We start from the raw sequence: 105,057 nt of genomic DNA on the forward strand, positions 1-105,057 counted from the left end.
TGCTAACCGTGGTTGATAGCCACGATAAGCCCGTGATGGTGGTAACTATTGCCACCGATGGCTCTTACACGGTTGAAGTCACCGGTTCGATTGACCAAGATGCGGCTGATATTGCCAATATTAGCTTAGGCGTAACGGCGACTGATAACGATGGCGATACCGCCAGCGGCCAAGTAGTGATCACCATTAAAGATGGTAGCGATGCTGCAGGTAATGAGCAGGGTCAAGTGACGATCACCGAAGGGGATTTAACCCCGCAGGGTAGCGAACACGGCTATCCAGTATCTGGCACTACCACCATTGCGATTGAAGCTGGTACAGATCGTCTCGACCCAACAAAAGTGACCATCGATCCAAAACAACTGACATCGCTAATCACTGAGTTAGAGTCAGAGTTAACCACTGGTAATAATGAAGCGATCAGTTTTCATTATGACAGTGCGACGGGTGAGTTAATTGGTTTAACAGCCAATGGCGAGCAGGTTGTGACGGTATCATTGTCTGCAGTACAAGCGGCGAATGGTCACGATGTGGCGGTTAATGTCACCATCACTCAAGAAAAACCGTTAAATCATACCGATAACGGTAACCAAGGGTTAGTTGATAGTGTGAATGATAAGATCACCATCGATGTGCCGATTCAGGTGCAAGATACCGATGGTGACTGGCTGCAAAAACCGGCTAATGTTGATATCACAATTAAAGATGGCGCTAACCCAGAGTTCGGTACCGATACTGGGGTGACCATTAATGAATCAAGTCAAAAAGGTCAGATTATTCATGGTGACATACCGCTAGATGTTGGTTCGGATGCTATTCATAGCTTAGGCTTTAACGCTAACCAACCTGGTCTTAATGGTATAACGAGTAATGGCGAAGCCACCACCTTTACTGTGGCAGGTAACGTGTTAACTGTGATGGATAGTAACGACAAGCCATTGATGGTAGTGACGATTGCTATTGATGGCTCTTACACGGTTAAAGTCACAGGACCTTTTGATCAACCAATAGATAATTTAGTTGATATTAAATTAGATGTCACTGCGATCGATAATGATGGTGATAGTACTTCAGGAGAACTGAATATTACTATTGAAGATGGTGGTGATTCTATCAATGTTGATCGAGTAACAATCATCTTAACGGAAGGTGACCTTGACCCTATGCAAGGGGTTGGAGATCTACCGTACCCTGTTGAGCAATCAGGTCAGTTAATTTTACGTACTGATGACGATCGTATTTTAGCATCAACAGCAAAAATTGATCCAAGCCAACAGCAAACCTTGATTAATGAACTGACAGCAGAGTTAACTTCTGGTGGTCAGCCGCTGATATTTAGTATCGATAGTGACGGTAATTTAATCGGTAAACTTGCTGGTAGTGATACGGTCGCTATTCGTGTTGATTTGACGGCAACCCAAACTGGCAATAATGTTACGATTGATATAAAAATCACTCAAAATATACCCTTAGATCACCATCAGTCACAGAGTTCATCAGGTTTTGTCACTATAGATGATGGCAAGATAACAATTAATGTGCCAGTTCAAGCGCAAGATACTGATGGTGATAGTCTAACTAATCCTGCCAATGTTTATATTGATATTATTGATGGTCAAAATCCTGTCTTTGGTCAAGATAAAGGCACAACCATTATTGAAACTGAAAATGGCACGACTGCTAGCGGTAAAATCGCATTAGATGTTGGTTCAGATGATATTGCCCACATTCATTTTCTAGCTTCGCAACCATCACTTGACGGTATTGTATCTAATAACCAAGCCACGCGTTATATCGTTGATGGTAATGAAATTCGTGTAGTGATTGATGGCGGCGCCAATGATGGCGAAATGGTTCTAACTATCACTATTGGTAATGATGGTAGTTATGTGGTTGATCAACATCAACCAATCGAGCAAAGCAATACCGCGGGTGATAGCGTTGATATTGCGTTATCTGTTGTTGCTACTGATGATGATGGTGATACGAGTAATACTGGTCAATTAGAGATCCATATTAAAGATGGTTTAGACCCAACCGGCGCAGGTGTTCAGGCCAGTATCACTATTACGGAAGGCGATCTAGAGCATCCTCAACCAGGAAAAGGTTATCCTGTTGTAGGTACTGGACAATTTACTGTTGATGCAACAGATGATGCGTTAGTTGCAAACTCATTAACGATCACTAACAGTGTTAAAACCACATTATTACAAGAGTTAAATGGCCTTACTTCCGATGGGGAAGCATTGACCTTTAGCATTAATATTGATGCTAATGGTGTCATCACGATTACCGGTATAACAGCAACGGGCGCGCAAGAAGCCGTTACTATTACTTTAACGCCAACAGCGCAAGCGAATGGTGATGTCAGTGTCGAGATGTCGATTACCCAGCAGTTACCATTAGATCATTTGAGTGCAGATGGTACTTATGTTGATGTTAATGGCGGCAATATCACGATTAATGTTCCTGTTCAAATGCAAGATACTGACGGTGATAGTTTACAACAACCTGTTGATGTCAATATTACGATTAACGATGGCCAACTACCTTCGTTTGGTCATGATACTTCGGCAACATTAAACGAAGGAGCATCAGGTCAAGCAACGGCATCAGGTACGATTAGTGTTGATACAGGCAGTGACCAAATAGAAAAAGTGTATTTTGGCAGTGATCAAGCATCATTAAATGGCTTAACCAGTAATGGTCATGCGACGACGTACCATTTAAGTGCTGATGGCACGAGTGTAATCGTGGTGCTACAAAGCGATCCGTCTCAAGTGGTGATGGAAGTAAGCATTGATATTAATGGTCATTATACGATTAATCAGCAATTGCCGATTGATCAAGTTGATGATAAAGCAGCAGATAATGAAAAAATCAACTTAGATGTTTATGCGCAAGATCATGATGGTGATGTGAGTAAACCTGGTCAAATTACGATTAATATTCATGATGGTATTAATGCGGCTGGCGGTGAAAGTGGAACGATTACGATAACTGAAGGTGATTTAACGCCAACAGATGGTCAGCAAGGATATCCAGTTTCAGGTAATACTGATATTGCAGTTATTGCTGGTGTCGATCGTCTTGATCCAACTACGGCAACAATCGATAACGCTAAGCTGACGGTATTAATTGATGAGTTACAATCAGAATTAACTGCCGATGGCGCTAAGATTAGCTTTGTTTATGACCATAATAGTGGTGTATTAACGGGTACTGCTGACGGAAAAGTCGTGCTTACGGTAACGGTGACTGCCACTCAAGCGACTAATGGCCATGATGCTGATATTAAAGTATCAATTACTCAGCATTCACCACTTGATCATAGTGGTAATGCTAATGGCGGATTAGTGACTGTTGATGGCGATAAGATCATTATCGATGTTCCTGTACAAGTTAAAGATACTGATGGTGATTTATTAGACAATGATGTTAATGCTCAAATTACCATAGAAGACGGTACTGGACCGGTGATCACTGCGGCACCGGCATTAACCGTAGAGGAAAGTGATTTAGCTTCAGGTACTACGCCGTCGGGTAATGGTGAATCTGCTTTAGGTGACATTATTGTTAATTCTGGCAGTGATCATGTGGTTAATTTCAAAGTTGATGTTGAATCATTTAATCAACAAAATGATATAACCTCACAAGGTCATAAAATAACGTTATCGCAATCAAGTGAAGGTACTTATCAAGGTATTGCTAATGGTAATGTTGTCTTTACTTATTACCTGCTACCAACAGGGCGCTATATTTTCCAATTGCACGGCACGATTGATCATCCGACTCAAGGTGAAGATCAACTAACCGTTGAAATCCCTGTCTATGCTGTCGATAAAGATGGTGACGTGAGTGCAAGTGTTAATATTGATGTCACTATTCAAGATGATATTCCTACCGTCGAAAATGTGGTGTTAATAGCGGTTGAAAGTACAACTGATCATGTAAGTGATACTAATTATGGCTACGTTATCGATAGTACAGGTGCTGATGGTGCACAAGTTACTTCTGTAACCATTGATGGCAAAGACGTTGCGCTAAGCGATCAAAACTTAAGTCACGATGGTTTCCATGAATTTAATATTTATGATGGTAATCAATTATTAGGTCAGTTGTTTATAAAACCAGATGGCCAAACAATCTTTAGAGCAAGTGCTGATCTTACTCATAGCCAAGAAGAAATTATTAAACAAATTGGTTTTGAGGTCACTGATGGCGATGGCGATACTGCTCAAGGTACGATCACGATTGAGTTATCAGACCAAGATTCAATTCTTCATACCGAAAATAGCATTGGTGAAGAAGACGATGGCCGTCACTCAACTGACGCAACAGATAATGTTGATCCAAGTCGTGATGGTATTGCAATTAATATGACCATAGATGTTGGTGATAATGATCGTGGCGAACATATTGGTACGGTAACTATTCAGCCCCAGACTCAAGCGCATGGCGTATTTATGTATAACGGTCAGCCATTAACCGTAAATAGTGATGGTAGTATTACCTTACCTGCTGGTGCATTTAAAGCCGATGCTGCGAATGAGAATTTTACCTTACAGGGGGTTACTTTTGTTCCTGATGCTGATTATTCAACCTCAGCCGCTGGGATTAAATTTGATGTAACAGCACAAGTAAATACCACTGATGGTGGTAATCATCCAGTAATGAATGGTGAGTTTTCAGTTAATGTTCAAGGTATTGCTGACACTCCTACTTGGAATGCAAGCTCAGTTGATCATTATGTCACTACAGAAGATCAGAATAATGTATTACTTAATGTTGTCGCTGATTTACAAGATACTGATGGTTCAGAAAGGTTGTTCTATTTCATTACGGTACCTGCAGAATATCAGGACAAGTGTACTTTAGAAATTGGTGGACAGTTATTAACTGAGACTTCGCCAGGTTCTGGTGTTTATAAAGTGACAGCGAAGCAGATGGGTTCTGTTGAAGTTAATCCAGTTGATAACTTCAGTGGTGATATTAAGCTAACTATTCAGGCACAAAGCAAAGAGAAAAAGAACTTTGTTGATGGGCATCAAACCGCTGATTCTGCAGAGAAGACAGTGATTATTAATGTTAATCCTGATGCTGATGATGGTGTGCTTAAAGTAACGCGTGTTGAAGCAAATGAAGATCAGCGGATTGATTTATCAGGCCATATTGATTTAACGTCATTGGATGATAATACGGATAACTCTGAGCATTTATTCTTGCAAATTTCAGCGTTGCCTGACGGAGCCGTGTTGTATCTTAACGATCAACTATTAACCCCAAATGCTGATGGTGTGTATGAAATTTCATACCAAGATCTGAACGGTTTATCGCTACAGCCGCCATTAGATAGTAATGTCGATTTTAGTATTACTGTAAATGGCGTTATTCGTGATATGGCACAAATTACTGATGCTAACGGTAATGTTACAACTGAAACCAGTGAAAAAGTGATTGGTCCTCAAACGATTGATGTTGCACTTACTGGCGTGGTTGATCGTCCTGAAATTGTGGCTGAAAACTCAGATTGGACACCATTGGATGATGGTCGAGATGGTTTACAAACCACGATTAAAGAAGATGGTGAGGCAAAATTCGATTTTAAAGTGATCTCAGGCGAACATGTTCATGCTGATGGTAAAACTGATGGTTCAGAAACATTAAGTGTTGTTATTTCAGGGATACCAAAAGGTACTGAAGTTTATGACTCCGAGGGTAATCTGCAAACATTAATTTATGCAGGTGAAGACAGTAACGGCCAGCCAATTTATCAAGTTAACCTTGATTCATTAACGAATATTGCGATTAAGCCGCCACACAATAGTACTGAAGATATTCATCTTGATGTACGGACGGTGGTGACTGAAAATGATGGTGCGAGTGCAAGTTTTAATAGTGAGTTAGTTATTCACATCACGCCAGAAATTGATGCGGGTAATTACAGCACTGTTTCCGAAGGCTTAGAAGATCAGGCGACCGTTATTAATTGGAAACCGGTGATTACGGATACTCAAGAGCATATCACAGGATTAGCCTTAGCTGGATTGCCTGCCGGTTATCAGCTGTTTATTAATGGTGTTCTGCTTGATACCGATAGTAGTGGTAACGTTGAGTTGACCTCGCAACAACTACAAACATTATTAGATGGCGGTAAATTAACGGTTACTGCACCACAAGATTCAGATAAAGATATCCAGTTAACGTCAACAGTAACAATATCTCAAACGGATGTTGACGGTAATAAAGAAACGGTAACTAAAGATATTACTGGTACGTTGGATGTTGATATAACTGCGGTTGTTGAAGCTAATGGCCACTTAGTTGTTGATGATAATGGCACACTTGTAACCACAATAGCCTCTGGCACGGATGGTGTTATTGATCTTTCTAATGATGCTGGTTCTGACGGTAAAATCACGTGGCAGAACAATGATAGTTCAAGCACTGAAGTGATCACTCAGATAGTTTTGGAGCCAATCCCTGAAGGATTTGTCATTATTGGTGGTATTAATAATGGTAATGGTAGTTGGACCGTACCGCAATCTGCTTTAAATGATCTAAAAATTATTGCGCCAGAAGGTTTTAAAGGTGAGCTAAAGCTTAATATTAATGCGCTTGTTCAAGATATGAGTGATGACGGTGATGTCAGTGCGAAAGTTAAAGAACAAGGCACAATCACGTTGGATTTCAGCGCGAATACTGAAAGTCATACTGAAAAAGCCGCTGATATTATTGTTGATGAAAGTTATATCGTAACGGGTAATGAAGATCATAGTGTCAATCTTGGCCAGCAGATAATGGATCATATCGTTACTGTTAGTACTGCGAATGGTAACCAAAGTCATGATGATTTTACCTTAGTAATAAGTGCTAAGGACTTACCTGATGGCGCATCAATTTCAGGGGCGGCGTTTGACCATATAACTGGCGAGTATGTGTTACAAGTTCCAGTCGCTGCTGATGGTACGGTTGATCTTTCAGGTATTAAATTAAATTTACCTGCCGACTATGCGGGTGATTTTAAATTCGATGTGACTTATGTTACGACAGATACTGATAGTGGTGATGTTGTAACTAAAACGGACAGCATTACCGTTCAAGTTGCGCCACAAGTGGATGGTCCTAAAGATGTCGCTATTACCGTTGTTGAAACGGATGGTTTGAATGCTGATAAACAGCCAATTTCAACCTCAGATGATAAACAAGAGCAGGTTTACGATAATGTTGCTTATGAAGATGGCGATATTAAACTCGATCTGTCTGTTAGTTTAAAGGACTCTCATACCTCTGAAACGAGTGGTAAAGAAACTGTCCAATCAGTAACACTGACATTGGCTGATAGTAGTGATGGGGTGTTCATTGATGCTCATGGTAATGTGCTTGGAACATCGATTACGATTGATCAAAGTCAGCTGGATAATATCCATTTCCGTCCTGCACAAGACTTTAGCGGTAAGGTAGATATTAACGTTACTACAACGGTTGTTGATAGCGCTATTTATGATGATACGACTGGTGCGACGGTAACTGATACTAAATCGTTTGATAGTAACGTTAGCTTTGATGTTATTGCTGTGAATGATGAAATTAAATGGCAAGGCGTTGATAAACCAATAGTAGGTGATGAAGATACATCTATTTCACTTGCTGGTATTAGTGGTTCTCTAGAAGATATTGATGGTTCTGAGCATATTGTATCTATTAAATTAGAAAATGTACCTGATGGTTTTATTATTGAAGGTGCAGTTAATAATGGTCATGGTGTGTGGACTATTACCGCATCCGGCGAATCATTTGATTTGAGCTCGATTAAAGTGCAACCACCGCATGATTTTAGCGGTAAAGTTGATATTGATATTGTAGTTTATTCAAAAGAAGAATCATTAGATAAACCAGCAGAGAATCGTGAAACGATCACTATTGATGTAACACCTATCGCTGATAAAGTTGATACAGATGTTAACCCAAATGCGGCTGGCGATGAAAATAGTACCATAACGCTTGATTTGGGTATTAAAGCCTATGATGACAAAAACACCATTAATAACTCAGGGACTAATGTCCACGAAAATGGTGCTGAATCATTACAAATCATTATTACAAATGTACCAGATTCAAGTTCATTTACTTTGCCAGATGGTGTGGCCGGGAGTGCTGAAAAGCAAGCCGATGGTTCATGGATCATTAAAGTTACTGGTTCTGATCTTGATACGCTGATTTTCCATCCAGGTGATGCAAATAATCAAACGGTAATTGATGGTAATGTTTGGAATGGCGATTTAAATCTAGATATTCGTGCCGTTGATAACGGTGTTGTTGGTACTGATAGTGTTGCGGTTGATAAAACAATTCACGTTGATATCACACCAGATAATGATGCACCAGTAAACCACTTGCCTTCAGATACATTAACAGTAGATGAAGATGCCACTTTAGTGATTAAAGATCTGCAAATCACTGATGTTGATAGCAGTGATCATAATGCTGTCATGGATATGACCGTCACGTTAAGTGTTGAGCATGGTCAACTTGCTCTTGCTGCGGGTGTTGATACTTCAGGGCTAACTATTACTGATAATGGTGACGGTAAATTGGTCATTAAAGGTGATTTAAACCTGATTAATCAGTTACTGGATCATGGCATTAATTATACTGGTGATAAAGATTTTAATGGCACTGATAGCCTAACGATGACCACTAATGATAATGGTAACTCAGGGGCTGGCGGTGCATTAACAGACTCTGATAGCATTGATATTACCGTCACGCCAGTTAATGATGCGCCGATTAATACCGTGCCAGCAGCGTTTGATGTAGATGAAGACAGTAGTCATATTATTACTGGATTGAAAATTGCGGATGTTGATGCCAAAGAAGGTGGTGCATCCAGTCAAATGACCGTTGAGTTAAGCGTTGAGCATGGGTTGTTATCAATTATAGCGGCTGATACACAAGGGTTAACCATTACGGATAATGGTGATGGTAAACTCGTGATCAGTGGTGATATTGATAAGATCAATACTTTGCTAGATGGCGGCATTAAATATACTGGAGATGCAAATTTCAACGGTAGTGATCAGTTGACGATGACGACATCAGATAACGGTAATGTTGGTAGTGGCGGTGTATTGACTGATGTGAGTACGGTTGATATTACAGTCACACCCGTTAATGATGCGCCGATTAATACCGTGCCAGCAGCGTTTGATGTAGATGAAGACAGTAGTCATATTATTACTGGATTGAAAATTGCGGATGTTGATGCTAAAGAAGGTGGTACATCAGCGCAAATGACCGTTGAGTTAAGCGTTGAGCATGGGTTGTTATCTATTATAGCGGTTGATACACAAGGGTTAACTATTACGGATAATGGTGATGGAAAACTCGTGATAAGTGGCGATCTTGATAAGATTAATACTCTGTTAGATAGCGGTATTAAATATACTGGCGATGAAAACTTTAATGGCAGCGATCAGCTAACAATGACAACATCAGATAATGGTAATGTTGGCAGTGGTGGTGTATTAACTGATGTGAGTACGGTTGATATTACTGTTGCTGCAGTTAATGATGCGCCTATAAATGAAGTGCCTACATCGATTAATGCGGATGAAGATACAGTAACCGTTATTCGTGGTTTAGGGGTTACTGATGTTGATTTTGATGAAGCTAAAAATAATGAAACGATGTCGGTTAATTTATCGGTAGAACATGGCTCATTATTGATTACCTTACCTGAAAACAGCACCGTTCAGGTGATTAATAATGGTAGCGGTAACGTTGAGATTAAAGGTTCATTGGCTGATATTGATGCGGTATTAAATAGTGGCGTTAGCTATACTGGCGCAGCTGATTTCAGTGGTAATGATACGTTAACGATGACGACGAATGATGGTGGTAATACTGGGTCTGGTGGTAGCCAAACAACAACCAATAAGGTTGATATTACGGTGATGCCAAAACCAGATGCGCCGTCATTAACATTAAGTCCAGAGCACTTACAAACAGCGGCAATTCAAAGTTCATTAGGTACAATGTTGCCATTAATCGGTTTGATTGCAGCCGCATCAGTACATGCTAATGCATCAGAAAAGCTATTTATACGTTTGGCTGATTTAGGTACTGCGCAAGTGGTAAATAAGGACGGTCAACAGATAGGTATTGATTTTGGTAATGGGCATTGGCAAATCCCAGCAGAAGATTTGGATAATGTTTACATTAAAGGCTTAGAACAAGGTACCCATAAGATCAATATTGAAGCGGTATCAATAGTACCTGATGGTGATCAAGCAGCGTCACAACCAATAGCTGTAAATGTTATCGTCGATAATCTTGCTGAAACGAATAATGTTATTGGACAGAATACTGCTTCCGACCAAGCTAATTTGGTGATTGATAGTACTGCTGAAGCAACCCTGTTTGGTGGTGATGGTAATGATATTCTTGTTGGGGGATTAGCGTCTGATATTTTAGTCGGTGGCCGAGGTGATGATATTCTGTGGGGAGGAGATCTGGATGGCCATGGTGATGGCGTTAAAGATACTTTCTTATGGTCTGAAGCCGACTTTGGTACGGCTAATGCGCCGGCAACGGATACCATTATGGATTTTGAAGTCGGTATTGATACCATTAGCCTTGGAAATGCGCTTGATAGTCAAAATATTCAGTCATTAGATGATTTAAATAATCGTCTAAATATTATTGAGCAACAAGGTAATACTGAGATTCAAATCTTTGATGATCAGCATCAAGTCGTGCAAAATATTATTTTAGAAGGTGTGAGTCATAATGACCTCTTTGGTGATAATGCGCTCAACATGAGTAACGAAGATAAGTTGGACTCGTTGATTAATAGCGGCAATCTTGAGTTAGGTGATAACTTTGGTGATCAACAGAGCAATACGCTAGTTGCTGATAATCAAGGTGAGTCTCTATTTGGTCTTGATGGTAATGATATTCTTGTTGCTGGACAAGGCAATGATATTTTGACGGGCGGTAACGGTGATGATGTGTTCACATGGCATGAAACGTCACTTTCTACCGTAAGTAATACTGATACGATCACTGATTTTGAATTGGATAAAGATCAAATTAATATCCGTAATTTACTGACTGATGATAACAGCAGCTTAAATATGGATGATTTATTAAAACATGTTAGTGCTGATGTTGATGGTAAAGGCAATATAAACCTTGAGGTAAATAGCCGTGAAGGACAGTCACAGCATATTGTGTTAGAAAATGTTAATCCACAAAATGACTTAGGTTTAGCTGATGGGGCATCTTCTGCTGACATTGTGTCATCCTTATTTAGCCATAATGCATTTCAAGTTGATAATACGCATTGATAAATAATTAAACTAAAAAAAGCAGCTTTAAATAGCTGCTTTTTTAGATCAAATAGAAAGAGAAAGAATGATGAGAAAGTGGCTAATTGGCAGTATTCTTTTATTAGGTTCAAGTACTGTATATGCGCAAAGTTGCCCTGTTGATATTCCTAACCCTATTCATATTGATAAAGGTAATGTATCCGTTTATGAGGCAGGAAAGCCGAAGCTATTAATTGATGATAATAATAATTTATTCATTAATGGTCAGCAGGTTGATCTTAATACGATCCAACAAAAAGCATTAACTGCTTATAGTGACAATATGCAGACCTATCTGCCACAAATGGCAGCCTTAGCACAACAGGGGACAGGACTTGCATTGGCTGTATTAAAAGATGTTTCCAGTAATTTTGATTCGCAAGCCGCGTTTTTAAAAGTTCAAACTCTCGTTAATCAATTAAGTGAACAAGCTCAGCATAAATTTTACAATCAACAGGGTGAATTTGTGATGCCAGCTGATGTGTTTAGCAGTATGGATACGACATGGAAAACTGAATTTGAAAATGCAATGCAGCAAGTAACAGTAGAATCAATATCGAGTGTATTAACAGCATTGGGTGAAGAAATGAAAAATGGAGATCTGGATTTTAGTCAGATGCAGTCTAAATTTTCACAATTAAAGACTCAGATCACCGATACCGTTACTCAACATAGTGGTGAAATGAAAGTGAAAGCCAATGATTTATGTGGCTCAATTGAAGGGTTAGCAAAACAAGAACAACAACTTCAACAAATTATTCCACAATTGCAAGACATACCTATGTTTAAAATGTAATGACAGAAAAAATAGTTAAAAATAGCACTTAAGGGTGCTATTTTTATTGGTATTACCACCTACACTTGATAAAGAAGATATAAGCATAAGTCTGTAGATTATCACTAGTATCGATATGCATATCGTTGTTAACAAAAGTCAAAGGAGTGCGAATGTTAAAGTTATTGATTATTTTTGGGCTATTAGCCTTTGCATATTGGGTTATTCGTTATTTATCAAAGTCACAACAAAATCAGATAGTGACTGGCTTGGTCGCAGTATTGGGTTCTGCGGCGATCATTTTTATTGGTACTGAATTATTCCGTTAGAGCAAATCGGTTAATGCAATACCGACACCTAGTCGCTGTTGTTTGTGATTGTAATCAACTAAGTTTTCCCCATAACCAGTTGAGTATTTAGTATATCCGCGTAATTTACCCCAGAGCGGGAATGTTAAACCTATTTCTCCATAACCTTTATGACTGGCAAAATTATGGCGTCCGGTAAAAGTGAACTCATAATCTTGCCATTTATATACAGCATTGACTTCATAGTGTCCCATGTAGTCAATGATATCTGGGTTATCATCGCCGGTAGGTGATGATGGGGTTTGTTTCTTATCTTCAGGAATACGCCACCATGGACGTAATGAGAAGGCGAAATTACCCTTTTCAAAAATAATATCGGTGTAGATGCGGTTCCAGCTACGGGATAATCCTTGAGTACGACCATTAGATTGATGCTCAATACCAACAGTCATCCATGTATTTGCACCCAAAGGCGTCCATGGTGTTGGTGCAAGATAAAATATTTCGGGACGATAGTTGGTTTCTCTAAACGGACGAGAAATATCAGCAGCATATACTTGCCAGTATGATTCTAATGTGAAGGCGACAAATAAACCATCATCATGGATCAGTAAGTCACCATAGTTTAATGGTGTTTTAAAGCTGATTTGAAATTCAGCTTCGGCATTTTTCATTTTACCAGCCCAAGGACTATCCTCGTAAGCGGCGTTATTAATACTGTCTGTCATTACTATTGGTAGAAAGTAATTCATTCGGTGAGGAGTTATGACAAAGCGATGAAAAGCGGTCTCACGTTCATATTTTAGGCGCTGAGAAATAAGAGCTGGATGTGCTGTTTCTGGCGCTGGTTTAGTGGCAATAACCGTATCATTACAGTGTGAACGTATCTCCTCAAGAGTGAGGTTACCACTCAGAGTTTTAACGGCATTAAGTAGGCAAGCCTCATAATCTTGAGGTGTATTTGCTAAAGCAGTGCCAGAAATCAGTACTGATGTTGTAAGGCAAAAAGTATAAATATATCTCACAATAATTCATAATCCTTGAAAGTGATGTGAAAATAAAGGGTGCTAATTATTATTTGTATGTTTTTATATTGCCATGAGTGTATCTAATTAATTATCAATATTATTAATATTAAGTCAAATAGTTGTAAAAAAGGCCGTCTTATCTAAGACGGCCTTTTATTGTTTAACAGTCAGAGTTCTATGCTGCGTGAGTTACGCGCCTGCACGACTACGGTTTGGTTTGCCATTAGGTCGTTGACCGCTAGGCTTACCATTACGGTTAGTTGGGCGACTAGTAGGTTTTCCATTAGCATTCGTCGTGTTATTACTGCCACTACGATTAGTGTTTGTATTCGCTTTCGTAGTATTGCCGTTACGTGAGCCGTTGGGTTGCGGTTTACCATTCCCAACAGGTTTACCGTTACGGTTACTCTGAGGGCGTTTACCATCAGTACGAATATCTGGTTGGTTTGGATTTTTAGTCGCAAAACGTTTAGAGCCATGACGGCCTGAACCTCGACGCTCGGCTGGTGTCATTTCAGCTTCGCTACCCGCTTCTGGTACTAAACAATTAGGGCGATTACCAATTAAGTATTTCTTGCCCATTGTGATTAAAGCATCACGGATAAGAGGCCAGTTTACAGGATCGTGGTAACGCAATAGTGCTTTATGCAGGCGACGTTGACGTTCACCTTTAGCTACAAATAAATCTTCTCGACCTTTGTACTTTACTTTCTTCAACGGATTCGTTTCAGAATGGTACATTGCTGTTGCATTACACATCGGTGATGGGTAGAAGTTTTGTACCTGATCACATTGGTAATCATTTTGCTTAAGCCATAGTGCAAGGTTCAACATGTCTTCATCCGTTGAGCCTGGGTGCGCTGAAATAAAGTAAGGAATAAGGTATTGTTTTTTACCTGCTTCTTGACTGTATTGCTCAAACATTGATTTAAAACGATCATAAGTGCCCATACCTGGTTTCATCATCAGATCAAGTGTGCCTTTCTCTGTGTGTTCAGGTGCGATTTTTAAGTAACCACCAACATGGTGAGTAACAAGCTCACGCACATATTCAGGTGACTCTACCGCTAAATCATAGCGAACACCTGATGCAATCATGATCTTCTTAATGCCTTTAACGTTACGAGCATTACGGTATAAATCAATCAGATGTTGATGATCGGTATTTAGCTTCTCACAAATCTTAGGGAAGATACATGATGGACGGCGGCAGTTCGCTTCTGCGCGTGGATCTGAGCAACCAAGACGATACATGTTCGCTGTTGGGCCACCTAAATCAGAGATAGTACCGGTAAAGCCTGGTACTTTATCACGGATATCTTCCAGCTCATTAAGGATCGATTCTTTGGAGCGGTTTTGGATAATACGGCCTTCGTGTTCAGTAATTGAACAGAATGAACAACCACCAAAACAACCACGCATGATATTAACCGAGGTTTTAATCATGTCATAAGCTGGAATTTTTGCTTTGCCGTAACTTGGGTGAGGTACACGAGCAAAAGGTAATCCAAACACAAAATCCATTTCTTCAGTCGATAATGGAATTGGTGCACGGTTGATCCATAATTCACGATCTGCGTGTTTTTGGATTAATGCGCGGCCAGAATATGGGTTTGTTTCTAAGTGCATTACTCGGCTTGCATGGGCATATAAAATACGGTCATTAGCTAGCTTTTCATATGATGGCAAACGGACGACTGTATTTTCAGCATCATGGCGTGACGGACGAACATGAACAACTTGTGGTTGTTTTTCTTTTTCTTCTTTATTGGATGCACAAGTCTCTTCGGTCGCATATGGATTTTGCATCACCATCGGACGACCAGGTTTTTCAATGCGTGACGAATCGATTTCTTGATAACGCTCAGGAATGTCCTTGATCATTACCGCAGTGCCAGCAATGTCAGTTAATGACTTAATATCTTCGCCATTGGCAATACGGTGTGATACTTCGACCAGCGCACGTTCAGCGTTACCAAATAGTAGGATATCGGCTTTGGCATCCATTAACACTGAGCGACGGACTTTATCTGACCAGTAATCGTAATGAGCGAGACGACGCAAACTGGCTTCAATACCACCAAGGACAATAGGTGCTTCTTTATAAGCCTCACGACAACGTTGTGAATAAACTAACACCGCGCGATCTGGACGCTTACCACCTTCGTTATTCGGTGTGTAGGCATCATCTTTACGAAGTTTGCGGTCGGCAGTATAGCGGTTGATCATCGAATCCATATTACCGGATGTGATACCGAAATAAAGATTTGGCTTACCCAGCGCCATAAAGTCGTCTTTATTGTCCCACTTAGGTTGCGCGATAATACCAACGCGAAAGCCTTGAGATTCAAGTAAGCGGCCAATAACGGCCATACCAAAACTTGGGTGGTCAACATAGGCATCACCAGTAACAATGATAATGTCACAGCTGTCCCAGCCAAGTGCATCCATTTCTTTTCTAGATGTTGGCAAGAATGGGGAAGTGCCATAGCATTCAGCCCAATACTTAGGATAGCTATCAATAGGAGTTACTTTCGTGTGCATGTTTTGACCTCTATATTTTGAGGCGGGAATTATAGCGGCTCATAAAAAGGCTGGCTAGTGATTATAAACCCTGATCTAAAACAGGGTTTTTAAATGAATCGTTATCGGACTCTTAACTATAGTGGCGTATTGGGTGATACGAAGCTGTAAATGAGGATTATTTTTAAATAAATGACGTATTGACGATTAACAAATAACCGTTCAATACGCCGATAGTTAAATGAGTTAAGACTGTGTGATGGTTGGTTGCAAACTACGTAAATCTGATCCGTCAGGACTTTGATACACCGCAAGACCAAATTGAGGCAAAATCGCTAGCACGTGATCAAAAATGTCTGATTGAATCGCTTCATAAAAAGCCCAGCGAGTATCATTGGCAAACACGTAAATTTGCACGGGTAGACCTTGGGCTGTTGGTTCTAATTCACGCACAATAAAAGTCATATCTTGACGAATTTTACTGTTTTGTTTTAGGTAAGCCTCTAGATAGGCGCGAAATACAGTAATATTAGTAATTTGTAATGCATGCGCATCACCTGTGGCGATTTCTGCATTTCTTTTAGTTATAAAATCAGCCACATAAGGGATCTGTGCTAATTTTTGCTGCTGCTGCTCATCGATAAATTTAATGGTTTCAATATCAATTAATACTGAACGTTTAATACGTCGCCCACCAGATTCTTGCATTTGGCGCCAGTTAATAAAGGAGTCTTGTACCAACGCATAAGCAGGAATATTGGTCACAGTATTATCCCAGTTTTTTACTTTAACGGTTGTTAAAGAAACTTCGTCAATACTGCCATTAGCACCGTATTTATCCATTTGGATCCAATCGCCGACCTTGACCATTTGGTTTGCTGATAGCTGAATACCCGCCACGAAGCCTAAAATGGTATCGCGGAAAACCAATAACACTAAACCAGTAGCAACACCTAACCCGCTTAAGAAGAAAATAGGCGAACGGTTGGCAAGTACTGAAATTGCAATAATGAATCCAATAAAAAAGATAATTAGTTTGGATAGCTGAACAAAGCTTTTTACCGGTAGGTTGCGGCTGATCTGATTAATATCGGCCATGTCATTACTAGCATCAAGAAACGCATAGGAGCTTCTTACTAACACTATAATCAGCCATAAGCTTAATGTACGATCTATAAAGCTGCTGAGAATAGCGTGCTTATCTAATACTAACGGTATAAGTAGATTGAGCACCATTGCGGGGATAGTTAGTGATAGTTTTTCAAATACTTTGTGTCGTACCATGACGTGTCCCCATGTAGCTTGGGAACGTTTAATTGCAGATCGTAATAGTGCGAGTAATCCCCAGCGAACAAAGACATAAGATAGGAATGCTACTCCACAACAAAGCACCATAAAAATAGCGGTTGAGATATTATCTTGTGGTTGAACATTAATCCCCAGTTGTGACATCCCATTAGCAATGTCTAAGCGTATTTTATGATGGCCCAAAATCGAACTCCAAACTCACACTGTGAATAAATAAATGTAGATTGCTCGATATCGTCATTGGTTTAGAGACACAATTGACAGTGAATGCGAGTATATTTTAATAGTGGTGTTTATCTTAGCATAATCAGAAAGCTACATTAGTGGTAGAATCTTAGAATACCAAGTATGTATATTTGTTTGAACGATAAATACGATATTAAAGATAGTATGGAGATGATGGTGGCCAAAAAGTTTTATGTGGTGTGGCAAGGTCGTGAACCTGGCATTTATAGTGACTGGGCAAGTTGTAAGCAGCAAGTAGATAAATTTGCAGGAGCACGCTATAAATCATTTCCAACTCAAGCAGAAGCAATGGCAGCTTTTGGTAAACAGCCTCGAGCTGTTCGTTCATCCACGAGTGCTAATAAAACGTCAGCAAAACGTACAACAACCAGCAAAGGATCATTGACCAGTGAGCAGGTGCATGCACTTACAGCGGAAATAAAAATTTTTACTGATGGTGGGTGTGATCCTAATCCAGGTAAAGCCGGATCGGGATTGGCACTATACCGAAATAACCAACTGAATGAACTATGGTATGGCTTGTATGATCCAATGGGAACTAACAATACCGCAGAGTTAAATGCACTTAACCAAGCACTGATATTAGCTGAAAAAGCATTAGCTCAAGCAACGACTGTGGCTATTTTTTGTGATTCGAAATATTCGATTCAATGTATTACCCAGTGGGCTGTAACGTGGCAGAAAAATGGTTGGAAAAAAGCGGGTGGTGAAATTAAAAATTTAGCGTTGATTCAACAAATGTTTACGCGTTACCAAGCATTAAAGTCGCAAGTTGTGATCCACCATGTTAATGGTCATGTTGGCATTGAAGGCAATGAATTAGCCGATCGAATGTCTATTTTAGCGGTCGATACTAAAGTCGTCGATTTTTGTTTATACCAACCGCCTTATGATTTAGCTGCTTTACTTGCACTTCGCGCAGGTTAGACGGTTAGTTTCGGGTCAATACAGCGAGCATTCGTAAAATGTTCGTTTTATTTTCACCATCGCCCATCATTTCTGGATTAGCTAAGGCGTATAAATATCCATCGATACTGCTACCATCAATATCTGATCTAAAATCGATTAAATTTGCCCATTGTTCAATATCATCGGCGTCAATTTCATCAGCAAGGTATTTTTCTAATACCATGATTAAATGTTGGTGATTAACCTCAAATGGCGCTTCATTAGGCTCAATATCAGCATTTACGTACACGGAAAAAGCAGAGTCTCGTTGAGGACCAAAGGTTAATATTTGATGAAGAGCTTGTTGTTTGTTCATAGAAGAATAATTAAGGTTTGAATCAATGGCGGTGATTGTGCCGCGAACCGTGATATAAAAAAAGCCCACTAAGATTATTATTCTTAATGGGCTTGGGATTTTTAAGTGACCAATGCTCTCAATAGCGTGATTAAGCGTACATAGGGACTAATACAACAGTACCAATAATAACGGTAATCAAGCCACACACCACAGGAACTACTGTACGTTTAACAACTTCAAACGGACTGATTTGTGCCATACCTGATGTTGCAACAATAACACCAGAAACAGGTGAAATAGTACGACCTAAATTTGATGCTTGTAGCATTGGAATAATTAAGAAAGCAGGGCTTAAACCAAGTTTAACCGCTAGCTGTGGTGCTAATTCAACGAAGGCATAGAAGGGTGCATTACCTGACCCCGTTGCAATTGCAGCAGCAACAGTAAGGGCTGTTAGTAAGAGCATTAATGCCACACCGCCAGCGCCAGCTTTATCAGCCAATGCTAGTAGGTTATCAATCGCACCAATAGACATTAGGCCTTGAGCGAACACGCCAGCTGCGACTAATAACATCACCACGCCTTTGAAAGCATCGCCCATACCCGCATAACATGCTTCAAGATTCTCAAGAGTTTCTTTACCATTGAAGCGACTCGTAAGGAAATCAACTACAGCACCAATCGCAATAGAAAGTACAACGATAGTATAAATATCTAGAGTTAAGCCTGGAATAGTTTCACCGTTGAAGAGGAAAACACCCACAATCGGCAAGAAAGGTAAAATAGCGTAATAGGCAGGGGCTTTTACTTCAATTTCTGAAATATCAAGCTTTTCCATTGGCGTGTTATTTTTCTTATCAAGGTATTTGTTCCAGAAAAATGCAGCAACTGCCATGACGATAATTGCACAGATAGAAACAGGTAGTACGGTTTCTACTGCGAAAACATGTAAAGGTAAGCCTGATTTTTCAGCCGCTACAATCACATCACCAGAAGTCGGTGATAAAATAATTGCTGCTGGTGATGCACATACTGCCGCAGCTGCTGGACGAGAAATACCCATCGCCGTCATCATTGGGAATAACGTTGCCATTAATAGCACCCCAAGTCCGGTAGCAGAGCTGACAGCGAGTGACATTAAACATGCAACAATATAGGCAGCCACTAATAAAACATAAGGTGATTTAATAAAAGAAAGAGGCTTTGAAAATTGTTTTACTACAACATTATTAGCGCCAATATGGGTCATATAAGTTGCAAAACCACATAGCAACATAATTTGTAGACCTAGGCCTCCATTGCGGTATTGCAGCATATATTTAATATATTCAAGTGAGTCTGTCAGTAAATTACCGGTTGATGCTACTGCTTTAGGTAATACTGTATGCCCTAAAAAGCCCGCTAAAATTAATAGTAGTAGGCCGGCAACAAGAAGTACTCCCGCGGCTTTATATCCCTTTACTATGTAATAGCCAACGGCAATAGTGATCACCAACCCAATTAATAATTCCGTCATGGAAAGTCCTCTCCTAAAATCAAATAAATATGCATTTATGATCTATTGCTGCATATTCTTCATAAATTACGTGAGTAATGTAACTAAAAATAAGCTTATGAACGACTATTAACAGTTCAAGATATGATCTTGCCCATGCTTTTATTGATAATGTTAATGGTTTGATTTTGTTATTAATGTTTATTGGTTTTAAAATGTATAATAATTGTTACCCATGCTGGTTGTAGTGTTATTTTAAATGATTTATTGTTGGCATTGCTGTTTTACATATTCAATAAATGTTCTATCAGCAAGTGATAGATAACCTTGTTTGCGCCATGCCATGGCAAGATCTAATTGAATCGGTTTTGTAAAAGGGATTGGAATAAGATGAGGTTCATGTTCTGTGACTAATTCAAGCAATGCGGTAATGGCAAAATCATGTCGAACGATCTGTAAAATCATTGGTAATAAATTAGTTTCAAATGAAATATTAGGGGTTAAATTATGTTGCTCACAGACGTGATCTAACATTTCTCGATGAAAGTATCCTGGTTTAAATGCCACTAATTCTTGTCCAAAAAAATCCTCAAAACTTAAGCTTTTTTTTGCAGCAAAGTTATGTTGTTCACTGACTACTGCCACCATTTGTGATCTCAACAGGTGTTCGATTTGTAAACTTGAGGGGACTTTACGATTAATAATGACTCCGAGATCTAATTCACCATCAAGTAACATTTGTCGAATAGATTGGGTACCTGCTTCAACAATGGTTAATTTAAGGTTGGGGTAGTGGCTTTTAAAACCCATCAGTATTTGAGGGAAAAAATATGACCCTAACATACTCGGTACACCAAGCCGTACTTCGCCTTTTTCTAATCCGCGTAATTCTTTCATTGCTAAGGTCGCATCTGCTATTTTTTGTAAAATTTGCTTAGCGTGTATTAGCAATACTTCACCTTCTTGAGTGAGGGTGACTTTACGCTCATTACGGTAAAAGAGGGTGAGATCTAATTGTTGTTCGAGCTTTTTGATAGCAACACTGAGTGCCGGTTGCGCAATATGAAGTTGCTCAGCTGCACGAGTGAAGTTTTTTGTTTCAGCTAATTTGGTGAAATAAGTAAGTAGACGAGTATCCATAGGTATAGTTTTTGTTTATCGCTGCGATATTATTTATATATTTTCATTATTATGTAGCTACTGCTATCGTCTTGTCACGCAATGTTTAGTGTCTAAAAATAATAATTGCTCCCCTTTTAGCTAAGCATGAATCTTTTTAATGGTGAAATCATGATAGAAATAAACACATCAGCCTATAAGAAAACCAGTTTTGCATTGGCATTAGGGTCATTTATCGTTTTTTGTAATTTGTATTTATTTCAGCCGATGTTGCCACTGATGGCGACAGAGTTTGCTGTTTCTGCGACTCAAATTAATTGGGTATTAGCGGCGACAACATTAATGCTCGCGTTATGTTTAATTCCATGGGCTATTGCATCAGAGATAGTAGGGCGCCGATTAATCATGGTGATCAGTTTATGTTTGATGCCCATTGTCGGCATTGCGATGGTTTTCACTCAGGATTTGTTGACCTTAACTCTAGCACGAGCGGTTATGGGGATTTCTGTTGCAGGTTACGTTGCTGTCGCTGTGGCATATATGGCAGAGGAATTTAGCCACACTGCATTAATGTTAGCGGTGGGTAGCTATATTAGTGCTAATTCATTAGGAGGGATTGCTGGGCGATTATATGGTGGGATTATAGGAGAACAATTAGGCTGGCATTGGGCTGTGCTTGGTATGGCTATAATGAGTTTAATTGGTGCTGTTGTGGTGATTAAATTACTCCCACCACAGCAACACTTTATTCGTCATAACCATCAACTGCGAGTACATGCTAGCCAGTTATACGCGCATCTAAAACAACCAGTATTATGGTTAGCAATGCTAATTGGTGGATTGAATTTTGCTCTATTTATTAATCTTTATTCAGTAACTGGTTTTAGATTAGTTGCCGCGCCGTTTAATTTACCGTTAAGTTGGGCATCATTAATTTTCCTTTGTTATTTGAGTGGTACCATAACATCCCGTTTAAGTGGACGTTGGGTAAGTAAGTTTAATCCAATATCAGGTATGATTTTAGGCGGTGTTTTAAGTCTTGTGGGAATGTGGTTAGGGTTAATTGAATCACGCATTGCTATTTTAATAAGTTTATTATTATTGAGTTCAGGGGCATTTTTCACTCATTCATTAGCGTATGCATGGGTGAGCCAACATGCCAAAGTCGCTAAAGCTACCGCAACAGCGCTCTATTTAGTTCATTATTATGTTGGCGGTAGTTTAGGTGGTTTCTTCTTAATTTATTGTTGGCAGCATGGCGGTTGGGATACTGTAGTGGCAGGAGGAACAGCGTTATATTTGATTATGTTTATATTGTGCGGGTTCCTAATTAAATCGGCTAAGCAACAGCCTATTTTACAACCGAATTAAGTCAATAATCGTTATTTAACAATGGTGTTAGTTTTATAATAGTAAAGCGATAAAGTAACAGCATTGTTATATTGAGTTAAAATGGTTAATCGATCGCAATGGTTAATGTGTAATGACTACTTTCGCCGCGACGAGCAAAAGCACGATATTGACCGATACGGATACTGTATTTACCAGTATAAGGTAATATATATTCACCATTATCATTGATATCAGCAGAAAAAGGGTTTAGATCAGCGATACGCTCAAGTTTTGAGTTTAATAGAATCACCCATAGCTTAGTGCTTTTAGTGTCTAGTGTGATTTTTAAATGTTGGTCTTTTTTTGCATAAAAAACATAATTATTGACATCATAGTTAGCAGCTGTTGCTGTATATTGACCACTGCTAGTGTCAGTTTTAAAGTGAACAGTTTCATTGCTATCTGCAGCGATTGCCATGAAAGAGCAACTACTTAAAATTAGTGCGGCAAAAAGTAACCCTAGTGGTTTTATATATAACATAATGCGACGACTCAAATTTTAGATAAACCGATTTTGCTAGCTATTGAGCAAGTTAAAAGTACGCAATATTTAATCGGGTGAAATACTGCGTACTTTAATTAGTATTATCAAAAAGAGCGGATTGGTAAAGCTGTGTTTAGTCAGCTAATGCCATTGCCAGTAAACTTACTGGGTGAATCGTTGTTAAATCAGCGTTTTCTTCAATTTGCCATTTACACGTTTCACAATCAGTTATCGCATAATCTGCTTTGGCATGGCGTATTTTTTGAAATAAGTCCTCACCAATCTTCATTGAAGTATCATAATTTTCAGTTTTAAAGCCATAAGTACCCGCTAAGCCACAACACTGGCTATCTAATACTTCTAGTTCTAAGCCTGGGATCATTTTGAGTAATTCAATGGTATACAAACTTCCTCCCGTACGCTCAAGATGACAAGGAGTATGGTAGACCACTTTTTTATTAAGAGGCTTGAGTTTAGGGGTATTACCATTCATAAAAGTTTTGAGTAAAAAACGGGTGACATATTCGATTTTATCGGCAACTTTGGCATTATCAACTTTTAAAACATGAGGATATTCTTCACGTAAAGTAAACGCGCATGTTGAAGAGGTTGATACAATAGTTGAATTATATTGCTCAATAACCGCTTCAAAATTTTGAGTATTGAGTAATGCGTTTTTCTTAGCTTTATCAAAGAAACCATTAGCAATTAGCGGTACACCGCAGCATTTTTCTTTTTTAAGTAATTGCACTCCAATATTCATTGCATTCATGACTTTGATGAAATCTTTACCTAATTGTGGATGGTTATAATTAACATAGCAGCCATGGAAGTAATGCACTTGTTGCGGATATTTAGTTTGTTGTTGGCAGTGTTTTTTATACCATTGGCGGAAAGTACCGTGAGAATATTTAGGTAAACTTTTATGATCATGGACACCAATGGTCTTATGCATGATTTTTTTAACGGGTTTCATGCTTGTTACTGCGTTTACAATTGGAGCAAAAGGCGTCGCGACAGTCCCCATTAAATCAGTATGGCTTAATACAAAGTCACGAATTGTTTTAATATTAATGTCGTGTTTAGCATGCTTACTGCGCGCAACAGCAATCATATCACCAATTTTCACTCCTGAAGGGCAAGCGGTTTCGCAGCGTTTGCAGTTAGTGCAGAGCTTGAGCATATCATCATAAAATTCGGCACTTTTAATCCGTAAGCGTTCGCCATCAGGGCCGCATTGTTTTGGGCCAGGGTAATTAGGGTTTGCTTTAGCAACAGGGCAATAAACGGTACATACGGTGCATTTAATGCATTGGTCAAAACTGGTATCTTGCTTGAGCATTAGATATTGCCCTCTGCTAATGATGGAAAAATAGCGCTTGATGCGTAGTTATCGCGTAATGCGATCATTGATTGTGCAGCGTGATAACCAGTACTGATAGCAACGCCACTGCCACTACCTTCAAAAATAGGATTGTAATGCGCTAAAATAGCCCCTGCACAATAGAGGTTAGTGATGGTGTTGCCGTTAAGGCTTGGTTGCAAGTGTTGATTGGTTTCAACGCCCATGGCTAAGAATTGATGTGGTTGTTCACTAAAAAATTGTGATTGATACCAATGCTGGTGGTTAGTTGATATTAATGGCGCGATATCTAATCCAAAAATAGCCTCTTCAATATGGTGACGTTCAGCATGTAGGCCTCGACTAAAGAAGCTGCCACTGGCAAGTAAATAATTATTAGCCATTAATGGCATGTCGCCGTGATGACGAGTAAAAATACGTTGGAGTTGATTATTTTCAAACTCACCATGAGTCACTTCATCGCCCGCAAGAATCAGTCCACCTAACGATTTATAATAGCTTTTCATCGCATCTTCTAAACGTATGCCGAGTAATGATGGTGGCATTGTTGGAATTTCACATAATTGGTAGCCAGTTAATTGTTCTAATTTTTTAATGACTTTGATACCAGTGCCGTTACCAAATACCGCTGGCAGTACCACCAAATCGGTTTCTCCAATGGCATTTTTCATTGCTGATGCGAAACGTTGCAGTTTGTTGTCATCAGCTAATACACGGGAAATATCAATTGAGCGATATTCACATGGGTTACGTTGCATTAATTCAACGTTAGGTAATGCAACCGTAGCGGTTGTGATTTCAACATTGGCAAACTGAGGTAATAAACGTAAATTATCAGCAGCTAATTGCGGTTGAAAATCACGAAATCCATCAATGGTTACTAATGCTATTTTATGTAATGCTTTAGCGGGTTCAAACATTGGAAAAGGGTGGACGGTTGATTGTGATAACCAGGTGGCCTTAAATGTTCCCATTGGTGTAATACGTAAATGATTACAGCCATCAGGTTGATGGTGTAGTTCAATGCCAATATTTTTCATTGTTTGTTGATACCAATCAATAGCTTGATGAGTAACATCAACACCTAATTTACTATAAGGATGACCGGGGGATTGATTGGCTAAAGTCTCAAATTCATTAAAAGGGTAATGGGTTACAGCACCTGTAGGTAAACGGCTTAACACATCAATTGAGCCCGAAGAGAAATGGAGCGCACTTTGACCTGCGGCAATAACGGCTGTTTTAAGTCCAGCTTGGGCGCAACGAATAGCACACGTTAAACCTGCAACACCACCACCAATAATTATATTATCAAATTTCATTATTTTTCCTCGCAGCTTGGATTGATAGCAGTGGTAGATGTTGGTGCTGGTGGAATATCACTTACGCCAAATAGCCCCTCATAGATCCAATAAGAAAACTCGCCTTCACGTAGCGCATCACCCCAAAATACGGGTTTAATGCCTTTCCAACGTTCTTCAAGAAAATCACTAAGAATATGACTCGCACAGTTACCATCAGTGTTGCCATATTCAGCAAATAAACCGGCAGCACGATAAGAACAGAGTTCACCTTGGCAAGGTCCCATTCCTACACGAGTACGACGCCGTAAATCGACTAAGTTATGGACATCCAATTGCTTGATCGCATATTCAACTTCGCCACAAGTTACCATTTCACATTCACAAATAATCGCTTGGCTTTTTTTGCTGTCAGTTAAAAATTGTTGAGCGCGTTCACCATGTCGATAATAAGCCGATTGATAGACAGGCTTGGCTAAACTGGCTGTGTGTTTAATTGCTTTTGGTTGTTCAGATCCTGGTAGTGGTTGCTGGTGGGTAATGCAAGGATTGGTATTACCGAGTTTTTTTGCAACAAGATCGGTGGCCCACTCCGCCATCATGCGGTATGTCATTAACTTACCGCCGGTGATAGTAATAAATCCGTCCATACTATCGCGTTCAGCGTGATCGAGTAGCACGATGCCACGGCTAATATTACGGCCGCTAGTATCACCATCGACAGCGACTAATGGCCTAACGCCAGCATAAGCACGTAATACGCGTGTGTTTGCCATAATTGGCGCAAGTTTGGCGCCTTCTTTTAATAAAATATCAATTTCTTTGCTGGTGACATGGAGATCGTCAATATCTTTATAATCAATGCGTTCAGAGGTCGTACCGATCAGTGAAATAGTGTCACCAGGTACTAAAATATCCGCATCAGAAGGTTTTCGACAGCGGTTGATCACTAAGTTATTAATTCGGTAATCCAAGATCAATAATGATCCTTTAGCGGGGAACATAGTGATATTAAGATCGCCGTAGTGACATATTTGTTGTCCCCAGATCCCTGCAGCATTAATAACTTGCTGTGCTCGAATCTCAAAGTGGGTATTAGTTTTTAAGTTTAAGCATTTAACCCCTTTTACAGTGCCGTTTTCTTGAATAAGGGCCGTCACAAAAGTGTGATTAAAAAGTTGTGCGCCGTGTTCGATAGCATCAAGTGCATTAGAAGAGGCAAGGCGAAAAGGATCGATAGTACCGTCGGGCACTTTTACTGCACCAATTAACTGTGGGTTACAGTTAGGTTCTAATCGTAGGGCTTGTTGGGGGGTTAATTGCTCAACGTCAATATCAGCCCCTTGGCAAGCACCAATGAATTGTTGTTGAAATTGGAGATCGTCATCGGGTAGAGAAATAAACAGTCCCTGCGTGTCTTCAACACAGTGGCGAGCAATATTTTTAAGAATACGATTTTCAATAATGCATTCTTTGGCTGATTCTGGATCAGTAACGGCATAACGAGCACCAGAATGAAGCAAGCCATGATTACGACCAGTTGTACCAGAGGCTAAATCGTCTTTTTCAATTAAGATGCATTTTATGCCACGCAGGGCACAATCACGCATTATACCTGTACCTGTTGCGCCACCACCGATGATCACAACCTCTGTTTCTAACCAAGTCGTCATGTTCGTTTCGCTTATCGTTATTGATTACAGTATTAGCGCTTCTAACGCCCACTATTATAGTAGGGTTAATATGCCACTAAATTAGACTATATTTGTTGAGCGAACGCACATAAATGAGCGAACGAACATTTTTGACGTTCATTTTGGTTCATAACAAGATGGTCTTGATAATATTAAGTCGGTTAATCATGTTAAAGAGTGATTAATTGTAATATAGAGGGGCAAATTCGCATCTTGACGTGACTTGAGTATAATTGTGCTCCCTTTATTTTTTATGATGCATATTATGATCGGCTATCTCGCATTTTTAATTCCAGCACTACTTGGTGCGCAATGTATTCTGACTTTAGTACTCACCAAAGGGGAGATTTGCCCTGGTCAACGAGGTCGAGTACATAAGATGCTACCAGTATTGCTTGTTGGGTGGCTGCTAGCTGCGATCAGCCAAGTTTGGGCGGTGCTTCCTTTACTGAGTTTGCTGTTTTTTACTGTTAAAGTGAAAACCAGTAAAACTCGAGATTCAGGACCTCTAATAGTACTTTATGGTGCTAATTTATTAGGTTTGATTTGTTGGATTATGTTATTGCCGATGATGGACATGCCTGAAGTGTTGTTGAGCTTAGTGGCAATGGCACTGTATGGTGGTTTACTTGCTCATGTTCTATTAACTTTTTCACGGACTCGGTTACAGGCTTTTCACCGCATTTTACCGTTTGTTGGCTTTATCAGTGCAATTGTTTCGGTACTATTATTAGTATGGAAAATTATTTTCATGGGTGAGGCGGCGACAGCACCTTACACCGTAGAAATTGTTATTTCGTTATTGTGTTTAGTCGTTGCAATGTTGGTATGGTCAGGGCATATTTTATTACATAAAACGGTAAATAAATGGCAGTTATTAGCGGCTGCAGCGTTACTAACATTTTCTGCCGTAATGCAATTGACCTTATTTTAAGTCATTAGCTTAGATATTAGTTAGCCTTTATCTTGTTTGAGATAAAGGCTTTTTTATATCTGAAAATTACTAACAGGAGAACTAATAACATATCGTCTATGCTTAATGAGTTACGTACACTAATGACTGTGATCATTGAATAGTAAGGGGGAAATAATGGAAATTAATAACTTACTTGGTATGGATACCCATATTGTGATTGGTATCGTTAATGAGCGTTTGCGATTAGAGTGTAACTCTATGGCAGAGTTAGCATCTCGGTATGAATTAAGTGAAACTGAACTGACCACAAAACTGGCTCAGCAAGGTTATTATTACGATCCATTAAATAATCAGTTTAAGTAACAAATATTTTTAATATAAAGTTTTGTATTTATCTACAAGCTTTATATTAATTGTTAATCTTTTATTTTCTTATATATAAAAAGTGTATTGGTATTAGTTATTATTTGAATATAGTATTCATTCCCTATTTATAATAATAGGTAAAAAGTTTTCTGTAAGGGTTTTATATTTAATACTAACAAAAACATTTTATTAATATAATTAAAGGGATTGATATGAAAAAGATATTGTTAGTAACAAGTATTGCAACTGGAATTATATTAGAGTTATCCAGTTTTAATGTTTATGCTACCGAAAGTGAGATTGTTGGTATTTATAATGATGCTAATAATGATTATTATGCAGAGGCAATAGGTGCGGGGCTAAAAACACCGAATATATTAAAAAATACAATACGAGCTGGTATTAATCCCAATTCTGGGCTTCTAGATATGTATCCGGACCCGTTCGATACTTTTGTTACTCCCGTTGAAGTTATGTATTTTGAAGAAAATGATTGTCAAGGCGATGGATTTCTTGAAACAAATTGGTTTGATATTGAACCTAAAGATGGAGGTAGTGTTTTAATTTCCAATATTGAAAATATTAATAAAAACGTATGGAAATATGATTATGATGCCCCAAGATATCGTTCTTTTAGTTACATGAAATCTATAGCAAGGATTGGTACAGATGGTAAGTTAAGTGCTTGTAATCCTTATTCTAGTAGTGACGATAGTGCTTTTATGGCAAGAACAAATAATAAACCTATAAATATTAAAAAAGACGAAAAATATTCTTGGATTCGTTTTGAATATGTTGGCGATTGGGTGAGAGGTTTTGCTGATGCCATATTACCACTAACATTTATTAATAAGAACGGTCCAGTTGTTAATGAGGTTAAGAGATCTATATCACTTAATATCTCGGCTGATGGAAAGCTATCTAGTGCAACTATTATTAAAGGTGGAGGTTCTCAATTATATTATAATGAAATCAAGGTAGAAAGAGTTGATCAAGGTATATATAGTGTAACATTGCCAAATCGTTTTTTACCAGCAGAAGGAGGAAAAAACGATATTCAATTAACATGTTCTTCTAATAAGCCATCTATAGATAATGGTGGTAAAATGGGAATTAGTTGTTATAAATTAGATAATCAATCTATTATTCGTGTCGTATCTGATTGGAAAGCGAATTATCCATCTGATACTAAATTTTCATTAAATGTTAGTTGGTAACACTCTTAATTATTTATTTGAATAAAAAAGCCGTTTACACAGATTTCTTTGTTATCGAAAGTGTGTAAACAGCTCTTATTTTATTTGTAGGTGATTATTCTGCTGCTGTTGCCGCAACATCACGTGCAAATGTTAAGGTATGGTTGGTGTTAGTCATTGTCATGGTATCACCTGAAATGCTGACTTTGTTCCACTCAGAAAGAGATTGTGAAAAGGTTTGTTCAATCTTCATTTCATTATCTGGGCATAGCATCATCGTCATACCCATTTTTTCAATACGGAATTGACCGTCTTTTACTTCAGCTTGACCAAAGTAACGGTTACAACCAGCGTGACCATTTGCAGCAAGATCAGTAGCTAACTCTAGTGTTGGTGCTGGTTGAGAAAGATCTTGGTTATCAATTTTTACTAATGACCAACTACCATTAGCAAGCTCACTGCCTGTTACTTGGTGTGGTGTTTGAGTGGTGATACCTGTAGTTGAACATGCAGCTAACATCATAGGAAGTACCAGTGCCGCTAATAGACGTTTTTTCATTGTAGTTATTCCTGAACAGTAATGTGAATATGTGAGCAAAAGTGCAAATATACTTCTTTGCTTAACGATGAAATTATCGTTTCTTTTTAAGGCATGTTCGTTAACGTCCATGCTAGTGTTGTGAATATTGAATAAAAAATCAGTTTAACTCAATACTTGCTCGAAATAATTATACCTATTTATTATTCAATAATATGAATTTATTTGTTACTAACAGTATATTTTTAATTTGTTTGCTTGCGAGTATTTGCTTTTTTACTAGCTACTTGAAAAAGGGCAACATGAGTTGCCCTTTTAGGTTGTTATAACATGACTAATTAGACTGTTTTTGATTCAATAGCTTTCTCAACCATATGTAAATGGACATCTTGTTGTGGGAACGGAATAGAAATGCCTTCTCGATCAAAGCGCATTTTAACTTCACGAGTAATATCCCAGTAAACATCCCAGTAATCGTCAGTCTTAACCCAAGGACGCACAATAAAATCAACCGATGATGAGTTTAAAGTGTGCAGCTTGATTGTTGGCTCTGGGCTACGTAAAACAGAAGGGTGAGAGTCAACGATATCGTGTAATACTTGCTCTGTTTTTTCGATGTCATCGCTGTATCCAATACCAAAAATCATATCAATACGACGTACTTTTTCGTGAGTAACGTTCTTAATTATATCGCCCCAAATTTTACTGTTAGGTACAATAATTATCTCATTACTAAATGTCTTGATTGTCGTATTAACTAAGCTCATATGGCTTACTTTGCCAGTAATACTGCCTGCTTCTACTAAATCACCGACATCAAATGGACGATAGATTAATAGCATCATGCCTGAGGCAAAGTTAGAGAGTGTGTCTTGTAGTGCGAAACCAACAATAATACCGGCAACACCAAAACCGGTTAAAATTGGAGCAAGATTTAAACCTACTTGTGAGAGCGCGATTAAGATACCGATTGCAAACACAACCTTACCCGACATAGAAATAAAGAACTCTTGCATTAGCATCGACATCTTCAAGTTTTTTGTCGATACGGCTCGCGTTACCATTTTACGGACAATATTCTTTAATGCTTTGAAGGCAAAGATAATAAAAATAAAGATAAAGACTTTAAAGATCATCTGTGGGAGATTTTCAAATAACCACGATCCAAATTCAGTCGTCCACGATGTAACGATTGACCAGATAACTTTGCTATTTAGTAGGTCATCTGTAACATTACCCGTTTGTTCAAATAGTAAACGTTTATATTCAGCGGTATCTAGTCCCATATTATCTGCAAGTTTGACTAAATCCGTTAGATTTTTAGTGTCACTATCAACTTGACGTTGGGCTAAAACTTGGGTGACCTGTAGTGTTTTTAGTTCATCACCTGTCGCCGACTTTAGTTGTTTATCGTTTAAATCTAGTGCTTGGCTACCAAAAGTGAGTGATGCTGACATGAAGTCAAGGCGATGCTCAATATTACTCTTGAGTGCTTTAATCGCATTAGGCTGAGGTTTACCTAAACGTTCCATCCATTGGTAGTTTTCCCATTCTTCATTAAGAACCAGAATGATAAAATCACGGCTTTCAGATAGTGCTTTTAAAGCCACTAATTTGTCAGTGTCTTTCGCGCTATCAAGATCTTTTTGATCGCGTTCAACTTTGTTTTGTAAAAACTTTTCAGCTTCAGCCGCAAATTTTATTTGTTGTTCTACTTGTTTTAATAAAAGTGTTTTATCTGCTTTTTTATCGTCAATTAAATCCGTTAGTGTACTTCTTAATTCTTTGTTTTTATTGAGTAGTTGTAAGCGAATAACGTCAAGCGATGAACCTGTTGTTGATGTCGCTTCTTTTGCTAATACGTTTAATTCAGTGTTAAGTTTTTGAAGTTTTTGATACTCAACATTTGTTTGTTGAGGGTTTGTAGGCTGTGGTTTTGTGTTAGCAAAACTTAGCGTAGAAACGAAAATGAGCATTAATACCAGTAAGCGCATGTTGCGATAAACTCCTGCTGGTGATATGAGAAAATATGAAGTTATCAGTATTTATAATGGCTATTGATAACGAGCTATTTATTGTCATTAGACAAATGTGCGCAGATTATATCTAAATTGGCGTCCGCTGCTATAAATATTCAATTTTAAATAGAACAAATGTATCTAGAGCGGTTTAGATAATAATTATCCTTTTGATTATCAATTTGTTGCAGTATCTAAGGCCGTGATCACTTTATGGTAAATCTTGCTGACATAAAAAATAATATTGAGTAAAAGCCCATGCCCAATCAGGTACCCAATACTCTTGAGTGAGCACAATGACAACATTGCGTCGTAGGTAGGGCATTATTTGTCGCAGCAGGATGTAACTAGATCTATCGGCAATAATGATATTACAGTCACTGTTAATTATTTCATTAATTAATATTTTGGGGGTTACGTCTTTGATTAATTTATATGTTTTAATGTTGCAGTGATTAAGTTGATAGGAAAATAACTTTTTAATCGGTGAGTTATTAATTAATACTGCAGCTGATTTTATTGGGATATTGATTGATGTAAGTACGTCTATCCATGACGTAACTTGTCTAAGTTGTTGATTATAGCGCATTATCACATCTCCCATAATACTGATTATCAGTGATTAGTTGTCAATGCGGCCAAGACTATCTGATACTCTTTTAAATACTGTCATTATAGAGTTAATTTAACAACTATAAGGTAATGACTGTGAGTATGCGCTATTGGTGTTGCTATAACTCTGATGAGCGTTCGTTTAGGTTCTCACGTACGATTTGACTATTATCTTGAGCATAAAAGCGTACTTGAAATTGTGTATCTTCAGTTAAAAATTCGACCTTGTGCCAGTATTGCGGTGGGCTAATCGCTATATCACCAGCATTGATAATAATTTCTTGTTCAACTTCTCCGCGACGATCACGAAAGCCATAAAATTTTAGTTGCCCTTGTAAGACACATATTTTTCCATAGACGCCAACACGGGTATTGTGGCAGTGAAGAAACATCTTCGGAATATTTTCAGGCGTAAAGATCGGGGTAGATTTATAATTAACGTAATCATTTGGAATTGTTGCCATGATGATATCCTTGATTGCTGATATTATTAAAACATAACTATAAAATACATGTTTAATGTTGGTGCTGCAATCAATTCTGTTAAGATTGTCGTGTGATTTTATTTTAGTTACTGATATCAATGCCTTTTAAATAAAAAAGCCCCTTCATAAAGAAGAGGCAAGTTGTACCATCGCTATTATTATTCTGTAAATATGGGGTTAACCAAAGTCACCATTGACATAACCACGGGTGCGATCATCCGCAGGGTTATTAAATAAGTTTTGGGTTTCATCATGCTCAACTAACTCGCCCATCAAGAAGAACGCTGTACGATCTGATATACGGCGAGCTTGTTGCATTGAGTGAGTAACGATAACAATCGTAAATTCTTTTTTGAGTGTTTCCATCAGATCTTCAATCTTTTTAGTGGCAATAGGATCAAGTGCTGATGTCGGTTCATCCATTAAGATCACTTCAGGTTTCATCGCAATGGTACGTGCTATACACAAACGCTGTTGTTGACCACCAGAAAGACCAAATGCATGTGACTTTAAACGATCTTTGACTTCATCCCATAATGCTGCGCCACGCAGTGATTGCTCTACGATAGTGTCTAACGTTTTTTTATCTTTGATACCTTGAGCACGTAAACCATAAGCGACATTCTCATAGATACTCATCGGAAATGGATTTGGTTTTTGAAATACCATGCCAACTTTAATCCGTAATTGAGCAACATCTATATTACCGTAGACATTTTCATCATCGATTGTAAGCAATCCTTTGATCGTTACCCCTTCAATTAAGTCATTCATGCGGTTTAAGCAGCGTAATAATGTTGATTTACCACATCCTGATGGCCCAATTAGAGCAGTGACTTGACGATTAGGGATCGACAAATTAATTTTCTTTAGTGCTTGGTTTTTACCGTAAAAAAGATCTAGGTTTTCAATGTTAAATTTGTTCATGTATGTATCCTCAGAATTTAGTAAGTCGCAGTATTAAAACGGCTAGCGATAAGCTTGGTTATTAGGTTAATTACAAGAACAACAATGATAAGTACTGTCGCCGTACCATAAGCTTGGTTCCATTCATGTACTGTGTAGAGTTCTTGCGTTAGCTTGTACAGGTGAACAGTAAGCGTACGTCCTGAGTCAAAGACACTGTCAGGAATACGCGCTACCATGCCTGCTGTCATAAATACTGGTGCTGATTCACCAATAACACGACCCACGCTGAGGATAATAGCGGTCACAATTCCAGGCATTGCGCTAGGAAGAATGAGTCGCCAGATGGTATAAATTTTAGATGCACCCAAACCATATGAACCTTCACGGTAAGTTTGTGGTACAGCCATTAATGCTTCTTCGGTGGTACGAATAATCACCGGAAGAATCAAAATACTTAAGGTTAATGCACCTGATAAAATTGAGTAACCAAAGCCGAGAATAACCACAAAAAAGGTCATACCGAAAAGGCCATAAATAATCGAAGGGATACCCGCTAAAGATTCAGTACAAAAACGAATAACTTTAACTAAACGACTTCCAACTTTGGCATATTCAGTCAGATAAATTGCCGTCATTATTCCTAATGGGGCAGCTACAGCGATTGATGCAAACACCATATAAAGTGTCGAAACAATCATTGGCCAAATGCCAGATTCTTTACCAATAGTCGTGTAGTTTGAACTAATAAAAGACCAATCGACATGAGAGAGGCCATTGCTGAGAATGTACCACATCACCCATAATAAAAAGCCAACAGTAACACCTGCAGATAACCAAATAATAGTGAGTGATAGGCGATCTTTTAGTTTTTGCGCTGCTGGATTCGCATTTTCTAATCGACTAGTTTGAGTTGATAAAGAGTGATTATTAGTCATTGTGAATTACCTCGCTCGCTCACGGTTTAGATAAAGAAGTGCACCGTTTAGCGTCATAATAAACACTAACAATACAATACCCGTAGCATACAGTGCGCTTGCGTGAATACCTGTTGCGTAAGACATTTCAATTGCAATATTGGCTGTTAATGTGCGAGCTGATTCAAGTAAACCTTCTGGCATTGCTGGGGAGTTACCCATAACCATAATGATTGCCATCGTTTCCCCAAGTGCTCGCGCAACGCCTAAAATAACCCCTGTCATAATGCCTGAACGTGCAGCAGGAACGATAAGTTTAAAAATAGTAAACATTGGTGATGCGCCAAGTGCTAAAGAGCCTTCTTTATAAGCACGAGGTACAGCACGGATAGACGTTTCAGAAATGGTAATTACTGTAGGTAAAATCATTACTGCAAGTACAATGATTCCGGCTAAGATTGTATTACCTGCAGGAACATTGAATATTTCTTGGATCAACGGAACAATAATAACTAAGCCAAAGAAGCCATAAACAACCGATGGAATACCTGCTAACAGTTCAATCATTGGGCGAATAAAACTAGCCAATGGTCTTGGTGCAACTTCTGCGATAAATATTGCGGTTAATACGCCAATAGGTACACCAATCATTACTGCACCTGCTGTTGATACAAGTGAAGCAACAATCATCGGTGCGATACCGTAAAGTGCAGGTGGCAACCAGTCAGTGCCAAGTACAATCCCTGTGACACCTGAGTAGGCAAAGGCCGCATAGCCTTCACGGAAAATAAAGTAGCCAATAGTAACGAGCGATAAAATACCGATTGCTGCACTGAGCATGAATAGGTATTTAAAGAACATTTCGCGCCAGTCGATACGCTTTTTCGACTTAAGCAACGGAGTATCCTTAGTTGATTTCTCAATATTTGCGATGGTCATATAATCTACACTCCAGAAAGGCTACCAATGAGTAACCTATTTCTGAGAAGTCAAAAACGCCCAACTCAAATAGTTGAGCGCTAAAATAAAAATTAGTTAACTGAGATGAAGCCTTTATCTGCAACGATTTTCTGTGCTGTTGGTGATTGAACCCACGTTAGGAATTCCAATGCTTCTTTTGATGGGCGGCCTTCTTTGTAAACCACAATAAATGGACGCTGAACGCTATAATCACCCGCTTTAATCGCTTCGACGGATGGTTTATGACCATCAATAGTTAGGGGTTTCACTGTGTTATCAACTGAGCCCAGTGAAATATAACCGATAGCAAATGGGTTATTTGCAACGGTTGTTTTTAATTGGCCATTACCACTTGCAACTTGTGCTTTTTGAGATATTGCAGAGACTTCGATATTATTAATTTTTTTCTTTAACGACATGATGTCTTCAAATGCACCACGAGTACCTGATGCTGTATCACGGGTTGCGACAACAATCGGTTTATCTTCGCCACCAACTTGGTTCCAGTTAGTCACATTACCTTTGTAGATTTCAGTAATTTGCTCTTTGGTTAAATCGGTTACTGGGTTGCTATTATTAACCACGACAGCGATACCATCGCGAGCAACAACGATTTCTTTTATTTGTGGCGATTCTTCAGATGTTTTTAAGGCACGAGATGACATACCAAGATCCGCTGAACCATCGTGAGCAACGCGGATACCTGCTGATGATCCTGGTCCTTGAACTTCTACCGTTACATCGTTAGATTTTGCATAAGTTTCACCCAATACTTCCATGAGGGGAGAAACAGAGCTAGAACCTACAACAGAGATAGTCTCGCCAGCGAACGCTGCAGAGCTAACAGCAAGTGAACTTGCAACAACAACTGCGCCGATAATCTTTGTCTTCATTTTCATAATCCTTTCTTGTTAGGCAAAACGCCAATAGGTCTGAATGAACACGACAAAGATTAAAAAAGTTATGTGACAGTAATATTTCAGAAGTTTGAACACTCTATGAATGTTGTAACAAATGCTTAATGAGAATGTATAAAAAGGTTCTTTTATTCTCTGTTGTCATAAGTGGTAATGAAATACTCACTAAATATAGTGATGCCATATACTTGCAACTATAAATAATATTACGATCGCACCAATATTGAGGTATTTTTAGTTGAAATTGTTTTTCTATCAAAAATAAAAAGGTTGTCGATGTTAAAAAAAGCGCAGCAGATGATAGTTTTTAATGCTCTCACTAAACAACAAAGTTTTACCAAGGCAGCACAGCTACTTGATATATCTAGAACTCAAGTCAGTAAATTGATTCAGCAACTTGAACAACGCCTTGGGGTGCAATTGGTACAACGCACAACGCGATCATTCGCATTAACAGAAGCGGGACGTTTGTTTGCGAAGCATTGTGAAAAAGTAGTGGAAGAAATAAATGAAGCAGAAAGTGAATTATTGATAAATGAAGATAACTCACAAGGTTTACTGCGGGTTGGGATCGCGCAATCTTTTGCTTCCAATCATGTGGCACCTTATATCAATGAGTTTCATGCCCAATATCCATTACTCAATTTAGAATTAAGTTTGTTTGATCACCGTGTTGATTTGATTGCAGAGCAACTCGATCTTTGGATTGGGTTTATGGATTCACCCCCAGAAGGTTTTGTTGCACGCCATTTGAGTAATTGTGATTTTGTGCTGGTGGCAAGTCCTGAATATTTAGCGACTCATGGTGTACCTTATCAACCCAGCGATTTAACTGCGCATAATTGTATTATTTATTTTAGCCGTGAGCGTAAAGATAATGTATGGAGCTTTAGTCAGCAAAATGATAATCAGGATATTAAAGTCACGGGTAATTATCGCGTCGATTCTGCTGATGCAATTCGTGATGCTACGATTGCAGGTAATGGTATTGGCTATTTAGCAACGTACTTGTTAACGGATGAAATCCGCCAAGGTAAGTTGATTCGACTTATGCCAGATTGGCAGTTAACACAGCATATGCCGCTATATGCCGTTTATCCAAGACATAAATTTTTGCCTAATAAAGTGAATCTATTTATTGAATTTATTCGCCGCCATATAGAAGCAGGTAATATTTTGTGCAAATGGTAATGATGTAAAAAACAGCGATCACACGCAAACGGTTGGCTAAAAGTGAGGGGCAAGTGTTTCAAATTGTAACTGTAGAGGGTAATAGTATTCTCTATAGGAACTAATCCGATGATTTTCGTTTGCTTAGGCTAAAAATGACCCAATATCGCGTCAGTTTGTTAAATTGTTGTTGTTTGCAATAACAACTTGATCCTTGTCACACTTTTTTTTATGAATACACTCTTTCCGCAATCGTTTACTACACCATACATTGGGGAATGACTTTGCATTATCTTGTTGGCATGCTCGGTATTATTACTATTTTTGCAGTAGGTTTTTTATTTTCAGAAAACCGTTCAGCAGTTAATTGGCGCAGTGTTTTAGGCGCTTTTTGTATTCAAGTCGTGTTTGCGGCCTTTATTCTTTATGTGCCTATTGGCCGGGTCGTGCTAAATAGTGTTTCTGGTGCTGTATCTGGTGTGATTGATTATGGTCATGAAGGCACATCATTTTTGTTTGGCCAGCTAGCTCAATTTAAACTAGGCTTTATTTTTGCGGTTAATGTCTTACCTTCTATTGTTTTCTTTTCGGCATTAATCTCCGTACTTTATTATGTTGGTGTGATGAAATGGGTTATCCGTGGTATTGGTGGCTTATTACAACGCCTATTAGGTACTACGCGTACTGAATCAATGTCTGCAACGGCTAATATTTTTGTTGGTTCTGTAGAAGCACCATTAGTTGTACGCCCATTCTTAGCAAAGATGACACGTTCAGAATTATTTGCAGTAATGGTTGGCGGATTAGCCTCTGTTGCTGGCGGCACTATGGTTGGTTATGCGGGGCTTGGCGTGCAGTTGAAATACCTGATTGCTGCTAGTTTTATGTCAGCACCTGCGGGATTGATGATGGCGAAATTGATCGTGCCGCAAACCGAAGGCGTGCATAGCATGGAAGAGGAAGATGACGGTGAAGAAGATGAACCCGTTAACCTCGTCGATGCTGCTTCTCGTGGTGCATTGAGTGGCTTACAAATTGCAATGGCTGTTGGTGCAAGTTTATTGGCTGTTATTAGTTTAATTGCAATGGTAAATGGTGGGCTCGGCCATATTGGTCACTGGATTGGAATTAATGATCTTAGCCTCAATATGATTTTTGGCTACGTATTTGCTCCTGTTGCATGGTTAATTGGTGTGCCTTGGTCTGAAGCAACAACAGCGGCTAGCCTCATTGGTACTAAAATTGCTGTGAATGAATTTATAGCGTTTGCTGAACTAATGAAACCAGAAACAATAGCTAAGCTTAGTGAACACTCACAAGCGATAGTGACATTTGCATTGTGTGGTTTTGCTAACTTAACCTCTATTGCCATGTTGATGGGGGGTTTAGGTGGAATCGTACCTCAACGTCGTCCTGAAATTGCGCGTTTAGGGATGAAAGCTATTTTTGCAGCGACTTTAGCTAATTTAATGAGTGCGACATTGGCTGGTTTATTTCTTCCTCTTTAGAGGTAGTATATTAACGCTGAATGATTAAAAATAAACAGAGAGCTCAGCTCTCTGTTTTTGTATCTAGAAAAAGCATTAATAATGGGGGATGATCAATGAAGTCTGACAGTGATAAACTTATCGCTAAACATGCACAATTAATTCACAGCGAAGGCTTAACTGTGTGTTCTCATACTCAGCGAGATGATGGCGAGTGGATACAGCATTCATTGATGATCGACGGCTATAATGTGCCTTTTAAATTTAAAAGGAAATCAAAATATAAAAGCCTTACTGGTGCAAAAGTGAATATGACTTATTATGCTGATATGATTACTGTCGCTGGTTTAGAATTTGAAATGATGAAAGTAGTCCGCATTAAACGTTATTAATATTAACAAGGAAAAATAATGAATTGGTACTTTGCTGTTCTTCGTAAATATGCGCAATTTCAAGGGCGTTCACGCAGAAAAGAATTTTGGTATTTCACTTTAATTAACGCACTTATCAGTATGGCCTGTGGTCTAGTGGATAGTACATTACAGTTACCAACGCTCGTTGAAGGTTATGGTGTATTAGCTGCGCTATATGCGGCTTTTGCTTTTATACCAACAGTTGCTGTGACAGTACGACGCTTGCATGATCAAGATCGTACGGGTTGGTGGGCACTGATAATGTTAATTCCTATTGTTGGCATGTTAGTACTGCTCTATTTTATGATTCAGGACAGTACATCAGGGGTAAACCGTTTTGGTGCGAATCCCAAAGAGCACGGTGATGCAACGTTTAATGTATAATTTTTAGTTAATTATTCTTGTTATCAATAATGCCCAGTCTTCGGATTGGGTTTTTTTTATTAATTTTATATTGAATAGTGATAAAGATCGCATTTTACTTATTGAGCCTTGATTGTTGTCTGTAATTTGATAGAAAAGGTAAATAAAGCAAAAAGCAGTAAAGGTAAAGTGAGGATCATTATGTCGATTGCTGATAAATTATTGGATATAAATATAGCAGCTCAAGTAAAACGAGATGGTGCTGTTAATGTATTAGAGTCTATTTATGAGCAAGCAGGTTATGCACATTTCAAGCGCGTGAAATGGGGGCGTCAGTATTATGATGGTATACAGTTTGCTGATGGCAGCGTTATTGCCGTGAAGCCGACAGCATTTAATTGCTTGACGTTAGTTAAGCTTGATTTCAGCAATCAAATTTGTTGAATAGAAATAGAATCATTCATTCCATTCCTGATAAATGTGTTTTAGTATGATGCTATTAGCTGAGTGAACTGTTTTGACCGAAGCAGTAATCATGTTATGACCGAATAGAGCTAATAGACTGGGATTCATCGTTTTGGAGTACGATAATGACGCATTACCCTCGAAATAAACAATACCAACCCCCCTCATCGTTGGTACTAGATACTTTTTTTGCTAATGCTGTATGCATAGCAATGACCTTTTCCTCTGCCTCTTATTTTAGCTTCCGATTTAGTAACGGTTCTTTGTAACCGTACTGTTATTGACGACAAATCACATGTTATTACTAATATATCTATAAATAGATATATGGATTGCTATTATTTAACAATAAGAACAAGGGAAATATGAATACTAAATTATTAGGAAGTTCGCTAATTATTGCGGGCACAGCATTGGGTGCTGGCATGCTTGCCATCCCGATGGTATTAGCACAGTTCGGTTTACTATCTGGCTCATTATTAATGCTGCTTATTTGGAGTGGTACGACATATGCCGCTTTATTGTTATTAGAAGCAAGTATCAAAGTTGGCGGTGGTCTTGGTATGAATACCATCGCACGAAAAACATTAGGCAAAGGTGGTCAATTAGTAACAAATGGATTGCTTTATGCTTTATTAGTTTGTTTATTAATGGCTTACATCATCGGTGCTGGCGATTTACTACAGAAATTGGTAACAGGGTTTGGGTTTGAGTTATCAATGCTACACAGTCAGATCATCTTTACAGTGTTAGCTGGTTGTATTGTTGCTGCTGGAACAGGCGTCGTTGATAAGCTCAATCGTGTGTTATTTTTAATCATGATTGCAGTGCTAATTATTACGTTATTTGCCTTAATACCGGGTATGAGTTTTAATCATTTCTTTGAAGCAAGCAATAATAGCCAAGTTGATTTAATTAAAACTAGTGCAGTATTGTTCACCAGTTTCGGTTTCTTTCCCGTCATTCCTTCATTAGTGTCGTACAATGATAAAGCAAGCCATAAGCAATTAAGAAATATGGTGTTATTAGGCTCATTGATTCCATTGGGTTGTTACTTATTATGGCTATATGCTGTTGTTGGTAGTCTATCAGCAGAGCAATTAATTAAATTTGATAATGTTTCTGTACTGATAGATGCATTGAGTACACGTTTTGCTGGCATACATATTATTCTTTCTATTTTTACCGGCTTAGCGTTATTAACGTCGTTCTTAGGCGTGGCTATGTCGCTGTTTGATCAAAATATTGATTTATTTAGAAAAAATCGCGCAGTGACTTATGTACTAACATTTATTCTACCTTTGTTAGGGGCTATCTTTGCCGCCAACCAATTCCTATCTGTTTTGAGCTATGCAGGATTGATATTAGTATTTATCGCAGTGTTTATACCGATGTGGATGATCCATAATATAAGAAAATCTGCTCCAGCAACGACAAGTTCTGATTATCAAGTGGCAGGTGGATCTGTCGCAATGCTGTTGAGCTTAGCTTTTGGCTGTTTCTTAATAGGTGCGCAGCTGATTTAGTATGATAAACGTGTAAATAGGACGCTCATCTTTGATGGGCGTTTTTTTTATCTTTTAACTAACTAGAGTAGAAATAAAAAGAGAGTAGGGTAACAGATTGACCGATCTGGAATACCCTGTTAAAGCACTTTATAGGACCAATATAAAGTTTAATCATTAGGATCTATAATCTACTTTGGAGTACGAAGTTATATTGTAAGTAAACGATAGAATTAACTGGTACGATAATACAAACTTTCAGCAGTGAGGGCTATCCTCTCATTGTTTTTAGCGATAGTGATTTCTCGCCAAAAGTGTAAACTTTAAATTACACATCATTTTTGCTATCTAATGTTGCTGTTTTTTTATTAGGTGAGTGATTATTGTTGTTTTATTTTCTAGTAATAATAATGGTTGCAGGTATTGTAGATGTTATGGGATAAAGCTTTAACAGTTGCTAAAAATGCAAGTGAGGCGCAAGCATTGTTGCCAATAGCGACCATGAGCTCAGTCGTTTCTGAGCAGGGAATTGATTTTTTTATTAAGATCATGAATGATAATCTTAATAAAAAAATGCAACAAGGACATGTACAGCAGAATCCTTTCTTGCCTTATGATGAGCAAATGTTTGTGGATACTGTAGGTCATGATCATGTGTGTTTATTAAATAAGTATCCTGTCGGTGAGCCTCATTTACTTATTTGTAGTAAAGCGTTTGTGAGCCAATCATCTCTACTTGATTTACAAGATTTTTCAGCTTGGATCCAAGGCGTTACTTACCCTGATGTATTAGGTTTTTTTAATTCAGCATCAGAAGCTGGAGCAAGTCAGCGCCACCGACATATGCAGTTAATGAAAACGACGGTGCCGTTAGAGAGTATGATTTTGTCTGGTAAGTTACCATTCAGACATAAGCTATTTACGTTTGATCGTATTAATAGTGAGAAAGCCTATTTTTGCTATTTAGCGGCAATGCACGATTTAGGTCTAACCCCTCAAAATGTCACACTAAATATCAATGAGCCCATAGAATGCTTACCTTATAATATTCTATTAACTCAAAATTGGATGCTAGTGATCCCTCGGCTAACTAACCATGTTGGTGATATTTTTGCTAATGCTTTGAATTATTCAGGTTGCTTTTTAGTAAAAGATCAACAACAACATGATTGGCTAGTTGATTATGGTTGTTTACGGTTACTCACTGAATGCGTAGTGCCATAAACATAACAATTAATGGGAGTATTATTACTCCTTTTTTGATGGATTAGGCATCCGTATAACCGTTAAATAACGCTTTGGGTAACCACTTTGATAATAATTCGTTTCTGTGACACCAAAGTGTTTTTTAGATGATGAACTATGAATAAATTTCACTAACCCCGGTTTTATTTCGGTAATAATACCGGCATGGCCAGGTCTTCTTATTTTTAAATTTGTGCCTGTAAAAACAATGAGATCACCAACTTTAGCCTCTTTTAATGCTATTGAATGACTAAATAGTTGTGCGTACTGTGCTGTTGTTCTTGGAATGGCAATATTAAAATGGTTATAGACATATTTAATAAATCCTGAACAATCAAATCCTTTCGGTGTAATTCCTCCCCAAACGTAGCGTGTACCAATATACTTTCTAGCAAAATCAACCATTTTCTTTTGTTCTATATTTTCTTTAGATTGATTTATACCTGGGTGTTGTTGGGAATAGTTCATCGGTTTGTTGATCATTTCTTTAGTGACTTGTGGTGCTGCATTAACATGTGTTTCACAAGCGACTAATAGAAAAAAGGATAACGGAAAAATGCGTTTAAGGTGTGTTTTTATAGTCATGGTCTTTATGTTTCAGTTTTGCTAAGCTTTATGGGTAATTAATTTTATAATAACTGTTTATTTTTAGCTTACAATGGATATTGAATAATATTATTATTGATTCATATCAACTAGTGTCACCTTTTTGAGGTATACTATTTTAAATCATATTTAAACGATAGTTTTTTTGAAGAAAATATTAGGTTGACAATTGTTATTCAATCTATGTTTGTCATATAGACAATGTTACAACAAAAAATTATTAATATAAAAATATTTAGGTTTAATTAATACTATGTCTGACAAACTATTAAAGACTATTAATCGAGTTATTCTCTTAAGTATATTACTATTTTCAAAAACTATATTCGCGACACAAACACTAACAATTTGGTCATCTCATCAAAATCGTGACTTTATGACGATAATGGCCAATAAATTTAAAAAAAAACATGATGTTAATATATCTGTTATTCAGCTTGACCCCTCAGAGATAAAAGCTGAAATATTATTAAGTGCTGAAGATGGAGGGTTGCCTGATATTATTATTATTCCCTCTGATTTTTTGGGTATGCACAACCTGATGAAATTATATCCTATTCCTCAACGGTGGTATCGCGAAAACCTTACTCCAGCAGTAAGGGATACGGTTAAACTACAAGGATCTTACTGGGGAATACCTCTTATTCAAGGTAATTTTCTATTGTTATATTACAATAAAAAATACGTACAACACCCAGCGACCGATTTTAACGATATTATTTTAGCTAAAAATCAGTTTATTAAAAAAAATATTATGCCGATGGGGTGGAACTACAATGATATGTATTATTTTATGCCATTTTTATCTGCATTTGATGGGCAACCTATCACGAATGGTAAAATTACACTTAATACACCAGCGATGATTCAAGCGTTAAAGTACTATCATTATTTAGCTGATCAAGGAATTGTTAATCCAGAGTGCGACTATCGTTGTTCCCAATTGGATTTTGTGAATGGTAAAAGTGCTTATTCTATCAATGGCGATTGGGCGTATCATGATTTGAAAAATATGCTGGGTAGTGACTTAGGTGTGGCTTTATTACCGAAAGTTGATGGTAAAGTCATGCACCCGATGTCAAGTACATTTGTACTGGCTCTTCCTAATTACACGCAACATGCGAAAATAATGCAGCATTTAATTAAAGAGTTTTCTGAATTTGTTCAACAACAAGATAATCAGCGGTTAGTGTATGAGAAAACACAGTTACTACCTATTTCCAGAGCATATTTTCAAGAACTTAGCAAAAAAGCTAAGGGAGATAGTTTGGTTATGTTTCAACAAATGGCGTTAACAGAACCGATGCCATCAGTATTGAATATGTCAATTGCTTGGCAAGCCCTTGCGATTGGATTTCAACGTTATCAAGCTGGAGCCACAGCTGAATATTCAGCGACACATATGCAGAATATGGCGATTGAACAGCTTGAAAAGTTGGATAAGAAATGATGAAGTTACGCTTAAAGTCCTCGTTAGCGTTACTAATGCTAACAATAGCTGTTTTACCTGCTACAATTGTTGGTGGATTGCTTTTAAAACAACAGTCAGATGTTGAAGCTAATTATCGTATTGATATGCTTGCAAGACTATCTAATACCATTGAACAAGAATTTGATTATCGTTTTTCATTATTATCAACAAGCTTAGATGTATTATCACGAGATAGGTTATTTGTTCAAGCTATTGATAACTTTTTTCTTGCAGGTCATGTTAATGCTTCTTTAGGATCGTTAGTTAAGAATACACCTTTAGTTCAGGCTGCTTATTTAATTGATGATCAATGGTCTGAAATTGAAAGCTATAACGGTATTCATGGTTTATCATCTTTTACTAAATTAAAAGATGTACTTCTTCATCGAATATCAAAAAATAAAGCGAAAGGTCGCCAATGGGTATTTTATTATAATAGCGAAAGCTTGATGCCATTAAAGTATAATCCAAGTCGTCGTGGTATTATTATTGGTGTGCCTATTTTTCAGTCTATGACTAATGGGTTGAAGCGAGTACCGCTGGGATATTTAATTGTCGTTGTTCCAATAGAAAATATTATTAAGGTATTACAGCCTTATTTGAAAAACGGGGAACGAGTTGTTTTTCAAAATAATAAAATGAATAATATTGTTATCTCTAATAGTAAAGTAGACCTTCATGTACCAACAATAAATAAAGTTATAAAAATAAAACTGGATAATAAATATATTTCAAAGCCGATTGAGTACACTATGAAAGTGTATATGGATAAGTATTTAGGCGTGAATCCATATATCAAATCCTTGAAATATATTACATTTTTTGGGGTTATGATTGTTTTATTGGCTTTTTTTAGTGCAGGGTTAACATATCGCTGGATAGCTCGGCCTCTCGGTGGATTAATGGAAACTGTACGGGCATATTCACGCGGAGAATACCAGCGTTCAGGACGAGAATTACGCTTTGCTGAGTTCTTTATGGTAGACAGGTTAATTCGTAATATGGCTAAAACGATTCAAGCACAAGTTGCTGATTTAGCCGTTACTAATAGTGAATTAAATACTGCATATTTAGAGAAAGAAAAAGCAAATTTACAATTAGTTAATTTTAATGATGAGTTAGAGCGCAAGGTTGCCGAAAAGACACTAGCACTCAGTAATTCATTATTTAGAGAAGAACATCGACGCTCAATGTTACAGTCATTGTTATCATTCAGTCATGATCTTCAAACTGGTGATATTATTGAGACTGTAATGACGCAAGTTGTTGCTTTATATCCTACTGCTGGATGGGCAATGAAAACTTATGCTGATAATAAAAATCAATGGGCATGTGAGAATATTGATAAAGCACGCCTAGAAGAGAATGAAATACGACCAGAAGAACATTATAGTGATTATTACTGCTTGCCGGATGGTGACGAATATTTACATTGTTTTAAAGTGAAAAATAGTCAAAACGAAATCGTGGGTATTATCGTGATGCAATATGCGAAATTAAAGCGAGATGATTTTGAAGTTATTTCACTATTTATTCGACAGCTATCAGCTGAATTAGAAGGCCGATTATTAAATAGTGAATTGGCTCGTATTGCTATAACAGATTCACTTACTGGAATTGCTAATAGAAAAGCGTTTGATCATGATTTAGAAGAGCATATTCAATTATTCAATCGTTATCCAAAACGTCATTTTGGTTTATTTATGTTAGATGTTAATGGATTAAAACGAGCGAATGATAATTATGGGCATCATATGGGTGATGCTTTATTAATTAAAACCAGTCAGCTTCTGGTAGAAACATGCCGTATAACAGATAAAGTTTATCGTTTAGGAGGAGATGAATTTGCTATTATTCTTGAAGCAGGTGATCGAGATAGTTGTTCTGTTTTATGGCACCGATTAGAAAAAGTTCGAGAGAAAATCAATTACGCTTGTTTACCAAATGGAGAACACGTTGAGGTACATTTTGCTGTTGGTTATTCTAGTACTGATCAAAACCCAGCAGATCAAGTTTGCTTAGTTGCAGATAAAGCGATGTATAAAGATAAACGCCGTTTCTATGAGAAAACAGGTCTTGAACGATAAAATAGAGCCACTGCAATGTGATAATAGATATTGCAGTGGTTTACCTGTAGTGAGCCTATTTATGGTTCGAGTAGTTATCACCTTTCGCCATGCGATCATATAAAATCACATTTACAGCCGCGGCTAAATTCATACAGCCTTTAGTTGGTACGTAAATTGTTTCACGACAAAAATCAGTGATATCTTTTTTTAATGTACCGTCTTCAGGACCAAAAATATAAAAGGCACGTCGAGGGTGTTTATATTCTGGTAATGGTTTGGCATCATCAATTAAATCTACTGCAACGGGCACACAGCCGACAGGAATGATTGCTTTTAGATCTTCAACGCCAATTAAAGGAATATCAAGCGCCACATTTTTGGTATCTGTACAAAATTGCGCAGCATGATCATAACGAGTACCAGTATAAAAGACAGAGTTCACGCCATAACAGCCAGCTGCACGCATAACAGAGCCGACGTTTTCAGGTGTTTTGGGATTGAAAAGGCCTACGCAAGAGTAACCCTGACTTTTTTTGCTCATATGGATATCTACTTTAGAAATTGAGGCGAGATTGTATACCTAGTAATAATATTTTTGCAGTAGGTATAGTGATTCGAGGGGAAAAACAGGAACTTCTGCTCCTGTTCTTTATTAGTGAAATTATTTACCGCAACATTTTTTGTATTTCTTACCGCTACCACATGAGCAAGGATCATTTCGATTAGGTGTTTTATCAAATGTTGTCGTGGTTGGCTTATTTAATGTTGCAGTAAGTTCTGCAATGTCTTCTACAGCGTCAGTATCTACTGTGATGGTTGCAAAAAGCTGGTGTTCTGCAAGTTGCACTTCTAGTTCTTGTTGACGTTCTTCTGTGTTCACAATCAATGTGAGTGGGTTGGTTTCCGTGCCAAGCTTAGTTTCGCGCTTCGTGTTGTAGCCACAGCTGCTGTGTTTTGGCTTTTTTTCGATGCGACCTTTATAGAAAAATTTAGACATGGGATAACCTGTTTGCTATGAAATATTAGCGTGACCATTATTGAATGGATGCGCTTTATAACGAAAAAACCACCAAAATTAGGTGGCTGAAATTGCGGGCATAATAACCGCCATCGTGTAGCTTATCAAGCGTTGAGCTAATGCTGCCGTATAAAAATAGCCACAGAATATGATTAAAAATATAGCAGACAGTGTTTGATTCTCTGGTTGTACTCAAGTAATCGATTGCATTGGTCGAATTTTATCTTCACACTTAGACGGTTTTAATAGAACTTGGTAGAGTAATGGTTAGCTGCAAGAATCAATTATGTTGATGGAAAAACCTATCAAACTAATAGGTTTTTTCGTCTACCACTGTTGTCAATAATTGTTAACATACACAGCATAGAAAATAGCAAACAGCACTAAATTATCTGGTATGTTAATATATTAGCGATAAATGCTACAGATTTGATGCGCTAATCGACTGAAATGATAATTAAGGTATAACAAAAATTTTCAATTTTTATCACGAAAAACAGATAACAAATTTAAAATTACGGCATAATAATGCCCGTTATACCAAGCAATTGATTGCTGTACCAGATCGAATGATCTGTAAATAAATGGGAACATTACATGGTTAAACCAGAAAATAACGCAATTGTGATTTTTGGTGCGTCAGGCGATTTGACTCATCGAAAATTAATCCCTGCGTTCTATCACTTATACGCTAATGGTTTATTGCCAGAAGATTTCGCAATTTTAGGTGTTAGTCGTACGGCATATAGCGATCAGGAGTTTCGTGACAAGCTTCGTTCTGCATTAGAAGAAAATGAAAAAACAGATGCAGCGACATTGACGAAGTTTTGTCAGCACTTATATTATCAAGCCTTAAACACTTCTGATACTGAACAATATGCAGTATTAAAGCAGCGTTTAGATATATTTAAAGATACCCACCATACTCGTGGTAATGCAGTATTTTATCTTGCAACACCACCTAGCCTTTATGGTGTAATTCCAGAATGCCTTGCTGCTCATGGTCTTAATGATGAAGCTGACGGTTGGAAAAATCTGATTGTTGAAAAGCCATTTGGTTATGATCTTGAGTCTGCAATTGCTTTAGATAAACAAATTCATGCTTGCTTCCAAGAACATCAAATCTATCGTATTGACCACTACCTAGGTAAAGAAACGGTACAAAACTTATTAGTTTTCCGCTTTGCTAACGGCATGTTTGAGCCATTATGGAACCGTAACTTTATTGATTTCGTTGAAATCACTGCATCTGAATCATTGGGTGTTGAAGATCGCGGCGGCTATTACGATGGTGCTGGCGCTGTACGTGACATGTTCCAAAACCATTTACTACAAGTATTAGCAATGGTTGGTATGGAGTCACCAGCAGCAATTAATGCTGATTCTATTCGTGATGAAGTGGTTAAAGTGATGCAAAGCTTTAAACCTTTATCTGACGATGATTTACATAAAAACTTAGTCTTAGGTCAATATACTGAGTCTGATGTTCGTGGTAAACATCTTCCTGGGTATCGCCAAGAACACGGTGTTAATGACGAATCACGTACTGAAACGTACGTGGGCATGAAGATGTTTATCGAAAACTGGCGTTGGAACGGTGTACCGTTCTATGTACGTACCGGTAAGCGATTGCCTACTCGTGTTACTGAAGTCGTTATTCATTTTAAGAAAACACCTCACCCAGTGTTTGCAGCTAAATCGGCTGAGAACAAGTTGATTATTCGTATTCAACCTGATGAAGGTATCTTGATGAGCTTTGGTTTGAAAAAGCCAGGTGCGGGGTTCGAGACTCAAGAAGTATCAATGGATTTCCATTACGATAAACTTGAATCTATGAATATGCTAACTGCTTATGAGCGTTTATTATTAGATTGCATGAAACAAGATGCAACGTTATTTGCGCGTACTGATGCAGTGAAAGCATGTTGGAAATTCGTACAGCCAATTCTTGATCATAAAGAGCAACCAGAGCACCTATTTGGTTATGCTGCTGGCACTTGGGGACCTAAAGAAGCGGATGAGCTATTAACTAATGATGGCCGTCAATGGCGCTTCCCATGTAAAAACTTAGCCAATACGGATTATTGTGAGTTATAAGCATGATTAATTATAAAGTGTTTGATACCCCTCAGGATGTGGTCGTTTCTCTAGCTGAAACCATGCGAGCGATGAGCCTACAAGCTCAAGCTGTCCACATTTCATTGTCAGGAGGGAGTACGCCTAAATTATTGTTTAAAGCATTGGCGCAAGCCCCTTTTGCTAACAGTATTCAATGGAATAACCTTCACTTCTGGTGGGGTGATGAGCGATGTGTAGCACCGACTGATGCTGAAAGTAATTTCGGTGAAGCGAATGAGTTACTATTCAAGCATGTTGCGATTCCCGCTGCGAATATTCATCGTATTCGTGGTGAAGTAGAACCTGTTGCTGAATGTGCCCGTTTTGCTGCAGAAATGGATGCAGTGATTCCACACAAGCATGGTTTGCCTGCGTTTGATTGGATTTTATTAGGTATGGGTGGCGATGGTCACACTGCTTCTTTATTTCCGAATCAAACCAACTTTGATGATCCTGCATTAGCAGTGATAGCGACTCAACCACAAAGCGGTCAACAGCGCATTTCAAAAACAGCACGTTTACTTGAAAATGCTGATCGTATTACCTATTTGGTATTGGGTGAAGGTAAGGCTGAAGTCTTACATGAAATAAATAGTACACCGGCGGAAGAGTTAGCTTATCCGGCGGCAAAAATTAAAGCCTCTCATGGCGAAACAGAATGGTATTTAGATGCAGCAGCAGCAAAACTGCTTGCACAAGGAGAATAATATGAAAGGCGATATCGGTGTAATTGGTTTAGCAGTTATGGGTCAAAACTTGATCCTTAATATGAATGACCATGGCTTTAAAGTTGTTGCGTTTAACCGTACTGTTTCTAAAGTAGAAGAGTTCTTAGAAGGACCAGCAAAGGGTACTAATATTATCGGTGCAACATCACTAGAAGATTTAGTATCTAAGTTAGAAGCACCACGTAAAATCATGTTAATGGTCCGTGCTGGTGATGTTGTTGATGCATTTATCGATCAACTTGTACCACTATTAGATAAAGGTGACATCATCATTGATGGTGGTAACTCAAACTATCCTGATACTAACCGTCGTGTTGCTGAGCTTGAAGCTAAAGGTTTATTATACGTAGGTTCTGGCGTTTCTGGTGGTGAAGAAGGTGCGCGTTTTGGTCCATCTATCATGCCTGGTGGCTCTGAAGCAGCATGGCCTGCAATCAAACCTATCTTCCAAGCGATCTCAGCTAAAACAGCTGCTGGTGAGCCTTGTTGTGATTGGGTAGGTAAAGATGGTGCTGGTCACTTTGTTAAAATGGTTCACAATGGCATCGAATATGGTGACATGCAGTTAATCAGCGAAGCATACCACTTTATGAAATCAGGCTTAGCGCTGTCTCATGATGAGATGCAAGCGATTTTCCAAGAGTGGAATAATACTGAACTAGATAGCTACTTAGTTGAAATTACAGCTGATATCCTTGGCTATAAAGATGAAGATGGTCAACCATTAGTTGAGAAAATCCTTGATACTGCTGGCCAAAAAGGCACAGGTAAGTGGACAGGTATTAATGCTCTTGATTTAGGTATTCCACTAACACTGATCACTGAAGCAGTATTCGCACGTTGCGTATCTTCAATGAAAGATCAACGCGTAGAAGCTGAAAGCTTATTTGGTAAAACAATCGCTAAGATTGATGGTGATAAGAAAGAGTGGGTTGATGCATTACGTCAAGCGCTACTTGCTTCTAAGATCATCTCTTATGCACAAGGCTTTATGTTAATTCGCGAAGCTTCAGAAGAATTTAACTGGGATCTTAACTACGGCAACGTGGCGCTAATGTGGCGTGGTGGTTGTATTATTCGTAGTGCATTCCTTGGTAATATCCGTGATGCATATGAGGCGAACCCAGAAATTAAATTCCTTGGTTCAGATACATACTTCAAAGATATTCTGCTAAGCAGCATGCCAGCATGGCGTAAAGTTGCATCAAAAGCGATGGAAATTGGTTTACCAATGCCAACAATGACGTCTGCATTAACCTTCCTAGATGGTTACACCACTGCAAACCTACCAGCGAACATGATCCAAGCGCAACGTGACTACTTCGGTGCTCACACTTATGAGCGTATTGATCAGCCTCGTGGACAGTTCTTCCATACTAATTGGACTGGTACTGGTGGTGACACAGCTTCTACCACTTACGATGTTTAATATGTAAGTTGTAAATATTACTAAGCCACCGTCTTTGGTGGCTTTTTTTATGGTTCATTTAAATTTAACTCGCCATGCGTTGGCAATATAGTAACGCACGTAATTCCATATTTTCTGCTTCTAATGCCACAATCTGTTTGTGAGCTGCTGTGCGCATATCTTCATTTGCTGTACGTGTTTTTTCAAAAATATCACTAAGCGCACTAAATAATTCCTCACCTGCGAGCAGCATTTCTTGGCCACTGATTTCCACGTTGTAAGAACGTAATAAATCGCGAGCATAAGTCGTTAAATCACCTTTTGCTCGACCTATTTGTGTATCAATTAATGGGCAAGTGTAAGGGTAGGCGAAGCCTGACATATAATGTACCTTTAAAGTCAAATATCCATAATCATATAATTGTTATAAACCTCCGTGCCTATAAGTTAATTTTCGCTTATACGCTTAATTTGATCAATATGTACACAATAAGTTTGACAAAAAACAAACAAATGTCGTTATTTATAATCTTATGGCTGTAGCAAAAGATAGTATTGCGGGACATGGGTTGATCATTTATTGGGGGAGTGGGAACATTCTATTTTTTAATAAAATAAAGCGTACGTATACATACTTACGCTTTATAAAATATGTTAGAGATTAAATTTTCAATGATATGCGATTACGTTCAAAAAGATCTTTAGCTATATGATGTACTTTTTGTTGAATCTGATTTTTTAATTTAGGGGGAGCAGTATTATGATTACCAGTGTTAAATGGTGGCTGAGGGTCATATTCTAAGAGTAATTCAAGTGCTTGAGCTGTGCTCGCATTTGAAATTTCAGCAATTAATGCTAAAGAAAAATCAAGTCCAGCAGTTATTCCTCCACCACTAATACGGTTTCTATCCTTGACTACTCTTTGATTTATATAAGTAACATTAGGGTAGTATTTTAATATGTCAGAATAAGCCCAATGGATTGTCGTACTAAAGTTATCCAATAGCCCTGCCTCTGCAAGTATAAGTGCACCTGTACAGACTGATGTAATATATTTTGCTTGATTACCGACTTCTTTAATATAGTTAATAACTTCAATATCGTTTAGTTGCTCTAATGGATTTGCGCTGCCAGGCACGATAAGAACGTCGATATTGGGGCAATTAGAAAAACTATAATTAGGTACTAAATTTACATTAGCATCCGATGGTAGCAGTTGCTGTGTCTTTGCAAATGTAAACACATTGAATTGTTTACTTATTGCTAATGCTTGTAATGGTGCATATGCATCTAACATCGTCATATGAGGATAAATAAAAATACCAATATTGAGTTTCTTAGGATCTATTTCTGGGAATATGGCATTAGTTATTGTTTTTTCAGCATTTATAGCTGTTGATGTTAATCCTAAAATACCTGTTGCAGACGATGCTAGTGGTATTTTTTCTAATAGTGTGCGGCGTTGGTGATAATAACTCATACTTAACCTTTATCATTTATATATTGATGGTTAAGTGTACTTATTTGTTATTAATAACCAGAGAAACGTTTAGCCAGTTTTGTTTCAAATGAGACAAAAACCTTAAATTGTCCCATTATTAGATTTAGTTATTGTATTCGTTGTTACTTTATTTATAGCATTGGAAATTGGTTTACAGATGGATTAATAAATTAATGGCGAAAAATCGTAGTCGAAGACGCATATTATCAGCATTTAGAGAGTTATTAGTTAGTTATAATTACGGTGAGATTTTAGTAACGGCGATTATTGATAAAGCAGAAGTAAGCAAATCAACATTTTATAGGTACTATAGTTGTAAGCTAGATGTGTTTGTTGAAATGCATAGTGATATTTTTGATCGCCTTTTAGTGGGTTTAGTCACCGAAGATGATTGGTTAAGTCAAAATCCTCATCATTCAATAATATCTATGTCTATGTTAGCGATTCAGAGAACAGGAGGGCGACGCTCATTAGCTGCGCAATTCGGTGATGAGTGGTCAAATGCTGTAAGACTATTAAAAATAAGCTTAGCGGGTAAAATTAAAGGTAAAATTAATACTGCCTTTAGCGAAGACCATTGGCATATTTCATTAGATGTTTTATCTCATTCGTTATCTGTTCTGTATATAGAATATTTAATTCAATTGATAAATACCCCGAGCCTTGATGTGGCAAAGAAAAATGCTTATGCCTTACAAGCGTTTAGTTGTGCGTTAATTAAAACTGCGCTGCAGCGTTAATTATTAGTAAAATAAGCCCCAACAGAATGTTAGGGCTTGATATAACTAAACAGGATTAATATTTAGTATTCTTCAATCGGTCCACCAAATGCTGTCACTGGTGGTAACTCGCCTTTGAATTTCTCAATGCTAACCAAGCAAGTTTGGGCGCTGGTTGCTTGTGCTAATTCAGAGGTTGGAATATCCATCGTTAATGTGTTTGGATCGCCATAAGTATCAATCGAACCAACCTTTTCATTTAATGGACCATACCAAGCGCCTTCTTCGATTCGTACCACGCCTTGTGGGTAACTATCTGTCAGTACGGCACCCGCAAGCAATTGGCCACGATCGTTAAACACGCGTACAACATCACCGTCTTTGATGCCTTTTGTAGCAGCATCTTTAGGGTTTATGTATACCGGCTCACGGCCTTGAACAGTATAAGTTGCGCGGAATTCATCTGATTCACACATTTGTGAGTGCAAACGTTTGTCAGGGTGACAAGATTGCATCCAGAATGGGTGTTTATCAGAACCTGGGCCACCATGAGAACGTTCTGTCTTTTCAAACCACATTGGGTGGCCTTGACAGTGTTCATATCCATAACGCGCAATTTTACGGCTTGATATTTCAATGAAACCAGAAGGGGTGCCAAGTGCATTGATTTCAGGATCTTGACGGAAATCAGCATGACGAACCCAAGGTTTACCTGTACCAAAATCTAAAAAGCCTTGTTGCCAGAATACGTCAAACTCAGGCATATCGAATTTGCCAGCATTCGCTTTACGACAATCGTTATATAGTGATTGTACCCACTGCATTTCATCCATATCGCGGGTGTATTCTTTATTTTTACCAAAACGACGTGATAATTCAGTGAAAATATCAAAGTCAGTTTTTGATTGGTATAACGGATCAACTAATTTTTGCATCGCGATTAAACCACGACCACTGTATGAACCCATTACATCAATATCATTTCGTTCAAATTGAGTACATGCTGGTAGTACGATATCAGAGAAACGACAGGTAGCAGTCCATGCAAAATCAATGGTGATCACTGTTTGCAATTTTTGGAATGCTTGTTTCATACGGTTACGATCTTGGTGATGATGCCAAGGGTTGTTACCACTGATTACCATCATTTTGTAGTCAGGTAAAATGACTTTAGAACCGTTGTACTTAATTTCTTTACCTGGTTCTAAAATACAGTCAACAAAGCGTGCTACAGGGATAGTACGGCTATAACCGTTAAAATCATTGTTATCCCACTTCGGTTTTTGACCTTCATCAACGTTACGTGGGAAACCACCTGGTGCAGCAAACCCTGTTGAAGGAACGCCGATACCAGAATAGTGGTGACCGTAAGAGATACCACCACCAGGTAAGCCAATTTGGCCAACCATGGCTGCAATAACTGCTCCCATCCAGTAAGGTTGTTCACCATGTTCTTGACGTTGAATACACCAACCAAACAGAATTTGAGTACGCTCTTTAACCAGCATACGGGCAAATTCACGGATTTGATCTGCAGGCACGCCACAAATTTCAGCTGCCCATTCTGGGGTTTTCTCTACTTTATCTTTGGTTTCGCCTTTTACGTAACCAATAAATTCATCAAAGCCCAAGCAATACATCTTGATGAATTCTTTATCATAAAGATTCTCAGTGTAAAGCGTGTGTGCCACACCCAACATAAACGGCACGTCGGTTTGTGGATGAATGTAAAGATGAGTGTTTTCTAAGTAACGTTGAGTCTTGTTTTTAACGGGATCAACCGAAATAACATTAATTTCACCTTTAGCTACTTTTTCTTTTAGTTGTGCAAGGTAAGGGTAGGATTCGTGGGTTTCACAGTTCCAACCAACTTGTAAGTTTTTAACGGGATCGTTAGCCCATAAAATAATGTTCTTACTGTTGTCTAAAATTTCAGACCATGATGTACCTTGAGCATACACTTCTGTCGAACCAAGCACATAAGGCATGATGGTTTGACCTGCACCTGTGGAATAGTCGCCAACTTTGGTGATGTAGTTACCATGCATACCTACAGCACGTTGCATGTGGCTAGTACAGCTATGGAATTGACCCGTTTGACGCCAGCCAGTTTGACCTGCGTGTAATGCCCATGGACCGTAGTCTTTTTGAATACGCTCAAGTTCACGGTAGAACAGATCTAATGCTTCATCCCATGTCACACGCACAAAGCGATTATTACCACGAGTTTCGCCACTAAACTTATGCTTTTTGAGCCAGTCTAGGCGTACCATTGGGTAACGAACGCGTGATGGGTTATAGATAATACCTTTAATGCCTTTTAGCATTTCAGTTGGGTTTTTATCTATTTCAATGGCTTCAATTTGTTGCACTTTTCCGGCATAGATCTGAGCGCGGAAAGCACCCCAGTGAGAACCAGAATAACGCCAAGTACCTTGACCAATCTCATCGCTAGCAAATACTTTTGCAGAGGCGAGTAGACTTGGACCAATCACAGTAGCCGCACTTGTTGTTGCAATGCCTTTTAGAAAACAGCGTCTTGATACAGACATAGTATTTACTCCATCAATGCTTAGTGTTGGCCATTAGAAAAGTCAGAAGAGTGCTTTTGTAAGTACTTCAACACAATGGCTTCGCTATCACGGTCAAAGTTTACAAATGCCAACATACCGTTAAACATTCCAGGCCATGTATTGGCATCAAAGTGGCCTTCTGCTGGTTGGGTATGACACACTGAACAGTTGGTGGTGTAAGCTGTTTTTGCTTGTGCCCAAACCGGACTAATGTCGTTAATTAATGAATCTTTAGGCATCCATACTTTTGCGGTTACACGTTGCCAAGGAAGACCCGTTAAGTCATCGACTTTCTCTTCGTATTTATCAACCACTTTGTCATTTTGTGCAGATTCTTTCAGTAGAGAAGCAACCGGAATATTCATACCAAAATCTTCCTGAATCACGCGGCCGTAACCTTTGTCTTTACGCCAACCTGCAATTTCAACTTCTACTGCATCATCAGTTTCATCAATTACTTTCACGCCAGAAGCTGGATTTAAAATACCTGCCTCAACTTTCATCGCTTTATCTTCATAAACAGGAAGGAAGCGGACGCTATAGATTTCTTCGCCTTTGCTGTAGTCGGTACCATGCGATAGTTGGACAAGTTCGGAAATCATGCCGCCACTGGTGTCCATATTTTTTGGTAAGTGGTGGGCAATACCTTTATGACAATCGACACAGCTTTGATCACGTTCTGCGGCATTTTTCATTTGTACACGAGCAACAGGAGACATTTTTTCGAAATCCATGCCTTTGTAGTCGTGACAATCACGACATTCCTGTGAGCCATTAGCTTTAAAGCGTTCCCATTCATGCTGAGCAAGCACAATACGGCGATCTTCAAATTTTTCAGGGGTATCAATAAAACCAGCGAAGTGAGCAAACACTTCCTTACTTGCTTGTATTTTACGTGAGATCTTATCTGTCCAATCATGGGGTACATGACAATCTGGACACGTTGCTCGAACACCTGAACGGTTTTTATCATGAATGGTATTTACGTATTCAGGCACGACATTGTCGGCGTGGCAGCTTACGCAAAATTCTTCGGTATTGGTTTTTTCAAGTGCGGTGTTAAACCCACCCCAGAAAATAATACCCGCAACAAAGCCGCCAAGGGCTAGGACACCAAGGCTAATATGAACGCTTGGGCGTGATAGGGTTAGCCAAGCTTTTTTTAAAAATGCTTTCATTATTGTTTCTCTTTAAATGATGCTTGCAGCGTGAAGTAGGGAATTAACCACCGTGACCGGGAGGGCCAAAGACAAACAATTGCAACATCCATACGGTGAAACCATAACCACCAACGAAAATGACGCTTAAAATAGGGAAAAGAAAAATGGTAATAAAAAGGAACATTTTCCATTCGCGGCTGCGTGTTTTCTTGGCAGTAGGATCAGTAATACTGCTCATAAAACCTCCTGAGATTGTTAAATGTAAAAAATGAGTTCTTATAAATATTTATATCAATTCTAATTGCGATGTGATCATAAATTATACCCCTGTGCTTATTCAATTAATAAATGCACTATTTCACTATTAAAATTGTGACTTTTTGATATTACGCCTAATTGTTAACAGTAAATATTGATATGTATAATTAAATAAATATTTAAAACAAGATGTGTCAATATTCAATGGGTGTAAAATGAGTTTTATGTTGGTTTTTTGTTTGTGTTTTTGAGGCTGTTGTTGGTTTGTGTGGCTTTATTTGTTTTATATGTTTATTTTTATGAGGGGGATAAGCTTGCTTGATATTATTCCTTTGAAGAATAATGTGAAGAAGGGGACTTGTTATGTAATATTTAAGTTTTAAATATGAACAGCTGTACACATTTAAGCTAGAGAGCTAATTAAATAGCTCTCTGGATTTCATTAATCAATTAACTGATATTCCCGTTGTAAAATATCAATAATTTCGGCTTTAGGATCTTGGCTTAGTGTAATTGGCTTACCTGTGATTTTTTCAGCAATGCTCGTATAGATTTTAGATATCTGCATTAGTAGCTCTTGAGGAAGATCGTTATTTGCAGCTAGAGCAAAACGTTCAGGCATACGTTCTTTATTTAATAAAATATCTGGGTCAGGGAAATAGTTTAATAAAACTTGACGGAAATCTTCTTTGGAATTTTCAATAATCTGTCCATCGCGGTATGCTGCGCCATCCCAAATACGTGATGAATCGGGCGTACCAACTTCATCCATGTAAATTAGTTTTTCATTACCATTAGCATCTGTGACATAACCAAATTCAAATTTAGTATCGACAAAAATTTGATCTAATTTTGATAGCTCGTTACTAATAACATTAAATCCATCTGCTAATAGCTTTTCGTAATAATTGATATCGTCGATATTGCGGAAATTAAATGCTTGGTAATTGTTAATTAAATCTTCACGAGTGACGTTAACATCATCAGCTTCAGGGACATTAGGAATACCTTTTAGAATACCCTTCGTTGAGGGTGTCATCAGTAATTGTGGTAACTTCTGATCTTTTTGTAATCCTTCTGGCAGTTGAATACCACAGAATTGACGTTCCCCTTGATTATATGCACGCCACATTGAGCCAGTAATATATTGACGACAAATAGCTTCAACCATTACTGGTTTGGCTTTTTGTACTATCCATACGAAAGGGTGGGGAATATCAAGAATATGACTATCAGCTAAACCATTATCACTAAATAGTTTAAACCAATGGTTTGAGATTGCATTGAGTGCAGCTCCTTTACCTGGAACGCCTTTCAAGCCACCTTCACCATGCCAAATACAATCAAATGCAGATATACGATCGCTAATGATCATTATTGCTAAGGGGGCATCAGGTTGAACATTGTAGCCTTTTTGTTGAATAAGGCGACGACTGTCTGCTTCTGTTAACCAATAAACGGAGCGTACTTTACCACTGTGAACGGGTTTTTCAGTACGAATTGGAAGGTCGTCATTGACGGCAAGAACTTGATCGGCAAGGCTCATGGTGAAATTCCTATTTCAAAATGAAGACATCGAAATACAGAGTGCTTTAGATAGAAGTCACCTTAATCACTCATCTTATTGAGCATAATACTAGGTTCATTCTTGGACTACCAGTAAAAAAGCAAACGATTGCCTTGTGATCGTGTCGGTGTAATAAATGTAAAGTACAGTAGTGAAAGACCATACTTTACATTATCGGTAAGAAATTTAGTGGGGATTAAAACCGTTGATAAAAGGCATGCAAATCATGTGGTGTAATATAAAACATATGTATTAACCATTGCTTTGCATCATCAATATTGAACCATACCGGAGTAAATTTGAAATGATTCCAGTTAGTGACGACTTGTAAAGCGCCATCATAACTTGGTGCAATATCAAACAGAATAACAATCGCTATAACTTGAGCAAGACTGATAAATGGTTTTGTAAAAGCAAATGGCTTGAGTGCTGTACCAAAAGATGATTTTAAGCGTTTATTTGACAGATCGACGCTATATATTTCATCTAATGCTAAATGTACGATGCCACCGAGTAAAACAAATCCGCCAGCTAACCAGCTATCAGTTGCAGTGTGGCCAAGTAACACGCAAATATGTACACAACATAAAGCAATTAGCGTTACAAATGCTATGGAATGACATGCACCTCTATGTACGGTGCAGCGATCAAAAACAGTTTTTCCAAAATAACGTATAGTGACAAATAATGATACAACGTAAAGAATCAGTTCTAGCATTGCCACTTGGGTGTAAATATGACTGACGAGTATAAAGCAACAAAAGCCAGCCAAGAGTGTGAATAAGGCTTTCATTGATGTTGAATGGTCTGAATCAATGTCAGGAAGAAGCCCACCAGTGGTGCCAAAAAAGGTCATCCATAGTGCGATGCTGGGGCTAATATGGTCAGCAGACAAAAGTGTGGTTGCTGTTAAGCCACTAACAATTGCTGCAACCGTGAAATGGGTTGAGAAATTTGCCAAGAAAAATGAATTCCAACTGGATACATATACAGGTATTTATCACTGTTAGTTATCATAGTTCAACATTTATCACACTTTTAGTGTAATAAATGAAATTAATTGGGTGAAAAAGAATCATTTTAGTTGTTGTTGCAGAAATGTACGCGGGGTAAGAACAGGGATTATCGGTAATATTAGGAGAAAAAGTGTTGTTACAGTCGTATTGCTTTAATATCAAAAAATACGACTGAACGTGGATAAATGTTAGCCTGTAATTAGTGCTGAAATAATACCGATAACACCACCAAAGACACCTCCCCAAATAACCAGCCAACCAAGATGTTCACTGATCATTTTTTGAACCATCTCTTTAACCATTTTTGGGGTAAGTTCATTTAAACGTTGGTCGATAATATCTTCAATTTTATTTTCAATATCATGTAATGTTTCAGGCTGAACTAATTGTTGTTTCAGCGCTGTTTTAAAATTATCTTGCTGACTAATATCTATTACGGATTCTTGCATTTTTGCAATGAATGGTTCTCGTAACGGCTGCATCGCCTCTGCGCCACCCATCATAGTGATCATGCCACCAAATGATGACTTCATTATCACATCTAATAATGAATCAAATGTTGGTGCAAAGTCTATTTTACTAATAATCGGCTGCATATCTAATGCAGCAGCTTGTTTATCATCTTGATTTAAAAATCGGCTGATATTTTGTTCGGTGAAAAATTGTTCCATCATTAATGCTTTTATTGCGGCTTTAAAGGCCTCAAAGCGAGCCGGTATAACCCCAGAGCCATAAAGGCCGGGTACTTTTTCAAATAGCATATAAATGGCAAGCCAGTTAGTTAATGCTCCCGAAAAGGCAAATAAACCACAGTAAAGAATAATATGCTGATCGCTAATATAACCAATGAATAAAAGTAGAAGAGAAAGGGCGTTTGTCATGAAGCTTTTGTTTTTTAACATGTGGTAGTTCTTAGTAGTTATAACACCGATAGGCACGGTCATAGAGTCAGTAAATAGCGTTTTGCTACCCATAATTAAGCCAAATTCTAACAATAGAAACAGACCAACGCTACATTTGTGTTAGCTCACCGCAATCGTTGGTTTACGATTTAAACTTAAGATGGCAATTGTTATACTCGCCTGCCATGCATTTATTGTCTTACTGAGTATTTTTAATGACCCGTTTTACTGCTGAACAAACTGCTTTTATTCACCATCAGGCGGGCAATGCGCTGTGCGTGGCGGGTGCTGGGACGGGTAAAACAACGACTTTAGTGGGGGTTGTGGAATATAAATTACAGACTATAGCTGCTGATAATATGCTGGTATTAATGTTTAATCGCGATATTCGTACTGATTTTAAGACAAAGTTAGTACAGATTCCGTTAGCTGAGCGAATACCCGTTCATACTTTCCATAGCTTTTGTTTTCAGTTGTTAAGACAATCCGGCTATTTGTCGACGACAGGTTATCAAATTGATTTTAATAGTGGTGATAGCGATAAAAGTATTGCCAAATTTGTATTACGACAAATGGCATCCCAAGAAAAATCTTATCAAAAACAACAGACGTTTAAAGATCCGCGTACTATTGAGCTACTAATAAGCTTTATTGGGCTTGTAAAAGCGCATATGTTGCCGCCGAAAGAAGTGTTTGAGCTATCTGAAATAAATAGCGAATATGCCTTTATTGTTGAAGCGTTTTGGAATTTTGAAACCGTACGTAAAGAGCGTAAACAATTGTTTTTCGATGATTGGCTGGTGGAAACAATCCAGTTATTAAAAAATGATCATGCACTTCGTAATTATTACCATCAACAGATTAAATTTATGATGGTTGATGAGTTTCAAGATATAAATACTGCCCAATATCAGTTATTAAAACTGCTGTTGTCACCGCAAGCACAATTAGTGGCAGTGGGGGATATTGATCAGTGTATTTATAAATGGCGCGGTAGTGCACCACAATTTATGCTGAATTTTGAGCAAGATTTTTCGCCAGCAACGACATATACCTTGTCAAATACGTTTCGATTTGGTCATAGTTTAGCGTTAGCCGCGAGTCATTTAATCTCAAATAATAAGCACCGTTTTCATGATTTTCAGACCATTGCTCATGAGTCAATCGCGGATACAGCCGTTGAAGTGGTTGGTACGTCACGTCAAGTAGGTGAAATAGCACAATCAGTCGCTGATTTTATTCAGCAAGGTGGGCAGCCTGCTGAGGTGGCTATTTTAGTTAGACGCTGGTCACAAGCGATGTTATTTGAGTTAGCGTTTTTAACCAAGAAAATACCGTATCATATGCCGATAGGATCAGTGCTAACCCATAGTCGCGAAGTTAAATTACTAATGGATATCATGGTGTTAGCTACTGGGCGATTTTTGACGTTAGCCGGTAATGATAAAGCGAATTTATTATTTAATTTATTATCATTCCCACACTGTTATGTTCCTAATAAAAGTTTACGTCCGTTGTGTGAAACTTTGGCTCAGCGACCAAGTAATGAATGGCTTAGCTTAATAAAGCAAACTGAAAAAATTCAACCGACGTTAAATTTAGAAACGTTTAAAGATCGGGTTGAGTTATTATTAATGTTACAACGTAAGGGTAATTTTAAAGCCTTAGCTGTTTATAGACAGTATCGTCGTGATAGTGAGCTTGATACTTGGATTTGGAAAACAGAAGCGACGGCGACTGAAATAGAAGAGGCTGTTGAACGTTTAGACAGTGTTGAAACGGTATTGGAATCAATGGATCAAAACTGTGATAAAGCATTGCAGTATTTTGAATATTATACGCAACAGTCAGCGGCTGAAAATCAATCACAAAATAATAATAACAGTGTTCAATTAACCACTATTTTTAGAGCTAAAGGTTGTGAGTACAGCCAAGTACATTTACCTTATTGGGATAAAGATGCTTTTCCTTATGTGAACCGTTCGGCATTAGGTATTTCAGCTGATACCGAAGAAGAGCGTCGACTTGCTTATGTAGCAATGACTCGGGCTAAACATAGCGCGAAAATATATTATACGGTTGAAGCAGCTAAGAAAGATCAGTATGTTCGTAAGGACAAAAATGCCAGCCAATTTATTATTGAATCAAAGGCGGATGTTGCTCAGGAAATAGGGCCGAGGCTATATCATGATGGCGAATTACCATACCACAAGTCATCAGTGGTTCAGGGATATTATCGTCGTCTTGCACGTATTGATGATATGCAATCACCACCTAAAGCCGCTGTTATTTCTCTACCTGATCCAGATGAAACAGGGAAGTGTGCTTACAGCTATGAATGGGCACTACAGCAACCAATACCAGATAATGCAGAAAAACTTATTCGTAGTATGGTACAAACCAAAACGGCGAAGTATTTAGAAACAGAAGTAATACGTATTATACGAGAATTGAAACAAGCTGATGCAGTAAAACAGAAAGTATTGCTCAATCGTCTTATTGTTGTCGCTCGTGCCAAGGCCCGTAAATATAATTAAGTCTTTGCATAGTGTGAATGATTATTATTGATGACTTCGATTAGCTCGTGCTTCTCGTTGGCCTAGATTTTGTTGAACTGCGAATTCAAGACGCTCACGCAATTGGCGAGATTTTGTTTCAGTATGTTTGAAGCCTAATGCTTGCAATAATTTTCTGACCATAATATGACCTATTAACTCATTGTTAAATAATAGATCGGCCATTTCACGGGTTGATTATTATTTAATTTTTAGTGAATTAACATCATCTTTGAGCTTCCTATTGCTTCATTATATCGCTGCTAATGTACACAGTATCCATATTGATATAAAGGATGTTAAAAGTATGGTGAGCATAACGAATAAATTAATATTGATTCGTTATGCTCGTATGTAATGTTATGGCACAGTTTCATTGCTGTCAAAGCAATATCAAGCTTCTATAGTAGAAGGCGATAACATGCTAAAAAAGACTTAGATCACACTTTTGTTGACTGGTTTTGCCATTTATCAACGACTAAAGCGGCGATTAAATCTCCTTCAACATTGACTGCGGTACGAAAAGTGTCCAATGGACGCTCGATAATAAGCAATATCGCGATAGCTTCAAGTGGAATACCTACCGCAAGTAATACCAGTTGCATACCTGACATTGAACCTGATGGCATGCCTGGAGCACCAATTGATGACACCATTGCCATGATAAAAATCATGATCAGTCCTGATGTTCCAAGTTCGATACCATAAAGTTGAGCGAGAAAAATCGCAGCCACACCTTCAAACAGTGCTGTACCATCCATATTCATGATTGAACCTAACGGTAATACCATACTGCTGGTTGGTTGTGATATGCCTAAATCTTCTTGAGCTGTTTGCAGTGAAAGTGGCAAAGTCGCGGAGCTTGATGAAGTTGCAAATGCCATTGCCATGGGAGCGGATAGTGCTCTAAATAAGGTTGAATATTTAATACCGGTAAATATTTTAGCAAGTAGTGGTAATACAACCCCACCATGAACCAAAGTAAGCGAAAATACTAATAAAGCAAACAGTGCTAACTCGCCAAAAATACTATTGCCACTTTGAGCGGTAAATTGAAACACAATGGCAAATACAGCTAAAGGCGCTAATTTTATAACCGCAGACACCACTCGGTTAATTGCAATATTAAGTCCTGAAATAAGTTCAAAAATAGGATGTTTAGACGGTAAACTGGCTAATAATGCAATGCCGAGTAACAGTGCAAAAACAACAATAGCTAATAAGTTTGTTGTTGCGAGTGCTTGAAAAGGATTCACTAATGCCATGTTAAATAATTTTTCTGCAATAGCGCCACCAGAAGAGGCACTATTATCAATTAATTGAACATGGCTACCGACAGTTACTTGTGCAGTATCAATTAAATGTGGCCATTGAGGAATAGCTAGAGAGACTCCTAACCCTAAGCAGATTGCAAGTGTAGAAGTAAGGCTATAGAAGGCTATTGTTTTATACCCCAACGTTTTTAAACGTGAAGTTGAGCCAATACTCGTGATCCCTTGCAGCAACGATAATAATACCACCACACCAACCAGCATTTTGAGTAAGCCGATATAGGTTGTTTTAGTTAACATCAATAATTTGAACGTCGTGGAGTGCTCAAAACCAGATTGTAATGGTAAAAAAGAGGCGAGACTCCAAGCTAATAGGGCTGCGATCATTAATTGAAAAGGTAACGATTTGAATAGATGACGGTTCATGAAAAAGGTCTCTGTTCGGTGTTCGTTTCGTAACGAGAATATAAAAAGAAAGACTTGGTATTAAAAAGGCTTATTAATAATTAGAGTGGCCTTATCCAAGAAGTATAATATGTAGTTAAATTTAATTGGTGGAGAATAAAAAACGCTCTGACACAGAATGCCAGAGCGTGGCAAATGCCATTCTCAATTAACGATGATTTAGATCAGTATCTAAAATAAGGTTTAGGTAAAACAAAAATATAATATCGTTAATGAGTTAATTGCTAATCCATTAGCGTATGGTATTGAACAAGTGAACATAAAATAAATAATTCCCAACGCATATTATTATGCGCTGGGAATAGAGCCTATTAAGGCTAGTAATTACTTATCGAAGTGAATAACCGTACGGATACTCTTACCTTCGTGTAATAGGTCGAATGACTTGTTGATGTCATCTAGGCCCATGTTGAATGAGATGAAGTCATCAAGCTTGAATTCACCTGCCATGTAACGGTCAACGATACCAGGAAGCTCTGAACGGCCTTTAACGCCACCGAATGCAGAACCACGCCATACACGACCAGTCACAAGTTGGAATGGACGGGTAGAGATCTCTTGGCCAGCGCCAGCAACACCGATGATAACTGATTCGCCCCAACCTTTGTGACAACACTCAAGTGCTGAACGCATAACGTTAACGTTACCGATACACTCGAAAGAGTAGTCTACGCCGCCATCAGTTAATTCAACAATCACTTCTTGAATTGGCTTATCGTAGTTCATTGGGTTGATGCATTCAGTTGCACCTAGTTTACGTGCTAGGTCAAACTTACTTTCGTTGATATCAATTGCAATAATACGGCTTGCTTTAGCCATAGTACCACCAATGATTGCTGCAAGACCGATACCGCCAAGACCAAAGACTGCGATAGTGTCGCCTTCTTGCACTTTAGCTGTGTTAAGTACTGCGCCCATACCGGTTGTTACACCACAACCTAATAGACATACTTCTTCAAGCGGTGCTTCTTTGCTAATTTTAGCTAAAGAAATTTCTGGTAGCACAGTGTACTCAGAGAAAGTAGAGCAGCCCATGTAATGGAAGATTGGCTGACCGTCTTTGTAGAAACGGGTCGTGCCGTCTGGCATTAGGCCTTTACCTTGAGTTTCACGTACTGCCTGACAAAGGTTCGTTTTACCAGATAGGCAGTATTTACACTTGCCACACTCAGCGGTGTAAAGTGGGATAACATGATCGCCAACTTCAACACTTGTAACGCCTTCACCAACCATTTCAACGATACCGCCACCTTCGTGACCAAGGATCGCAGGGAAGATACCTTCTGGATCGTCACCTGATAATGTGAATGCATCTGTGTGACATACACCAGTTGCAACGATGCGAACTAATACTTCGCCAGCACGAGGTAACATTACATCAATTTCTTCAACAGAAAGTGGTTGTTTAGGACCCCAAGCAATAGCAGCTTTTGATTTGATAAATTTGTCAGTCATCGTTCGCTCTCTTAATATAGTTATGACCCATGTTCAAACATGGTGTTCGTTGTTAATTATAGTCACCGATTTGATATCGTCATTGTGACTTGATGCAGCTATTATATTTGTTTCTTAAAGATTGATAATCCCTAAAAATGGAAAATCATTATTACACCAGTGTAACAATAACTTCTTTTTTAGGAATAAATATAGTATTAGATGGCTACTAAAATTTGTAGTCAGGGTAGACTAATATCATTAATTATATGAGGTGTTATCATCTAAATGTGATATCCCTCGCATTTGTTATGTTTCATTACCCGATTATCTAAAATACCAATAAAAAAAAAGCAATACCCAAATAGGATATTGCTTTAGAGTTTTACACTAAATAAGTGTAGGTATTATGCCTGTGGGTGATTCTGAGCATAAACATGTGTTGCGATTGCGTCCATTAGTGCTGGAGATAGGCAATCGTAAGTATTTAGACCTAGTTCATTTAGACGAGCACGGATTGCTGTCATGTCTTTAGGATCTGTACCTGTTTCAATAATTGATGAAACAAAAGCAGCAAATTCAGGTGCTGACCAGCCTTCATCAGTTGATAGCTCAGTATGAACAAAATCTAAACCAAAGAAAGGGTGGTTAGTATTATCGATACGACCATACATGTGAACACCACATTCTTTACAAGCGTGACGTTTAATTGCTGCAGATTCATCGATCACTACAAGCTTGTCTGCATTTGCAATTACTTCAACGTTGTCACGTGAAATAACAGCGATTTGTGAGAATACAGCACCTTCTGGTTTCCAGCACTTAGAACAACCACAAGCGTGGTTATGTGCAGTTTGACCTGATAGTTTTACACGCACAGTATTTGATTCACAGTTACAGTTTAATACGCCACCTTGGAAGTTTTCTTTAGTAGCAGCGAAACCGTTATCAATTGCAGGGTGTAGAGATATAGACATAATGTTTCTCTTATTGGATTGTTATTAGATAATATTTATTTTGTAGGTTTATTATAATTAATTATAAAGGACATTTTAAAGTGCTACATTTAACGTAGTACAAGTGCGATCAAAATGAAAAATTAATTATAATAAGAATCAACGAAACATATATTGTGTTGATGTAATATATTCTATGCTTAATTTCATTTTTCACAATAACGAATACAGTAATTGATTATTACCAAATAGGAACAATCAAAAATAAAGGATAGCCCTAATAAGGCACAACTTAAAAGGGCATCATTACAATGAAATAAAATAGCGGATATTTTATTTATTTTTACTAATATGAGTTGCGATTGCATCCATTAAATCAGGAGATAAGCAATCATAAGCTTCTAAACCTAATGACTCAAAACGTTCGCGAATTGCAGCCATTGATTTAGGATCGGTACCTGTTTCAATTACTGATGATACAAATGCAGCAAATGCAGGAGCAGACCAGCCTTGTTCATTAGAAAGCTCAGTGTGAACAAAGTCTAATCCGTAGAATGGGTGGTTAGTATCTTCAATACGGCCATACATATGAACGCCACAGTCTTTACAAGCATGACGCTGAATAGTTGCAGTTTCATCGATGACAATCAGTTTTTTAGCATTCGCTATAATTTCAACATTATCACGTGAAATTACGGCTACTTGTGAAAATAATGCACCTTTAGGCTTCCAACATTTAGAACAACCACAAGCATGGTTATGAGCGGTTTGTCCGCTTAATTTAATATTTACTTTATTTATTCGGCAATGACAGCTAATTAAACCACCTTTAAATGTATTTTTAGTTGGTTTAATTCCATTATCAATTGCAGGATGTAATTTAATAAAAGGTGTAGATGAACCTTCAGTATTATTACCGAATAATTTAGCAAAGAATTTTTTCATTATATTAATCTTATATTATATGTAGAGTAAGAGTATTAAATACTTGTGATAAAAATATTATCAGTAATATATTTAGGTATTAGGTATTAGGTATTAGGTATTAGGTATTAGGTATTAGGTATTAGGTATTAGGTGATTATATTCGGCTAATAATATTAACCGAATATATATTCTGTTGGTTTACTACATTCCGTTAGGCTGGAATAGTGCCTTTAATCGTTTAGTAATAATTAAACGCGATACGGTAAACATTCCTTCAACGGTACGTTGATGAAGACGGAAAATAGTATCGTAAAGACGACGAATAAGACGCCCTTTAAAGACTAATTTATTTGCCATTTTTGAATTAGGTGCAAATGAGCCTACGGCAAAGTGATGCCCGACAGCAACAACCATACCACCATCTTTAAATTCAAAATCAGTCAATTCTTTGCCACGTAATAACCCAGTTAAACTTTTGGTTAAATGTACCGCAGCACGGTTAGCCGCTTGTGCTTTTGGTGGAACAAAACTACCGTCAGCTTGTGGAATTGATGCACAATCACCTAAAGCGAAAATACTATCATCAATAGTAGTCGTTAAATTAGCATTAACAATAATTTGGTTCATGCGGTTATATTCTAAACCGCCCAGTCCATTTAGCCATTCAGGCGCTTTCACACCAGCAGCCCAAAATTGAATATCAGCCTCTAGTGGTTGATTATCAGCTGTGACCATGCCATGGTCTGATACTTCACTGATGCGTGTATTTAAGAGCACATTAATATTTGTACGTTGTAGCTCTTTTAATACTTTAGCGGACATTTTTTGTGGGCTATTTGGTAACACACGATCTGCTGCTTCAATTAAGTTGATTGTCAGTTTTGCTGCATTGTAACGTTGTAATTTGTGACTTACTCGCGCAAGTTCAGCTGCAAGTTCAACACCCGTTGCGCCAGCACCTACAATATTAACGGTACGATCATTGCCTTCGCGTAACAATTGACTGATTTTATTCCATGCATGACGAGCCTGGCTTGCTGAATCAAGGAAAATACAATTATCACGAGCACCGCTAGTATTAAAGTCATTACTCACTGCACCGACGGCAACAACAAGGTAATCATATTTAACCGCAGCATCTGTACCATCATTACGACGAACGCTAAGCATCTTGTTTTCACGATCAATATCAGTCATTGCTGCTTGATAATGTTGGTAACCATTGATTGCGCCATGGGTGAAATAGCAAACTGAATCTAGCTCGCGGTCAAAGGTACCAGCAGCAATTTCATGCAAACGTGGCTTCCAATAGTGATCTGTTTCTGGTTCAACCAGAATAATTTCATGTTTTTTTCGATTAGCTTTTGCTAATAAAGTTGATAGTTCTATACCGGCAGCACCGCCACCTACAATAACGATTCGTGACATAACGAATACCTCAAAAAAGTGAACCCTAGACATCATTCTCAGGGGATGGTCTTTCCATCATTAAATCTATGAGCTGATCCGTTGCTACAAAATGACTTTTTATTAGCCACAACACGCAGGGCGGCTACCTGATATCTTATATGTGATGAATTTCTTTGATATAAGACAATTAAATCAATCAAAATTCAAGTTCTGTGAACTCAACACGGGTATTTTTTTTAAAATATCGCTGTTGTGCTAGTGATGACCATTATATTGCAAACTCATTTAAGGACAATGATGTAAAAAAACAAATAACCTTTACTGACTGGTAATAATAAAGGGTATAAAAATCTACTTGTAAAAGTTGGTAACAATAATTTACTGGTAAATTGATAAGTTATGTGTCTTTGGAGAATATGAATAAGTATACAATTATGGCTATATAAATGAGCAGATATAGCTATCCTAGAGAATGGCTGCTTTCTTATATGGTAAGAATGTTCGAGGTGCTAGAAAGGAAGGAGGTAGCATGAACTGGGAAGCTCATGCTAAAAATAATAATTTAAAACGATTCGATATCAGTAAATTGTCCTTGAAGCCAGTGAATAGCCGGACTTAATTGAGATCCAATTGGATAAATAAGGGATGCTGACCATACATTGCTAGTGATTTTACTGAATGAAAGGTTTAGTTTTTTTACCATCTCATTTTTAAGGTCATGTTGTAATACGAAGTCAGGTAAGCAACAAATACCAATATCTTCACGACATAAAGACAAAATAGTATGGATATCTTCAACATGCCACAATTGCAATGCTGCTTTTGCTTCTTCAAAGGGTAATGAATCTAAAGACGCTGGGATCAATAGGCGCTGTTGACAAAAATCTTGATAACTTAACGTTGTTGCGCCAGCATTAAACTTATCAAGATAAGATTGAGTTGCGACCCAACTGACATTGATATTGAATGCTTGAGTGTACTCTAGATTAATTTTGTTTTCGTGGTCGAAAATACCCAGTGCAATATCGAGATTTTTAGCTTTGATCTCTTCAGCTAAACGTTTACTATTTTGTTGCATAATAAACAATTCAATATTAGGTAAATCTGAAGATAACTCTTTGATTATTGATAGTATTTTGTCATTACAAACAAGTGGGTCAATACCTACCTTGATTTTCACGTCATTCATGTGGTAAATGGATAGCGAGCGCTCAAGGAATGTTTGATATTGTGCCATCATTATTTTGGCATTTTTGAGTACATGCTCGCCTTTTTCTGTTAGACGAGGGCATTTACTTGAGCGGTCAAATACTTGAAATCCTAAATCAATTTCAAAATTTTGAATGGTAAGGCTAACTGCTGCTTGTGTTTTATTTAGCTGTCGTGCAGCTGCACTAAACGAACCATATTCGGCAGCAGCAATAAATGAGCTAAGAGTTTCAATCTTTATATTCATTTTTTAACGATTCATCTTATTTATTATAATGAGTGGCGGTCATATCCTATCGTTCTACATAAGAATGACTGTATTGGTGTCTCTCTAATATAACTAAAACCTATACCTAAAGACAACTATTAGTGGTTTTTATATTGATATTTATTATATTTTATAGTTTCCACATGTAGAGGTAACTCTTTATATTGTGAATATTTTTATTTAACACGTATATAAATCAGTCGCTAAAAGTATAGCTGATGGCACAGATTTGATGTCACCCTATAAATTTAGTAACAAAGCCACTAATATTAGAAAGACTCGCAAGAATCATTATAATCACGATAATTCCCCCAATCGTTGTAAGATAAAGTGGGTGCTTGTAATCGCCAACAATATCTTTCTTACGTGTGGCAGCAAGTACTGTCGCGAGTACTATAGGTAAAATGATACTGTTAACTAATCCGGCTAACATAAGTAATAAGATAGGCATGTTCATTAATACCGTGCCTAAAGTGGTTAGTATTATAAACCCTACACACCATGATTTTTCATTACGGGCAACAATAGGAAAAAGGGTTTTTATTAGTGATATAGCCATGTATGAATTGCCAACGACAGAAGTAATTGAAGCGACAAATAATACTAATCCGAAAATAAAGTAACCAATATCACCTGCACCATGACGAAATGCATCTGCCGCCGGGTTTGATGGATCTAATGTTACTCTAGTAGTAATAACACCTAATACCGCACAAAATAATAAGATTCGAATAATGACAGCAATAGATATACCCGCCCATGCTGTTTTGGTTACGTTGTGTATATTTTCACTACCCGTTAACTTCACATCAATTAATCGTTGTGCACCAGTATAATAACCACCAACAGCACCTCCGACGATGGTTAATGTTGGTAATAGCAGGTTTGAAAAATCAGAAGGTGCAATAGCTGCTATTACTGTGGGTGCTAATGGTGGTAAATTAGTGAGGGCGACGTAGGCAATTAAGACTATCATTAGTAGCCCTAAGTAACGCGCCATTTGATCCATTCGTTTGGAAGCGTTATGAACAATAAAAAGTAGACTACCAATAACACCAGTAAAGATTGCCCCCCAAGTAGTATCCAATCCTATTAGAACATTCATACCAAGTGCTGAGCCACTAACGTTACCAAAGTTAAACGCAACAGCCCCCAGTGCTAATAGAATACCAACAAAGTATCCCATCCCAGGTGCAACTTTATTGGCAATATCTTGAATACGTAACCCAGAAACGGCAACGATACGCCATAAGTTCATCACTATCCCAAAAGTGATAAACATTGATGCGAAAACAGGGAAAGCCATATCAACATTATAGATATTGGTAAACACCGCGGTTTGCGTTAAAAAACCCGGGCCGACAGAGGTTGTAGCCATTAAAAAAGCAACACTTAAAATTGCTTTATTTTGCCAATTAGAATGGCGTGTGGGGTTACTGGTGTTTAATGTATTAGTTTGCATAATCAATCCCAAAATCAAAGTCTCTCATATTTATAAAAATAGAAAGACAACTGATGGGGATCAGCTGCATTGTGGTGCGGATATTTTCGCTTAAAGCATTACAATATAAAGATAATTTCAAATGTAATCGATTGCTTTAGTTGGCGCGGATAATAAAGGCAGTTATTAGCATTGTCAATAATGTTTTTAAAAACCATAAAAAAAAGCTCTATCCTTATGAAGAATAGAGCTTGAGGGAATATTTAATTAAAACTATTTCTCTGTGGTATGAATGGCCGCTTTAAGATCTTCAGGGTTTAAATCTGCGCGATCAAATTCTTGAGAAGCGGGCATACGGAGGTGGAAATCTTTGAAGATTTCAACTTCAGCGGTACCTTCAGTTAAAATAAAGTCACTAACATGACCACCTTGAGTACGATCATCACTGATAAAATGGAAGTGGAACCCTGGTACATTAATGCCGATCATGTATTCTGGGATCTTGAAACCAATCATTATACCTGAAACATGGGTCATTTCTGCGATAGGTTGGTGTTTAACTACCTCTACCATAGGTGGATAAGGACGATGCTGTGCAGGCACTGTACGTGTTTTAACGTATGAAAACTTACCCGTTAGACGGATTGCATTAATTGCGTTGTTAGCGACAAAATCTTTTTCTAAGCAAGTTTCAAATTCTGCTTTAGTTAGCTCAATAAGACTCACTTTGTCTGTAGGCTCAAAGTTAACTACTGAAGCAAACGGCGTCGTAATATCATGATTAACTAAATGTACTTCGCCAGTACTAGTAAGTTGATATACGTCATCGCCTAAAACGATCATTTCACCGTCAAGATCATTAAAGGTACCGATACCAAAATTACCATGATCAAGCAATTGACCAATTGTAAAATCACCTTGGTATAAACCTGCAATCAAGGCACTCATCATTGAGGTTTGGTAGAAAGTTTTTTCGTTATTTTTATGACTCATGATGTTTTCCTCTTAATCTTGTTGGCAAGGGTGAAGTTGATCAAGTAGACGACTATTATCACGGTAATCGACATTAACGTTCACTAGTACTGGACCACTTAATGCCATTGCTTTTCGCAGTACAGGTTCAATATCATCTGCAGTATTAATTGCTAGGCCATGTGCACCAAAGCTTTCTGCGTATTTAACAATATCGGGTCCCATAAAGCTCACGGCACTTTCACGGCCATATTTCTTAAGTTGCTGAATTTTAACCATGTCGTAGCTGTGATCTGTCCAAACAAAGTGAACAATATTACACTTATGACGTACAGCTGTTGCTAATTCCATTGATGAAAATAAGAAGCCACCGTCGCCTGACATTGAGATAACTTTTTCATTTGGTGTTAGTAGTGACGCAGCAATAGCCCAAGGCAAAGCTACCCCAAGTGTTTGTTGGCCGTTACTGAACAGTAGGCGACGAGGCTCAAAAGAGTGGAAGTAGCGCGCCATCCAAATGTAGATGGAACCTACATCACAACATACAGTTGTATCATCACTTACAAAACGACGTAGGTCATGAACAAAACGTAGTGGGTGGACACCCATTGACGATGTTTTGTTAATACCCATGCGCATAATATGTTGTAAGTCTTGGCGTAAGTCTTGAAGTTTTTGATTATTCTCAAGAGGCTCTCGTTGATCTAATTCTGCTGAAATTGACTTAACAGAGACCGCAACATCACCAACAACTTCTGCAACAGGATTATAACTGGCTTCTAAATCAGCTTGTTGATAACCAATATGAATAATCGGAGTCTTACCATCTTTGTTCCATAAAATAGGATCGTATTCAATTGGGCTGTAACCAATTGTGATAATTAAGTCAGCATTATTTAATGCAATATCACCTGGCTGGTTTTTAAACAAACCAACACGGCCTAGGAAACAATCATATAAATCATGTGAAATTACACCAGCAGCTGCAAATGTATTAACCACAGCAATTTTAGTTTGCTCTAGCAACTGACGAATAGACGCAGTAACAAATGGTTGGCTTGCATCCATACCTAATAATAGGACTGGGTTTTTAGCGGCATTAATAAGATCGGCTGCTTGGCGAATGGCTTGTGGGTGAGCACCACCAAATAAAATTGGTTTAGGTTGCTGTACCTGAATAAAAGGGATCTGATTCGTCAATACATCTTGAGGTAGGCTGACAAAACTTGCTCCTTGAGTAGGTTGCTCTGCAATACGAAATGCTTTGTGAACCACATCAGATACAGAAGCACTGTCCATGACTTCTGCGGAAAATTTACTAATCGGATTAAAGAGAGAGCGTGTATCCATTGATTGGTGCGTATTATGAGAATACATCGAAAGCGGGACCGCACCAGCCAGCGCAACAACAGGGTCACCTTCACTGTTTGCTGTTGCAACACCTGTAACAAGGTTAGATGCGCCAGGTCCTGATGTTGCCAGGCAAACACCTGCTTTTCCTGTTAAACGTCCCGTTGCTGCCGCCATAAAAGCTGCATTTTGTTCATGGTGACAAATAATGATTTCAGGCCCGTTATCACATACAGCATCAAAGACTGAATCGATTTTAGCGCCCGGAATACCGAAAATATGCGGAACATCGTGTGCGTTTAGGGTTGCAACGACAAGCTCTGCACCTGAAATGGTTTTATTTGACATATAAGCCTCATGGTTATGATTATTAATCGGCTCAGAACATTTTTCGCTAAATCGAATTTTATGTGATGAGTAGCACAAAAATAAATTATTTATCATACAAATTAAAGAGGCTAAAACTGGAAGTTAATATTACTTATTTAAATGATGGTGGTGGAATTGATTACTTAATGAAATGAAACTGGATGTACTAGGGGAGGCGATGGGGAGTGTATCGATTTATCTATAAACAAAAATTGCAGGGACCTCAAATGAGGCCCTGCAATTTATTAATGTTGTTATAGCATGATGTTAGCAATCAAGGCTGATAAAACACTGACTAAGGTAGAACCATAAAGTAGACGTAAGCCAAAACGAGCAACCATATTACCTTTTTCTTCGTTTACCCCTTTAACTGCACCGGCAATGATACCAATAGAGCTAAAGTTCGCGAATGAAACAAGGAAGATAGAAACAGTACCAACAGTGTGTGCTGATAAGCTACCCATTTGTTTTTGTAGATCCATCATTGCAACAAATTCATTAGTAACAAGTTTGGTCGCCATGATACTACCAGCTTGTAATGCTTCATGAGCAGGTACGCCCATTAGCCATGCGACAGGGTAGAACAAGTAACCGATTATGTTTTGGAAACTGATACCAAAAGCAGCACTAAAGCCAGCATTAATCATGGAGATTAAGGCAATGAAACCAATAAGCATTGCTGCAACAATAACCGCAACTTTAAAGCCCATTAAGATGTATTCACCTAGCATTTCAAAGAAAGTTAATGTTTCGCCACTTTCTGCTGCCATCATCTCATCAATATCCATTTCAGCTTCATGATCATAAGGATTGATAATGGAAAGAATGATAAAGGTGCTAAACATGTTAAGGAACAATGCCGCTACAACATATTTAGGATCGATAAGTTTCATGTATGAGCCGACGATAGACATCGAAACTGTCGACATTGCCGTTGCTGCAAGGGTATACATACGGCGTTCAGACATACCGCCTAAAATATTCTTATAAGTAATAAAGTTTTCAGACTGTCCAACCATTAATGCACTGATCGCGTTAAATGATTCTAGTTTACCCATACCGTTAACTTTAGAGAGTAAAAAGCCTAGAGCTTTGATGATATATGGCAATACTTTTATATGTTGTAAAATACCAATTAATGCAGAAATAAAGACAATTGGCATCAATACACTAAGGAAGAAGTTAAAATCATTATTATTCGATAAATTACCGAACACAAAATTAGTACCCTCTGCTGCGAATGCAAGCAAGCCATTAAAGGCATCAGCAAACTCTTTAACAATACCTGTACCAGCTGACGAATTAAGTAGGAAGTAAGCTAATGCTAATTCAATAATAAGCAGTTGAATAATATATCGATATTTAATGTTTTTTCGGTTATTACTGGCGAGTAAAGCTAATACTGCAATAACGACTAGCCCGAGTATAAAGTGTAGATAGACCATATTGGATTGTGCTCAGTGTGATTATTATCTGTTTATGCGGTTATGCTGAACGATTTCATTCTTAGATAAAGTGATATATATCGCACTTTTAATCCAGTGGTTTTTTTTGTAATTGACAAGAACTAATTTCTCAAATTTACGCAATCGCTTGCTATTTGTTTGAATCTGACTATTGAAAATGTTAAAAAATGATTTTTATCGTCTGTGTTAATTATTATAACTGAACGTTTTTGTGACTTAATTCTCATTAATTGTCGTTTTTAAGCTATTTTGTTTAATTATTATCGTAGGTTATGAGTGATATTTGTTGTAACTAAGGGGTTGGGTTTGAAATTGTGATAGCGCTATTTCACAGGGTTGGGTTGATTTACAGTACCAATATTACAATTTAATATTGGAAATGTGAGTGCTGATTAGTAGTAGCTGTAATTTACATTAAAGATAAAAAATAGGATGATATTTGTTCTATTCATATTTTTATTGGTAGCGTAATGAAAAAGTCATCTAAAAACCGTAAATTATGGTATTTCCAGAAACAAGATCGTCGCACGAAGCATTTATCCTCACCTAACTTAAAAGCATAATATAATACTGAGTGTGAAGTTATGCTTTTAATAACTTATATGATACTGCTGTGATAGTCGTTATTTGAATAATACTGAAGCATCAAATCGATACGGTGGAATAAACGGTCGAATACCTGAATCGCGAAAGCGTTTTAGTTTCATTATTTGCTTATAAACAATAAAGTAACGATTAATATTATTAACATAGACAATAGGCTGTATCCCAATGTGTTTGCGAGTAATAAGTTCAACATTATTAAACCAAACATCAGGGTTATAGCCTTGTTCTTTTGCATATCGACGCATTTTATTAATATTTCCTGGGCCTGCATTATAAGCGGCTAATGAAAGATAGATTTTATTATCATAATCTATTTCATCACTACTAAAATATTGATCTTGCAGGTAACGCATATATTTTATACCAGCATGAATATTATTTGTTGAGGTATAAATGTTAGGAATATCAACATTAGGATCACGTGCAGTACTGGGTAATATTTGCATGATTCCTACAGCACCTTTGTTGGATACTTTATGTTGATTAAGGCCAGATTCTTGGAATCCTTGCGCCATTAACATTAAGTAATCAAAATCATATTGCTTTGAATAGCGAAAGAAAATATGTGATAGTTTTTCCATTCTATCGATATTATTAGGATCAAGTAGCGTATGAAGCCAACGATGATTTTCAAGGTATTTGTTGTAAATCATGTTACCGATTAAAGTTCCTTCTTTTACGGTATTAATATATTGATTAACTAATGCCATTAATTTAGGACTATCTTTACGCATTGCCCATGCAATTTGGCCATTGTTACGTAAAACAAAGCTATCATTTATACGAATATTTTTTAAAATCGGTTGCCAAATTTTTATTTTATGATCATCAATGACAGTTGCATTTAGTAAGTCTAAATTAATAAGTTCTAGTAATTCATAGTCTTGTAGAGTTTCGTCTATAAATAATATTGATGCTAACGGTAAGTTTTGCATCCGTAATTTATTATTAAGTTTGAGTAAACTTTGATAGTAACTTGAACTTTTTCTGATCCATATTGTTTGACCACTTAAATCGGTTACTTTGGTAAATGGTGGCTGTTTCTTATTATTAATAAGGATTTCTGAAATATTACTCAGTACTGGTTGGCTAAAGGCGACCTTTTTTTTCCGTTCGGCTGTAATAGTAATATTAGCAACTGCTAAGTCGCCTAAACCATTAATGACATAAGGTAGTAAGTTATCACGATGAACAGGAATAATTTGTAGGTGTAGTGAAGGGTGCTTCTTATGAATATCTTTCTCAAAGTGTTGCAATAAGTCAGCAATAATTCCTTTGGTGATACCATCTTCGATGTAATAGAAGCCCAGATCCGCAGCAACGAGTACTCGCAGTACCCGCTTTTTTTCCAGTTCCGCTAAATCGCCAACATATTCAGTTCCACTTAGAGGCGTAAGTTGAATTGAATTGGCATGGAAACTTATTAATAGCAAACACAAAGCAATGAGTCTGCGTTTATATTTAATGAGGTGCGGAATATTCGTCATTATTTGTCTGCCATGCCGAAGGAAACGTAAATTAATAGGTTTGGAACTAATTATGGCTCTGAATGGAGAAATTTTCCTATTTATATCGTGATTTTGTATGATTTATAGTGATTTTTCATATATTAAAGATAATGATATGATAGTTAATTAGTGCTTTTTTATATTGTGAATTTTATGGATAACTAATTAATAATGAAAAGAATTCTAGCAGGGTTGATAGTTATATTATTACTGTCGTCATGTAGTATGGCAGCCACATATTTTGTGCGAAATACTCTTTATGTAGATGTTTTGACATATATGCCTAAAAATCTAAGCGAGACATCGGGTTTAGCCATTATTGATGGTGATGTTTGGACTCACAATGATACTTACGGTCAAAATAAGCTTTATCGGTTAGATCATGATTTAAAAGGGGTGGCACAAATTGTAAAAGTTGATAAGAGTCGTAATCAGGATTGGGAAGATTTAGCGCAAGATCAGCAATTTTTATATGTTGGCGACATTGGCAATAATCTAGCAAACCGTGAAGGTGGTGTGATTTATAAAATAGATCGAAACCAGCTTAATCAACAGCGAGTAGTAACCCCGACAGCGGCGTTAAAATATCAATATACTGATTTCAAAAAAGGTTGGTTTAATAAGCACAATTTCGATAGCGAAGCGATTACAGTGGTCGGTGATCAAATCTGGCTGTTTACCAAGAATTGGAAAAATGAAAAAACAAAGCTTTATCAGTTGAATAAATCAAAAGTAGATCAAGTTCAACATGTGAAACCGATTGCTGAATATGCGAGTAAAGGGTTAATTACTAGTGTTGATTATGACCCCAAAACAGCGACATTAGCGTTCCTTGGATATCGTCGAAATCTGTATTTAGGATATTCATTCATCTGGTTAGTCAAAGTTAAGAATAATAAACCAGATTGGTCGACTGGTATTTATAAGCGGTTAGGTATTTATTCACAATGGGAAGCTATTCATTGGTATGGTGCTGGGAAATTATTAATCACGGCTGAGAAAAATCCGTTAAATAAAGCTATGATTGGTATGGTTGATGTACAAAAGCTACTAGATACGGGTGAATAGCAATGAATTATCTGTTATTATTTATCGATAATTTCGCTGTGATTATTGCAACCACAGCATACTAAGTTGGATAAATTGTGACTAATAACGATGTTTTGCGCCGTGTTCGCTATACTTTTGATTTAAATGATAGTGAGATGATCGCTATTTTTGCTGCGGCTGATTGTGAAGTAACGCGTGAGCAAGTGTGCAGTTGGTTAAAAGCTGACGATGCAGAAGGTTATAAAAGTTGTTCTGATGAGCAAGTTGCTACTTTTTTAAATGGCTTTATTAATCAAAAGCGTGGCAAAAAAGAAGGCGAACAGCCTGCGCCAGAGCAAAAAATCACAAATAATATTATTTTTAGAAAATTGCAGATTGCACTAAATCTAAAAGCAGAAGATGTGCTTGATTTGTTGAAGTTAGTTGATTTTCGTTTAAGCAAACATGAATTAAGTGCTTTCTTCCGTAAAGTGGATCATAAACACTACCGTGAGTGTAAAGATCAAGTATTACGTAACTTTTTACAAGCACTACAGATTAATCTTCGTGGTGTAGAATCACTAGAAGAAACAACTGACGAGAAGTAATCGTCTTCGTTGAAATGAAATATTAAGAGCAGCTTCTATTGAAGCTGCTTTTTTATTGGCTTCTGTTTGATAAATAGATATTTAAGCGTTAGTTTTTGAAATATTTACTAACATATTTGTCAATTTATTCGTGATATTGATTGTACCAATCAAAGAAAAAAACTGGTTAGTTTGTAAGCTATCAACTTCAGTTATAAATATTGAGTCGGTGAGCTTATGAAAATTAAGGATAATTTTAAACAACCACGTATTGGTATCATTGGTGGTATGGGCAATGAAGCAATGGTCGATTTGATGGTAAAAATGACTTCGCTGCCAGTGGATAGAGACTATCAATTTGTTGCTTTTGGCAATGCCCGTTTAGCTTATAAGCCTCAAGAAGTCATGCAACAATGGTTATCGACTGATATACCTGAATTACGTAAATTTGATACTGCAGTTTATACATTACGATTAATGCAGTATTTAGATGTTGATCATATTGGCTTAGCGTGTAATAGCGCCCATGAATTATTTCGGCGTATATTACCGAATATCCCTGTGGCATTTGTCGATATGATTAATCAAACAGCAACCTCATTACAAGGTTGTCAAGATACGGTCTTAGTGATGGGAGTGAATAGTTTAGTCGAGTCAGGACTGTATCAAACGGCATTAACAGCAAAGGGAATGACAGCTACTCAGCCATCAGTTGTTAATCAAGCGAAGATTATGGAGGCGATTTATAACCCAAGCTTTGGTATTAAAACAGCTAAAATTACCAAGCAAGCAGAGTTATTGCTATGTGAAGTGATCACTGATGAAATTGCAACACAAGGATGTACCAGCGTTGTATTAGGTTGTACAGAATTACCATTGGCATTAACAGCGACGAGCTGTCAGCGATTTAAAATAGAAGGCATGTTACCTGCTAACGTTGAGGTGATTGATGCGTCGATGGCTTTGGCACAAGCGTTAGTCTCTTATCAAGGAACAAGCGAGCCATTAACCCAATCTTTGGCCTCTTATCAAGGACAATATTTAGATTGGTCGACACCACTGGCTTTTAAAGTTAGCTCATTAGCCCAAAGCGTACTTATTCAGCAGCGTATTTTTGAGTATACAGTGGATTATTTAACTGCTCATAACCAGTGTCTTGCTGGTAGTTATTTCCATTTACCGACATTATTTTTTTCAGAATCAGCAACAGATATTGAGCAAAAGTTATTGGCGTTAGATATTAACGTTTATAGTGATATTAATCTATTAGATAACATTATCATGGATAAATTAGCCTATTATTATTCTGATTTTTAACTATTTGATTTTTAGATGAAAGAGGTAGATAAAATTATCTACCTCTAGTGATTATTTTTTCCGTTATAGTGTTATTTCTTTCGTCATTCCAGCTTGTGCATGACCTGCAATATTACAAGCAAGTTCAACCTTGTTACTACCATGGAAATGCCATAAGACTTGTTTCGCTGTACCCGGAGCTATTATAACGCTGTTACCATTATCAGCCTGATGCTCTTTAGTCATTGTTCGGTATTGTGCTTGCTCTTGGGGAGATCCAATTGAAAACTCGTGCGCCATCTTTCCTTGGTTAATAACGACAAACTGCACCACGTCGTTAGGCTTGATATCGACGGGTTTTTTAAAGGTGATTTTCATGTCATCAGAAAGAATGACATAAGCCACTTTATCGGGTTTTGAACCTGTTGCTGGCATCCCTACATCAGACATACTTTTCATATTCATCATCTGATGGTCCATTTTATTGGAATCCATTTGTGAGTGATCCATCGTTGAGTGATCCATAGCAGCGATGGCATTAGTGGTTGTTAAGACTAGTGCTAAAGTAAACAGTATTTTTTTCATGGTTCATTCCTTGTTATTGATGATTAATTTACTGATGGTGTTGTCGTGGTTTTAAGCTCACGGCTTTTCCAAAGTTTGAAAATTGCCGGAAGTACTAATAGGGTAAGTAACAGTGCGGAGGCCATACCGCCAATCATAGGGGCAGCTATACGTTGCATCACTTCAGATCCAGTACCTGAGCCATACATGATTGGGATCAAACCAATAATAACGGTTAATACGGTCATCATAACTGGGCGTACGCGTAATCCAGCCCCTTCGCTAATCGCTTGCTGTAAATCATCAGCAGTTAACAGGCGTTGTTGGCTTTGTGCATCTTGTTTTTTAAATGCCCATGACTGATTGAGGTACACCAGCATAATCACACCAATTTCAACAGCGACACCTGAGAGAGCGATAAAGCCCACGCCAACAGCAATCGAGAAATTGAAGCCAAGAATGAGCATCAGCCATAAACCGCCGACCATTGCCAAGGGGAGTGTCGCCATAATAATGAACACTTCCTGTAGACGGCGAAAACTGAAATAGAGCAGTAGCATAATAATGGCAAGAGTAATGGGTGTAACAATGCTTAAACGGGCTTTTGCTCGTTCCATGTACTCATATTGACCTGACCATGCTAATGAATACCCTGCTGGGAGCTGTAATTGTTCGGCAACTACTTGCTGTGCTTCGCTAACATAAGAACCTAAATCTCGCTGCTCAATATCGACAAACACCCATCCATTTGGACGCGCATTTTCGGTTTTGATCATCGGCGGACCATCTTCATAACGAATATCAGCTATATCAGCCAATGCAATGCGTGCACCATTGGGGGTAATTAACGGTAAATTTTGTAATTTAACCGCTGAATCTCGATAAGCTTGCGGGTAACGGACATTAATTGGATAACGTTCTAATCCTTCAATAGTTTCCCCAACAGTCATTCCGCCTACAGCAGTAGATACGATTTGTTGAACGTCTTTAATTGCTAGTCCATAACGAGCAGCCTGACGGCGATTAATATCAATCGTGATATAGCGACCACCAGCGACGCGCTCAGCATAGACAGATGTAGTACCTGAAATATTATTGAGGATAGGCTCAAGCTCAGCACCGATCTTTTCGATCACTTTAAGATCGGGGCCTGCAATCTTGATCCCTATCGGTGTTTTAATGCCTGTCGCTAACATATCAATTCGAGTTTTGATCGGCATTACCCAAGCGTTAGTTAGCCCTGGAAATTGGATCAACTGATCTAATTGCTGGCGTAAAGATTCGGTGGTAACACCATCTCGCCATTGATCCCGTGGTTTTAATTGGATCACCGTTTCAATCATGGTTAAAGGCGCTGGATCTGTTGCAGTATCTGCACGGCCGACTTTACCCCAAACGGTAGCGACCTCAGGAACGGTTTTGATCAGTTTGTTGGTTTGTTGCAACAGCTGGCGTGCTTTACCAATCGAAATACCGGGGTAGGTGGTTGGCATGTACATCAAATCACCTTCATCTAACGGTGGAATGAATTCACTACCAAGCTTGGTTAATGGGTACAACGAAGAAGCCATTAAGCAGATAGCCACAATAATCATTGTTTTTGGGAATTTGAGGCTTAAATTTAATAATGGTCGATAAAGAGCTATCACTGCTCGGTTAACTGGGTTTTTATGTTCAGGTAGAATTTTACCTCGAACAAAATAGCCCATTAGTACGGGTACTAACGTTATCGCTAAACCTGCCGCCGCCGCCATGGCATAGGTTTTGGTAAATGCTAATGGCGAGAACATTTTTCCTTCTTGCCCTTCGAGAGCAAATACTGGCACAAAACTTAAGGTAATGATCAGTAATGAGAAAAATAGTGGAGTACCAACTTCTTCAGCGGCTTTGCCAATCACTTGCCAACGATTTTTATCTGTTAGTGGTGTGCGTTCAATATGCTTATGAACATTTTCTATCATTACGATAGCCCCATCAACCATGGCACCGATGGCAATTGCAATACCACCTAATGACATGATATTGGCATTAATACCTTGCCAATGCATGATGATAAAAGCCGATAAAATCCCAATGGGTAAGCTAATCGCTATTACTAATGAAGAACGAATATGGAATAAAAAGAGGGCACAAACGATGGCTACCACTAGAAATTCTTCAGCAAGTTTTTGCCAAAGATTTTTAACAGCATGATCAATTAACGTTGAGCGATCATAGGTGGCAACAATTTCCACACCTTCTGGTAATCCCCGTTGTAATTGTGCCAGTTTTGTTTTGAGATTAGTGATCACTTGACTGGCGTTTTCACCAAAGCGCATCACAATAACGCCACCAACGGCTTCACCTTCGCCATTGAATTCAGAAATACCACGTCGCATTTGTGGGCCAAGGTTAATATCTGCAATATCGCCTAATAATAATGGAGTACCATTTTCCGTGACTTTTAGCGGTAATGATTTTATATCCTCAATATTGGTTAAATAACCAGTGGTACGCACCATATGTTCAGCTTCAGCCATTTCAATAACAGAGGCACCTGTTTCTTGGTTACCGTTTTGAATCGCCATATTGACTTGCTGTAACGTCAGGTTATATGCCCGTAATTTGGAGGGATCTATTTGAACTTGGTATTGTTTAACCATACCACCAACAGTTGCGACCTCAGAGACGCCAGCGACGGTTTGGAGTTCATATTTTAGAAACCAATCTTGTAAGCTACGTAGTTCTGCTAGATCGTGTTTGCCGGTTTTGTCTTGTAATACATAGCTATAAATCCAGCCAACCCCTGTTGCATCTGGGCCTAAGGTAGGTTTTGCATTGGCGGGTAATTTAGGCGCAACTTGGCTTAAATATTCCAGTACTCGTGAACGAGCCCAATAGATATCGGTATTATCATTAAAGATAATATAGACATAAGAATCCCCAAAGAAGGAATAACCACGTACAGTTTCGGCGCCTGGTACGGCTAACATAGCGGTTGTTAATGGGTAAGTGACTTGATCCTCAACCACTTGTGGTGCTTGACCGGGATAGCTGGTTTTAATAATTACCTGAACATCGGAAAGATCGGGTAGGGCATCAACTGGCGTATTTTTAACACTGTATAAACCACCAATCGTTAAAAATAATGCGGCAATCAAGACTAATAAACGGTTGTTGATTGACCACCGGATAATAGCAGGGATCATAGTGTACTCTCCATTGGTTGAAGATCTTGTAGCGTGTAATCACTGCCATTTTTAACCAGCTTAAATCGAACGGACTGGCCTTGTTTAAAATGGTTTAAAGCAATGGTGTCATTAACCGTAAAGTTCATTTCACCTGCGGGCCATTGCCATGCAGGAACAGGCTGGTGGTTAACGGTGATCATATTGAAATCAGCCATTAACATTGAAATATCACCATTGACCCAAACTTCATTAATAGCCTTCTTGGTATCTTTCTTATAATCAATAATTTGATATTGATTGTTGGCTGTTTTTTGGATTTCAAATTTAAGCGGTTGACCTACAGTTAACGCATTGATATTCAGTTTTTTATTGACGTTGAAATCCATTGTCATCGCAGGCCAATTCCAAGCACTCACGGGCTGGTGGTTGATTGTTAATACACCCTGATCGGTATTGATCGCGGTGATCTCACCTTTAGCCCACGTGACGATAAGGTTTTTATCGACACTGTCGACACCATTAATACGAGACAGATCAGCACTTTTACTTGATTCTGAATCAAGTAAAAATTGTGCAGAAGTGACAATACGATCTGCTGTTGTTAATCCAGCTAACACTTCAACTCGATTATTGGCTTCTCGACCAATCTTGATCCTTGCAGATCGATACTTACCATTATCTTCAGCTAATACGACACGGGTCATATCACCAGAACGGATAACGGCTTGGGTCGGTACTGTGAGTACCGCTTTATCAGTGGTAGGAGTGAGGGTGATGTTGGCAAACATATTAGGTTTTAATTGACCGTTATGGTTGGCAAATTTTAACCGCATCCGTAATGTACGCGTTTTAGGGTCTAAAATTGGATAAACATAATCCACGCTACCTTGCCATTGTTGACCAGGGATGGCATCTAATGCCATGGTGGCTTTACTGTTAGTAGTTATCCAGTGTGCTTGGCGTTCAAATATTTCGGCATTAACCCAAACTTCATTTAGAGGTCCAGCACTTATTGCGACTTGTGCCGGAGATAAATATCCCCCTTCACGAACGTTTAAACTGGCAATAACACCATCGGCGATGGCTTTTACTTCGATTGTTTTAGTTGCTTTGCCCGTTTTAATGATTTGTTCAATTTGCTGTTTATCGACCCCAAGAGCCATTAAGCGATCACGCGCACCTTGCATTAAGCCACTGCGACCAGTTCGATAGGCATTGAGTAATTCTTGTTGGGATTTAACTATTTCAGGTGAATATAGTGTAAATAGTACATCGCCTTTATGAACCTGCTCGCCCACGGCATTAACATATAATTTTTGTACCCAACCACTGACTCGAATATTCGTTTGCCACAGATGACTTTCATCAAAAGCAACATAGCCGATGGTATCTATTTGGGGAGATAACTTTTGTTTAATAACAGCTGCTGTTTTTACACCTAGGTTATTTTCCACTGCGGCATTAATGGTGACGGTACCAGCAACAGTAGCTGTTGGAGAATCTTCAGCATAGACAGGAATTAAATCCATTCCCATTGGTGATTTACCTGGCTTATCTCGCTGATAATTAGGATCCATTGGAGCAACCCAATATAACGGTTCCTTGTCTGTCGCCGTTGTTGCAATAGCTGTCATGGATGTTGAGTTACTGGAGATATAATGGGTTGCTGTTACACCAATAGCTGTACCAATAAGTAACGCAGCGGCGGCGATTTTAACTGTACTTTTTGAAGACATGATTTACCTACTTATTGATGGTTGAATGTTGAAGCTGTAGCGAGAGTGGTTGAATATCAAAACCATTAACTAATGCCGCGAGGTTCGCATTGGTAATATTCAAATCTGTGGTTATACGAGCTTGTTCGATGTCTAATGTGAGTTCATCAGTTGCCGCTGCAATAACATTATTAAATTGCGCGGTATTGTTTTGATAACCACGTTCTACAGCTTGAGTACGTGCTTTTGCTTGGTTAAGTAGGGTGTTTTTATAGCGTGCTAGACGTTGACGTAAATTATCCTGTTCAACCAGTAAGGCATTTACTTTGGCATTCATTTGATTTAATAGCAGGTCACGTTGAGACTTTGCGGCCCCCACCTGATATTGCGCTGCCGCAGCATGATGATCTTGACGATTATCAGTAAATAACGGTAGATCCATCGTCAGATAAGCACTAACAAGATCGGATGCAGGCTTACCAGACATTGCATTAGCTTGACGAGAGGCATACATGACTTCAATACCAAATTGAGGTTTGTAAGCTTGCTGAGTGATGGCAACTTGGGTTTCATTGGCGGAGATAGTGCTATTGGCTATTTGTACCATCGGATGGTTTTTAAGTAGTGGATAATGCTGTGTTGTAGCGGTTAAACGTGGCATTAATTTATTTAACTGTTGCCAAGGTAACTGGTTTGATGTTTGGATCATCACTTGATTTGTTAGCCAATCAGCACCAAGCCATTCAGACAGTTGTGCCATGATACGGCGTTGTATTTGTTGGTTAGCCTGTAATTTATCTTCTATTTTTACTAATTGGAGTTTAACTTGCAGGAGATCTTGAGCTTCACCACTACCGATGCCGTAGTTAGTGCTAGTGACGTTAGCCAATTCAGTGATTAGGCGATGGTTTCGTTGCAAGGTGCGATAAGTATATTGTTGATAACCAAGCTCTAACCATAATTGGGTTATTTTCGTCGTGATATCCAGTTCACGCACAGCTTGTTGAATACCAATGGCATGAGCTTGAATATTGCCTTTTTGTTGTTGTAAATCAAGGGTGTTACCGCGATCGAATTGCTGCATTAACCCAATAGATAAGGTGGTCATTGGATCTTTGTTAACAGAAAAGCTGTCTGTAGGTAGACCGCCAATACCAAGCTTTAGTTTCGGATCGGGTAAGCTATTCGCTCCTGAACTTGTTTCTAGCATGGCATGTTGTTGAGCTTTAATTTGCGCGATATTGGCATCGCTCTTAAGTGCCCTTGTGATCAATTGCGCCAATTGTTGTGGCGAGGTTTGTTCAACTGGTGCCGTTGTGGGGGCCGCGAAAAGTGCTGACGGCATAATGGCTACTGCGCTGATAGTTAGCGCTAGCATAGAAGTTGTAACGTTCATAACGTAATCCAATCTTCCATAAGCATATAGGCCAATTTTATCAATAAGCTAATTACGATTACTAATGCAATTAAGCAGTAATGGTATAGCTCAGTGATTGAATTGGGTAAGGCTTATGGTGATCTTAGATCTGCTGCAAAATAATTAAATACAGATCGTAAGATGCAATTAACCTATCACGACAATAAAAGTGTCGTGAGTAAAAGGAGATTAAAAGGATTTACGCTATTGGAGGGCGATATAGTGTTGGCGTGGTGGTATTTAAATGGTGTGTTTTTTCTATGGTAATTAACGTACGATTTGATTGCTGGAAGATACTACCAAACGGGCTGGGCAAAAAAGCAACACCCGTAAAGCATGCGACGGAGCAACATTTGTCGATTCCACCCATTTTATCGCAATGGGTAGTAGATTTTGGTGCTTGATGATGTTGATGAGAAGTCATAGATTCATCATCACAACAATCCATCGTTGATGACATTGTCGTCATCGTATTATTCATACCGAGCATTTTTACTGACATTAAAGGCGCACTGGCTGCAACACTTGATAACAATAATGCTATAAGTGTAAAGCTTGTAATCCAAATTGTGCGAAGACGTTTAATATACATCTTAAGCCTTTAATTAAATTTAGAGGCTATTATATGCAATTATTGTTATTTGACGTCAAGTATTAATTATTATGTAAAGTCTTATTAAGGCATAAAATTACAAATATGATGCATTAATATGTTTAAAAGCTTGCTGAATAGATTTTGTTTGATGAAATATTAACCGTATTTATTAGAAATAGTTTGATAAATTAAGCTGCTGTTTATTCACCCCACTGGTTTTTCTTGCTAATCTGTGACTATTATCGATAGCGTCTATTGTTTTAGCTATTGTTCACTCAGAAGGTAATCTTGTTTGAATCATTTTGTTTGGGATGTTAATCCAATACTAGTGTCATTCTTTGGTTTAAAGATACATTGGTATGGCGTGCTATTTGCGCTCGCTATTACGTTTGGCTTCCAAGTTATGAAGTCAATTTATCAACGTGAAAATAAACCTGTTGAAAGTTTAGATTCATTACTTATGTATGCTGTTGTTGGTATCATTGTTGGTGCTCGATTATTTCATGTAGTGTTCTATGATCCAGATTATTACTGGGCACACCCTGCGAAAATCTTTGCTGTATGGGAAGGTGGATTAGCAAGCCATGGTGGTGGTTTAGGCTTAATCATTGCGGTTTACTACTACAGTAAAAAGTATACTATTGACCGTATGTGGCTACTCGATCGTTTAGCGATTGCAACGGCACTCTTTGGTTTCTTTGTTCGTTTCGGTAATTTCTTTAATTCGGAAATTTTAGGTACTCCAAGTAGCTTGCCATGGGCGGTTGTGTTTGAACGTGTTGATTTAGTTCCACGTCACCCAGTTATGCTTTACGAAGGTTTCTCTTATCTGGCAATATTCTTCTTATTGTTTGCTTTATATCGTAAAACCGATATAGGTAAGTATAAAGGGTTACTGCTTGGTTGGTTCTTAGTATTAGTGATGACAGTACGATTCTTATTAGAGTTTATTAAAGTACATCAAGCCGATTACTCAACCGATATGGTTATTAATACCGGTCAGTTATTAAGTATTCCATTTATTTTGGTTGGTATTTATTTGGTAATCAAAGGCCAAAGAGAGCGAAGCTTACAGCGAGCTAAAAATAATTAATCAATAAGTATAGATATATAAAAATAAAAAGCCGATCAGATGATCGGCTTTTTTATTTATGCGATGACAGTGGTTTTCGGTGTCGATATTGATTGTAAACGGCGGCGTTGGTTTTGAATTATGATACCAAACGCTAAAATAGCGGGCAGCCATAACCATTCTTTACGCCAGCGTTCAACAGGAACTCGAATATCTACAATTTGTTGGTCAAACTGTAATTGTTCGGTGGCAGCTGGACTTCCAAATGTCACCATATCAATGAGTGTTTTACCTTGGCTTTGGTAGGTTTCAATACCTATTTGTGCGAGTTTTTGTTGACCATTTTCTCCTTTAGGAACAGTAAATAGCACGCTAAACTCTCGATGTTTACCGATAGCATCTTCGCCAGCAATCCGCATTCGAATAACATCACCAGCAGGGAGGTTATCAAGGGTACTCACCAAGTGCGTTGGTGCAATATTCTGATAAGGTTCAACGATTAAATCTTGCCAAAATCCCGGTCGAAATAAAGTAAACGAAATCAATAACAGTGCAATATTTTCATACCATCGATTGCGGGTAATGAACCAGCCTTGGGTTGCCATCGCAAAAATAAGCATTGCAATGGTTGCAATGATAAAAATAATAATTCCATGAGTAGCACTAACATCGATGAGTAGTAAATCAGTGTTGAAGATAAATAAGAATGGTAATGCTGCTGTTCGTAAACTGTAATAAAACGCTGTGATTCCCGTTTTTATTGGATCGCCTTTTGATACTGCCGCTGCAGCAAAGGAAGCTAATCCGACTGGAGGCGTTACGTCAGCCATAATACCAAAATAGAATACGAATAAATGTACTGCTATTAGCGGTACAATTAAGCCATTTTGTTGGCCGAGGGTGACAATTACAGGTGCGAGCAAGCTTGAAACAACAATATAATTAGCCGTTGTCGGTAATCCCATACCAAGAATAAGACTGAGTAATGCAGATAAAATTAGCATTAACATCAGGTTGCCCATTGACAGCATTTCAACTAAATCAGCCAAAATTAAGCCAACGCCAGTTTGAGATACTGCACCGACAATAATACCAGCTGTCGCTGTAGCAATACCTATCCCTATCATATTGCGTGAACCCGCAATTAAAGCTTCAATCAGATCGTTCTTTCCATCACTAAAATTGCCGTAATGATAACCATCTTTACGTAATAAACTCAGTAATGGACGTTGAGTAACAATAATGCCAACCAGCATCACTGATCCCCAAAAAGCAGATAATCCAGGAGATAGACGCTCCACCATTAAGCACCATACTAAGACCACGACTGGCAGAATAAAATGTAATCCTGCTAATAAGACACTGCGTGTTTCGGGTAATGTATCCAGTGGAGCTTCAGGATCATCATTTGGTAGTGGTGGGTGGGTGGCCGCTACTTTGAGTAACCCTATATATACCGCGACTAATAATCCTCCAATTACATACCCAGCATAATTACCGAGTAATGGTTTGATCCACCCTAAGCCATAATAGATAGCTAAAGAAAAGCCGCTAATTAATAAACAGCCAAAGCTAAAACTGGTTAAGCGTACTAGCCACGGTTTGTGGTGCTTAGGCTCAATTGCCACCATGCCTAGTTTTAAAGCTTCTAAGTGAACAATATATAATAGGGTGATGTATGAAATTGCCGCCGGTAAAAACGCATGTTTAATAATATCGATATAAGGAATACCCACATATTCAACCATTAAAAAAGCAGCGGCGCCCATTACTGGAGGCATAATTTGGCCGTTCACCGATGAAGCGACTTCTATCGCACCAGCTTTTTCTTTGCTAAAACCGACTTTACGCATCATAGGAATGGTAAATGTGCCAGTTGTAACGACATTAGCAATTGATGAGCCAGAGATTAAGCCAGTTAACCCTGATGCGACCACCGCGGCTTTTGCCGGTCCTCCTCGAAGATGGCCTAATAAACTAAATGCTAATTGAATAAAATAATGTCCTGCGCCGGCTCGTTCAAGTAAGGCACCAAAAAGTACAAATAGAAATACAAAGCTGGTGGATACACCAAGGGCAATTCCAAATACGCCTTCGGTGGTGATCCATTGATGGTTAGCTAATGATGAAAACTGGACGCCACGGTGAGCAAGTAGCCCCGGCATCCAAGGACCTGCAAAACTATAGCCAATAAAGCCAAGGGCAATGAGAGGCAAGGCTGGACCTAATACGCGTCGAGCAGCTTCGAGAAGTAATGGTAAACCAATACACGCGATGACTAAATCGAATTGGGTTAAGCTTCCTGGACGTTGAGCTAATTCATTGTACATGACAAATAAATACAATGAGGTTGCTGCTGCAATCATACCTAATGCGATATCGCTGTAAGGGACACGATCGGTAGCTGAAGAGTGTCTCGCAGGGAAAACTAAAAAAGCAAGAATAAGAGCAAAAGCTAAATGGATTGCACGAGTCTCGGTGTCATTAAATACCCCAATCCCAATAATAAAAGGTAGCGGAGATGCTATCCATAGCTGAAACAGTGACCATGAAATGGCTAAAAATGTAATGATTTTGGCCATCATTCCTGTTGGTAAACGTGCACCAACATCTTTAGCTATTAGATCTTCTGTAGAAAGAGGGGTATCTAGCGTTATATGTTGTTGAGCCATATGTATTCACTTACAGATTGGTACTAATGAAAACAGGAAACGTAATTAAAGTAATAGGATGTTGTGTCTTTTCATTAGTAAAAAAGAGGGCAAGCGAGATAACAATATATCTCGCTTGGCAGTGCGGTTACATCCAACCACGTTCTTTATAGTAACGAATAGCGCCATCGTGCAATGGTGCTGTTAAGCCTGTTTTTATCATGTCAGTTTCTTTTAGATCGGCAAAAGCTGGGTGTAGGCGCTTGAAACGATCAATGTTAGTAAATACTGACTTCACTAATTGATATACCATTTCAGGATCTGTTGCTGCATTGGTAGACAGTACTGCTTTACCGCCAATAGAAACGGTATCATTGGGGTTGCCGCGGTACATACCACCGGGAATAATCGCTTTAGTAAAATAACTTTTTTCTTTTAATAACGCGTCAATTTCAGGACCAACAACAGGAATTAAGCGCGTATCTGTTGTTGTTGATGCCTCTTGAATTGCCCCATTAGGGTGGCCGACAAAATAGCTCATAGCATCAATTTTATTATCGCTCATCGCTGGCGCTTGTTCTGCTGGTTTAAGATCAGATACCAGACTAAACACATCACTGTTCCAGTTTTTGACTGCTAAAATTTGTTCAAAAGTATCACGCTGACCTGAACCTGGGTTACCTAAATTCACCCGTTTGTTTTTAAGATCGTCAAAGGAGTGAATTCCAGAGTCTTCACGAGCAAGGATAGTAAATACCTCACTTTGAAGAGAAAAGACCGCACGAATATCGGACATTTTGCCATGATCTTGAAAAGGGGCTAAGCCGTTAAGGGCTTTAAATTGATGATCCGACTGCATAATACCAAAATTATATTCGTGGCTGCGTAGGCCATTGACGTTAGCAACCCCACCGCCACTGGTTGGGGCATTACATTTTATTTGATGGGTATCTGTGGTGCGATTTACAAATCGACAAATAGATTGTCCAGCAATGTAATAAACGCCCGTTTGGCCACCTGTACCAATAGAAATAAAGTTGTTAGCCGCTGTTGCGAAAGATGAGAAAAATACACCTCCCAGCGCACTAACAATAATAGCGAGTAGTTTCATTTTAAAATCCTTTCAATGATTATTACAGAGTGATAATTGGTGTTACTTTGATCACGATATAGTTACTGTTGTATTTGTATCAGTAAGTATTTATCTGGTGTTTTTTATGATTTTTAGTTATCAAAATGCGAATAATTGTTCAACCAGTAAACAGTAAGTGTATTTTTTGTTAACCCAAGGTACGGTTAAATCATGAATGTGACAATGAGTAAAAAACTGCTTTTCTTGTTGTGTGAGAAAGCAGTTAATATTGTTAACGAGGGATAAAATGAAAATAAGGCTAATAAGAAAGTAATGAAGGTAGGAATTACAGCGGCTTAAATGAAAAAACCGCCAATAAATGACGGTTTTTAATTATGCTTTATGAAGTCTTAATGAAAAGGGTACCAGAATAGAGTCGTTGATTGATAACGATGCAGAATACCGAGTCCAAGTACGAGCGCGATAATGACTAAAGCTATCACATCATTTTTTGTCATCGGTTTTAAGCTATACCAAGTACGCTTTTTATTACGTCCGAAACCACGTAATGTCATCGCATTAGAAATCACATCTGCACGATCTAAGCTTGAGAATATCAGCGGCCCCAGAATCTTGGCAACATTACGAATACGTGTCATTACTGGTGCTTTCTTTGAAATATCCACGCCGCGTGCTTGTTGAGCATGCATAATATTGGTGAAATCTTTCATTACTTCAGGTAAATAACGTAACGTTAGGCTCACTGCATAAGCAATACGATAAGGTACACCAAGTTTATTTAAACTGGCTGAAAATTCCGTTGGATGAGTCGTGAAAACAAACACTAACGCAATCGGGAACATACTAAAATATTTAAGCGTGACGGTAAGTAAGTAAAATACCGTTTCAAGAGTAATATTATAGTGGCCAAAAAGATGTACTAATACGGTGGTTGAATGCATGTAGTCAGTGCCTTGCTGAGGGGCAATCAAAAACATAAATAAAGCATTCATGAGTAACACCACCGCGGTACCCACTAATAGTGGTTTATAGACAGCAAATGGAATTTTAGTGGCTTTTAATAGCAATAACCCAACAATGATTAATCCACAAATAACACGCAGATCAAAGGTGAGTAACACCATGGTTACCCACGCCATAAATAACACAAACTTGGTAATACCGTTTAAGGCATGTAGCCAAGAGTTAGTGTTGACATAACTAATGCCAAATTTTAAATGTTTGCTTTTCATGGTTATTTATTTTTTACTTCGTGGGCGATAAAACAGCGAATAAATTGATCAATCTGCTCAATTCCGATTGCTTGAGCGAGTGAATATAAGCTCGTAACGGTTAAGTTGGCTTGATCCAGTAATGCTGGCTGGCTAAAAATATGATTGACCTTATCATCGGTAAGTAAGCGATTATCGGCAATCACAATAGCGCGTTGGGTATATTCAAGTACTAAGTGCATATCATGTGAAATAATCACAATGGTAAGTCCTAGCTTTTGATTTAGCTCTTGAATAAAGGCCATCATAGCAGTGTAATGATGGTAATCTTGGCCTGCAGTTGGTTCATCTAGGATGAGCAAATCAGGTTCAAGGACTAACATTGTCGCAATAGTGACACGCTTTTTCTGACCAAAGCTTAAGGCATCGACAGGCCAGTGGTGATAGCGACCCAGACCACAAAGTTTAAGCGTCGCTTCTACTTTTATCTTAATCTGCGCCTCATCCATACCACGGTTACGCAGACCCGATGCAACTTCATCAAAAATCATATGATGTGAGATCATATGATTGGGGTTTTGCATTACGACACCAATATGTTGGCTACGCTCAAAAATAGATTGGTTAGCTAAATTTTTACCATCGAGAGTGATAGTACCGTTATCGGCTTCTAATACACCCATAATCAAACGGGTGATGGTTGATTTACCAGAGCCATTTTTTCCCATAATGGCAACAAACTCACCTTTATGAATATCAAAGCTGACATCATCTAGCGTGTTGCGAATACCATCATAAGAATAGCTAAGGTTATTAACACTTAGTAGCACATCGTTTATTGGTTCTACTTGTGGCTGTTTAACTTGATGGAACCAATCTTCGATTTGAGGTTTGAATTTATCAAGCTTAATCGTGGAAAAATAAGCCGGCTTATCTTCAGCTGTGATCGTGCATCCCGCTGCTTTGATTGCAGAAATATATAACGGCTCACGAATACCATGTTGTTGTAATAACGGACTGGCTAACAGCTCATCTGGTGTCATATCTGCAATGATTTCACCACGCTCCATCATAATAATACGATCGATTGGGCGGTGTAATACATCCTCTAAACGGTGTTCAATAATAATGACCGTTTTATCAGAATCTTTATGCAAATTATCAATGATTTCAATTGCCGCTTTACCTGTTTTAGGATCGAGGCTAGCAAGAGGCTCATCAAATAATAAAATATCAACGTCATCCACCATCACACCAGCGAGGGATACACGTTGCTTTTGGCCACCACTTAAGTCAAAAGGGGAGTGATATAAAATACTGTTTAAATCGACCATATTCGCGGTGGCTTGTACGATTTCACGCATTTTTTGTTGTGGAATCATTTGGTTTTCAAGTGCAAAAGCAATATCTTCGCCGACACTTAATCCTACAAACTGACCATCAGTATCTTGCAATACAGTACCGACCATACTAGTACAGTGATCAAGATCTAAGCTGCGGGTGTTTTTACCATTAATGTATAACTCGCCACTACAATCACCCTTAATCGCATGAGGAATAAGCCCATTCAGGCATTGACCTAAGGTCGATTTACCACAACCACTTGGACCAATAAGGGCAATTTTTTCGCCTTTATTGATGGTTAGGTTAATATTTTTGAGAGTGGGGTTTTCAAGAGCCCAATACTTAAACGAAAAGTTATTAAAGACGATACTCATTATTAATAAGCCTCTTTTAGGTTGAAGCTTTGCTGCTTACGCTTAGCTACCGAAGTCAGAATTAAATGACCGACAAAGGCAATAATAACGGTATTACTTAATGCAATAATAACGAGTTGCACCAGTACCTTAGTAAAAGGTTCGGCATAAAGTACAGCATCAAGGAAAGCAGAGCAGCCATAGCCGACAACGTTGGCAATGAATGCAAGTAGCACAAAGAGACTAAAATCAAGTTTAGAAAATAGTCCCATTTCTAAGCGGCCACGGGTAAGAATAGGGTAGAGACCAATAATTAAGCCAACAATGCCAGAGCCAAGTTCCCATGTGAACCATACTCCCCAGCCGGCAAAGAGATCAGTCACCCAGTGCCCAATAATACCAACTAGAAATCCAACCAGTGGGCCGAAGAGAACTGCAAATAAGGCTAATACAGCCATTGCAGGTTTAAGGGTAGTATTGGCAAAAACAGGAATACCGAACATAGGCAAACCACCTATGCCATATAAAGCTGCACCAATTGCAATAACAACAACTGTTTTAGCAGAAAGACTCATAACTTAACCTTGTTAACTCAGCCATCGAGACATTCAGTCATCGATGAAATGCAATAATTGGATATACAAATGCTTATGGTTGTAATCGTCATGTTACAGATTAGACAGGCCATGCCAATTAGCAGAGTACGCCGTGATAGTTGAAACCATCTTCAAGGGCAACTCAGCACTAATAATCCATTATTAAGTAAGAGCGTTATAAGTCTTTTCAGTATGAAAACGTAATATAGTAAAATGTGAAACCAAAAGCGGCGCTATGATAACGTAATCTTTCTCGGAAAGGAATGCTTTACATCTAGACGGCTAAAGAATAATCAGCATTAGTTTCTGTTACCGAAGTTAGGTTAATGAGCTGTTATAATTTGCTGATTTGGTTATTTTTTATCTGGGTATTTTAACCATATAAATATACTCATTTTTTGGGGCTTTATTTTTATTATAAAATAGACAATAATCGAACAACGGTCATTATTTTGCAGCGTGTAAAAAATAGATAGCCGTAAACTGTCAAGTCTTAACTTTATGTGAAACTTTGCACTGAGACACAGAATCAGTATGAGGTTAATCTCGAAGTTGAGGTAGAATTATAAGTATTAGTGAGTTAGCTATCCCGCCATAGTGGCAGGGTGCAGAGCCAAATCATATTGGAGATACAGCTTGATTAATGTATTCCTTGTAGATGATCACGAACTGGTTCGCACAGGGATCCGACGTCTTCTTGAAGATGTCCGTGGTATTAAAGTGGTAGGGGAAGCCATCAGTGGTGAGGAAGCCGTAAAGTGGTGTCGTAGCAATCATGCAGACATTATTCTTATGGATATGAACATGCCAGGCATCGGCGGTCTTGAAGCTACCCGTAAAATTTTGCGCTTCAACCCGGATGTTAAAATTATTGTATTAACGGTACATACGGAAAATCCGTTTCCAACTAAAGTTATGCAAGCCGGCGCCTCGGGTTATTTAACTAAAGGTGCTGGGCCAGATGAAATGGTTAACGCCATTCGTATGGTTAACAGTGGTCAGCGATATATTTCATCTGAAATTGCTCAACAAATGGCTTTAAGTCAGTTCGCGCCCGATTCAGAAAATCCATTTAAAGAACTGTCAGAGCGTGAATTACAGATCATGATGATGATTACGAAGGGCCAAAAAGTTACCGATATATCAGAACAATTGAGTTTAAGTCCTAAGACTGTGAATAGTTACCGTTATCGTTTATTTAATAAGTTAAATATTAGTGGTGATGTTGAGTTAACACATCTAGCGATTCGTCATGGCATGCTTGATACTGAGACCTTGTAGTGTCTGAGCATGTGGATGATGGTACTGTTTTTGATGCCCAAAGTTTTCTCAAAACAGTCACTCACCAACCTGGCGTCTACCGTATGTATGACGCCAGCGGTGAGGTAATTTATGTTGGTAAGGCAAAAGATCTCAAAAAACGCTTATCCAGCTATTTCCGTATTAATGTTAGCGGTGAGAAAACACGCGCGTTAGTTAAAAATATTTGTAAAGTTGATGTGACTGTAACTCATACAGAAACGGAAGCATTAATCCTCGAACACAATTATATTAAGCAGTATTTACCCAAATATAATGTCTTATTACGAGATGATAAGTCTTATCCTTATATTTTGTTAAGTGCTAGTAAACATCCTCGACTCTCTATTCATCGCGGTGTAAAGCGTCGTAAAGGTGAATATTTTGGTCCCTATCCCGATGTTTCTGCTGTGCGTGAAAGTTTGCATCTAATGCAAAAAATATTTCCTATCCGTCAATGTGAAGATTCGGTTTATGCTAACCGTAGTCGCCCTTGTTTAATGTATCAAATTGGTCGTTGTTCAGGTCCGTGTGTTGCTGGTCTAGTATCTGATGAGGATTATCAGCAACAAGTACAATGGGTGCGTTTATTCTTACAAGGTAAAGATCGCCAAGTGATCAACACCATGGTCGAAAAAATGGAGCAGGCCAGTATGGCACTCGATTTTGAACGAGCAGCTGTTTATCGTGATCAGATCCAAGCTTTACGTCGCATTCAAGAACAACAATTTGTTAGTCAAGATAATCAAGACGATTTAGATGTTATTGGTATTGCTCACCAAAATGGAATGGCGTGTATCCATGGTTTATATATTCGTCAGGGTAAAATTTTAGGCAGTCGCAGTTATTTTCCTAAAATGCCAGTAGATGCTTCGCTGACAGAAGTATTATCAAGTTTTGTAACTCAGTTTTATTTTAATCAGGCGGAAGGACGTGTTATTCCGAGTATTATTTTATTGAGTGAGGAACTAGGGGATGATAGTGATGCAATTTTAACTGCACTGTCAGAGTTAGCGGGGCGTAAAATCACGATTAAATACCATCCTCGCGGTACGCGAGCAAAATATCTGAAATTAGCACAAACTAATGCTGCAACGGCACTAACCAGTAAACTGAATCATCGCATGACGATTCAAGAACGCTTCTTTGCCCTGCAACAAGCCTTAAATTTAAAACCTATCTCACGCATGGAATGTTTTGATATTAGTCATACCATGGGTGAAAAGACCGTGGCATCTTGTGTGGTCTTTAATCATGAAGGCCCATTAAAGCAAGAATACCGTCGATATAATATTAGTGGTATCACTGGTGGCGATGATTATGCTGCAATGGCACAAGTATTGGAGCGCAGATATAGTAAAAACATGGAATTGGATAAAATTCCAGACATAATTTTCATAGATGGGGGTAGAGGTCAGCTCTCAAGAGCGTATGATGTTGTAAAACCATATATTGCTGAGTGGCCTAAACGACCAATGTTAGTTGGTGTTGCAAAGGGAACCACACGAAAACCAGGTCTTGAGACTTTAATTTTCGTGACGGGTGAAGAATTTTCTATGCCAAGTGATTCTCCCGCGTTACATTTAATACAACATATTCGCGATGAAAGTCATAATCATGCGATCAGTGGTCACCGTGCCCAGAGAGCAAAAGTAAGAAAACGTAGTACACTTGAAGATGTCGAGGGAGTTGGACCTAAACGACGTCAGGCTTTATTAAAATACATGGGTGGAATGCAAGAACTGAAAAAAGCAAATAAAGAAGAAATTGCTAAAGTGCCTGGTATCAGTTTAGCTTTAGCGGAAAAAATAGTCGATGCATTGCAACATGGTTAGTCTGTCGCTTTGAAGGTCATCATTGCTACAGTACTTTAATTGGTTGAATTTACAGAAAAGGCACACTCTTTTAGTTTTTTTAGAGTAGTCTAGATTGTATGTTAGGCCCAGATCTTGAACATAAGAATAAAATTATGCGTTTATCAATCCCAAATATTTTAAGTTTTATCCGGCTCATTCTTATCCCATTTTTTGTTATTACCTTTTATTTACCGTATGAATGGTCGGCGTTTGCTACTGCGTTAATCTTTTGGGTTGCTGGTGTAACGGATTGGTTTGATGGCTATCTTGCGCGTAAGCTTAATCAAACTACCCGTTTTGGTGCCTTTATTGATCCTGTTGCGGATAAATTAATGGTCGTAACCGCAATGGTGCTAGTGGTTGAACATTATCATACGTTGTGGGTGACAGTGCCTGCTATTACTATGATTGGACGTGAAATTATTATTTCAGCACTACGTGAGTGGATGGCTGAACTAGGTAAACGTGCAAGTGTAGCGGTTTCATGGGTAGGTAAAGTTAAAACAGCTTCTCAAATGTTTGCACTATTATTATTACTATGGCATCCACATGAATATGTTGTGTGGTTAGGTTATGCATCACTTTATATTGCAATGGTGTTAACTTATTGGTCAATGGTGCAATATCTTAAAGCTGCTAAAGGTGATTTGTTAAACGCAGATAATCACTAACAAAACCTAATGGTTGGCTAACAGATAAAGAAATGGCGAGCTAATTAGCTCGCCATTTTTGTAACTATTATTGAATAACAGTCTATTAATTAACCATAAAGTTGCATATCTTATTCAGTGTGTGATCGAATTCTAGAAATAGTATGCCACTCGTTACCCATAGTAATGTATGACTAATTCCTACTCGTGTGAATACCTCTTTATGTGCATCAAACCAAGATAACGCAAAGATAGTCATGTTAGCGATTGAGTGTTCATAGTTAGTTACAAAGAATTCTAGAACAGTAATACTGATGCAGGTGCAGTCATTTTTGCTAGTGCGACATTATTTAATAAGCTGTTACTATCATTTTAAAGAAGACAAAATTAACTATGCCGCTTCATACTGCGGGTGAACATTATCAAAAGCATTTGACTGTGGGAACCGTACTTCGAATAGAGAGTTGCTTTGTTCTCAGAATTATAAAAAATAATTAAATAGATACTTATGCTGAAGCTATAAGGTTTAAATAATGTGATGTCTTTTTTGGTCTACCATATAAATATCCTTGAGAAAAGGTACTATACTTATTTGCTAATTTCTGTTTTTCTTTATTCTCTACACCTTCAACAATTAATTCAAAATGCTTTGTTTTTTGTATTTCTTTACAGATATTTATATTTTCATGAAAATAATCATGACTGTTAAAAATTGACTTATCTAGTTTTATTATATTCCAAGGAAATGCTCTTACAATTTCAATATCATATCTATTTGAACTAAAATCATCAAGCCAAAATTCAGTACTACTTGTTTTTAATATATGTTTCATGTGTTTTTTTAAAATATTAAAACTATCATGATTAATATCCATATTAGTTACTTCAATAGCTAAAATAAAAGAAGATAGTGTTACTATTTTGTTTAGGTATTCTATATCTAATAACAGTGATGCAGGTATGTTTATAGATATTTTTTTTGATCTTATTAAATTTGTATTTCCGTTTATCTCAATTATTTGTTTAATAATTATATCTTTCAATATGTTTTTATCTAAATTGTCAAAAAATGTAGATTTATCATAATGTTTATTTGCTGTTATAT

The 105,057-nt window shown here is 38.1% G+C and carries 81 protein-coding genes; 29 read left to right on the forward strand and 52 right to left on the reverse strand.

The annotated features are described in order from the left end of the window. Positions 1-35 precede the first annotated feature (35 nt). The 3 genes from C0W29_RS15300 to C0W29_RS21760 all read left to right on the forward strand — a co-directional run bounded on the left by C0W29_RS15300 (position 36) and on the right by C0W29_RS21760 (position 12,476). Positions 36-11,351, forward strand: a complete 11,316-nt coding sequence (locus tag C0W29_RS15300) for a T1SS-143 repeat domain-containing protein (protein WP_235869036.1) — start codon at positions 36-38, stop codon at positions 11,349-11,351. Positions 11,352-11,418: 67 nt separating this feature from the next. Further along, on the forward strand, positions 11,419-12,168 hold the full coding sequence (locus C0W29_RS15305) for a DUF2884 family protein (protein WP_235869033.1): 750 nt from the start codon (positions 11,419-11,421) through the stop codon (positions 12,166-12,168). Positions 12,169-12,320: 152 nt separating this feature from the next. Beyond that, on the forward strand, positions 12,321-12,476 hold the full coding sequence (locus C0W29_RS21760) for a hypothetical protein (protein ID WP_045045603.1): 156 nt from the start codon (positions 12,321-12,323) through the stop codon (positions 12,474-12,476). Here the strand turns inward: C0W29_RS21760 and C0W29_RS15310 are convergent. The 3 genes from C0W29_RS15310 to C0W29_RS15320 all read right to left on the reverse strand — a co-directional run bounded on the left by C0W29_RS15310 (position 12,473) and on the right by C0W29_RS15320 (position 17,458). Beyond that, complete coding sequence (locus C0W29_RS15310; protein ID WP_045043633.1) at positions 12,473-13,480, reverse strand: phospholipase A; 1,008 nt, start codon at positions 13,478-13,480, stop codon at positions 12,473-12,475. The two genes, C0W29_RS21760 and C0W29_RS15310, sit on opposite strands and share 4 nt — an antisense overlap. A gap of 192 nt (positions 13,481-13,672) precedes the next feature. Next, the gene (locus tag C0W29_RS15315) at positions 13,673-16,027 is read right to left on the reverse strand and encodes a YgiQ family radical SAM protein (RefSeq protein WP_045043634.1); all 2,355 of its coding nucleotides are present in this window, start codon (positions 16,025-16,027) and stop codon (positions 13,673-13,675) included. 225 nt (positions 16,028-16,252) lie between these two features. Continuing rightward, positions 16,253-17,458 carry a mechanosensitive ion channel family protein gene (locus C0W29_RS15320; RefSeq protein WP_045043660.1) on the reverse strand — a complete coding sequence of 402 codons (1,206 nt, stop codon included), beginning with the start codon at positions 17,456-17,458 and terminating at the stop codon, positions 16,253-16,255. Between the two features lie 258 nt (positions 17,459-17,716). Between C0W29_RS15320 and C0W29_RS15325 the strand changes: the two genes are divergently transcribed. Next, positions 17,717-18,487 carry a ribonuclease H family protein gene (locus C0W29_RS15325; protein ID WP_036796310.1) on the forward strand — a complete coding sequence of 257 codons (771 nt, stop codon included), beginning with the start codon at positions 17,717-17,719 and terminating at the stop codon, positions 18,485-18,487. Between the two features lie 4 nt (positions 18,488-18,491). Here C0W29_RS15325 and C0W29_RS15330 read toward each other — a convergent pair whose 3' ends face one another. From C0W29_RS15330 to C0W29_RS15340, 3 genes are all read right to left on the reverse strand, one after another. Continuing rightward, positions 18,492-18,824: a hypothetical protein gene (locus C0W29_RS15330; protein ID WP_045043661.1), complete on the reverse strand. Its 333-nt coding sequence runs from the start codon at positions 18,822-18,824 to the stop codon at positions 18,492-18,494. 130 nt (positions 18,825-18,954) lie between these two features. Then, on the reverse strand, positions 18,955-20,322 hold the full coding sequence (gene dcuC / locus C0W29_RS15335; protein ID WP_045043635.1) for an anaerobic C4-dicarboxylate transporter DcuC: 1,368 nt from the start codon (positions 20,320-20,322) through the stop codon (positions 18,955-18,957). Positions 20,323-20,565: 243 nt separating this feature from the next. Continuing rightward, a complete protein-coding gene (locus C0W29_RS15340; protein WP_045043636.1) occupies positions 20,566-21,441 on the reverse strand; it encodes a LysR family transcriptional regulator in 876 nt (291 codons plus the stop codon). Between the two features lie 150 nt (positions 21,442-21,591). On the opposite strand from C0W29_RS15340, the gene C0W29_RS15345 reads away from it, so the two are divergent. Beyond that, positions 21,592-22,791: an MFS transporter gene (locus C0W29_RS15345; protein WP_045043637.1), complete on the forward strand. Its 1,200-nt coding sequence runs from the start codon at positions 21,592-21,594 to the stop codon at positions 22,789-22,791. 85 nt (positions 22,792-22,876) lie between these two features. Here the strand turns inward: C0W29_RS15345 and C0W29_RS15350 are convergent, their stop codons facing one another. From C0W29_RS15350 to glpA, 4 genes are all read right to left on the reverse strand, one after another. Continuing rightward, the gene (locus tag C0W29_RS15350; RefSeq protein ID WP_235861959.1) at positions 22,877-23,230 is read right to left on the reverse strand and encodes a hypothetical protein; all 354 of its coding nucleotides are present in this window, start codon (positions 23,228-23,230) and stop codon (positions 22,877-22,879) included. Between the two features lie 199 nt (positions 23,231-23,429). Next, the gene (gene glpC, locus C0W29_RS15355; RefSeq protein ID WP_036794066.1) at positions 23,430-24,638 is read right to left on the reverse strand and encodes an anaerobic glycerol-3-phosphate dehydrogenase subunit GlpC; all 1,209 of its coding nucleotides are present in this window, start codon (positions 24,636-24,638) and stop codon (positions 23,430-23,432) included. Further along, positions 24,638-25,981 carry a glycerol-3-phosphate dehydrogenase subunit GlpB gene (glpB, locus tag C0W29_RS15360; protein ID WP_045045604.1) on the reverse strand — a complete coding sequence of 448 codons (1,344 nt, stop codon included), beginning with the start codon at positions 25,979-25,981 and terminating at the stop codon, positions 24,638-24,640. Before glpB ends, glpC begins: the two co-directional genes overlap by 1 nt. Beyond that, entirely contained in the window at positions 25,981-27,633 is a 1,653-nt protein-coding gene (glpA, locus tag C0W29_RS15365; protein WP_045045605.1) for an anaerobic glycerol-3-phosphate dehydrogenase subunit A, read from the reverse strand. The genes glpB and glpA overlap by 1 nt, the downstream gene beginning before the upstream one ends. A gap of 286 nt (positions 27,634-27,919) precedes the next feature. On the opposite strand from glpA, the gene C0W29_RS15370 reads away from it, so the two are divergent. The 3 genes from C0W29_RS15370 to C0W29_RS15380 all read left to right on the forward strand — a co-directional run bounded on the left by C0W29_RS15370 (position 27,920) and on the right by C0W29_RS15380 (position 30,153). Further along, positions 27,920-28,588: a hypothetical protein gene (locus C0W29_RS15370; protein WP_045043640.1), complete on the forward strand. Its 669-nt coding sequence runs from the start codon at positions 27,920-27,922 to the stop codon at positions 28,586-28,588. 156 nt (positions 28,589-28,744) lie between these two features. Beyond that, the gene (locus tag C0W29_RS15375) at positions 28,745-28,933 is read left to right on the forward strand and encodes a DUF4250 domain-containing protein (protein WP_036794074.1); all 189 of its coding nucleotides are present in this window, start codon (positions 28,745-28,747) and stop codon (positions 28,931-28,933) included. Positions 28,934-29,148: 215 nt separating this feature from the next. Then, positions 29,149-30,153 (forward strand): hypothetical protein, encoded by a 1,005-nt coding sequence (locus tag C0W29_RS15380; protein ID WP_045045606.1) that lies wholly within the window; start codon positions 29,149-29,151, stop codon positions 30,151-30,153. 94 nt (positions 30,154-30,247) lie between these two features. Here the strand turns inward: C0W29_RS15380 and C0W29_RS15385 are convergent, their stop codons facing one another. From C0W29_RS15385 to C0W29_RS15420, 8 genes are all read right to left on the reverse strand, one after another. After that, a complete protein-coding gene (locus tag C0W29_RS15385) occupies positions 30,248-30,691 on the reverse strand; it encodes an META domain-containing protein (RefSeq protein ID WP_045045607.1) in 444 nt (147 codons plus the stop codon). Between the two features lie 317 nt (positions 30,692-31,008). After that, entirely contained in the window at positions 31,009-32,664 is a 1,656-nt protein-coding gene (locus tag C0W29_RS15390; protein WP_045045608.1) for a mechanosensitive ion channel family protein, read from the reverse strand. A 235-nt stretch (positions 32,665-32,899) separates the two neighbouring features. After that, a complete protein-coding gene (locus tag C0W29_RS15395; RefSeq protein ID WP_045045609.1) occupies positions 32,900-33,277 on the reverse strand; it encodes a hypothetical protein in 378 nt (125 codons plus the stop codon). A gap of 142 nt (positions 33,278-33,419) precedes the next feature. Continuing rightward, positions 33,420-33,764 carry a DUF1971 domain-containing protein gene (locus C0W29_RS15400; RefSeq protein WP_045045610.1) on the reverse strand — a complete coding sequence of 115 codons (345 nt, stop codon included), beginning with the start codon at positions 33,762-33,764 and terminating at the stop codon, positions 33,420-33,422. A gap of 198 nt (positions 33,765-33,962) precedes the next feature. After that, positions 33,963-34,712, reverse strand: coding sequence for a phosphate ABC transporter ATP-binding protein PstB (gene pstB, locus C0W29_RS15405; RefSeq protein WP_036794087.1), 750 nt, complete (start codon positions 34,710-34,712; stop codon positions 33,963-33,965). A 17-nt stretch (positions 34,713-34,729) separates the two neighbouring features. Continuing rightward, positions 34,730-35,629, reverse strand: coding sequence for a phosphate ABC transporter permease PstA (gene pstA / locus C0W29_RS15410; RefSeq protein WP_045043644.1), 900 nt, complete (start codon positions 35,627-35,629; stop codon positions 34,730-34,732). A gap of 6 nt (positions 35,630-35,635) precedes the next feature. Next, on the reverse strand, positions 35,636-36,547 hold the full coding sequence (gene pstC, locus C0W29_RS15415) for a phosphate ABC transporter permease subunit PstC (protein ID WP_045043645.1): 912 nt from the start codon (positions 36,545-36,547) through the stop codon (positions 35,636-35,638). Between the two features lie 92 nt (positions 36,548-36,639). Beyond that, complete coding sequence (locus C0W29_RS15420) at positions 36,640-37,461, reverse strand: phosphate ABC transporter substrate-binding protein (protein WP_045043646.1); 822 nt, start codon at positions 37,459-37,461, stop codon at positions 36,640-36,642. A 300-nt stretch (positions 37,462-37,761) separates the two neighbouring features. On the opposite strand from C0W29_RS15420, the gene C0W29_RS15425 reads away from it, so the two are divergent. From C0W29_RS15425 to C0W29_RS15455, 7 genes are all read left to right on the forward strand, one after another. After that, positions 37,762-38,676: a LysR family transcriptional regulator gene (locus C0W29_RS15425; protein ID WP_036794095.1), complete on the forward strand. Its 915-nt coding sequence runs from the start codon at positions 37,762-37,764 to the stop codon at positions 38,674-38,676. A gap of 257 nt (positions 38,677-38,933) precedes the next feature. Continuing rightward, positions 38,934-40,163, forward strand: a complete 1,230-nt coding sequence (locus C0W29_RS15430; RefSeq protein ID WP_373455528.1) for a NupC/NupG family nucleoside CNT transporter — start codon at positions 38,934-38,936, stop codon at positions 40,161-40,163. Positions 40,164-40,258: 95 nt separating this feature from the next. Then, the gene (locus tag C0W29_RS15435) at positions 40,259-40,534 is read left to right on the forward strand and encodes a hypothetical protein (RefSeq protein ID WP_036794097.1); all 276 of its coding nucleotides are present in this window, start codon (positions 40,259-40,261) and stop codon (positions 40,532-40,534) included. Positions 40,535-40,552: 18 nt separating this feature from the next. After that, positions 40,553-40,939, forward strand: coding sequence for a DUF805 domain-containing protein (locus tag C0W29_RS15440; RefSeq protein ID WP_045045611.1), 387 nt, complete (start codon positions 40,553-40,555; stop codon positions 40,937-40,939). 180 nt (positions 40,940-41,119) lie between these two features. Continuing rightward, the gene (locus C0W29_RS15445) at positions 41,120-41,362 is read left to right on the forward strand and encodes a hypothetical protein (RefSeq protein WP_045043649.1); all 243 of its coding nucleotides are present in this window, start codon (positions 41,120-41,122) and stop codon (positions 41,360-41,362) included. A gap of 386 nt (positions 41,363-41,748) precedes the next feature. Beyond that, entirely contained in the window at positions 41,749-42,909 is a 1,161-nt protein-coding gene (locus tag C0W29_RS15450) for an amino acid permease (RefSeq protein WP_036794101.1), read from the forward strand. A 408-nt stretch (positions 42,910-43,317) separates the two neighbouring features. Beyond that, the gene (locus tag C0W29_RS15455; protein ID WP_045043650.1) at positions 43,318-44,112 is read left to right on the forward strand and encodes an ATP adenylyltransferase family protein; all 795 of its coding nucleotides are present in this window, start codon (positions 43,318-43,320) and stop codon (positions 44,110-44,112) included. Between the two features lie 24 nt (positions 44,113-44,136). Here C0W29_RS15455 and C0W29_RS15460 read toward each other — a convergent pair whose 3' ends face one another. Then, the gene (locus C0W29_RS15460) at positions 44,137-44,718 is read right to left on the reverse strand and encodes a C40 family peptidase (protein WP_045043651.1); all 582 of its coding nucleotides are present in this window, start codon (positions 44,716-44,718) and stop codon (positions 44,137-44,139) included. Between the two features lie 406 nt (positions 44,719-45,124). Here C0W29_RS15460 and C0W29_RS15465 point away from each other — a divergent pair, with 406 nt between their 5' ends. Continuing rightward, positions 45,125-46,189, forward strand: coding sequence for a sugar ABC transporter substrate-binding protein (locus C0W29_RS15465; RefSeq protein WP_235869034.1), 1,065 nt, complete (start codon positions 45,125-45,127; stop codon positions 46,187-46,189). Beyond that, a complete protein-coding gene (locus tag C0W29_RS15470) occupies positions 46,186-48,297 on the forward strand; it encodes a diguanylate cyclase domain-containing protein (protein ID WP_235869035.1) in 2,112 nt (703 codons plus the stop codon). Before C0W29_RS15465 ends, C0W29_RS15470 begins: the two co-directional genes overlap by 4 nt. A gap of 55 nt (positions 48,298-48,352) precedes the next feature. Here the strand turns inward: C0W29_RS15470 and C0W29_RS15475 are convergent, their stop codons facing one another. Next, positions 48,353-48,820 carry an RNA methyltransferase gene (locus C0W29_RS15475; RefSeq protein WP_045043652.1) on the reverse strand — a complete coding sequence of 156 codons (468 nt, stop codon included), beginning with the start codon at positions 48,818-48,820 and terminating at the stop codon, positions 48,353-48,355. Between the two features lie 120 nt (positions 48,821-48,940). Continuing rightward, positions 48,941-49,276 (reverse strand): PBPRA1643 family SWIM/SEC-C metal-binding motif protein, encoded by a 336-nt coding sequence (locus tag C0W29_RS15480; protein ID WP_036794106.1) that lies wholly within the window; start codon positions 49,274-49,276, stop codon positions 48,941-48,943. A gap of 618 nt (positions 49,277-49,894) precedes the next feature. On the opposite strand from C0W29_RS15480, the gene zwf reads away from it, so the two are divergent. The 3 genes from zwf to gnd are packed head-to-tail and all read left to right on the forward strand — an operon-like array spanning position 49,895 to position 53,572. Further along, positions 49,895-51,394: a glucose-6-phosphate dehydrogenase gene (gene zwf, locus C0W29_RS15485; RefSeq protein WP_045043654.1), complete on the forward strand. Its 1,500-nt coding sequence runs from the start codon at positions 49,895-49,897 to the stop codon at positions 51,392-51,394. Between the two features lie 2 nt (positions 51,395-51,396). Then, positions 51,397-52,122, forward strand: coding sequence for a 6-phosphogluconolactonase (gene pgl / locus C0W29_RS15490; protein ID WP_045045612.1), 726 nt, complete (start codon positions 51,397-51,399; stop codon positions 52,120-52,122). A 1-nt stretch (position 52,123) separates the two neighbouring features. After that, the gene (gene gnd / locus C0W29_RS15495; RefSeq protein WP_036794110.1) at positions 52,124-53,572 is read left to right on the forward strand and encodes a decarboxylating NADP(+)-dependent phosphogluconate dehydrogenase; all 1,449 of its coding nucleotides are present in this window, start codon (positions 52,124-52,126) and stop codon (positions 53,570-53,572) included. Between the two features lie 64 nt (positions 53,573-53,636). On the opposite strand, the gene C0W29_RS15500 is transcribed toward gnd, so the two are convergent. Together C0W29_RS15500 and C0W29_RS15505 are read right to left on the reverse strand one after the other, a co-directional pair. Continuing rightward, complete coding sequence (locus C0W29_RS15500; protein WP_036794112.1) at positions 53,637-53,933, reverse strand: hypothetical protein; 297 nt, start codon at positions 53,931-53,933, stop codon at positions 53,637-53,639. A 279-nt stretch (positions 53,934-54,212) separates the two neighbouring features. After that, on the reverse strand, positions 54,213-55,031 hold the full coding sequence (locus C0W29_RS15505; protein WP_080895455.1) for a DJ-1/PfpI family protein: 819 nt from the start codon (positions 55,029-55,031) through the stop codon (positions 54,213-54,215). A gap of 194 nt (positions 55,032-55,225) precedes the next feature. Between C0W29_RS15505 and C0W29_RS15510 the strand changes: the two genes are divergently transcribed. After that, positions 55,226-55,792 (forward strand): TetR/AcrR family transcriptional regulator, encoded by a 567-nt coding sequence (locus C0W29_RS15510; RefSeq protein WP_045045613.1) that lies wholly within the window; start codon positions 55,226-55,228, stop codon positions 55,790-55,792. 62 nt (positions 55,793-55,854) lie between these two features. On the opposite strand, the gene torA is transcribed toward C0W29_RS15510, so the two are convergent. The 6 genes from torA to C0W29_RS15540 form a co-directional block, all read right to left on the reverse strand. Then, positions 55,855-58,323: a trimethylamine-N-oxide reductase TorA gene (gene torA / locus C0W29_RS15515; protein ID WP_045045614.1), complete on the reverse strand. Its 2,469-nt coding sequence runs from the start codon at positions 58,321-58,323 to the stop codon at positions 55,855-55,857. A gap of 20 nt (positions 58,324-58,343) precedes the next feature. Further along, positions 58,344-59,522, reverse strand: a complete 1,179-nt coding sequence (gene torC, locus C0W29_RS15520; RefSeq protein ID WP_036794118.1) for a pentaheme c-type cytochrome TorC — start codon at positions 59,520-59,522, stop codon at positions 58,344-58,346. Between the two features lie 43 nt (positions 59,523-59,565). Continuing rightward, entirely contained in the window at positions 59,566-59,742 is a 177-nt protein-coding gene (torE, locus tag C0W29_RS15525) for a trimethylamine N-oxide reductase system protein TorE (RefSeq protein ID WP_036794120.1), read from the reverse strand. Positions 59,743-60,204: 462 nt separating this feature from the next. After that, positions 60,205-61,308: a phosphoribosylaminoimidazolesuccinocarboxamide synthase gene (locus C0W29_RS15530; protein WP_045043657.1), complete on the reverse strand. Its 1,104-nt coding sequence runs from the start codon at positions 61,306-61,308 to the stop codon at positions 60,205-60,207. A 217-nt stretch (positions 61,309-61,525) separates the two neighbouring features. Continuing rightward, positions 61,526-62,290: a metal-dependent hydrolase gene (locus C0W29_RS15535; protein ID WP_045045615.1), complete on the reverse strand. Its 765-nt coding sequence runs from the start codon at positions 62,288-62,290 to the stop codon at positions 61,526-61,528. Positions 62,291-62,533: 243 nt separating this feature from the next. Continuing rightward, positions 62,534-63,247: a DUF445 domain-containing protein gene (locus C0W29_RS15540; RefSeq protein WP_045045618.1), complete on the reverse strand. Its 714-nt coding sequence runs from the start codon at positions 63,245-63,247 to the stop codon at positions 62,534-62,536. Positions 63,248-63,462: 215 nt separating this feature from the next. Here C0W29_RS15540 and C0W29_RS15545 point away from each other — a divergent pair, with 215 nt between their 5' ends. Beyond that, positions 63,463-65,784, forward strand: coding sequence for an ATP-dependent helicase (locus C0W29_RS15545; protein ID WP_045045616.1), 2,322 nt, complete (start codon positions 63,463-63,465; stop codon positions 65,782-65,784). A gap of 24 nt (positions 65,785-65,808) precedes the next feature. Here C0W29_RS15545 and C0W29_RS21765 read toward each other — a convergent pair whose 3' ends face one another. The 12 genes from C0W29_RS21765 to C0W29_RS15605 all read right to left on the reverse strand — a co-directional run bounded on the left by C0W29_RS21765 (position 65,809) and on the right by C0W29_RS15605 (position 81,433). After that, on the reverse strand, positions 65,809-65,946 hold the full coding sequence (locus tag C0W29_RS21765; protein WP_162836323.1) for a hypothetical protein: 138 nt from the start codon (positions 65,944-65,946) through the stop codon (positions 65,809-65,811). A gap of 296 nt (positions 65,947-66,242) precedes the next feature. Further along, positions 66,243-67,499, reverse strand: a complete 1,257-nt coding sequence (locus C0W29_RS15555) for a dicarboxylate/amino acid:cation symporter (RefSeq protein WP_036794129.1) — start codon at positions 67,497-67,499, stop codon at positions 66,243-66,245. Between the two features lie 363 nt (positions 67,500-67,862). Beyond that, positions 67,863-68,993 (reverse strand): S-(hydroxymethyl)glutathione dehydrogenase/class III alcohol dehydrogenase, encoded by a 1,131-nt coding sequence (locus C0W29_RS15560; protein WP_036794131.1) that lies wholly within the window; start codon positions 68,991-68,993, stop codon positions 67,863-67,865. A 386-nt stretch (positions 68,994-69,379) separates the two neighbouring features. Continuing rightward, on the reverse strand, positions 69,380-69,949 hold the full coding sequence (gene gfa / locus C0W29_RS15565) for an S-(hydroxymethyl)glutathione synthase (RefSeq protein WP_036794134.1): 570 nt from the start codon (positions 69,947-69,949) through the stop codon (positions 69,380-69,382). Positions 69,950-70,261: 312 nt separating this feature from the next. After that, the gene (gene gfa, locus C0W29_RS15570; protein ID WP_080895466.1) at positions 70,262-70,873 is read right to left on the reverse strand and encodes an S-(hydroxymethyl)glutathione synthase; all 612 of its coding nucleotides are present in this window, start codon (positions 70,871-70,873) and stop codon (positions 70,262-70,264) included. 183 nt (positions 70,874-71,056) lie between these two features. After that, positions 71,057-72,283, reverse strand: coding sequence for an NAD(P)/FAD-dependent oxidoreductase (locus C0W29_RS15575; RefSeq protein ID WP_045045709.1), 1,227 nt, complete (start codon positions 72,281-72,283; stop codon positions 71,057-71,059). A gap of 544 nt (positions 72,284-72,827) precedes the next feature. Continuing rightward, complete coding sequence (locus C0W29_RS15580) at positions 72,828-73,721, reverse strand: LysR family transcriptional regulator (protein WP_036794137.1); 894 nt, start codon at positions 73,719-73,721, stop codon at positions 72,828-72,830. A gap of 256 nt (positions 73,722-73,977) precedes the next feature. Then, on the reverse strand, positions 73,978-75,204 hold the full coding sequence (locus tag C0W29_RS15585) for an NRAMP family divalent metal transporter (RefSeq protein WP_045045710.1): 1,227 nt from the start codon (positions 75,202-75,204) through the stop codon (positions 73,978-73,980). Between the two features lie 252 nt (positions 75,205-75,456). Beyond that, positions 75,457-76,176: an acetolactate decarboxylase gene (gene budA, locus C0W29_RS15590; protein WP_045043923.1), complete on the reverse strand. Its 720-nt coding sequence runs from the start codon at positions 76,174-76,176 to the stop codon at positions 75,457-75,459. A gap of 12 nt (positions 76,177-76,188) precedes the next feature. Then, a complete protein-coding gene (gene alsS / locus C0W29_RS15595; RefSeq protein WP_036794142.1) occupies positions 76,189-77,853 on the reverse strand; it encodes an acetolactate synthase AlsS in 1,665 nt (554 codons plus the stop codon). A 275-nt stretch (positions 77,854-78,128) separates the two neighbouring features. Continuing rightward, complete coding sequence (locus C0W29_RS15600) at positions 78,129-79,319, reverse strand: NupC/NupG family nucleoside CNT transporter (RefSeq protein WP_045043922.1); 1,191 nt, start codon at positions 79,317-79,319, stop codon at positions 78,129-78,131. 644 nt (positions 79,320-79,963) lie between these two features. Then, positions 79,964-81,433: an MltF family protein gene (locus C0W29_RS15605; RefSeq protein ID WP_045045711.1), complete on the reverse strand. Its 1,470-nt coding sequence runs from the start codon at positions 81,431-81,433 to the stop codon at positions 79,964-79,966. A 300-nt stretch (positions 81,434-81,733) separates the two neighbouring features. Here C0W29_RS15605 and C0W29_RS15610 point away from each other — a divergent pair, with 300 nt between their 5' ends. The 3 genes from C0W29_RS15610 to C0W29_RS15620 all read left to right on the forward strand — a co-directional run bounded on the left by C0W29_RS15610 (position 81,734) and on the right by C0W29_RS15620 (position 84,387). Beyond that, positions 81,734-82,522: a hypothetical protein gene (locus C0W29_RS15610; protein ID WP_235861955.1), complete on the forward strand. Its 789-nt coding sequence runs from the start codon at positions 81,734-81,736 to the stop codon at positions 82,520-82,522. Between the two features lie 77 nt (positions 82,523-82,599). Further along, a complete protein-coding gene (locus C0W29_RS15615) occupies positions 82,600-83,091 on the forward strand; it encodes a YehS family protein (protein ID WP_045043920.1) in 492 nt (163 codons plus the stop codon). Between the two features lie 216 nt (positions 83,092-83,307). Continuing rightward, positions 83,308-84,387, forward strand: coding sequence for an aspartate/glutamate racemase family protein (locus C0W29_RS15620; protein ID WP_045045712.1), 1,080 nt, complete (start codon positions 83,308-83,310; stop codon positions 84,385-84,387). A 63-nt stretch (positions 84,388-84,450) separates the two neighbouring features. Here C0W29_RS15620 and copI read toward each other — a convergent pair whose 3' ends face one another. The 5 genes from copI to C0W29_RS15645 form a co-directional block, all read right to left on the reverse strand. Further along, positions 84,451-84,951 (reverse strand): copper-resistant cuproprotein CopI, encoded by a 501-nt coding sequence (gene copI, locus C0W29_RS15625; RefSeq protein WP_045045713.1) that lies wholly within the window; start codon positions 84,949-84,951, stop codon positions 84,451-84,453. 23 nt (positions 84,952-84,974) lie between these two features. Further along, complete coding sequence (locus C0W29_RS15630; protein ID WP_045045714.1) at positions 84,975-88,118, reverse strand: efflux RND transporter permease subunit; 3,144 nt, start codon at positions 88,116-88,118, stop codon at positions 84,975-84,977. Next, positions 88,115-89,836 (reverse strand): efflux RND transporter periplasmic adaptor subunit, encoded by a 1,722-nt coding sequence (locus tag C0W29_RS15635; protein WP_045045715.1) that lies wholly within the window; start codon positions 89,834-89,836, stop codon positions 88,115-88,117. The genes C0W29_RS15630 and C0W29_RS15635 overlap by 4 nt, the downstream gene beginning before the upstream one ends. 7 nt (positions 89,837-89,843) lie before the next feature. Further along, complete coding sequence (locus C0W29_RS15640) at positions 89,844-91,193, reverse strand: TolC family protein (RefSeq protein ID WP_235869037.1); 1,350 nt, start codon at positions 91,191-91,193, stop codon at positions 89,844-89,846. Between the two features lie 238 nt (positions 91,194-91,431). Beyond that, complete coding sequence (locus C0W29_RS15645; protein WP_045043915.1) at positions 91,432-91,824, reverse strand: hypothetical protein; 393 nt, start codon at positions 91,822-91,824, stop codon at positions 91,432-91,434. A 295-nt stretch (positions 91,825-92,119) separates the two neighbouring features. Between C0W29_RS15645 and lgt the strand changes: the two genes are divergently transcribed. After that, positions 92,120-92,920: a prolipoprotein diacylglyceryl transferase gene (gene lgt, locus C0W29_RS15650; RefSeq protein WP_045043914.1), complete on the forward strand. Its 801-nt coding sequence runs from the start codon at positions 92,120-92,122 to the stop codon at positions 92,918-92,920. A gap of 56 nt (positions 92,921-92,976) precedes the next feature. Here the strand turns inward: lgt and C0W29_RS15655 are convergent, their stop codons facing one another. From C0W29_RS15655 to C0W29_RS15675, 5 genes are all read right to left on the reverse strand, one after another. Then, positions 92,977-95,571: a TRAP transporter permease gene (locus tag C0W29_RS15655; protein ID WP_045045717.1), complete on the reverse strand. Its 2,595-nt coding sequence runs from the start codon at positions 95,569-95,571 to the stop codon at positions 92,977-92,979. Positions 95,572-95,698: 127 nt separating this feature from the next. Then, entirely contained in the window at positions 95,699-96,661 is a 963-nt protein-coding gene (locus C0W29_RS15660; RefSeq protein ID WP_036794160.1) for a TAXI family TRAP transporter solute-binding subunit, read from the reverse strand. A 371-nt stretch (positions 96,662-97,032) separates the two neighbouring features. Next, positions 97,033-97,875 carry an energy-coupling factor transporter transmembrane component T family protein gene (locus C0W29_RS15665; protein ID WP_045043912.1) on the reverse strand — a complete coding sequence of 281 codons (843 nt, stop codon included), beginning with the start codon at positions 97,873-97,875 and terminating at the stop codon, positions 97,033-97,035. 2 nt (positions 97,876-97,877) lie between these two features. Next, entirely contained in the window at positions 97,878-99,572 is a 1,695-nt protein-coding gene (locus C0W29_RS15670) for an ABC transporter ATP-binding protein (protein WP_045045718.1), read from the reverse strand. A 2-nt stretch (positions 99,573-99,574) separates the two neighbouring features. Further along, a complete protein-coding gene (locus tag C0W29_RS15675; RefSeq protein ID WP_036794166.1) occupies positions 99,575-100,126 on the reverse strand; it encodes an ECF-type riboflavin transporter substrate-binding protein in 552 nt (183 codons plus the stop codon). A 657-nt stretch (positions 100,127-100,783) separates the two neighbouring features. Here C0W29_RS15675 and uvrY point away from each other — a divergent pair. The 3 genes from uvrY (at position 100,784) to pgsA (ending at position 103,973) form a co-directional block, all read left to right on the forward strand. Continuing rightward, entirely contained in the window at positions 100,784-101,428 is a 645-nt protein-coding gene (gene uvrY, locus C0W29_RS15680; protein ID WP_036794168.1) for a UvrY/SirA/GacA family response regulator transcription factor, read from the forward strand. Beyond that, positions 101,428-103,281 (forward strand): excinuclease ABC subunit UvrC, encoded by a 1,854-nt coding sequence (gene uvrC, locus C0W29_RS15685; protein WP_107174196.1) that lies wholly within the window; start codon positions 101,428-101,430, stop codon positions 103,279-103,281. Before uvrY ends, uvrC begins: the two co-directional genes overlap by 1 nt. Before the next feature lie 134 nt (positions 103,282-103,415). Beyond that, positions 103,416-103,973, forward strand: a complete 558-nt coding sequence (pgsA, locus tag C0W29_RS15690) for a CDP-diacylglycerol--glycerol-3-phosphate 3-phosphatidyltransferase (RefSeq protein WP_045043924.1) — start codon at positions 103,416-103,418, stop codon at positions 103,971-103,973. Between the two features lie 485 nt (positions 103,974-104,458). Here the strand turns inward: pgsA and C0W29_RS15695 are convergent. Then, the coding region (locus C0W29_RS15695) for an EAL domain-containing protein (protein ID WP_158260031.1) at positions 104,459-105,057 on the reverse strand (599 nt) is incomplete at its 5' end.

The organism is Photobacterium kishitanii, assembly GCF_003026355.1.
Lineage (GTDB): Bacteria > Pseudomonadota > Gammaproteobacteria > Enterobacterales > Vibrionaceae > Photobacterium > Photobacterium kishitanii.

What these genes read in the sequence shown, in the direction of transcription:
- C0W29_RS15300 (WP_235869036.1), top strand. Translation starts at nt 36, where the DNA reads ATGGTGGTAACTATTGCCACCGATGGCTCTTACACGGTTGAAGTCACC.
- C0W29_RS15305 (WP_235869033.1), top strand. Translation starts at nt 11,419, where the DNA reads ATGATGAGAAAGTGGCTAATTGGCAGTATTCTTTTATTAGGTTCAAGT.
- C0W29_RS21760 (WP_045045603.1), top strand. Translation starts at nt 12,321, where the DNA reads ATGTTAAAGTTATTGATTATTTTTGGGCTATTAGCCTTTGCATATTGG.
- C0W29_RS15315 (WP_045043634.1), bottom strand. Translation starts at nt 16,027, where the DNA reads ATGCACACGAAAGTAACTCCTATTGATAGCTATCCTAAGTATTGGGCT.
- C0W29_RS15320 (WP_045043660.1), bottom strand. Translation starts at nt 17,458, where the DNA reads ATGTCACAACTGGGGATTAATGTTCAACCACAAGATAATATCTCAACC.
- C0W29_RS15330 (WP_045043661.1), bottom strand. Translation starts at nt 18,824, where the DNA reads ATGAACAAACAACAAGCTCTTCATCAAATATTAACCTTTGGTCCTCAA.
- dcuC (WP_045043635.1), bottom strand. Translation starts at nt 20,322, where the DNA reads ATGACGGAATTATTAATTGGGTTGGTGATCACTATTGCCGTTGGCTAT.
- C0W29_RS15340 (WP_045043636.1), bottom strand. Translation starts at nt 21,441, where the DNA reads ATGGATACTCGTCTACTTACTTATTTCACCAAATTAGCTGAAACAAAA.
- C0W29_RS15345 (WP_045043637.1), top strand. Translation starts at nt 21,592, where the DNA reads ATGATAGAAATAAACACATCAGCCTATAAGAAAACCAGTTTTGCATTG.
- C0W29_RS15350 (WP_235861959.1), bottom strand. Translation starts at nt 23,230, where the DNA reads ATGGCAATCGCTGCAGATAGCAATGAAACTGTTCACTTTAAAACTGAC.
- glpC (WP_036794066.1), bottom strand. Translation starts at nt 24,638, where the DNA reads ATGCTCAAGCAAGATACCAGTTTTGACCAATGCATTAAATGCACCGTA.
- glpB (WP_045045604.1), bottom strand. Translation starts at nt 25,981, where the DNA reads ATGAAATTTGATAATATAATTATTGGTGGTGGTGTTGCAGGTTTAACG.
- glpA (WP_045045605.1), bottom strand. Translation starts at nt 27,633, where the DNA reads ATGACGACTTGGTTAGAAACAGAGGTTGTGATCATCGGTGGTGGCGCA.
- C0W29_RS15370 (WP_045043640.1), top strand. Translation starts at nt 27,920, where the DNA reads ATGATCGGCTATCTCGCATTTTTAATTCCAGCACTACTTGGTGCGCAA.
- C0W29_RS15375 (WP_036794074.1), top strand. Translation starts at nt 28,745, where the DNA reads ATGGAAATTAATAACTTACTTGGTATGGATACCCATATTGTGATTGGT.
- C0W29_RS15380 (WP_045045606.1), top strand. Translation starts at nt 29,149, where the DNA reads ATGAAAAAGATATTGTTAGTAACAAGTATTGCAACTGGAATTATATTA.
- C0W29_RS15385 (WP_045045607.1), bottom strand. Translation starts at nt 30,691, where the DNA reads ATGAAAAAACGTCTATTAGCGGCACTGGTACTTCCTATGATGTTAGCT.
- C0W29_RS15390 (WP_045045608.1), bottom strand. Translation starts at nt 32,664, where the DNA reads ATGCGCTTACTGGTATTAATGCTCATTTTCGTTTCTACGCTAAGTTTT.
- C0W29_RS15395 (WP_045045609.1), bottom strand. Translation starts at nt 33,277, where the DNA reads ATGCGCTATAATCAACAACTTAGACAAGTTACGTCATGGATAGACGTA.
- C0W29_RS15400 (WP_045045610.1), bottom strand. Translation starts at nt 33,764, where the DNA reads ATGGCAACAATTCCAAATGATTACGTTAATTATAAATCTACCCCGATC.
- pstB (WP_036794087.1), bottom strand. Translation starts at nt 34,712, where the DNA reads ATGAACAAATTTAACATTGAAAACCTAGATCTTTTTTACGGTAAAAAC.
- pstA (WP_045043644.1), bottom strand. Translation starts at nt 35,629, where the DNA reads ATGACTAATAATCACTCTTTATCAACTCAAACTAGTCGATTAGAAAAT.
- pstC (WP_045043645.1), bottom strand. Translation starts at nt 36,547, where the DNA reads ATGACCATCGCAAATATTGAGAAATCAACTAAGGATACTCCGTTGCTT.
- C0W29_RS15420 (WP_045043646.1), bottom strand. Translation starts at nt 37,461, where the DNA reads ATGAAGACAAAGATTATCGGCGCAGTTGTTGTTGCAAGTTCACTTGCT.
- C0W29_RS15425 (WP_036794095.1), top strand. Translation starts at nt 37,762, where the DNA reads ATGTTAAAAAAAGCGCAGCAGATGATAGTTTTTAATGCTCTCACTAAA.
- C0W29_RS15430 (WP_373455528.1), top strand. Translation starts at nt 38,934, where the DNA reads ATGACTTTGCATTATCTTGTTGGCATGCTCGGTATTATTACTATTTTT.
- C0W29_RS15435 (WP_036794097.1), top strand. Translation starts at nt 40,259, where the DNA reads ATGAAGTCTGACAGTGATAAACTTATCGCTAAACATGCACAATTAATT.
- C0W29_RS15440 (WP_045045611.1), top strand. Translation starts at nt 40,553, where the DNA reads ATGAATTGGTACTTTGCTGTTCTTCGTAAATATGCGCAATTTCAAGGG.
- C0W29_RS15445 (WP_045043649.1), top strand. Translation starts at nt 41,120, where the DNA reads ATGTCGATTGCTGATAAATTATTGGATATAAATATAGCAGCTCAAGTA.
- C0W29_RS15450 (WP_036794101.1), top strand. Translation starts at nt 41,749, where the DNA reads ATGAATACTAAATTATTAGGAAGTTCGCTAATTATTGCGGGCACAGCA.
- C0W29_RS15455 (WP_045043650.1), top strand. Translation starts at nt 43,318, where the DNA reads ATGTTATGGGATAAAGCTTTAACAGTTGCTAAAAATGCAAGTGAGGCG.
- C0W29_RS15460 (WP_045043651.1), bottom strand. Translation starts at nt 44,718, where the DNA reads ATGACTATAAAAACACACCTTAAACGCATTTTTCCGTTATCCTTTTTT.
- C0W29_RS15465 (WP_235869034.1), top strand. Translation starts at nt 45,125, where the DNA reads ATGGCCAATAAATTTAAAAAAAAACATGATGTTAATATATCTGTTATT.
- C0W29_RS15470 (WP_235869035.1), top strand. Translation starts at nt 46,186, where the DNA reads ATGATGAAGTTACGCTTAAAGTCCTCGTTAGCGTTACTAATGCTAACA.
- C0W29_RS15475 (WP_045043652.1), bottom strand. Translation starts at nt 48,820, where the DNA reads ATGAGCAAAAAAAGTCAGGGTTACTCTTGCGTAGGCCTTTTCAATCCC.
- C0W29_RS15480 (WP_036794106.1), bottom strand. Translation starts at nt 49,276, where the DNA reads ATGTCTAAATTTTTCTATAAAGGTCGCATCGAAAAAAAGCCAAAACAC.
- zwf (WP_045043654.1), top strand. Translation starts at nt 49,895, where the DNA reads ATGGTTAAACCAGAAAATAACGCAATTGTGATTTTTGGTGCGTCAGGC.
- pgl (WP_045045612.1), top strand. Translation starts at nt 51,397, where the DNA reads ATGATTAATTATAAAGTGTTTGATACCCCTCAGGATGTGGTCGTTTCT.
- gnd (WP_036794110.1), top strand. Translation starts at nt 52,124, where the DNA reads ATGAAAGGCGATATCGGTGTAATTGGTTTAGCAGTTATGGGTCAAAAC.
- C0W29_RS15500 (WP_036794112.1), bottom strand. Translation starts at nt 53,933, where the DNA reads ATGTCAGGCTTCGCCTACCCTTACACTTGCCCATTAATTGATACACAA.
- C0W29_RS15505 (WP_080895455.1), bottom strand. Translation starts at nt 55,031, where the DNA reads ATGAGTTATTATCACCAACGCCGCACACTATTAGAAAAAATACCACTA.
- C0W29_RS15510 (WP_045045613.1), top strand. Translation starts at nt 55,226, where the DNA reads ATGGCGAAAAATCGTAGTCGAAGACGCATATTATCAGCATTTAGAGAG.
- torA (WP_045045614.1), bottom strand. Translation starts at nt 58,323, where the DNA reads ATGTCTGTATCAAGACGCTGTTTTCTAAAAGGCATTGCAACAACAAGT.
- torC (WP_036794118.1), bottom strand. Translation starts at nt 59,522, where the DNA reads ATGAAAGCATTTTTAAAAAAAGCTTGGCTAACCCTATCACGCCCAAGC.
- torE (WP_036794120.1), bottom strand. Translation starts at nt 59,742, where the DNA reads ATGAGCAGTATTACTGATCCTACTGCCAAGAAAACACGCAGCCGCGAA.
- C0W29_RS15530 (WP_045043657.1), bottom strand. Translation starts at nt 61,308, where the DNA reads ATGAGCCTTGCCGATCAAGTTCTTGCCGTCAATGACGACCTTCCAATT.
- C0W29_RS15540 (WP_045045618.1), bottom strand. Translation starts at nt 63,247, where the DNA reads ATGTTAAAAAACAAAAGCTTCATGACAAACGCCCTTTCTCTTCTACTT.
- C0W29_RS15545 (WP_045045616.1), top strand. Translation starts at nt 63,463, where the DNA reads ATGACCCGTTTTACTGCTGAACAAACTGCTTTTATTCACCATCAGGCG.
- C0W29_RS21765 (WP_162836323.1), bottom strand. Translation starts at nt 65,946, where the DNA reads ATGGTCAGAAAATTATTGCAAGCATTAGGCTTCAAACATACTGAAACA.
- C0W29_RS15555 (WP_036794129.1), bottom strand. Translation starts at nt 67,499, where the DNA reads ATGAACCGTCATCTATTCAAATCGTTACCTTTTCAATTAATGATCGCA.
- C0W29_RS15560 (WP_036794131.1), bottom strand. Translation starts at nt 68,993, where the DNA reads ATGACTGACAAATTTATCAAATCAAAAGCTGCTATTGCTTGGGGTCCT.
- gfa (WP_036794134.1), bottom strand. Translation starts at nt 69,949, where the DNA reads ATGTCTATATCTCTACACCCTGCAATTGATAACGGTTTCGCTGCTACT.
- gfa (WP_080895466.1), bottom strand. Translation starts at nt 70,873, where the DNA reads ATGAAAAAATTCTTTGCTAAATTATTCGGTAATAATACTGAAGGTTCA.
- C0W29_RS15575 (WP_045045709.1), bottom strand. Translation starts at nt 72,283, where the DNA reads ATGTCACGAATCGTTATTGTAGGTGGCGGTGCTGCCGGTATAGAACTA.
- C0W29_RS15580 (WP_036794137.1), bottom strand. Translation starts at nt 73,721, where the DNA reads ATGAATATAAAGATTGAAACTCTTAGCTCATTTATTGCTGCTGCCGAA.
- C0W29_RS15585 (WP_045045710.1), bottom strand. Translation starts at nt 75,204, where the DNA reads ATGCAAACTAATACATTAAACACCAGTAACCCCACACGCCATTCTAAT.
- budA (WP_045043923.1), bottom strand. Translation starts at nt 76,176, where the DNA reads ATGAGTCATAAAAATAACGAAAAAACTTTCTACCAAACCTCAATGATG.
- alsS (WP_036794142.1), bottom strand. Translation starts at nt 77,853, where the DNA reads ATGTCAAATAAAACCATTTCAGGTGCAGAGCTTGTCGTTGCAACCCTA.
- C0W29_RS15600 (WP_045043922.1), bottom strand. Translation starts at nt 79,319, where the DNA reads ATGGTCTATCTACACTTTATACTCGGGCTAGTCGTTATTGCAGTATTA.
- C0W29_RS15605 (WP_045045711.1), bottom strand. Translation starts at nt 81,433, where the DNA reads ATGACGAATATTCCGCACCTCATTAAATATAAACGCAGACTCATTGCT.
- C0W29_RS15610 (WP_235861955.1), top strand. Translation starts at nt 81,734, where the DNA reads ATGCCTAAAAATCTAAGCGAGACATCGGGTTTAGCCATTATTGATGGT.
- C0W29_RS15620 (WP_045045712.1), top strand. Translation starts at nt 83,308, where the DNA reads ATGAAAATTAAGGATAATTTTAAACAACCACGTATTGGTATCATTGGT.
- copI (WP_045045713.1), bottom strand. Translation starts at nt 84,951, where the DNA reads ATGAAAAAAATACTGTTTACTTTAGCACTAGTCTTAACAACCACTAAT.
- C0W29_RS15630 (WP_045045714.1), bottom strand. Translation starts at nt 88,118, where the DNA reads ATGATCCCTGCTATTATCCGGTGGTCAATCAACAACCGTTTATTAGTC.
- C0W29_RS15635 (WP_045045715.1), bottom strand. Translation starts at nt 89,836, where the DNA reads ATGTCTTCAAAAAGTACAGTTAAAATCGCCGCCGCTGCGTTACTTATT.
- C0W29_RS15640 (WP_235869037.1), bottom strand. Translation starts at nt 91,193, where the DNA reads ATGCTAGCGCTAACTATCAGCGCAGTAGCCATTATGCCGTCAGCACTT.
- C0W29_RS15645 (WP_045043915.1), bottom strand. Translation starts at nt 91,824, where the DNA reads ATGTATATTAAACGTCTTCGCACAATTTGGATTACAAGCTTTACACTT.
- C0W29_RS15655 (WP_045045717.1), bottom strand. Translation starts at nt 95,571, where the DNA reads ATGGCTCAACAACATATAACGCTAGATACCCCTCTTTCTACAGAAGAT.
- C0W29_RS15660 (WP_036794160.1), bottom strand. Translation starts at nt 96,661, where the DNA reads ATGAAACTACTCGCTATTATTGTTAGTGCGCTGGGAGGTGTATTTTTC.
- C0W29_RS15665 (WP_045043912.1), bottom strand. Translation starts at nt 97,875, where the DNA reads ATGAAAAGCAAACATTTAAAATTTGGCATTAGTTATGTCAACACTAAC.
- C0W29_RS15670 (WP_045045718.1), bottom strand. Translation starts at nt 99,572, where the DNA reads ATGAGTATCGTCTTTAATAACTTTTCGTTTAAGTATTGGGCTCTTGAA.
- C0W29_RS15675 (WP_036794166.1), bottom strand. Translation starts at nt 100,126, where the DNA reads ATGAGTCTTTCTGCTAAAACAGTTGTTGTTATTGCAATTGGTGCAGCT.
- pgsA (WP_045043924.1), top strand. Translation starts at nt 103,416, where the DNA reads ATGCGTTTATCAATCCCAAATATTTTAAGTTTTATCCGGCTCATTCTT.